The sequence below is a fragment of the Desulfuromonas versatilis genome (assembly GCF_019704135.1).
In the GTDB taxonomy this organism is placed as follows: domain Bacteria; phylum Desulfobacterota; class Desulfuromonadia; order Desulfuromonadales; family NIT-T3; genus Desulfuromonas_A; species Desulfuromonas_A versatilis.
Genome location: NZ_AP024355.1, coordinates 2,334,184 through 2,446,977 on the forward strand (window position 1 = coordinate 2,334,184; position 112,794 = coordinate 2,446,977).

Annotated in this window: 109 protein-coding genes, 2 tRNA genes and 1 pseudogene (2 of these 112 cut by a window edge); 37 read left to right on the top strand and 75 right to left on the bottom strand. The window is 59.6% G+C overall.

The window, feature by feature from the left end:
- Together DESUT3_RS10465 and DESUT3_RS10470 are read left to right on the top strand one after the other, a co-directional pair.
- On the top strand, positions 1-272 hold the 3' portion of the coding sequence (locus tag DESUT3_RS10465) for a class II aldolase/adducin family protein (RefSeq protein WP_221248425.1). Its footprint begins 376 nt before the window's first position; only the last 272 of its 648 coding nucleotides appear in the window; the start codon falls outside the window, past its left edge; it ends in the stop codon at positions 270-272.
- A 536-nt stretch (positions 273-808) separates the two neighbouring features.
- Complete coding sequence (locus DESUT3_RS10470; protein WP_221248426.1) at positions 809-1,048, top strand: thioredoxin family protein; 240 nt, start codon at positions 809-811, stop codon at positions 1,046-1,048.
- A 5-nt stretch (positions 1,049-1,053) separates the two neighbouring features.
- Here the strand turns inward: DESUT3_RS10470 and DESUT3_RS10475 are convergent, their stop codons facing one another.
- Positions 1,054-1,275, bottom strand: coding sequence for a hypothetical protein (locus DESUT3_RS10475; protein ID WP_221248427.1), 222 nt, complete (start codon positions 1,273-1,275; stop codon positions 1,054-1,056).
- Positions 1,276-1,548: 273 nt separating this feature from the next.
- On the opposite strand from DESUT3_RS10475, the gene lepA reads away from it, so the two are divergent.
- From lepA to DESUT3_RS10555, 16 genes are all read left to right on the top strand, one after another.
- On the top strand, positions 1,549-3,354 hold the full coding sequence (lepA, locus tag DESUT3_RS10480) for a translation elongation factor 4 (RefSeq protein WP_221248428.1): 1,806 nt from the start codon (positions 1,549-1,551) through the stop codon (positions 3,352-3,354).
- The gene (lepB, locus tag DESUT3_RS10485; protein WP_221248429.1) at positions 3,354-4,031 is read left to right on the top strand and encodes a signal peptidase I; all 678 of its coding nucleotides are present in this window, start codon (positions 3,354-3,356) and stop codon (positions 4,029-4,031) included. Before lepA ends, lepB begins: the two co-directional genes overlap by 1 nt.
- Positions 4,032-4,266: 235 nt before the next feature.
- Complete coding sequence (gene pyrR / locus DESUT3_RS10490) at positions 4,267-4,803, top strand: bifunctional pyr operon transcriptional regulator/uracil phosphoribosyltransferase PyrR (RefSeq protein WP_221248430.1); 537 nt, start codon at positions 4,267-4,269, stop codon at positions 4,801-4,803.
- Between the two features lie 76 nt (positions 4,804-4,879).
- Positions 4,880-5,812: an aspartate carbamoyltransferase catalytic subunit gene (locus DESUT3_RS10495; protein ID WP_221248431.1), complete on the top strand. Its 933-nt coding sequence runs from the start codon at positions 4,880-4,882 to the stop codon at positions 5,810-5,812.
- Between the two features lie 36 nt (positions 5,813-5,848).
- Positions 5,849-7,126: a dihydroorotase gene (locus DESUT3_RS10500; protein WP_221248432.1), complete on the top strand. Its 1,278-nt coding sequence runs from the start codon at positions 5,849-5,851 to the stop codon at positions 7,124-7,126.
- 133 nt (positions 7,127-7,259) lie between these two features.
- Positions 7,260-8,390, top strand: a complete 1,131-nt coding sequence (gene carA, locus DESUT3_RS10505; protein ID WP_221248433.1) for a glutamine-hydrolyzing carbamoyl-phosphate synthase small subunit — start codon at positions 7,260-7,262, stop codon at positions 8,388-8,390.
- 83 nt (positions 8,391-8,473) lie between these two features.
- Positions 8,474-11,722 (top strand): carbamoyl-phosphate synthase large subunit, encoded by a 3,249-nt coding sequence (gene carB, locus DESUT3_RS10510; protein ID WP_221248434.1) that lies wholly within the window; start codon positions 8,474-8,476, stop codon positions 11,720-11,722.
- Between the two features lie 111 nt (positions 11,723-11,833).
- Positions 11,834-12,313: a transcription elongation factor GreA gene (gene greA / locus DESUT3_RS10515; protein WP_221248435.1), complete on the top strand. Its 480-nt coding sequence runs from the start codon at positions 11,834-11,836 to the stop codon at positions 12,311-12,313.
- Positions 12,314-12,327: 14 nt separating this feature from the next.
- Positions 12,328-12,528, top strand: coding sequence for a DUF1858 domain-containing protein (locus DESUT3_RS10520; RefSeq protein ID WP_221248436.1), 201 nt, complete (start codon positions 12,328-12,330; stop codon positions 12,526-12,528).
- A gap of 75 nt (positions 12,529-12,603) precedes the next feature.
- A complete protein-coding gene (recG, locus tag DESUT3_RS10525; RefSeq protein ID WP_221248437.1) occupies positions 12,604-14,757 on the top strand; it encodes an ATP-dependent DNA helicase RecG in 2,154 nt (717 codons plus the stop codon).
- Between the two features lie 490 nt (positions 14,758-15,247).
- Positions 15,248-16,564: a DEAD/DEAH box helicase gene (locus tag DESUT3_RS10530; protein WP_221248438.1), complete on the top strand. Its 1,317-nt coding sequence runs from the start codon at positions 15,248-15,250 to the stop codon at positions 16,562-16,564.
- Between the two features lie 372 nt (positions 16,565-16,936).
- Positions 16,937-17,776 carry a paraquat-inducible protein A gene (locus tag DESUT3_RS10535; RefSeq protein WP_221248439.1) on the top strand — a complete coding sequence of 280 codons (840 nt, stop codon included), beginning with the start codon at positions 16,937-16,939 and terminating at the stop codon, positions 17,774-17,776.
- A complete protein-coding gene (locus tag DESUT3_RS10540) occupies positions 17,773-18,411 on the top strand; it encodes a paraquat-inducible protein A (RefSeq protein ID WP_221248440.1) in 639 nt (212 codons plus the stop codon). The genes DESUT3_RS10535 and DESUT3_RS10540 overlap by 4 nt, the downstream gene beginning before the upstream one ends.
- Entirely contained in the window at positions 18,395-19,999 is a 1,605-nt protein-coding gene (locus DESUT3_RS10545; protein ID WP_221248441.1) for a PqiB family protein, read from the top strand. The genes DESUT3_RS10540 and DESUT3_RS10545 overlap by 17 nt, the downstream gene beginning before the upstream one ends.
- A gap of 2 nt (positions 20,000-20,001) precedes the next feature.
- On the top strand, positions 20,002-20,613 hold the full coding sequence (locus tag DESUT3_RS10550; protein ID WP_221248442.1) for a PqiC family protein: 612 nt from the start codon (positions 20,002-20,004) through the stop codon (positions 20,611-20,613).
- 58 nt (positions 20,614-20,671) lie between these two features.
- Entirely contained in the window at positions 20,672-21,262 is a 591-nt protein-coding gene (locus DESUT3_RS10555; RefSeq protein ID WP_221248443.1) for a class I SAM-dependent methyltransferase, read from the top strand.
- A gap of 241 nt (positions 21,263-21,503) precedes the next feature.
- Here DESUT3_RS10555 and DESUT3_RS10560 read toward each other — a convergent pair whose 3' ends face one another.
- The 18 genes from DESUT3_RS10560 to DESUT3_RS10645 form a co-directional block, all read right to left on the bottom strand.
- On the bottom strand, positions 21,504-23,099 hold the full coding sequence (locus DESUT3_RS10560) for a hypothetical protein (protein ID WP_221248444.1): 1,596 nt from the start codon (positions 23,097-23,099) through the stop codon (positions 21,504-21,506).
- A 76-nt stretch (positions 23,100-23,175) separates the two neighbouring features.
- Positions 23,176-23,252 (bottom strand) — tRNA-Pro (locus DESUT3_RS10565).
- Positions 23,253-23,382: 130 nt separating this feature from the next.
- Positions 23,383-24,654 carry a phenylacetate--CoA ligase family protein gene (locus DESUT3_RS10570; protein WP_221252523.1) on the bottom strand — a complete coding sequence of 424 codons (1,272 nt, stop codon included), beginning with the start codon at positions 24,652-24,654 and terminating at the stop codon, positions 23,383-23,385.
- A gap of 145 nt (positions 24,655-24,799) precedes the next feature.
- Complete coding sequence (locus tag DESUT3_RS10575; RefSeq protein WP_221248445.1) at positions 24,800-25,231, bottom strand: ACT domain-containing protein; 432 nt, start codon at positions 25,229-25,231, stop codon at positions 24,800-24,802.
- A 30-nt stretch (positions 25,232-25,261) separates the two neighbouring features.
- Positions 25,262-26,566: a phenylacetate--CoA ligase family protein gene (locus DESUT3_RS10580; protein WP_221248446.1), complete on the bottom strand. Its 1,305-nt coding sequence runs from the start codon at positions 26,564-26,566 to the stop codon at positions 25,262-25,264.
- 84 nt (positions 26,567-26,650) lie between these two features.
- Positions 26,651-27,229 (bottom strand): indolepyruvate oxidoreductase subunit beta, encoded by a 579-nt coding sequence (locus tag DESUT3_RS10585; protein WP_221248447.1) that lies wholly within the window; start codon positions 27,227-27,229, stop codon positions 26,651-26,653.
- On the bottom strand, positions 27,219-28,985 hold the full coding sequence (gene iorA / locus DESUT3_RS10590) for an indolepyruvate ferredoxin oxidoreductase subunit alpha (protein ID WP_221248448.1): 1,767 nt from the start codon (positions 28,983-28,985) through the stop codon (positions 27,219-27,221). The genes DESUT3_RS10585 and iorA overlap by 11 nt, the downstream gene beginning before the upstream one ends.
- A gap of 120 nt (positions 28,986-29,105) precedes the next feature.
- Positions 29,106-30,017 carry a Ppx/GppA phosphatase family protein gene (locus DESUT3_RS10595; protein ID WP_221248449.1) on the bottom strand — a complete coding sequence of 304 codons (912 nt, stop codon included), beginning with the start codon at positions 30,015-30,017 and terminating at the stop codon, positions 29,106-29,108.
- On the bottom strand, positions 30,018-31,709 hold the full coding sequence (locus DESUT3_RS10600; RefSeq protein ID WP_221248450.1) for a Na/Pi cotransporter family protein: 1,692 nt from the start codon (positions 31,707-31,709) through the stop codon (positions 30,018-30,020).
- An 89-nt stretch (positions 31,710-31,798) separates the two neighbouring features.
- On the bottom strand, positions 31,799-32,446 hold the full coding sequence (locus DESUT3_RS10605) for a hypothetical protein (protein WP_221248451.1): 648 nt from the start codon (positions 32,444-32,446) through the stop codon (positions 31,799-31,801).
- A 24-nt stretch (positions 32,447-32,470) separates the two neighbouring features.
- Positions 32,471-32,947 (bottom strand): Crp/Fnr family transcriptional regulator, encoded by a 477-nt coding sequence (locus DESUT3_RS10610; RefSeq protein ID WP_221248452.1) that lies wholly within the window; start codon positions 32,945-32,947, stop codon positions 32,471-32,473.
- The gene (locus DESUT3_RS10615; protein WP_221248453.1) at positions 32,944-33,438 is read right to left on the bottom strand and encodes an OmpA family protein; all 495 of its coding nucleotides are present in this window, start codon (positions 33,436-33,438) and stop codon (positions 32,944-32,946) included. The genes DESUT3_RS10610 and DESUT3_RS10615 overlap by 4 nt, the downstream gene beginning before the upstream one ends.
- A complete protein-coding gene (locus DESUT3_RS10620; RefSeq protein ID WP_221248454.1) occupies positions 33,438-34,934 on the bottom strand; it encodes an OmpA family protein in 1,497 nt (498 codons plus the stop codon). Before DESUT3_RS10620 ends, DESUT3_RS10615 begins: the two co-directional genes overlap by 1 nt.
- Positions 34,935-35,009: 75 nt before the next feature.
- The gene (locus DESUT3_RS10625) at positions 35,010-35,543 is read right to left on the bottom strand and encodes a gamma carbonic anhydrase family protein (protein WP_221248455.1); all 534 of its coding nucleotides are present in this window, start codon (positions 35,541-35,543) and stop codon (positions 35,010-35,012) included.
- A gap of 388 nt (positions 35,544-35,931) precedes the next feature.
- On the bottom strand, positions 35,932-36,207 hold the full coding sequence (locus DESUT3_RS10630) for an HU family DNA-binding protein (RefSeq protein ID WP_221248456.1): 276 nt from the start codon (positions 36,205-36,207) through the stop codon (positions 35,932-35,934).
- Positions 36,208-36,372: 165 nt separating this feature from the next.
- Entirely contained in the window at positions 36,373-37,647 is a 1,275-nt protein-coding gene (locus DESUT3_RS10635) for a tetratricopeptide repeat protein (protein WP_221248457.1), read from the bottom strand.
- A 195-nt stretch (positions 37,648-37,842) separates the two neighbouring features.
- Complete coding sequence (locus tag DESUT3_RS10640; protein ID WP_221248458.1) at positions 37,843-38,409, bottom strand: helix-turn-helix domain-containing protein; 567 nt, start codon at positions 38,407-38,409, stop codon at positions 37,843-37,845.
- Positions 38,410-38,474: 65 nt separating this feature from the next.
- Positions 38,475-39,041, bottom strand: coding sequence for a helix-turn-helix domain-containing protein (locus tag DESUT3_RS10645; protein WP_221248459.1), 567 nt, complete (start codon positions 39,039-39,041; stop codon positions 38,475-38,477).
- Between the two features lie 211 nt (positions 39,042-39,252).
- Here DESUT3_RS10645 and bioB point away from each other — a divergent pair, with 211 nt between their 5' ends.
- Genes bioB through bioA form a run of 3 tightly spaced genes read left to right on the top strand, consistent with a single transcriptional unit; the run spans position 39,253 to position 42,351 of the window.
- Positions 39,253-40,239 carry a biotin synthase BioB gene (gene bioB, locus DESUT3_RS10650; RefSeq protein WP_221248460.1) on the top strand — a complete coding sequence of 329 codons (987 nt, stop codon included), beginning with the start codon at positions 39,253-39,255 and terminating at the stop codon, positions 40,237-40,239.
- A complete protein-coding gene (gene bioD, locus DESUT3_RS10655; RefSeq protein ID WP_221248461.1) occupies positions 40,226-40,978 on the top strand; it encodes a dethiobiotin synthase in 753 nt (250 codons plus the stop codon). The genes bioB and bioD overlap by 14 nt, the downstream gene beginning before the upstream one ends.
- A gap of 17 nt (positions 40,979-40,995) precedes the next feature.
- Entirely contained in the window at positions 40,996-42,351 is a 1,356-nt protein-coding gene (bioA, locus tag DESUT3_RS10660; protein ID WP_221248462.1) for an adenosylmethionine--8-amino-7-oxononanoate transaminase, read from the top strand.
- A gap of 65 nt (positions 42,352-42,416) precedes the next feature.
- On the opposite strand, the gene DESUT3_RS10665 is transcribed toward bioA, so the two are convergent.
- Both DESUT3_RS10665 and DESUT3_RS10670 read right to left on the bottom strand, forming a co-directional pair.
- Positions 42,417-43,319 carry a hypothetical protein gene (locus DESUT3_RS10665; protein WP_221248463.1) on the bottom strand — a complete coding sequence of 301 codons (903 nt, stop codon included), beginning with the start codon at positions 43,317-43,319 and terminating at the stop codon, positions 42,417-42,419.
- Between the two features lie 70 nt (positions 43,320-43,389).
- Positions 43,390-44,535, bottom strand: coding sequence for a hypothetical protein (locus DESUT3_RS10670; protein ID WP_221248464.1), 1,146 nt, complete (start codon positions 44,533-44,535; stop codon positions 43,390-43,392).
- A gap of 134 nt (positions 44,536-44,669) precedes the next feature.
- Here DESUT3_RS10670 and DESUT3_RS10675 point away from each other — a divergent pair, with 134 nt between their 5' ends.
- A complete protein-coding gene (locus DESUT3_RS10675; RefSeq protein ID WP_221248465.1) occupies positions 44,670-45,113 on the top strand; it encodes an FKBP-type peptidyl-prolyl cis-trans isomerase in 444 nt (147 codons plus the stop codon).
- An 81-nt stretch (positions 45,114-45,194) separates the two neighbouring features.
- Entirely contained in the window at positions 45,195-45,410 is a 216-nt protein-coding gene (locus DESUT3_RS10680) for a hypothetical protein (protein ID WP_221248466.1), read from the top strand.
- A gap of 46 nt (positions 45,411-45,456) precedes the next feature.
- Here the strand turns inward: DESUT3_RS10680 and msrA are convergent, their stop codons facing one another.
- The 7 genes from msrA to DESUT3_RS10715 form a co-directional block, all read right to left on the bottom strand.
- Positions 45,457-45,936, bottom strand: coding sequence for a peptide-methionine (S)-S-oxide reductase MsrA (gene msrA, locus DESUT3_RS10685; RefSeq protein ID WP_221248467.1), 480 nt, complete (start codon positions 45,934-45,936; stop codon positions 45,457-45,459).
- 119 nt (positions 45,937-46,055) lie between these two features.
- A complete protein-coding gene (locus tag DESUT3_RS10690; RefSeq protein WP_221248468.1) occupies positions 46,056-46,361 on the bottom strand; it encodes a lipid-A-disaccharide synthase N-terminal domain-containing protein in 306 nt (101 codons plus the stop codon).
- The gene (locus tag DESUT3_RS10695; protein WP_221248469.1) at positions 46,354-47,067 is read right to left on the bottom strand and encodes a glycosyltransferase family 2 protein; all 714 of its coding nucleotides are present in this window, start codon (positions 47,065-47,067) and stop codon (positions 46,354-46,356) included. The genes DESUT3_RS10690 and DESUT3_RS10695 overlap by 8 nt, the downstream gene beginning before the upstream one ends.
- Positions 47,068-47,071: 4 nt before the next feature.
- A complete protein-coding gene (locus DESUT3_RS10700) occupies positions 47,072-48,502 on the bottom strand; it encodes an ArnT family glycosyltransferase (protein WP_221248470.1) in 1,431 nt (476 codons plus the stop codon).
- Between the two features lie 226 nt (positions 48,503-48,728).
- Complete coding sequence (locus DESUT3_RS10705; protein ID WP_221248471.1) at positions 48,729-49,325, bottom strand: NUDIX hydrolase; 597 nt, start codon at positions 49,323-49,325, stop codon at positions 48,729-48,731.
- An 81-nt stretch (positions 49,326-49,406) separates the two neighbouring features.
- The gene (locus tag DESUT3_RS10710; protein WP_221248472.1) at positions 49,407-49,655 is read right to left on the bottom strand and encodes a GlsB/YeaQ/YmgE family stress response membrane protein; all 249 of its coding nucleotides are present in this window, start codon (positions 49,653-49,655) and stop codon (positions 49,407-49,409) included.
- Positions 49,656-49,844: 189 nt separating this feature from the next.
- Entirely contained in the window at positions 49,845-50,900 is a 1,056-nt protein-coding gene (locus DESUT3_RS10715) for a dihydroorotate dehydrogenase-like protein (RefSeq protein WP_221248473.1), read from the bottom strand.
- A gap of 294 nt (positions 50,901-51,194) precedes the next feature.
- Between DESUT3_RS10715 and DESUT3_RS10720 the strand changes: the two genes are divergently transcribed.
- On the top strand, positions 51,195-52,052 hold the full coding sequence (locus DESUT3_RS10720; RefSeq protein WP_221248474.1) for a hypothetical protein: 858 nt from the start codon (positions 51,195-51,197) through the stop codon (positions 52,050-52,052).
- A gap of 92 nt (positions 52,053-52,144) precedes the next feature.
- Here the strand turns inward: DESUT3_RS10720 and DESUT3_RS10725 are convergent, their stop codons facing one another.
- The 6 genes from DESUT3_RS10725 to DESUT3_RS10750 form a co-directional block, all read right to left on the bottom strand.
- Positions 52,145-54,100 carry a carboxypeptidase-like regulatory domain-containing protein gene (locus tag DESUT3_RS10725; RefSeq protein ID WP_221248475.1) on the bottom strand — a complete coding sequence of 652 codons (1,956 nt, stop codon included), beginning with the start codon at positions 54,098-54,100 and terminating at the stop codon, positions 52,145-52,147.
- A 189-nt stretch (positions 54,101-54,289) separates the two neighbouring features.
- The gene (locus tag DESUT3_RS10730) at positions 54,290-54,730 is read right to left on the bottom strand and encodes a VOC family protein (protein WP_221248476.1); all 441 of its coding nucleotides are present in this window, start codon (positions 54,728-54,730) and stop codon (positions 54,290-54,292) included.
- Positions 54,731-54,797: 67 nt separating this feature from the next.
- Entirely contained in the window at positions 54,798-56,222 is a 1,425-nt protein-coding gene (locus tag DESUT3_RS10735; protein ID WP_221248477.1) for a YdgA family protein, read from the bottom strand.
- 145 nt (positions 56,223-56,367) lie between these two features.
- On the bottom strand, positions 56,368-56,580 hold the full coding sequence (locus DESUT3_RS10740; RefSeq protein ID WP_221248478.1) for a hypothetical protein: 213 nt from the start codon (positions 56,578-56,580) through the stop codon (positions 56,368-56,370).
- Between the two features lie 127 nt (positions 56,581-56,707).
- Positions 56,708-57,292 (bottom strand): DUF2238 domain-containing protein, encoded by a 585-nt coding sequence (locus DESUT3_RS10745; protein WP_221248479.1) that lies wholly within the window; start codon positions 57,290-57,292, stop codon positions 56,708-56,710.
- 39 nt (positions 57,293-57,331) lie between these two features.
- Positions 57,332-57,799, bottom strand: a complete 468-nt coding sequence (locus DESUT3_RS10750; protein WP_221248480.1) for a hypothetical protein — start codon at positions 57,797-57,799, stop codon at positions 57,332-57,334.
- A 317-nt stretch (positions 57,800-58,116) separates the two neighbouring features.
- Between DESUT3_RS10750 and DESUT3_RS10755 the strand changes: the two genes are divergently transcribed.
- Positions 58,117-58,692 (top strand): OsmC family protein, encoded by a 576-nt coding sequence (locus tag DESUT3_RS10755; protein WP_221248481.1) that lies wholly within the window; start codon positions 58,117-58,119, stop codon positions 58,690-58,692.
- A 254-nt stretch (positions 58,693-58,946) separates the two neighbouring features.
- On the opposite strand, the gene DESUT3_RS10760 is transcribed toward DESUT3_RS10755, so the two are convergent.
- The 9 genes from DESUT3_RS10760 to DESUT3_RS10800 all read right to left on the bottom strand — a co-directional run bounded on the left by DESUT3_RS10760 (position 58,947) and on the right by DESUT3_RS10800 (position 67,951).
- A complete protein-coding gene (locus DESUT3_RS10760) occupies positions 58,947-59,348 on the bottom strand; it encodes a bacteriohemerythrin (RefSeq protein WP_221248482.1) in 402 nt (133 codons plus the stop codon).
- Positions 59,349-59,600: 252 nt separating this feature from the next.
- Positions 59,601-60,326 carry an NAD(P)-dependent oxidoreductase gene (locus tag DESUT3_RS10765; RefSeq protein ID WP_221248483.1) on the bottom strand — a complete coding sequence of 242 codons (726 nt, stop codon included), beginning with the start codon at positions 60,324-60,326 and terminating at the stop codon, positions 59,601-59,603.
- A gap of 281 nt (positions 60,327-60,607) precedes the next feature.
- Positions 60,608-60,895, bottom strand: a complete 288-nt coding sequence (locus DESUT3_RS10770; RefSeq protein WP_221248484.1) for a DUF1871 family protein — start codon at positions 60,893-60,895, stop codon at positions 60,608-60,610.
- A gap of 447 nt (positions 60,896-61,342) precedes the next feature.
- A protein-coding gene (locus tag DESUT3_RS10775) for an IS3 family transposase (protein WP_221248485.1) occupies positions 61,343-62,499 on the bottom strand; the annotation gives its coding sequence in 2 pieces (ribosomal slippage) (positions 61,343-62,250 and positions 62,250-62,499; 1,158 coding nt in all).
- A 201-nt stretch (positions 62,500-62,700) separates the two neighbouring features.
- Entirely contained in the window at positions 62,701-63,471 is a 771-nt protein-coding gene (locus DESUT3_RS10780) for a transposase (RefSeq protein WP_221248486.1), read from the bottom strand.
- Positions 63,472-64,005: 534 nt separating this feature from the next.
- On the bottom strand, positions 64,006-65,496 hold the full coding sequence (ltrA, locus tag DESUT3_RS10785; protein ID WP_221248487.1) for a group II intron reverse transcriptase/maturase: 1,491 nt from the start codon (positions 65,494-65,496) through the stop codon (positions 64,006-64,008).
- A gap of 412 nt (positions 65,497-65,908) precedes the next feature.
- The gene (locus DESUT3_RS10790) at positions 65,909-66,241 is read right to left on the bottom strand and encodes a hypothetical protein (protein ID WP_221248488.1); all 333 of its coding nucleotides are present in this window, start codon (positions 66,239-66,241) and stop codon (positions 65,909-65,911) included.
- Positions 66,242-66,412: 171 nt separating this feature from the next.
- Entirely contained in the window at positions 66,413-67,150 is a 738-nt protein-coding gene (locus tag DESUT3_RS10795; protein WP_221248489.1) for a hypothetical protein, read from the bottom strand.
- 165 nt (positions 67,151-67,315) lie between these two features.
- A complete protein-coding gene (locus DESUT3_RS10800) occupies positions 67,316-67,951 on the bottom strand; it encodes a transposase (protein WP_221252524.1) in 636 nt (211 codons plus the stop codon).
- 73 nt (positions 67,952-68,024) lie between these two features.
- Here DESUT3_RS10800 and DESUT3_RS10805 point away from each other — a divergent pair, with 73 nt between their 5' ends.
- Entirely contained in the window at positions 68,025-68,528 is a 504-nt protein-coding gene (locus DESUT3_RS10805) for a helix-turn-helix domain-containing protein (RefSeq protein WP_221248490.1), read from the top strand.
- Here the strand turns inward: DESUT3_RS10805 and DESUT3_RS10810 are convergent.
- The 3 genes and pseudogenes from DESUT3_RS10810 to DESUT3_RS10815 form a co-directional block, all read right to left on the bottom strand.
- On the bottom strand, positions 68,474-69,244 hold the full coding sequence (locus DESUT3_RS10810; RefSeq protein WP_225911482.1) for a transposase: 771 nt from the start codon (positions 69,242-69,244) through the stop codon (positions 68,474-68,476). The genes DESUT3_RS10805 and DESUT3_RS10810 overlap by 55 nt on opposite strands.
- 665 nt (positions 69,245-69,909) lie before the next feature.
- Positions 69,910-70,008: pseudogene (locus DESUT3_RS21320) on the bottom strand (transposase); the annotation flags it as partial.
- 549 nt (positions 70,009-70,557) lie between these two features.
- Positions 70,558-70,902: a helix-turn-helix domain-containing protein gene (locus DESUT3_RS10815; protein WP_221248492.1), complete on the bottom strand. Its 345-nt coding sequence runs from the start codon at positions 70,900-70,902 to the stop codon at positions 70,558-70,560.
- An 82-nt stretch (positions 70,903-70,984) separates the two neighbouring features.
- Here DESUT3_RS10815 and DESUT3_RS10820 point away from each other — a divergent pair, with 82 nt between their 5' ends.
- The gene (locus tag DESUT3_RS10820; RefSeq protein ID WP_221248493.1) at positions 70,985-71,131 is read left to right on the top strand and encodes a hypothetical protein; all 147 of its coding nucleotides are present in this window, start codon (positions 70,985-70,987) and stop codon (positions 71,129-71,131) included.
- Between the two features lie 21 nt (positions 71,132-71,152).
- Entirely contained in the window at positions 71,153-71,287 is a 135-nt protein-coding gene (locus DESUT3_RS21145) for a hypothetical protein (protein WP_264082170.1), read from the top strand.
- A 50-nt stretch (positions 71,288-71,337) separates the two neighbouring features.
- On the opposite strand, the gene DESUT3_RS10825 is transcribed toward DESUT3_RS21145, so the two are convergent.
- The 6 genes from DESUT3_RS10825 to DESUT3_RS10850 all read right to left on the bottom strand — a co-directional run bounded on the left by DESUT3_RS10825 (position 71,338) and on the right by DESUT3_RS10850 (position 80,776).
- Positions 71,338-71,787 (bottom strand): hypothetical protein, encoded by a 450-nt coding sequence (locus DESUT3_RS10825; RefSeq protein WP_221248494.1) that lies wholly within the window; start codon positions 71,785-71,787, stop codon positions 71,338-71,340.
- Between the two features lie 469 nt (positions 71,788-72,256).
- Positions 72,257-73,591 carry a hypothetical protein gene (locus tag DESUT3_RS10830; RefSeq protein WP_221248495.1) on the bottom strand — a complete coding sequence of 445 codons (1,335 nt, stop codon included), beginning with the start codon at positions 73,589-73,591 and terminating at the stop codon, positions 72,257-72,259.
- 57 nt (positions 73,592-73,648) lie between these two features.
- The gene (locus DESUT3_RS10835; protein ID WP_221248496.1) at positions 73,649-73,873 is read right to left on the bottom strand and encodes a hypothetical protein; all 225 of its coding nucleotides are present in this window, start codon (positions 73,871-73,873) and stop codon (positions 73,649-73,651) included.
- A gap of 473 nt (positions 73,874-74,346) precedes the next feature.
- The gene (locus tag DESUT3_RS10840; protein ID WP_221248497.1) at positions 74,347-77,721 is read right to left on the bottom strand and encodes a UvrD-helicase domain-containing protein; all 3,375 of its coding nucleotides are present in this window, start codon (positions 77,719-77,721) and stop codon (positions 74,347-74,349) included.
- Positions 77,718-80,381, bottom strand: a complete 2,664-nt coding sequence (locus DESUT3_RS10845; protein WP_221248498.1) for a PD-(D/E)XK nuclease family protein — start codon at positions 80,379-80,381, stop codon at positions 77,718-77,720. Before DESUT3_RS10845 ends, DESUT3_RS10840 begins: the two co-directional genes overlap by 4 nt.
- Positions 80,378-80,776 carry a VanZ family protein gene (locus tag DESUT3_RS10850; RefSeq protein WP_221248499.1) on the bottom strand — a complete coding sequence of 133 codons (399 nt, stop codon included), beginning with the start codon at positions 80,774-80,776 and terminating at the stop codon, positions 80,378-80,380. The genes DESUT3_RS10845 and DESUT3_RS10850 overlap by 4 nt, the downstream gene beginning before the upstream one ends.
- Positions 80,777-81,004: 228 nt before the next feature.
- On the opposite strand from DESUT3_RS10850, the gene DESUT3_RS10855 reads away from it, so the two are divergent.
- Entirely contained in the window at positions 81,005-81,637 is a 633-nt protein-coding gene (locus DESUT3_RS10855; protein WP_221248500.1) for a lysophospholipid acyltransferase family protein, read from the top strand.
- Between the two features lie 66 nt (positions 81,638-81,703).
- Here DESUT3_RS10855 and DESUT3_RS10860 read toward each other — a convergent pair whose 3' ends face one another.
- From DESUT3_RS10860 to DESUT3_RS10920, 13 genes are all read right to left on the bottom strand, one after another.
- Positions 81,704-82,129 (bottom strand): alpha/beta hydrolase, encoded by a 426-nt coding sequence (locus tag DESUT3_RS10860; protein ID WP_221248501.1) that lies wholly within the window; start codon positions 82,127-82,129, stop codon positions 81,704-81,706.
- Between the two features lie 81 nt (positions 82,130-82,210).
- Positions 82,211-82,804, bottom strand: a complete 594-nt coding sequence (locus DESUT3_RS10865; RefSeq protein WP_221248502.1) for an acetate uptake transporter — start codon at positions 82,802-82,804, stop codon at positions 82,211-82,213.
- 464 nt (positions 82,805-83,268) lie between these two features.
- Positions 83,269-84,288, bottom strand: coding sequence for a transporter family protein (locus tag DESUT3_RS10870; RefSeq protein ID WP_221248503.1), 1,020 nt, complete (start codon positions 84,286-84,288; stop codon positions 83,269-83,271).
- Between the two features lie 250 nt (positions 84,289-84,538).
- Entirely contained in the window at positions 84,539-85,081 is a 543-nt protein-coding gene (locus DESUT3_RS10875) for a hypothetical protein (RefSeq protein ID WP_221248504.1), read from the bottom strand.
- 40 nt (positions 85,082-85,121) lie between these two features.
- A complete protein-coding gene (locus DESUT3_RS10880) occupies positions 85,122-85,769 on the bottom strand; it encodes a C39 family peptidase (protein ID WP_221248505.1) in 648 nt (215 codons plus the stop codon).
- 137 nt (positions 85,770-85,906) lie between these two features.
- Complete coding sequence (locus tag DESUT3_RS10885; RefSeq protein ID WP_221248506.1) at positions 85,907-86,905, bottom strand: hypothetical protein; 999 nt, start codon at positions 86,903-86,905, stop codon at positions 85,907-85,909.
- Between the two features lie 112 nt (positions 86,906-87,017).
- Positions 87,018-87,407, bottom strand: a complete 390-nt coding sequence (locus DESUT3_RS10890) for a hypothetical protein (protein ID WP_221248507.1) — start codon at positions 87,405-87,407, stop codon at positions 87,018-87,020.
- 224 nt (positions 87,408-87,631) lie between these two features.
- Positions 87,632-89,104, bottom strand: coding sequence for a sigma-54 interaction domain-containing protein (locus DESUT3_RS10895; RefSeq protein WP_221248508.1), 1,473 nt, complete (start codon positions 89,102-89,104; stop codon positions 87,632-87,634).
- 304 nt (positions 89,105-89,408) lie between these two features.
- On the bottom strand, positions 89,409-89,924 hold the full coding sequence (locus DESUT3_RS10900) for a hypothetical protein (protein WP_221248509.1): 516 nt from the start codon (positions 89,922-89,924) through the stop codon (positions 89,409-89,411).
- A 99-nt stretch (positions 89,925-90,023) separates the two neighbouring features.
- Positions 90,024-90,527, bottom strand: coding sequence for a hypothetical protein (locus DESUT3_RS10905; protein WP_221248510.1), 504 nt, complete (start codon positions 90,525-90,527; stop codon positions 90,024-90,026).
- A 116-nt stretch (positions 90,528-90,643) separates the two neighbouring features.
- On the bottom strand, positions 90,644-93,871 hold the full coding sequence (locus tag DESUT3_RS10910) for an efflux RND transporter permease subunit (protein WP_221248511.1): 3,228 nt from the start codon (positions 93,869-93,871) through the stop codon (positions 90,644-90,646).
- A gap of 184 nt (positions 93,872-94,055) precedes the next feature.
- Positions 94,056-95,570, bottom strand: a complete 1,515-nt coding sequence (locus DESUT3_RS10915) for an efflux RND transporter periplasmic adaptor subunit (RefSeq protein ID WP_225911483.1) — start codon at positions 95,568-95,570, stop codon at positions 94,056-94,058.
- The gene (locus DESUT3_RS10920; protein ID WP_221248512.1) at positions 95,567-96,868 is read right to left on the bottom strand and encodes a TolC family protein; all 1,302 of its coding nucleotides are present in this window, start codon (positions 96,866-96,868) and stop codon (positions 95,567-95,569) included. The genes DESUT3_RS10915 and DESUT3_RS10920 overlap by 4 nt, the downstream gene beginning before the upstream one ends.
- A 425-nt stretch (positions 96,869-97,293) precedes the next feature.
- Here DESUT3_RS10920 and DESUT3_RS10925 point away from each other — a divergent pair, with 425 nt between their 5' ends.
- The 6 genes from DESUT3_RS10925 to DESUT3_RS10950 all read left to right on the top strand — a co-directional run bounded on the left by DESUT3_RS10925 (position 97,294) and on the right by DESUT3_RS10950 (position 104,017).
- The gene (locus tag DESUT3_RS10925; RefSeq protein WP_221248513.1) at positions 97,294-98,943 is read left to right on the top strand and encodes a c-type cytochrome; all 1,650 of its coding nucleotides are present in this window, start codon (positions 97,294-97,296) and stop codon (positions 98,941-98,943) included.
- On the top strand, positions 98,940-99,407 hold the full coding sequence (locus DESUT3_RS10930) for a QcrA and Rieske domain-containing protein (RefSeq protein WP_221248514.1): 468 nt from the start codon (positions 98,940-98,942) through the stop codon (positions 99,405-99,407). Before DESUT3_RS10925 ends, DESUT3_RS10930 begins: the two co-directional genes overlap by 4 nt.
- A 4-nt stretch (positions 99,408-99,411) precedes the next feature.
- The gene (locus DESUT3_RS10935) at positions 99,412-100,461 is read left to right on the top strand and encodes a cytochrome b N-terminal domain-containing protein (protein ID WP_221248515.1); all 1,050 of its coding nucleotides are present in this window, start codon (positions 99,412-99,414) and stop codon (positions 100,459-100,461) included.
- Between the two features lie 23 nt (positions 100,462-100,484).
- Positions 100,485-100,991 carry a PCYCGC domain-containing protein gene (locus DESUT3_RS10940; RefSeq protein WP_221248516.1) on the top strand — a complete coding sequence of 169 codons (507 nt, stop codon included), beginning with the start codon at positions 100,485-100,487 and terminating at the stop codon, positions 100,989-100,991.
- A gap of 84 nt (positions 100,992-101,075) precedes the next feature.
- Positions 101,076-103,163, top strand: coding sequence for a M1 family metallopeptidase (locus tag DESUT3_RS10945; protein WP_221248517.1), 2,088 nt, complete (start codon positions 101,076-101,078; stop codon positions 103,161-103,163).
- On the top strand, positions 103,160-104,017 hold the full coding sequence (locus DESUT3_RS10950; RefSeq protein WP_221248518.1) for a ChaN family lipoprotein: 858 nt from the start codon (positions 103,160-103,162) through the stop codon (positions 104,015-104,017). Before DESUT3_RS10945 ends, DESUT3_RS10950 begins: the two co-directional genes overlap by 4 nt.
- Positions 104,018-104,052: 35 nt before the next feature.
- Here DESUT3_RS10950 and DESUT3_RS10955 read toward each other — a convergent pair whose 3' ends face one another.
- Positions 104,053-105,024, bottom strand: a complete 972-nt coding sequence (locus tag DESUT3_RS10955; RefSeq protein ID WP_221248519.1) for a hypothetical protein — start codon at positions 105,022-105,024, stop codon at positions 104,053-104,055.
- 58 nt (positions 105,025-105,082) lie between these two features.
- Positions 105,083-105,934, bottom strand: coding sequence for an ExeA family protein (locus DESUT3_RS10960; RefSeq protein ID WP_221248520.1), 852 nt, complete (start codon positions 105,932-105,934; stop codon positions 105,083-105,085).
- Positions 105,935-106,159: 225 nt separating this feature from the next.
- On the opposite strand from DESUT3_RS10960, the gene glgP reads away from it, so the two are divergent.
- Entirely contained in the window at positions 106,160-107,872 is a 1,713-nt protein-coding gene (gene glgP / locus DESUT3_RS10965; protein ID WP_221248521.1) for an alpha-glucan family phosphorylase, read from the top strand.
- A gap of 97 nt (positions 107,873-107,969) precedes the next feature.
- Here glgP and DESUT3_RS10970 read toward each other — a convergent pair whose 3' ends face one another.
- Positions 107,970-108,164, bottom strand: a complete 195-nt coding sequence (locus tag DESUT3_RS10970; protein WP_221248522.1) for a GSU3473 family protein — start codon at positions 108,162-108,164, stop codon at positions 107,970-107,972.
- A 151-nt stretch (positions 108,165-108,315) separates the two neighbouring features.
- On the opposite strand from DESUT3_RS10970, the gene DESUT3_RS10975 reads away from it, so the two are divergent.
- Positions 108,316-108,507: a GSU3473 family protein gene (locus DESUT3_RS10975; RefSeq protein WP_221248523.1), complete on the top strand. Its 192-nt coding sequence runs from the start codon at positions 108,316-108,318 to the stop codon at positions 108,505-108,507.
- 71 nt (positions 108,508-108,578) lie between these two features.
- Here the strand turns inward: DESUT3_RS10975 and DESUT3_RS10980 are convergent.
- From DESUT3_RS10980 to surE, 7 genes are all read right to left on the bottom strand, one after another.
- Positions 108,579-108,655: transfer RNA gene (locus tag DESUT3_RS10980), tRNA-Arg, on the bottom strand.
- Positions 108,656-108,722: 67 nt separating this feature from the next.
- Positions 108,723-109,238, bottom strand: coding sequence for an adenine phosphoribosyltransferase (locus DESUT3_RS10985; RefSeq protein ID WP_221248524.1), 516 nt, complete (start codon positions 109,236-109,238; stop codon positions 108,723-108,725).
- Positions 109,239-109,298: 60 nt separating this feature from the next.
- A complete protein-coding gene (locus DESUT3_RS10990; protein WP_221248525.1) occupies positions 109,299-110,297 on the bottom strand; it encodes a sigma-70 family RNA polymerase sigma factor in 999 nt (332 codons plus the stop codon).
- A 65-nt stretch (positions 110,298-110,362) separates the two neighbouring features.
- Positions 110,363-110,668, bottom strand: a complete 306-nt coding sequence (locus DESUT3_RS20925; protein WP_225911698.1) for a murein hydrolase activator EnvC family protein — start codon at positions 110,666-110,668, stop codon at positions 110,363-110,365.
- 595 nt (positions 110,669-111,263) lie between these two features.
- Positions 111,264-111,857, bottom strand: coding sequence for a YqaA family protein (locus tag DESUT3_RS11000; protein WP_221248527.1), 594 nt, complete (start codon positions 111,855-111,857; stop codon positions 111,264-111,266).
- 8 nt (positions 111,858-111,865) lie between these two features.
- Positions 111,866-112,516 carry a protein-L-isoaspartate(D-aspartate) O-methyltransferase gene (locus tag DESUT3_RS11005; protein WP_221252526.1) on the bottom strand — a complete coding sequence of 217 codons (651 nt, stop codon included), beginning with the start codon at positions 112,514-112,516 and terminating at the stop codon, positions 111,866-111,868.
- A 1-nt stretch (position 112,517) separates the two neighbouring features.
- Positions 112,518-112,794, bottom strand: partial view of a 5'/3'-nucleotidase SurE gene (gene surE / locus DESUT3_RS11010; protein WP_221248528.1) — the 3' end only. The gene runs 503 nt beyond the window's last position; 277 of the gene's 780 nt are visible here — the last part of the coding sequence; its start codon lies beyond the right edge, outside the window; it ends in the stop codon at positions 112,518-112,520.

Below are 112,794 nucleotides of genomic sequence, written 5' to 3' on the forward strand. Positions count from 1 at the left end.
CAATAAGATTCGTGATCCATGTCCACTCGCCGGAAATCTGGCGCAACGCCGGGCAACTGCAGATCCCGGTTTCGGCGCCGGAGGTAGCCTACGGCACCCCGGAAATGGCGGAGGAGATTCTGCGGATCCTCGGGGACCCGATACCGCGGAGTAAAGGCATCCTGGCCATGGGGGGCCATGAGGACGGAGTGGTTACCTTCGGCCGAACAGCCGCAGAGGCCGGCACCTGCCTGATCAGATACCTGGCTCTGGCGTATCAGGCCACGGCCTGAGTTGGTGCCGCAGGACGGAGCCCCGGGTCAGATATGGCCCCGAGCCTGCTGGCAGCCCCTGCCCCAATGGGACTGCGCACAAGCGGCATTCAGGTCGCTTACCAGGTAGCATGGACCTGTGCAGGGAGAAGGGCAGGGGCCATAGGTTCTGCGAATGCGCGCGCATGCCAGATTGTACTCCGGGTTGAACCCGCAGGCTGCATAGTGGCATTTTCGAAAATTTGCATGGGCCATCTTCCCGCTCCTTTCCTGAAATTCAGCTGCTTTTTCTGGTATCGAACCCTGAACCGCCCGATACGATTGGGTTTGTGAATTTTCTAAGGAACAAGATTCATGCCATATATACAACCTGCTGGAATCAAAGGGTTTGGTTGCCCATTTGTGAAGCAGGGTGTAAGATTTTCTTAAAAAAGTGTAAACGGTTGTTCGACAATTTTACGGGAAAACCTGGCAGGCTAAAGGTTGCAGACGCATGTTGAACCGCATCTGAACCCAACAAGGCCGGATCCGTGCCAGGTCAGAGAGTGAGGCCAACTATGAGAATCGAAATACTGGGAGACGGGTGCGCCAAATGTCGAGCCCTGGAGGAGAATGTTCGCCAGGCCGTGGCCGGACGGGAAGGGGAATTCGAGGTGATGGCGGTCAACGACCCTGCCCGGATTGCCCATTACGGTTTGCTGACCCTGCCGGGGTTGGCGATTGACGGCGAACTCAAACTGCGGGGTAAGGCACCGTCCGTCGAGGAGATCGCCCGGTTGCTGGCCGGCCAGGGGTGATTGCATCAGGGCAGGGCGGCGAATCCCCTGGAAACAAGTTTGCCGGTGGGCATGATATTTTCGCTGGGTTGCTGCCCGCTCTCGAAATGGAACCTGCGCCGCTCGCAGAGAAAAGGCAAACCACCAAGGCAGTAGATTCGAAAAATCCCCTGCCAGGCGATGCTCTGGCGGTTTTTGAATTTATTGAAAAAACAGCAGTGGTCGATCAGTTCACAATCCTTGGCCATACGTCGAATCCGCGACTCCGATAAATGGGATACCCCTCCTGGGCGAGAAATTAAGAAGATGAGTATATCATTTTGATTATTTTTATCAAGCCATTCTCATGCTTGGCCAGGTTCTGCTTTCCGGGACGCTTGACCCTGAACCCGGGACGAAGCGCTATCCCGGCAATCGGGGAGTAGCGGACTGCGGGATTCTTCCTTTACAAACCACCCTTTATTCATTATCTTATCAGTTTGCATTCCAGACCTCACATTGGTAAGGCAACACGGGAATTTATGAACAAGGACCTGATTCGAAATTTTTCCATCATCGCTCACATCGATCACGGCAAATCCACCCTGGCCGACCGCCTGCTGGAGGAGACCGGCACCCTGTCGGCGCGGGAAAAAACCGACCAGTTTCTCGACAAGATGGAACTGGAGCGCGAAAGGGGCATCACCATCAAGGCCCAGGCCGTGCGTTTGAAATATAAGGCCGACGATGGCAGGGAATACGTTCTCAATCTCATCGACACCCCCGGTCATGTCGACTTCACCTATGAGGTCAGTCGGTCTCTTTCGGCCTGCGAGGGGGCCCTGCTGGTGGTCGATGCTTCCCAGGGGGTCGAGGCCCAGACCCTGGCCAACGTTTACCTGGCCATCGACCAGAACCTCGAGGTCTTTCCCGTTTTGAACAAGATCGACCTGCCCAGCGCCGAACCCGAGCGGGTCAAATCCGAAATCGAGGAGATTATCGGCCTCGACACCTCGGACGCCGTGGTGGCCAGCGCCAAGGCCGGTATCGGCATCCACGAGATCCTCGAGTCCATCGTGCGCAAGGTCCCGCCCCCGACCGGCGATGCCTCAGCTGCCCTCAAAGCCCTGATCTTCGATTCCTGGTATGACTCCTACCAGGGGGTCATCATCCTGGTGCGCATCATCGACGGCGCTGTCAAAAAGGGTGAAAAGATCCAGTTGATGGCCAACCGCAAGACCTACGAGGTGCTCAAGGTCGGGGTTTTCGCCCCCCATCCCGTGGAGGTCGGCGAACTGGCCGCCGGGGAAGTCGGTTTCATCATCGCCGGCATCAAGGTCGTGGCCGATGCCAAGGTAGGCGACACCATCACCCACCTGCACCGCCCCACGGAAAAGCCCCTGTCCGGCTTCAAGGAAGTCAAGCCCATGGTGTTTTCGGGGCTGTACCCCATCGACACCGCGGAATACGACTCGCTGCGCGACGCCCTTGAGAAATTGCGCCTGAACGATTCGTCGTTTTCCTTCGAGCCCGAGAATTCGCTGGCGCTCGGCTTCGGCTTTCGCTGCGGCTTTCTCGGCCTGCTGCACATGGAGATCATCCAGGAGCGCCTGGAGCGGGAGTTCGGTGTCGATCTCATCACCACGGCGCCGACGGTTGTCTACAAAGTCACCACGGTCAAGGGCGAGCAGATCACCGTCGAGAGCGCCAACAAACTACCCGACGTGCAGTATATCGAGCGCATTGAGGAGCCGTTCATCCTCGCCTCGATCCATGTCCCCAACGAGTTCGTCGGTACCGTGCTCGCCCTGTGCGAAGAAAAGCGCGGAGTCCAGCGCGAGATAAAATACCTGACCGCCACCCGCGTCATGGTGGTTTACGAGCTGCCGCTCAACGAGATCGTCCTCGATTTCTACGACCGGCTCAAATCGATCACCCGCGGCTACGCCTCCCTGGATTATGAGCATCTCGACTACCGCGACAGCAGGCTGGTGCGCCTTAATGTTCTGATCAACGGAGAGGCGGTGGATGCCCTCTCGCTGATCGTGCACAACGACAAGGCCCAGTACCGCGGCCGCGACCTGGTGTCGAAGATGAAGGAATTCATCCCCCGCCAGCAGTACGAGGTCGCCATTCAGGCGGCGATCGGCAACAAGGTGATCGCCCGTGAAACGGTCAAGGCGCTGCGCAAGGACGTCACCGCCAAATGTTACGGCGGCGACATCACCCGTAAGCGCAAATTGCTCGAAAAACAGAAGGAAGGCAAAAAGCGGATGAAACAGGTTGGCAGCGTCGAACTGCCCCAGGAGGCGTTTTTGGCCATCCTCAAGGTGAAAGAACAAAAATAATGTCCAAAACCGGCGAAAAAATCGAAGACGGCAGCAAGACCGAGGTTGTCGTGGAAAAGAAATCCCGCATTCGGGAATGGTCCGAGGCGCTTATCGTCGCCGCGATCCTGGCGCTGATCATCCGTACCTTCATCGTTCAGGCTTTCAAGATCCCCTCGGGTTCGATGGAGGACACGCTGCTGATCGGCGATCACCTGCTGGTGAACAAGTTCATCTACGGCCTGAATGTACCCTTTACCGACAGCCGGGTCCTTTCGATCCGCCATCCCGAGCGCGGCGACGTCATCGTTTTCGAGTTTCCGGAGGATCGGGACAAGTCCTATTTCCAGCGCCGCGATTTCATCAAGCGGGTCGTCGGTACCCCGGGAGACGTGGTCGAGGTGCGCAACAAGCAGGTTTTCGTCAACGGCGAACCCTATGTCATCCCCCAGGAGGTTCACAAAGAGCCGGATCTGCTCCCCCCGGGCCTTGGCCCCAGGGACTTCATGGAACCGGTCAGGGTCCCCGAGGGGAAATACTTCGTCATGGGCGATAACCGAGACCGCTCCTACGACAGCCGGTTCTGGAAATTCGTCGATGAATCGGAGATCAAGGGGCTGGCCTTCATCAAGTACTGGTCCTGGGACAGTGAGCGCAACTGGCCCCGCTTCGGCCGCATCGGCAGGCCGATCCGCTGAGCCCATCGAGAGCCCGTCGATTTATGGTTGACTGGGCAGATCGGCGCTGATATAGTCCGATAGATTTCGCTTGATAGTACCTTTTAAGTTAATCCAGAGAGGTTAGCAAAGGTGTCACGGATGTGCCTGCACAAGTGCGCATATATATGTCCACGCATACCTTTTCGCCCCTGGCGGAGAGGTATTTTTTTTATCCCGGCGAAAGTAGCCTCGCAACGAGGGAGGGTTGGAGCCAATGGCGAAAGCTGAGACCATCATCCTGGACCGGACCGGAATCAACCGCGCCCTGACCCGCATCGCCCACGAAATCCTGGAGCGCAACAAAGGCGTCGAGGAACTCGTCCTGGTGGGGATCCGCACCGGCGGCGACCATCTCGCGGCGCAACTGGCCCAGCGGATCGCCGAGATCGAGGGCGTGCAGATCCCCCTGGGGGCGGTGGACGTCACCATGTACCGCGACGATCTCGGTTCGCGGGGTAGCCTGCCGATGGGCAAGACGGATATTCCCTTTCCGCTCGACGGTCGCCAGGTGGTGCTGGTGGACGACGTGCTCTACACCGGGCGCACCATCCGCGCCGCCATGGACGCGCTCATCGATATCGGCCGGCCGCGCACCATTCAGCTTGCCGTGCTGATCGACCGCGGGCACCGCGAACTGCCGATCCGCCCCGATTACATCGGCCGCAACGTGCCGACCTCCCGCGAGGAGAAGATCCAGGTCGATTTCGACGAGCAGCAGGCCCCGGTGGAAGTCAGCCTGGTCAAGCCCTGATGGGTTGGGCGGGGAAGGGGAGCCGTCCTCACCTTTTCCGGCCCTGATGCATTTTTCGAACGAACGGAGGTTTGTCATGTCATTCCGGCACAAGCACATCCTCGGCACCGAGCAGCTTTCCCGGGAGGATATCGAGCTGATACTCGATACCGCCGACAGCTTCAAGGAGATCAACAGCCGGGAGATCAAGAAGGTTCCCACCCTGCGCGGCAAGACCATCATCAACCTGTTCTACGAGGCGAGCACCCGCACCCGGACCTCCTTCGAAATCGCCGGCAAGCGCCTTTCGGCCGACACCATCAACATCAGCGCTTCGGCCTCTTCGGTGGTCAAGGGTGAGACTCTCGAAGATACCGCTAAAAACCTCCAGGCCATGGCCCCGGATATCATCGTCATGCGCCACTCGGCCTCGGGGGCTCCCCACTACCTGGCCAAGCGCCTCGACTGCTCGGTGATCAACGCCGGCGACGGCGCCCACGAGCACCCCAGCCAGGCGCTGCTCGACATGCTGACCATGCGCCAGGTTAAGGGGCGCATCGAGGGGCTCAAGGTTGCCATCATCGGCGATATCGCCCACAGCCGCGTCGCCCGCTCCAACCTCTATGCGCTGACCCGCATGGGCGCTACCGTGCGCCTGGCCGGGCCCGGCACCATGATCCCGCCGGGGATTGAACGACTCGGCGCCGAGGTCCATACCGACATCAACGAGGCGATCCGCGACGCCGACGTGATCATAATGCTGCGCATCCAGCTCGAGCGCCAGGGCAAAACCCTGCTGCCGACTTTGCGCGAATACGCCCGCTTCTACGGGCTCAACCCGCAAAACCTCAAGCTCGCCAAGGACGACGCCATCGTCATGCACCCGGGGCCGATGAACCGCGGGGTGGAGATCTCCTCCTTCGTCGCCGACGGGCCGCAGAACGTCATCCTCGACCAGGTGGAAAACGGCGTGGCGGTGCGCATGGCGCTGCTCTACCTGGTGGCCGGCGGCGAGCAGGCTGAAAAATAACCGGAACACTTTTCGTTACCTGAATATGGGGGCGCTATGAAAATACTGATCAAAGGTGGCCGGGTAATCGATCCGGCCAACGGCATCGACGCTACCCTCGACATCCTGGTCGAGGAGGGCAAGATCAGCAAGATCGACAAGGCGATCCAGGCGGCAGGAGCCGAGGTGATCGACGCGGCGGGCAAGCTGGTGACTCCGGGGCTGGTGGACATCCACGTGCACCTGCGTGACCCCGGCTACGAATACAAGGAAGATGTCGTCAGCGGCACCCGGGCAGCGGTGGCCGGCGGCTTCACCGCCGTGGCCTGCATGCCCAACACCAGCCCGGTCAACGACAACAAGGCCGTCACCCTCTATATCCGCCACAAGGCCCAGGAGCAGGGCGCCTGCCGCGTCTATCCGGTGGGTAGCATCACCAAGGGGCTCAAGGGCGAAAGCCTCAGCGAAATGGGGGATCTCAAGGAAGCCGGCTGCGTGGCCTTCTCCGACGACGGGCGCCCGGTCTGCAGCGGCGAGATGATGCGCCGGGCCCTCGAATACGCCCGTCCCTTCGGCATGCCGCTGATCTCCCACGCCGAAGATCTCTCCCTGGTCGGCGAAGGGGTGATGAACGACGGCTTCGTCGCCACCGAACTGGGGCTCAAGGGGATCCCTTGGGTGGCCGAAGACGCCTCCACCGCCCGCGACGTGATGCTGGCCGAATTCACCGGCAGCCGGCTGCACGTGGCCCACGTCTCCACCAAGGGTTCGGTAGAAATCATCCGCGCGGCGAAAAAGCGCGGCGTCAAAGTCACCTGCGAGGCGACCCCGCACCATTTCACCCTGACCGACGAGGCGGTGCGCGGCTACGATACCAACGCCAAGATGAACCCGCCCCTGCGCGGCGCAGAGGACGTGGCGGCGGTCCGTGCAGGGCTTGCCGACGGCACCATCGACGCCATCGCCACCGACCATGCGCCCCACCACTACGATGAGAAGAACGTCGAGTTCAACATCGCCCTCAACGGCATCGTCGGCCTGGAAACCGCTCTGCCGCTGACCCTGCGCCTGGTGGATGAGGGCGTGCTGCCCCTCTCCGCGGCCGTCGACCGGCTGACCTGCGGACCCGCCCGCGCCCTGGGGCTGCCCGGCGGCACCCTGGAGACCGGCGCCGCCGCCGACATCACAGTGATCGATCCCGAACTGAAGTGGACCGTGGAAGCAGCCAAGCTCAACTCCAAGAGCAAAAACACCCCCTTCGACGGCTGGAAGATGAAGGGCGCCGCGATCCACACCATGGTCGGCGGAAAAGTGGTGTACAAGAGGGAAGGATAAAAGGCTTTTTTCACCACGAAGAACACGAAGGGCACGAAGGGGAAGATGTTCATATTTTCAGGTTTTTCTTCGTGTTCTTCGTGACCTTCGTGGTTAATTCTCTAAGAAATTTTCAGCAAGGAGTTCGGGCAACATGAAAGCAATTCTGGCTCTGGCCGACGGCCGGGTCTTTTACGGAAAAGCGCTGGGCACCCCCGGCGAGGTCACCGGCGAGGTCGTCTTCAATACCAGCATGACCGGTTACCAGGAGATCCTCACCGATCCCTCCTACGCCGGGGAAATCGTCACCATGACCTACCCGCTGATCGGCAACTACGGGATCAACCTGGAGGACGTCGAGTCCGTCCGTCCCCACCTGCGCGGTTTCGTGGTCAAAGAGGCGAGCGACTTTCCGAGCAACTGGCGCTCGAAGATGAGCCTCGACGCCTACCTCAAGGAGAACGGCATCGTCGGCATCCAGGGGATCGACACCCGCGCCCTGGTGCGCCACATCCGCGACAAGGGGGCCCAGACCGGCATCATCTCTTCGGTGGATCTTGACCCGCAGAGCCTGGTGGAGAAGGCCCGCCAGGCCCCGTCCATCGTCGGCCGCGACCTGGTGCGCGAAGTAACCTGCAGCCAGCCTTACGACTGGCAAGAAGGGGCCTGGGATATCGAATCCGGCTACCGGGGCGCCGTGGGGCCTGCCAAGTACAAGGTCGTCGCCTACGACTTCGGCATCAAGCGCAACATCCTGCGCAACCTGGTCGCTTCGGGCTGCGAAGTCAAGGTGGTGCCCGCCGACACGCCCGCCGAAGAAGTGCTGGCCATGAACCCCGACGGGGTGTTCCTGAGCAACGGCCCCGGCGACCCCGAGCCGATCACCTACGCCCAGGAAAACATCCGCAAGATCCTCGGCAAGAAGCCGATCTTCGGCATCTGTCTCGGTCACCAGCTGCTCTCCATCGCCCTGGGCGGCAAGACCTACAAGCTCAAGTTCGGCCACCGCGGCGGCAACCAGCCGGTGCGCCGCGGCGACGGCCACGACGTCGAGATCACCTCGCAGAACCACGGCTTCGCCGTGGACGCCGACTCGATCAAGGACATTGGCGTGGTCAGCCACATCAACCTCAACGACAACACCGTCGAGGGGTTGGAGCACAAGACCCTGCCGGCCTTCTCGGTGCAGTACCATCCCGAAGCGTCCCCCGGGCCCCACGACGCCCGCTACCTGTTCGAGCGCTTCACGGCGATGATGGACAAGGAAAAGGCCCGTAAGGCGTAAGGCGTGATACGTAACCAGTAGAAACCGAAATCAATCATTTTCACCAGTCACGCGTCACGGATTACGCGTCACGAGGTTTTGAGATGCCAAAACGCACAGACATTAAAAAGATCCTGATCATCGGCGCCGGCCCCATCGTCATCGGCCAGGCCTGCGAATTCGACTACTCCGGCACCCAGGCCTGCAAGGCGCTGAAGGAGGAGGGGTACGAGGTCGTCCTGCTCAACTCCAATCCGGCCACCATCATGACCGACCCGGATTTCGCCGACCGCACCTACGTCGAGCCGGTCACCCCGGACGTGTTGGCGCGGATCATCGAAAAGGAGCGCCCCGACGCGCTGCTGCCGACCCTGGGCGGGCAGACCGCCCTCAACACCGCGGTGGCCGTGGCCAAGAACGGCACCCTGGAGAAGTTCGGGGTCGAGCTGATCGGCGCCAAACTGCCCGCCATCGAGAAGGCCGAGGACCGCACCCTTTTCAAGCGGGCCATGGAGAAGATCGGTGTCCCGGTCCCCCGCTCGGGGCTGGCCCACTCCTTCCAGGAGGCGATGGAAATCATCGACCACGTCGGCTACCCGGCCATCATCCGCCCCTCCTTCACTCTGGGCGGCACCGGCGGTGGCATCGCCTACAACCGCGAGGAATACGAGCAACTCGCCGCTTCCGGCATCGACGCCTCTCCGACCAATGAGATCCTGGTCGAGGAGTCGGTAATCGGCTGGAAGGAGTATGAGCTCGAGGTCATGCGTGACCTCGCCGACAACGTGGTAATCATCTGCTCCATCGAAAACTTCGATGCCATGGGTGTGCACACCGGCGACTCCATCACCGTGGCGCCGGCCCAGACCCTGACCGACAAGGAGTACCAGATCCTGCGCGACGCCTCGCTGAAGATCATCCGCGAGATCGGCGTCGAAACCGGCGGGTCCAATATCCAGTTCGGCGTCAACCCCCGCGACGGGCGCCTGGTGGTCATCGAGATGAACCCGAGAGTTTCGCGCTCTTCGGCGCTTGCCTCCAAGGCCACCGGCTTCCCCATCGCCAAGATCGCCGCCAAGCTCTCGGTCGGTTACACCCTGGACGAAATCCCCAACGACATCACCCGGGAAACCTTCGCCTCCTTCGAGCCGACCATCGACTACGTGGTGACCAAGTTCCCCCGCTTCACCTTTGAGAAGTTCCCCCAGGCCGACGCCACCCTGACCACGCAGATGAAGTCGGTCGGCGAGGCTATGGCCATCGGCCGGACCTTCAAGGAGAGCCTGCAGAAGGCGCTGCGTTCCCTGGAGATCGGCTCGCACGGTTTCGAGAGCCGCATGTTCGCCTCCCCCGAGGAATATCGCAGGGCGCTCAGCCAGGCCGAGCTCGACAAGCTGCGGGCCAAACTGCGGATCCCCAACTGGGAGCGGATGTGGTACCTGGCCGACGCCATGCGCGCCGGCTTCAGCAACGACGAGATCTACGAGCTGACCTGGATCGATCCCTGGTTCCTGCACAATATCCGCCAGATCATCGACATGGAGGCCCGCCTGATCAAGGCCCCCGAATTGCAGGACAAGTCGGGCTCCGAGTTCCGCGAACTGTTGCTCGAGGCTAAACAGTACGGCTTTGCCGACAAACGCCTGGCGGTGCTCTGGGGCGTCACCGAAACCGACGTGCGCCAGTTCCGTCATGAGCGCAAGGTTCGCCCGGTCTACAAGCGGGTCGACACCTGCGGGGCGGAGTTCGAGGCGCACACCCCGTACCTGTACTCCACCTACGAAACCGAATGCGAGGCCGAGCCGACCGACCGGAAGAAGATCATGATCCTCGGCGGCGGCCCCAACCGCATCGGCCAGGGGATCGAGTTCGACTACTGCTGCGTGCACGGGGTTTTCGCCCTGGCCGAGGACGGCTTCGAGACCATCATGGTCAACTGCAACCCGGAGACCGTCTCCACAGACTACGACACCTCGGACCGGCTCTACTTCGAGCCGCTGACCTTCGAGGATGTGCTGGAGATCGTCGCCGTCGAAAAACCGGTCGGGGTCATCGTGCAGTTCGGCGGCCAGACCCCGCTTAAGCTGGCCGTGGCCCTGGAGAAGGCCGGCGTGCCGATCATCGGCACCTCGCCCGACGCCATCGACCGTGCCGAGGACCGCGAACGCTTCCAGGCCCTGTTGCACAAACTCGGCCTGAAGCAGCCCGACAACGGCCTGGCCCGCTCCTTCGAGGAGGCGGAAAAGGTCGCCGGCCGCATCGGCTACCCGGTGGTGGTGCGCCCCTCCTACGTGCTTGGCGGACGAGCCATGGAGATCGTCTATGGGGTCGACCAGCTGCGCAACTACATGCAGTTCGCCGTGGAGGCATCTCCCGAACACCCGATTCTGGTCGACAAGTTTCTCGAAGAAGCGATCGAAGTCGACGTGGACGCCCTGTCCGACGGCACCGACGTGGTGATCGGCGGCATCATGCAGCACATCGAGGAGGCCGGCATCCACTCGGGCGACTCGGCCTGCGCCTTGCCGCCGTTCTCTCTCGACCCGGCCATCATCGATGACATCCGCCGGCAGACCGTCGCCCTGGCCCTGGAGCTCAAGGTCATCGGCCTGATGAACATCCAGTACGCGGTGAAAGGCAGCACCGTCTACCTGCTGGAGGTCAACCCCCGCGCCAGCCGCACGGTCCCCTTCGTATCCAAAGCCACCGGCCGCCCCCTGGCCAAGATCGCCGCCCGGGTCATGGCCGGCAAGACCCTGGCCGAACTCGGCGTATCCGGAGAGATCATTCCCAAGCACATCTCGGTCAAGGAATCGGTCTTCCCCTTCGTCAAATTCCCCGGGGTCGACACCCTGCTCGGTCCCGAGATGAAATCGACCGGCGAGGTCATGGGCATCGACATGGAATTCGGCAAGGCCTTCGCCAAGGCCCAGCTCGGCGCCAACGTCAAGCTGCCCAAGGGGGGCCGGGTTTTCGTCAGCGTCAAGGATTCGGACAAGAAGTATATCCTCGAGCCCTGCCGGAAACTCATCGATTCGGGTTTCGAAATCGTCGCCACCCGCGGCACCGCTGCCTACCTGGAGGAGAAGGGGCTGCCCGCCACCCCCATCAACAAGGTCAAGGAAGGGCGGCCCCATTGCGTCGACGCCATCAAGAGCCATGAAATCACCATGGTATTCAATACCACCTTCGGGGCCCAATCGGTGGCGGACTCCTACTCGATCCGGCGTACCGCCCTGGTCTACAACGTGGCCTACTTCACCACCGTGGCCGGCATGAAGGCCGCCGCCGACGGAATTGTGGCCATGAATCGAGAAAGTCTTGACGTGAAGCCACTGCAAGAGTACTATTAGAGCCCTTAACAGGAACCAACCTGGCGAATGCCAGGGCCAATCCGGTAGCGACACATCAGGGCGGGGCAACCCGCCCGATGATTTTTTTTGGAGAAGAGGTAAGAGAGTTATATGTCCCAGCAGTCGATTCCCATGACTCGCGAAGGCTACCAGCGCCTTCAGGAAGAACTGAAAAAGCTTATCCGCGTCGACCGTCCCAAGGTCGTGCAGGATATCGCCGAGGCCCGCGGTCATGGCGACCTCTCGGAAAACGCCGAATACGATGCGGCCAAGGAACGTCAGGCCTTCATCGAGGGACGCATCAAGGAACTCAATGACAAAATCGCCCGGGCGCAGGTCATCAATCCCGCCGAACTCAACACCGACAAGGTGGTCTTCGGCGCCAAGGTGACCGTGTTCGATACCGATTCGGGCAACGAGTCGACCTACCAGATCGTCGGCGAGGACGAGGCCGACCTCAAGGAAGGGAAAATTTCCGTGACCTCGCCGGTGGGCAAGGCGCTCATCGGCCACCGGCTCGACGACGAGGTCCGCATCCAGGTCCCCTCGGGGCTGCGTATCTACGAAATCATCGACATCAAATACGAGTAAGCGGGAGTCAAACCATGAGCCAGAAAGTCAACAAGGACATGACCTTCCACCAGGTTCTGCAGATGAGCCCCGAGGTGGCGAAGGTTCTCGGCAAGTTCAACCTCGGCTGCATCGGCTGCATGGGGGCCATGAACGAGACCCTCGAGCAGGGCGCCCAGGCCCACGGCCTGGATGTCAACGACATCCTCCGGGAACTCAACGCCATTTTTGAATAACAACCCGTGAGGGGTGAGGTGTGAAGTGTGAGGCGGAAAAACCTTACCCCTCACTCCTTACTCCTCACGGTAGCTATGCCCCTTTCACCTTCCTACCAGCGCAGCCGCCAGTTGCTGGCCACCCCTCTGTCCCAGGTCCGGGGCGTCGGCCCGCGCGTCCTCGAAAAACTCGCCAAGATCGGCCTCGCCACCGTCGAGGATGCTCTTTACACCCTGCCGTTCCGTTACGAAGATCGCCGCGAAATCCGCAAAATCGCCCAGTTGCGCCCGGGGGAGCAGGAGGTGTTTTTTGGCGAAATCATCGCCTCGGGAGAATCGCAGACCGCCCGCTCGCGCAAAAGGCTCTACGAGGCGGTGGTCAGCGACGGTACCGGTTCGATCGCCCTCAAATGGTTTCACTACCGCAAGGACTGGATGAAAAAACGCTTCGCCGTCGGGGCCAGGGCCTTCTTCGTCGGCGAAGTCAAGCGCTTCGGCGCCATCCGCGAAGTTCACCACCCTGAAGCCGAATTCGTCGAGGGCGAGGCGTCCATGGATCAACTGGTCGCGGCCGACCCGCTGAGCTTCGGCCGGATTCTGCCCGTCTATCCGCTCACCGAAGGGTTGCACCAGAAAGCCGCCCGCAAGATTTTCAAGGATGTGGTCGAGCGTTTCGCACCGACCGCGATCAGCCCCATCCCCGCAGCGATCCTGCAACGGCGGTGCCTGATGCCCCTGGCCCAGGCCTTTCAGCAGGCCCACTGGCCCGATAACCAGGCGCACCTCCAGGACCTGGCGGCGGGTCGCGATCCCGCCCGCCGGGCCCTGGTCTTCGATGAGTTTTTCTTTCTGGAGCTCGGCCTGGCCCTCAAGCGCCGCGGCGTGGTTCTCGAGGAGGGGATCCCCTTCGAGGTTGCGCACCGCTACACCAAGCCCCTGGCCAAACTGCTCCCCTACACCCTGACCGACGCCCAACGTCGGGTGCTCGGCGAAATCAAGCGCGACCTGATGGCCCCTCATCCCATGCACCGCCTGGTGCAGGGAGACGTGGGGAGCGGCAAAACCATCGTCGCGCTGATGGCGGCCCTGGTGGCTATCGAAAACCATACTCAGGTGGCCGTCGTCGCCCCCACCGAAATCCTCGCCGAGCAGCATTACCTGCAGTTTCATCACTGGCTCGGGCAGCTGGGGCTCAAGGCCGCCCTGCTCTCCGGTGGCACGGGCGCAAAGGAGAAGCGAGCCATTCTCGAGGAGATCCGCGAGGGGAGGGTGGACCTGGTGGTCGGCACCCATGCTGTGCTCCAGGAAGGGGTGGAGTTCAAGCGGCTTGGGCTGGGCATCATCGACGAGCAGCACCGCTTCGGCGTGCGGCAGCGGGGCGTGCTGCGCAAAAAGGGGAGCAACCCCCATATCCTGGTCATGACCGCCACGCCGATCCCCCGCACCCTGTCCCTGACCCTTTATGGGGACCTCGCGCTGTCCATCATCGACGAACTGCCCCCCGGCCGTTCACCCATAAAAACCCGTGCCTTCCCTGATCCGAACCGCAGCCGGGCCTATGAGGTCATCCGCCACGAACTCGAGGCGGGCAGACAGGCCTACATCGTCTACCCGCTGGTGGAAGAGTCGGAAAAGACCGACCTGCTGGCCGCCTCCGAGGGGGCTGAATATCTTCAGCAGAAGGTTTTCCCCGGACATCGGGTCGGCCTGCTCCACGGGCGCATGAAGCCTAACGAGAAAGAGGCGATCATGGCCGACTTCAAGGCCCGGGGCATAGATATCCTGGTATCCACCACGGTGATCGAGGTCGGCATCGACGTGCCCAACGCCACCGTCATGATGGTGGAGCACGCCGAGCGTTTCGGCCTGGCCCAGCTGCACCAGCTGCGGGGCAGGGTGGGGCGGGGCAGCCACCAGGGGTACTGCCTGCTGATCCGTTCCCAGCGCTGCAGCGAGGAGGGGATGCGGCGGATCCAGGTCATGTGCGAGACCACCGACGGTTTCAAGATTGCCGAGGCCGATCTGGAAATCCGCGGTCCCGGCGAGTTCCTCGGTACCCGCCAGGCCGGCGTTCCCGATTTTCGCGTCGCCGACCTGCTGCGGGACGGGCGGGTCCTCGAAGAAGCGCGGGAGGAGGCTTTTCTGCTCGCGGAGGACCCGGATTTTCTTTCCGGCGAGCAGTATGCCGAGCTGCGCAGCGCCCTGATGGAGCGCTGGGGAAGCCGCCTTGAGCTGGCCAGCATCGGATAACACTTAAAGTAGTTTCTCGGCAACACGACGCAACTGACCGCTTTCACTGGGAGTTCACCTGCCTTTCGTCAGCCCTGGCCGCGTCGGATCCGACGGATCAGTCCGATTATTTGCGGCCACAACGCCCCCCTCAAAAAGTAGTTGTTTTTTCCCAAGAAACCTGTATGATGCGCAACGACTGTATTTCGCGGCAGCGACTCACCCTCCGGGCCGGACATGGCCCGCCACTGCCGCCTCATCGCTCACTGACCCTCCCTGCATCAGATTCCTTCTCGAATCCCTGGCAGCACAATTGGTTGGCGACGATGCATTCGACCTGAATCCGTGAGCCCCGGCCGGGCAATCCCCGCGCCCAATCCACGCATTCAGGTTTAAGCCAGTCTACCCTGTGCCGCAGCCGATCCCGAAACCCGGTGCATACGTTTGCCCGGCGGCCCGCACGCCTATTTCGCGCCTTTCGCCAGCGATGCGAAAGGCAGAAGGAACCTTCATGTCTTTTGCAGAACTGCAACTTGCGCCCTCGATCCTGAAGGCAGTCGCCGAGTGCGGCTACACCGAACCGACCCCGATCCAGGCCAAAGCTATTCCCGAGGCACTCCTCGGCCGCGATCTGCTGGCTTCCGCCCAGACCGGCACCGGCAAGACCGCGGCCTTCATGCTGCCGGTCCTGCAACGGCTCTCCGAGCTCAAGAAGGGACCCAAGGGTGCCCCCCGGGTCCTGGTGCTCACCCCGACCCGCGAACTGGCCGCCCAAGTTACCGACGCCACCCGCAATTACGGAAAACACCTGCGCCTGCGCAGCACCGTCATCCTCGGTGGCACCCCTTACGGCCCCCAGTTCCGCGATCTGGGGCGCCCCATCGACCTGGTGGTCGGCACCCCGGGACGCCTTGTTGATCACCTCAATCGGGGCAGCCTCGATCTTTCCCGGCTCGAGGTATTGATCCTCGACGAGGCCGACCGCATGCTCGATATGGGTTTTGCCGAGGACATGGAAAAGGTCACCTCTGCCGCTCCCGCCATGCGCCAGACCATGCTGTTCACTGCCACGCTGGATAAGACCGTGGCGGAACTGGCCGGGCGCCTGCTCAACGAACCGGTGCGCATCGACATCGCCGGCAAGCAGGTCACCCATGAGAACATCGCCCAGCGCCTTCACGTGACCGACGGACTCGAGCACAAAAAACAGCTTCTGCAGCACCTGGCCTCCGATAGTTCCCTGACCCGGGCCATCATCTTCTCGGCCACCAAGCGCGACGCCGACACCCTGGCCCGCGACCTCTCCGCCCAGGGGCACCGGGCTGCCGCCCTGCATGGCGATATGAACCAGGGGGCCCGCAACCGCACCCTCCGCGACCTGCGCCAAGGCAGGGTGCGCCTGCTGGTAGCCACCGACGTGGCCGCCCGCGGCCTCGATGTCAGCGGCATCAGCCACGTCATCAACTTCGACCTGCCGATGGCCGCAGAGGATTACGTCCACCGGATCGGCCGCACCGGCCGCGCCGGGGCCACCGGAACGGCCATCTCCTTCGCCAGCGGCGATGACGTGGTGCGCCTCGAACGGATCGAGAAGTATATTGGCCAGCGCCTGCCCCAGGAGGTCATCCCCGGTCTAGAACCGACCCGCCCACTGTACAAGCCCCGCCAGGGTCGCCCCGGCAAGGGCCGCAACTTCGGTGACAGGAAGCGCGAAGGCGGCTACAAAAAAGGGTTCAAGGGCAAGGGCCCCGAAAAAAGGGAGCGCAAGGGGCCGGTGGTCGAGTATCGCAGCCGCAAGCCCGGGCGCAGCGCAGCTGCCGCCAGGTAGCCCGCGGTTCTTAAAAAAAAAACGGCCGAAACGCCCTCTGCGCGTTTCGGCCGTTTTTTTTTGCAGGCAGCAAGGGCCGGGTCAAAGGGGTTCGTAGAATGAGGGTTGCAGAAACTGTAAAGACGGCACAAACCGTTCGTATTCCCGCTCTTCCGCAGGGGAAAGGCCGCCGTTTTCCGGGGGCCTCTGGCTCATGCAAAAGGCCACGACCCGCTCGCCCAGCCTGGAAATAGCCGTTGAAAACCGACCTGTATTCAAGGCCTCGGATTTTCCCGTCTGGCCAGTGTCCCGATTGTGTTTTGCGGTTGGTGGGCTATCTTTTTAATGGCGCCGGGAATATAAAACAGCGGCGGTTCGAAAGATCCTTTCCCGGTGCCCTCCTGCCAAACCCAGGATGAGAAGAACAGGCCGGAATCATCGGGGCCGCGCTTGCTGCCGGGGAAGGGAAAGAGGAAGCTTAAAATTCCTTATGGCATTGTTATTATTATTGCTTTTCCCAGTCAGGATGTTCGATATAATAAGCCGTATCCTACGGCTGCCAAGCTGGTTGGAGGCGGGAAAACCTCAAGAATTACTGCCAGCCCTTTGGGCGGGACGAATGAATCAAACATGCCCGAACTGATTGCCTGCCAGGATTGCGACCTTCTGCAGCGTGTGCCGGCCATTCCCCAAGGTACCCGTGCCAAATGTTCCCGCTGCGGGTCGGTGCTCTTTCGCCATAAGCGCAACAGCATCGAACGTACCCTGGCCTGGTCCCTGGCCGGGCTGGTGCTTTATGTCATGGCCAACTCGTTTCCATTTCTGGCCATGAAAAGGGGAGGGCTGATCCGCGAAACCACCCTGACCACCGGGGTCCTCGAATTTTACGCTCAGGGCAACTGGCTTCTGGCCACTGTTGTTACGCTGACCTGCCTGGTTTTTCCGCTGATACAGATTCTCGGACTGCTGTATGTTCTGGGCCCCCTGTTCATTAACTATCGTGTCAAATACCCGGCCCAAGTATTCCGCCTGGTACACCATATAGAAGAATGGGGGATGCTTGAGGTATTTATGCTCGGCATTCTGGTTTCGGTGGTAAAACTGGCCAAAATGGCCAGCATCATTCCCGGCCTATCTTTATATTCCTTCGGCATCCTGGTTTTCGTGTTGGCCGCGGCCGGCAATTGCCTGGACTCCCATGTTGTCTGGAAAAAACTGGAGCAAACCCCATGACCCTCAACAGGGTTAGCGCAAAAACAGCAGGCTTGGTCAGCTGTCACAGCTGTTGCCTGGTCAGTGTGTCCAAACCAGCAGGGGTAGGGGTCTGTCCCCGCTGCGGCAGCGGTCTCCACCGTCGAAAGCCCAACAGCCTGGCCCGGACCTGGGCCCTGGTGCTGGCCGCCTTGGTTTTTTATCTGCCGGCCAACCTGCTGCCCATGACATATACCACGTCCCTCGGTCGAACCCAGGCAGACACCATCATGAGCGGGGTGATTTACTTCGTTCAAACGGGCAGTTGGCCCATTGCTCTGGTTATTTTCGTAGCCAGCGTGTTCGTGCCGCTCATCAAGCTGCTCATTCTCACCCTGCTGCTTATTTCGGTCCACCTGAAATCCCGCTGGAGACCCCGCGACCGGACCCGCCTCTATCGATTCACGCAAATGGTCGGCCGGTGGTCCATGGTCGATATATACGTGGTCACCATCCTTGTCGCCCTGGTCAAGCTTGGCGCTTTGGCCAACATCGACGCCGGACCGGCCGCCGTTTATTTTGCCGCGGTGGTGATCATCACTATTTTCGCCGCTGAAAGTTTTGATCCCAGGTTGATCTGGGATGCTATGGAGGGACAGCATGCCAGAAAACCATGACCTTACGCCCGTAGAAGAGCGGCTCCCCGAAGCCGAGGTCGAACGCAGAAAAGGGATCTCTCTAATCTGGATCGTGCCTCTGGTCGCTTTGGCTATCGGCGGATGGCTGGCCTACAAAGCCCTCAGCGAAAAGGGCCCTACGATATTTATCACCTTCAACTCGGCCGAAGGGCTTGAGGCGGGTAAGACCAAGATCCGTTATAAGGATGTCGAAGTCGGCCAGGTTGAGGAGATACGCCTGAGCCAAGATTTGACCCATGTGGTGGTAACCGCCAGCATGGTCAAGGAGGCTGAAGATTACCTGACCGAAAATGCGCACTTCTGGGTGGTCCGCGCCAGGGTGGCAGCTGGTGAGGTTTCCGGCCTGGGGACGCTTTTCTCCGGAGCTTATATTGGAATCGACCCTGGAAAAAAGGGGAAGCCTACCAGGGATTTTACCGGCCTGGAGGTACCTCCCGTGGTCACTACCGAGGTTCCCGGCAAGCATTTCAACCTTATCGGGCAAAGCCTCGGCTCCCTGGATGTCGGCTCTCCGGTATATTTCCGCCAGATCAAGGTGGGGCAAATAGTCCGTTATCAGCTGCGCGATGACAACAGGCTCGACCTGCAGATCTTCATCCAGTCCCCGCATGCGGATCGCGTCAGGAAGAATTCGGTTTTTTGGAACTCCAGCGGTATAGATATCTCCCTCGATCCCAGTGGCCTGGAGATCAATACCGAATCGATGGTCTCCATCCTCCTGGGTGGAATCGCCTTTGACCTGCCGCCCGGAGCGCCACCCGGGCCCCCCGCTGCGGAAAATGTCACTTTTGACCTGTATCCCAGCCGCCAGAAAACCACGGAAAAGACCTTTACAAAGAAAAATTATTACCTGCTCCTTTTCGAGAATAGCGTCAGGGGATTGGTGCCTGGAGCTCCGGTGGAATTCCGCGGTATCAAAGTCGGCGAGGTGGTCGATATAAATATTGAATTTGACCCTGAAAAAATGAAATTCAGGATTCCCGTGCTGATTTATTTCGAACCGGAGCGAATTAAAATCAAGGGTGGCGCCTTTCCCGCAGGGTGGGGGGCGGAAGAATTGCTGGAGAAGGGTTTCCGCGCGCGACTCCAAAGCGGCAGCCTGATCACAGGACGGCTTTTTGTCGATCTCGATATCGACCCCATGGCAAAACCGGCCAAGCTGGCTGAGGTAGATGGATACCCAGTTTTGCCGACGGTATCGGGCACCATCGAGGAATTTACCGAAACCATGAAACGAATATCGGAAAAAATCGAGAAATTCCCTCTGGAAAAAATCGGCAGCAACCTCCAGGAGACATTGAAAACCCTCGACCAAACCCTGCAGGAGATGCAGGGCCTCGGGCGCAACCTCAATACCGAGGTTACCCCCCAGATCAACAACACCCTGGTCAACCTGCAAAAAACCCTGGACGATCTGCAAAACAGCCTGGGTACGGATTCGGCGCTGAACTACAATGCCAACAAAGCCATGGACGAGTTCACCACGACCATGCGCTCGCTGCGCACGCTTACCGAGTCCCTGGAGCGCAATCCCCAATCCATCATCTTCGGCAAGGAAAACGAGTAACCATGCGAAATAAAGGGTATACATTCGCCATCTGCCGATCCCTGGCAGTGCTGACGCTCTGTTTTACCGGTTGTGCCTCCAAGTCTCCCGGCCTGCATTATTACAGCCTGGCACCCCTGATTGAGGTGGCAGCGGAGTCGAAGGGGGATGGGCTCAGCGTCGAAGTCGGACCGATCAAACTGCCCCAGGCGCTTAACCGCGAGCAGATTGTCACCCGGTCCAACGCCAACCTGGTCATTGTCAACACCTCGCACCGCTGGGCCGCTCCGTTGGAGAAGGACCTGGCAGCGGTCATGATCCAGAACCTGGCTGGCGCCCTGGGCACGGCCCGGGTAGCCGGGTTCGGTCAGACCCCGCTGGGTTCGGCTGATTACCGGGTGTTGCTCGATTTTCAGCAGTTCGGCGGTATCCTCGGCGATTCGGCAATTCTCAGGAGCACCTGGACCATTATCGCCCCCGGGAAAAAGCAGGTCCTGGCGGTTCGCCAAAGCAATCTAACCGAATCGTTGACAGGAGACGAGGTTGAAGCGCTGGTGGCTGGGTTGAGCCGGTTGTTGGAAAACCTCAGCAGAGAAATAGCCCTGGAAATTTCGCGATTGGCCGGGGAAAGCTGATCGGGCTCAAGCCATTCCCTGAAATACCGGGGGTCTTGCCGCAACCAGGATAAAAGGAATGAACCCCAAGCTGCTTGGCAGAAAATACGATAGAATTGCGCGTTGGTGGCATGAGAACCACGACAATTCGTCTTATGGTTTGGCGCAGGTCGAAAGGGCACTGAATTTTTCCGTCAAGCGGGAAACAGCGCTTGATGTCGGCTGCGGCGCCGGTGGCAGGGTGGTGCGAATGTTGCAAAATCACGGGTTTAATATCACCGGCATCGATGTCTCGCAGGAGATGATCCGCCTCGCCCGGGAGCAACACCCAAGCATGACCTTTCTGCATCAGGACATCTGCACCTGGGAGACCGACCGGCATTTCGATCTCATCGTCGCCTGGGACAGCATCTTTCACTTGCCGCTTGAAATGCAACACCCCGTGGTGGCGAAACTCTGCAGATTACTGAGCGAAGGCGGGGTCCTCATTTACAGCTTCGGCGACGCGGAGGGCGAGCATGAGGATTGCTGGCAGGGCGACCGGTTCCATTACAGTTCCATCGGCATCAACGGCAACCTGCGTGTGTTGATGGAAAACGGAATAACCTGCAGACATTTGGAACTCGACCAATGGCCGCAGAAACATGCCTTTCTGATCGGTGTCAAATGACCCGCGTCAGCACATAATTTTTTAGTTTACATAATATATCTTATCCGACGTTACTGGTAAATAATGCCGCCGGGAAGATGTCAGGACAATTGGGGCCCGAGCCACCCGCCCCCCTCCGTGGACCGGCCGCCGATCTCCCGCCCGCGGAAAAAGGTCCATACCGTGAACTGGACCGTGGCCAAAAAAGCGATTACAGGGCAAATTTGAAAGCCGCTTTTTTGGGCACAGTCCTCCAGGTTGTTCAGCGGGCCAGAACCGGGGTGGCAAACCGGTAGAGCAAACCGACATCGAGAATGGTGGCGTCGAGGTCTCCGGACAGGGCCATGACCCGGCCGACCTGGGCGACCAGCCCCAAATTATCACCCAGGTCCCGGCTGAGACCGAGCATCGGTTGAACAATGGCCCCATCGCCGACATCGATCCCCCCGCCACCGGCCGCCCCGGCGAGAATCTCTCCGTGGAGGCGCAACCCCAATATCGAAGATGGCTCGCTCTGCAGGCCCAGGCCGACCAGCCCGACGGCATATCCGCCGGCATCGCCGTCATAGCCACCGGCCGCCTGGCCGCTCAGATACAGGTACCGGGCAAGCATGAGATCGGCCTTGACGCCGACCAGGTGAACATCGTCGGAATCATCCACCCCCGATTTGCGCTGCGGGGACAGGTAGCTCTGATGCGAGGCTCGCACCTGCCAGCCGACAAGTTCGAGGGAATCGGTCTCCTCGCCGCGCCGCACCCCTCCGCCGGGAACCGCCGAATCAAGGTTGTAGGAAACCTTGAGCGCCACCGTGGCCGCGTCGAAGTCGCCATCCAGGGCCGAAAAATAGCCCCCCTCCAAACCGGCGGCGAACGAGGGGGTGAAACGCCAGCCCAGGCTCAGGCCGGCACGGCCGACAGCGCCACCACCGGTATCGACAGCGCCACCGCCGGCGCCGCCCACAGCCAGGCTCAGGGCAGCTTCGGGCCCCCTCTCCTCTTCTAATGAGAACCTGTGCCCGGCGCCGAACAGCACCTCCGCGTAACCGTCCGCGGAGCCTCCCAGGGCACCGCCAAACTCGGCCAGCAGGTATCCGTGGCGCGAAATGTATCGGCGATACTCGAACCCGACCAGATCGATGCGATCGTCCAGCTTGCGCCCTGAGGTCGTACGCGAGCTTCCGGAGGGGAAATAGCTCCGGCCGGTAAGCACCAGGCTCTCTTCGGCGAAGCCAAACGGCTTGGCGGATCCGCCAAGCCCCAAATCCCCGGCGGAGACAACCCGGCCGCGTTGGCGGGTCGCCCCGTGCAGGGTCGCAAAAGGAAAATCGAGGGAGACCGCCACCTGGTCGCTGTCGATCTCGCCGTTGGGGAACTTGACCCTGCTGTAATCGAGGCCGAGGCGAAGCTTTTCCAGGTCCAGTCCCAGCCCGACGTGGGGGCGCAGCATCAGCCCTCCCCCTTGGGGAGCCGCTCCCCCTCCCCCGCCGCCGACGAACAGGCCAACATCCGCCTGCAGCGGCCCGATCAGGTCTAACCGATACCCGCCCTCGAGGCCGCCGGTAAAGAAACCGCCGCGTTCGCCATCCACGGCGCCGTACCCGCCGATGCCTCCGTACAGACCATGGTAAATGTCGAAAAGATAGGCGAAGCCGAGCAGTCCCATGTTTTCCCCGGCCTTGGGCATGTCCAGTTGTTCGTAGCTGAAATGGATGCGACCGGTGCGCGCAACCAGTGCTGCGGACTCTCTCTGCGCAGACGATTGGGGTGCGTCGGGGAGAGTCCCTGGATTATCGGCCAGGCAGGGTGGGGAACTGAACAGCAGGATCAGGAAAAACAGCAGGCGGGAGATCTTCTTCATACCGTCGGGCCTCCTCGGCTTGAGGTACGTTAAACAAAAAAAAAGGGAGTGAATTTAATCACTCCCTTTCTCTCGTTGGTCGGGGCGAGAGGATTTGAACCTCCGACCCCCTGCACCCCATGCAGGTGCGCTACCAGGCTGCGCTACGCCCCGTCAACAACGAGTCGGGATTATGGTTTATCTGCCCTTAAAAGTCAAGGGAAAATATCCGAAAAAAATTCCCCGTCAAACCGCTAAAACCCTTGTAACTACAGGTGCTTATTTTTTTATATTATTCAGACCGTTAGATCTTCCTGCGATCGGTCACCCGGTTGGCCTTCCCTTCGTGGCGGGGGATGGAGGACGGCTCGACCAGCTTGACCTTGGCGCTGACCCCCAGGGCCGAAGCGAGTTTCTTTTCCACGGTATCGACGAAGGCCCGCTGCATTTTCATCTCGTCGAAAAAGATCTTTTCGTTGACTTCTACCTGGACCTCGAGAGTATCCATGCTGCCGACCCTATCGACGATCAACTGGTAATGAGGCTCGCACCCCTCAACCTGGAACAGCACCTCTTCGATCTGGGTCGGGAAGACGTTGACCCCCTTGATGATCAACATATCGTCGGAGCGACCCATGGTCTTTTCCATGCGCACGTGGGTGCGCCCGCAACGGCAGGGCTGGTAATGCAGGCGGGTGATGTCCCTGGTCCGGTAGCGGATCATGGGGAAGGCCTGCTTGCTGATGGTGGTCAGCACCAACTCCCCCACGGCCCCCTCGGGCAACACCTCGCCGGTATCCGGGTCGATGATCTCGGGGATGAAATGGTCTTCGAAGATGTGCATGCCGCAGCGGTAGCTGCATTCGCCCGCCACCCCCGGCCCCATGACCTCGGAAAGGCCGTAGTTGTCCGTGGCCACCACGCCCAGTCGGGTTTCGATCTCGCGGCGCATCTCCTCGCTCCAGGGTTCGGCGCCGAACAGGCCGAATCTCAGGGCAAGGGATTTGGGATCGATCCCTTTCTTCTCCATGAAGTCGACCAGGGTCAGAGCGTAGGACGGGGTGCAGACCAGGGCGGTGGACTTGTAGTCCTGCATGATCATGATCTGCTTCTGGGTGTTCCCCCCGGAAATGGGGATGACCGAAGCGCCGATCCGCTCGGCCCCGTAGTGCAGACCGAAGGCGCCGGTGAACAGCCCGTAGCCGAAGGCGATATGCACGATGTCGTCGGCGGTGACCCCGGCCGCCGTCATGAACCGCGCGACCAGTTCGGTCCAGGTCTGCAGATCCTGCCGCGAATACCCGACCACGGTGGGCTTGCCGGTGGTTCCCGAGGAGGAATGGATGCGCACGACCTCGCGCATCGGCACGGCGAACATCCCGTAGGGGTAGTTCAGCCTGAGATCCTCCTTGGTAGTGAAGGGCAGACGGCGCAGATCGCTCAAAGTACGGACATCCTCGGGAGCCACGCACGCCAGCTTGAACTTCCCCTGGTAGCAGGGCACCCGGTGATAGACCTGCTCGAGGGTGGTTTTCAACCTCTCGAGCTGCAGGCGCTCCAGGTCCTCACGGGCCATGCATTCGTTTTTCGGATCCCAGATGAGCTGTTTCAACGCCGAAATTCCTTCAAGTCAATTCTAGAAAAACCCAATAACATATGAATAAAAAACCGTATTTCCAAAAAAACAATCCCAAGAAAGCAAAAGCCCTGCCCGAGGCGAGCTACATGCTGTAGACCTGGTCGCCCTTGAGTACCTTGATGCCGTTTTCGGTCAGCACCCGGATGGCGTTTTCGGTGTTGTCGAAGCGGAAGATGATCACCGCGTTCTCTCCACAGCGCTCGACGAAGGCATACATGTACTCGACGTTGACCTGTGAGCGGTCGAGTACCTGCAGGATGCCGGCGAGGCCGAGGGGCCGGTCGGGAACCTCGACGGCGATGACTTCGGTCTTGTTGACGGTGAAACCGCGCTCTTTGAGTGTCGACTTGGCGAGGTCGGTCTTGTCCACGATCAGCCGCAGAATGCCGAAATCGGAGGTGTCGGCCAGGGACAGAGCCCGGATGTTGACCCCGGCTTCGCCAAGAACCTGGGTGACCTCGGCGAGGCGACCGGATTTATTTTCGATGAAAATGGAAATCTGCTCGACTTTCATGATTCCCCCTTTGGGCTGTTTTTTCCGGACTTACTTGTCCTTGCGGTGGTCGATGACCCGTTTGGCCTTGCCTTCGCTGCGGGTGATGGTCTTGGGCTCGACAAGCCGGACCTTGCAGGTGATGCCGAGCAGGTCCTTGATTTCACGGGCGATGCGCCGCGAAAGATCCTGCAGGACCTTGATCTCGTCCGAGAAAGTCTGCTCGTTGACCTCGACCTGCACCTCCAGGGTGTCGAGATTCTCCTCACGGTCGACCACCAACTGGTAATGGGGCTCGACGCCCTCGATATTGATCAGGACGCTCTCGATCTGCGAAGGGAAGACGTTGACCCCGCGGATGATCAGCATATCGTCGGTGCGCCCGCTCATGCGCTGCAGGCGCCGGTGGGTACGGCCGCAGACACAGGGCTCGGCCATGATCCGGGTGATGTCCCTGGTCCGGTAACGGATCATGGGAATCCCCTCCTTGGTGATAGTGGTGATCACCAGCTCGCCCAATTCACCGTCGGGCAGCACCTGGCCGGTCTCCGGGTTGATGATTTCGGGGATGAAGTGGTCCTCCCAGATGTGCAGCCCCTTCTGGGCCTCCCAGCATTCGATGGCCACGCCGGGGCCGAGAATCTCGGAAAGCCCGTAAATATCGATGGCCTTGATGTTGAGCTTTTCCTCGATCTCGCCGCGGATCTCTTCGGTCCAGGGCTCGGCGCCGAAAATGCCGATGCGCAGCTTCAGGTCGCGGATGTTCACCCCCTCCTCCGCGGCGGCCTCCGCCAGGTAGAGGCTGTAGGAGGGGGTACAGGTCAGCACCGTGGAGCCGAAGTCCTGCATGATCATGATCTGCTTTTTGGTGTTGCCGCCGGACATGGGGATGACCGAGGCGCCGAGTTTCTCCGCCCCGTAGTGGGCCCCGAGGCCCCCGGTAAACAGCCCGTAACCGTAGGCGTTATGAATGACGTCGCCCCGCCAAGCCCCGGCTGCGGCAAAGGAGCGGGCCATCAGCTCGGACCACATGTCGATGTCCCGCCGGGTGTAGCCGACCACCGTCGGCTTGCCGGTGGTGCCGCTGGAGGCGTGGATGCGCACGATCTGTTCCAAAGGGACGGCGAACAGGCCGTAGGGGTAGTTGTCCCGCATGTCCTGCTTGAGAGCGAAAGGGAAGCGGCGCAGGTCATCGAGAGACTTGACCATTTCGGGCGTAACCCCGGCCTTGCGGAAGCTCTCCCGGTAAAAAGGCACGGTGGCGTAGACCTTCTCCAGGGTCTGCTTGAGCCGTTTGAGCTGCAGGGCCTCGATAGCTTCGCGGGGAAGCGTTTCGAATTCGTCATTCCAGATCATGTTGAAATCCTGTTCGAGGTGCGGGGTTCGACGTTCGATGTCGGGGGCAACTCAAAACCTCGAACATCGTACGTCGAACGTTGTTTAAGCGTTGCGTCCAAGCTCGAAGGCCTTCAGGTTTTCATCGAGGAAGCGCTCGGGCACCATGTTGCGGATGGCCTGGAGCCAGACCCCTTCCTCGATATCCATCAACCTGGAGAGCGCGCCGATCAGCACCGTGTTGACGGTGCGCGGGTTGCCGGCCTCCAGGGCCAGGTCCATGCCGTGCACGACCTTGGTTTCGGGAAACCGCCCGGCGATCTTCGCCGGAATGTCCTGGGGATAGGGCTCCTTGCCCAGGGCGACCGACGGGGGGAGGATTTTCAGGTCATTGACCAGCACCCGCCCGCCGGGGCGAAGCATCGGCAGATAGCGGAAGGTCTCGAGCTGCTCGAAACCGAACAGGATGTCGGCCTTGCCCTCGGGAATGATCGGCGAATAGACCCTGGCGCCGTAGCGCACATGGGAGGTCACACTGCCGCCGCGCTGGGCCATGCCGTGAATCTCGCTCTTTTTCACGTCGTGGCCGGCAAGCATCAGCACTTCAGAAAGGATTTCACTGGCGAGCAGGATCCCCTGCCCCCCGACACCGGCGAGGAGAATATTTTTGATGCTATTCGACATGGCAGACTCCAAACGCTCCGAATTTACATACCTGCTCGCAGACTCCGCAGCCGACGCAGAGGTGCTTGTTCACATGGCACTTGCCCTTGGCGCCTTCCCGGTCCTGCCATTCGATGGCCGGACAGCCCAGCTTGAGGCAGGCCTTGCAGGCGGTGCATTTGTCCTCGTCCACGTAAAGCGGCGGCTTGATCTCCACGACATCCCGCTTGATCAACATGCAGGGGCGCCGGGTGATGATGACCGAAACCTCCGGCCGTGCCATTTCGCTGCGGATCAGTTCGCGGGTCTTGTCGATTTCGTAGGGGTCGATCACCTGCACGTGCTTGACCCCGACCGCGCGGCAGATCTGCTCCAGGTCGACTTCGTATGCCTCGCTGCCGGCCAGGGTGAAGCCGGAGGTTGGGTTCTCCTGGCGACCGGTCATGGCGGTGATGCGGTTGTCGAGGATGATGACCGTTGCCGCGGACTTGTTGTAGACCATGTCCATCAGCCCGGTGATCCCCGAGTGCAGGAAGGTGGAGTCGCCGATGACGGCTACCACCTTGCTGCGCTCCTCGGGCGGCAACACCCTGCTGATCCCCGTGGCGTTGCCGATGCTGGCGCCCATGCAGACGCAGGTATCCATGGCCGAGAGCGGCGGCAGGAAGCCGAGGGTGTAACAGCCGATGTCTCCGGTGACATAGGCCTTGAGCCGGTTGAGCCCGAGAAACACGCCGCGATGGGGACAACCGGGACACATGTTGGGCGGACGGTTGGGAATGACTTCGCCCGAATGCAGCGGCAGTTCCGCCTTGGCCCCCAGCAGCGACGCCTCGATCCGCCCCGGCGTCAACTCGCCGCAGATGGGCAGCTTGTCCTTGCCGAGCACCTCGATGCCCATGGCGCGGATCTGCTCCTCGAGAAACGGGTCGAGTTCTTCGATGACATAGACGGTTTTGAAGCGCGCCGCGAAATCCCGGATCAGCCCCTTGGGCAGGGGGTGCACCAGGCCCAGTTTGAGCACCGACGCCTCGGGAAAGACCTCCCTGGCATACTGATAGGCGACCCCTGCGGTGATGATACCGATCTCCCCGCTGCCTTCCTCGACGCGGTTGAACCCCTGGGTCGCTGACCATTCGGCCATATCCCGCAGTCGCTGCTCGACCATCGGGTGCCTTTTGCGGGCATTGGCGGGGAGCATGACCAGCTTGCCAGGGTCGCGCTCCAGGCGAGGCTCGGGCAGGCCCTGCACCGGTTCGCCGAGTTCCACGATCGACTTGGAGTGGGAGATGCGGGTAGTGGAGCGGATGAACACCGGGGTGTCGAACTTTTCGCTGGCTTCGAAGGCCAGCCGGGTGAAGTCGAGGGCCTCCTGGCTGTCGGCCGGCTCGAACATCGGCACTTTGGCGAACTTGGCGTAATTGCGGCTGTCCTGCTCGTTCTGCGAAGAATGCATTTCCGGATCGTCGGCGACGACGATGACCAGTCCGCCCCGCACCCCGGTATAGGAGAGGGTGAACAGCGGGTCGGCCATCACGTTGACCCCGACGTGCTTGGTGGTCACCAGGGCCCTGGCGCCGCCGAAAGACGCGCCGATGGCCACCTCCAGGGAAACTTTTTCGTTGGTCGCCCAGGAGGCATCGATCTCGGGGTATTTGATGACGTTTTCCAGAATCTCGGTGCTCGGCGTCCCGGGGTAAGCCGAAGCCAGCCGGACGCCTGCCTCGTGGGCGCCGCGGGCGAAAGCTTCATTGCCTGACAGAATGGCTTTTTTCATAGCGCTCCTTGAATGCTGAAACACCGCCAGCCCCCTGAAACGGATTGGCTGCGGTGGCGTGAGGGGCAAACGGGGTTTCTGAATATAGTCAAAAGGGGCTGGAATGTCAATTTTTACAGGCTATTGACCTTCCCCGCCGAGGGATAGCAACACCCCTTCGAGCAGGCCGAAATCGCTCACGATCGACTCCTGCCGGGCAAAGCGCTCGAGGAGGGCCTGAACGATCGCCAACCCGGGCATGATCAGGTCCCCCCTTCCCTCTTCCATGCCTGGCAGGCGCTCCCTTTCGGCGGGCTGCAGCGGATCCAGAAGTTGTTGCAGCTGCTGGAGCCGGGCGCGGCCGATGCGGTGATTGTTGACCCGGCGCCAGTCGTACTCTGCCATCTCCAGATCCAGGGCGGCGAGGGTGGTCACCGTTCCGGCGGTCCCGACCAGGGCCCAGTCGCGGGGAAAAACCATTCCGGCTGCGGCAAGAGAGGATTGGAGGTCGCCGATTACCGTGTGAATCAGGCTCCGCTGTTCCTCGGCGTCGGGCAACCGTTCGCATAACCGGACCACCCCCAGGGAGAAGCTCTGCCGGAAACGCACCCGCCCCGCCTCGACCAGGACGAACTCGGTGCTACCTCCGCCGATGTCGAAGACCAGGCTCGCGGCGGGTCGCGGCTCCAGGGCTGCGAACACCCCGGCGGCGCTGAGCAGGGCCTCCTCGGCCCCGCCAATGACCTCAATGCGCAGCCCGGTGCTCTGCTGGACCTGCCGGAGGAACGCGCCGGCGTTGACGGCGCGGCGCAGCGCCTCGGTTCCAACGGCCCTGATGCGGGTGACGCCGGATTCGCCCGCCAGCGCGGCAAACCTGCGCAAAGCAGAAAGGGTCCGCTCCATGGCAGCTGGAGCCAGACCCTCTTCCTCTGTAAAGCCGCCTGCAAGGCGGGTTATCTGCCGGTGGTAGGCGATGGGGACGGGGAGGCCCTGACGGACCTCCCCGAGCAGCAACCGCAGTGTGTTGGACCCTACGTCGATGGCGGCCAGCACCTATTTTTCCCCGACCACCGCCTGCGCCACGTTGAAGGTGTGGTCGCCGATCTTTTCGAAGTTGTGCAGCATGTCGATGAATATCAGCCCCGGCAGCACCGCGCACTCGCCGGTGTTCAGGCGGGCGATGTGGTTGTTGCGCGAGGATTCCTCGAGCAGATCGACGGTGTCCTCCAGGTGCCGCGCCTTTTCGAGGATGGTCCTGTCGACCCGTTCCATGGCGCTGACCACGAAAGCCAGGAATTCCCTGATCTTTTCGCCGATCTCCTCGATCTCGGACATGCCGATGTTGGAGTAGCTGATCTTCTGGCTTTTCTTGCGCTGGCCCAGTCGCCAGAGGTTTTCACAGTGATCGCCGACCCGCTCCAGGTCGTTGACCATGTGCATCATGGAGGCGATGTTCCTGGAGGTTTCCTGAGCGATGGACTTCTGCGAGAGCGCCACCAGAAAGTCGGTGATCTCTTTCTGAAGAAGGTCGACCAGTTCCTCCTTTTTTTCCAGGGGGGCGATGCGCTTTTCGTCCTCGTCCTTCAGGTAGAGCAGCGTTTCGTCCACCATTTCCATGGCAACTTGCGCCATCCGCTTGGTTTCGGCCCGGGCCTGACCGAGGGCGATGGGCGGGGTATTCAAGACCCGGTTGTCGATGAACTTGAGGTGAAATTCCATCTCCTCCTCCCGCCCGCGGATGATAATCGTCGCGAGCTTGGCCAAAACCCCAACCATGGGCAGGAAGATCAGCACATTGAGAATGTTGAACAGTGTGTGGGTGTTGGCGATATGCCTGGCAATGAAGGGTTTGTCCCCCATGGCAGCGCCGTAGGCCTGCATCTGCTGCGCGGTCTGGATCACCATGTCCGGGTTGCCCGGGGTGATGGAATCGATGAATTGCTTGAAGAAGGGAAACAGCACCAGCATGTAGGCGACGCCGAGGAAGTTGAACAGGAAGTGGGCGAAGGCGGTGCGCCGCGCGGCGAGGTTGGTGCCGATGGCGGCGAGGTTGGCGGTAATGGTGGTGCCGATGTTCTCGCCGAGAATCAGGGCGATACTGGCATCGAAGGTCACCAGGCCGCTGGTGGCCAGAGCCAGGGTAATGCCGATGGTAGCGCTGGAACTCTGGACGATGATGGTAAGAATCGCGCCGATGGCGACGCCGAGCAGGTGATGGTCGCCGACCAGCAGAAACAGGTCCTTGAAGGCCTGGCTCCCCTTGACGGGATCAAAGGCGTCTTTCATGATGGCGAGACCGAAGAACAGCATGCCGAAGCCGAGCATGATCTCGCCGACGTAGACCCACTTCTGCTTGCGCCCGAAGAGCTTGAAGGCGGCACCCAGACCGATGGCCGGCAGTGCGTACTTGGTGATCTTGAAGGCGATGAGCTGGGCGGTCACCGTGGTGCCGATGTTGGCGCCGAGGATGATGCCGATGGACTGCACCAGGGACATCAGGCCGGCGTTGACGAACCCGACCACCATGACCGTGGTGGCGCTGGAAGACTGGATGATGGCGGTAACGGCAATCCCGACCAGGGTACCGACGATCCGGTTGCTGGTCAGCGCCGCCAGGATTTTCCGCATCCTGTCGCCTGCGATCTTCTGCAGACCCTCCGACATGATCTTCATGCCGAAAAGGAAAAGGCCCAATCCGCCGACCAGGCCAAAGATCAATTTCTGGTTGAACAGAATGTCCAGCATTGTATTACCCCCGCTGCAGGAGTCCTGACGAACCCCTTGATTTATTGAGAATTCGGGTTGGAAAAAGCGGGGGCACTATACCTGATAGGTCATTTTTTTTCAATCGAAAAGGGCAATCTGAAATCCGCCGGACCAGCCAGGTCGGCACCGGGGAGATAGACCCTCATTTCGAAGGACTTCAGCGAGCCGAGTTCGGCCAGGAAATACACCGCCCCCGACACCTTGGCCCCGGGAATGATCGACTGCTGAGGCAGACCCTCGGTGCGGATGTCCTGGGGGTAGTTTTCGGCAAAATACGGCAGGGCGCTGTCAAAGGTATTGAAAAAGGTCCCCTTTTCCCTGTCTTCAAGATAGTAGTAACCGACATAGGGATAAGGGATCAGGTAGGCCGAATCCTTCTTGGCGATTTCGATCACCCGTTCGGGCGGCACCGCCCGGTATTGGGTGCCGTCCTGATCGATAAGCAAAAAGGAATCCAGGGGGATGCTGAGCGGTCCCTGGGTGAGATTTTCCACGGTCACCAGGAATGAGGTGAGGTTCTCCAGCGTATGGTAGGGGACGATTTCGAGATCCTGTACCCGCGCGGTGACCCGTACCCCTTTGTTGGTTTCTGAAATGGAGCCCGCCACCGGGTCCACCGTGGCTGTGGCCGTGGCTTTCGGCACGACCGCGAACCCGCACCCACTGAGCAGCATGCCCAGGGCCATCGCAGTGAAAAACAAACGCATGATCGGCATACTCCCCTCCTGATCCGGGAATGCCTAGCCCTTTTTTCCCAGGGACCAGAGCAGCATTTCCCGGTAGTCCTCGTTATTTTCCCGGATTCGTTGGCTGAAGACCCTGATGATGTTGCGCATCAGCTTCAGGCCGAGCTTAGGATTAGAATCACAAAGTTTTTCGAAATCGTCCTTTTTGATGCTGAGAAGCTGAGCGGTCTCGGCAACCCGCGCGGTTGCCGAGCGAGGGGCCCCGTCGAGAATGGCCATCTCCCCAAAGACGTCCTCAGGGCCAAGAATCACCAGGGTCTTCTCCTCACCTTCGGCGAGCATTTTGGAAATCTTGATGGCGCCTCGCTGCACCAGGTAGAGGGATTCGCCGGGCATGTTCTCGATGAAGACGGTCATCCCCTCGTCCATGCGTTTTTCGGAAAAAATCCCGGCAAGGGTGGAAATTTCGTCCTCGGCCATGTCCTTGAAGAGAAAACTCCCCTTCAGGTCGTCAAGCTTCACTTTTTTCATCGCTGCTGCCACTCGAGAATGGTCTGTCCAACCGGAATCGGCTGTACTTGCCAAATGTTATCATACAGGGCAATTTCCGCACGACGGCGCAGGGCAAGGTCGCGACCCTCAGCGCCGACACGGTCCACCGAGCCGCTCAGGTAGATCTCTACGGGAATTTGATGTCTGCCCCGCAAATAATCCTCCACCGCCCGGGCCCTCATTACCGCGATGGAAATATTCGAATTGGCTTCCCCTTCAGGGCTGGAAAAGCCTTCTATCCGCACCAGGGCCTTGTCCTTTGCCAGGGTCGAAAGCTCCTTGGCCGCCCGGTCGATGGCTGCACGCGCGGTGTCATCGAGACTGGCCGAGCCCATGGAAAAGGTCACCGTGGCCAGCACCTTGCGAGTCGCCAGCAACTGTTCGACCTCACCCGGCAGGCTCTGGTCTGCCGCCGCGGAGACAGCCATAAGGATCAACAGCGCACCGCAGACGGCCAGCAGATGCCTCATCAGTGACCTCCTTCCCTGGGCACGAGCACCAGGATTTCCAGTCGCCGGTTCTCGGCGCGCCCCTCCTCGGTGGCGTTGTCGGCGATCGGGGTACTTTCACCGAAGCCGCGAACGAAAATGCGGTTGGCGTCGAATCCATCCCTGGCCACCAGGTGGGTAGCGGCAGAGATGGCACGCTTGAGCGACAACCGATCATTGTACAGGTCTGAACCGACATTGTCGGTATGGCCATCGATCCTGAGGATCAGCCATTTGCCTTCCTGGCGTAGGTGATTCGCGATCAGCGAGAGGGTCTTCTTCCCTTCATCGGACAGCGACCACTGGTCGAAGCTGAAGGTCAGCTCAGGCAGGCGGAATTTGCGGTAAACCACGGTGCGGATCGGCTCTTCGGGAGCTTTAGTCGCCCCAACTTCCTGCGTGGCGGCAACGGGTGCTGCCGCACGAGATGCCGGCGCCGGTGAAACCTCCGGCGGGGCAATCGGGGCAACAGCCAGGGCCCCGCCCGCAGCCGCTTCGGGGATCACCAGTTTTTCCACCGGCATCACCACGACTTCCTCGGTGTTCGGTTCTATCGGGACCTCGAGTTTGGCCACCGGGGAGGTCTTGACCGCAGCGGTCGGGATCAGCGGCGTAAGGGTCCGGATTTTTACGATTTTAATGGGTTCGGATACGGCTTCCGGCTCTTCCGGGGCGGGTTCGATGATTTTGGGGATCGACCTGCGGTAAGTGCCGACACCCTGGCTGCCCGACAAACCAACCAGCACTCGCCAGTCGGGGCTCACATCGGAAAGCCCCATCCCCAACCCGAGGTTGACGGTCAGGTGGGGCGAGATGAAGTACTGGAAGCCCGCGGTGGCTTCGGTGGGCTTGCCTCCCCCGTCGACCCGCTCGGTAAGAGTCTCCAGTTCGGCAATCAGCCGCAGCCGCATGCTGGGGAAGAATTCCACGCCGCCGGCGAAAATGTACTGGTCCTCGAAATCGATATTGTCGGGATCTTCCGCTTTCACGTAGCCGGCATTGACATGAATTCCGAAACGTTCGAGGGGTTTATAGCTGCCGATCACTCTGCCCACCAGGTCGGTCAGGCCGTCGAAATCGGGCGAGTCCGAAAGGGTTCTGCGCACCTGGGCGTCCAGCGCCATTTTAAACAGCGATGAGCGTTTCCCCCAGACCCGAAACTTGGCGCCGATGTTGGCGTAGCCCCGGCCACTGTCCAGGTCGTCGTCATTGAAAAGCAGGTTAGGATAGGAACCGTAGACCTCCATGAAAGACCCGAGTCCCATGGTAAGGCTTACCGGGACGATGTTGGATTTGCCTTTTTCGGAAAAATTGCCCCACAGGCCAAGACCGATGTTCCCCGCGTTGAGCGTGTCCGCGGTGGGCTGGGAAAGCAGTCCGATATTGCCGAACTGAGTCGGGGTCAGGGCGTAGCTCGGTGTCGCACGGCCCAGGGACAGGGCCGCCAGCATCGCCAGAACCAGAATGCTTCGTCGCATGAAGGACCTTCCTGCCAGCTTGGTTGCTGGAATTGTATTCCATCGCACTGGAGCCGAAAACTGCATTTTCTCGCACTACTCCTGTTCCTGGGCCCGGTCGTTTCCGGGAAGATAGTCCTGCATGTAGCCCACATAGTTGGCAGCGGATCGTTTAAGATGACGGATTTCAGAATCGGTGAGAGGTCTTTTTACGGCGGCGGGAGCCCCCATGATCAGCGAACCCGGCGGAAAGCTCCTGCCGGGGGGAACCAGCGCCCCGGCGGCGACCATCGAATCTTCGCCGATTACCGCACCGTCGAGGACGCAGGCGGCCATGCCGATGAGGCAACGATCATTGACCGTACAGCCATGCAGGGTGACGTTATGGCCGATAGTGACCTCATCGCCGATCACTGTAGGATGGGTGTCTCTGGTGACATGGACCACGCTGCCGTCCTGGATGTTGGTTCGGGAGCCTATGCGAATTGAATTGACATCCCCGCGGATCACTACGTTGAACCAGATGCTCGAGTCGGCGCCTATAACGACGTCGCCGATTACCATGGCACTCTGCTCGACAAACGAGGATTCTGCGACCTCCGGGAAACGGCCGCGATGGGATCGCAACATTAAATCCACCCCCTGTATTCGCCATTTTGCCCGGGAACCGAAACCCTCCGGCCCCCGGACACTGGAATTACATAAACAATTTTTATGCCAAATAATGGCAGATCCGTTGTGGGGGTGTCAATGATTGAGAAAGTCCTGGGTGAGAGCGGTATCACAGCAGGCGCCGGCAGCCAGGGGGCCCCGTAAATACTGTCATGGCAAGGGAAAAACTCCGGGCGGTCACGAAACCGGGCACCTGTCAGAATTCCCCCTCCATCGCCAGGCCCGCCTCGCAGCATCCCTCCGGCAGGTGTTTGGACCGGCCTATTCGGGCATTTGCCAAAAACAAACCCGTTAAAACTGGCGTTTTAACGGGTTTGTCAAAAAAGCCCCGGCAGTTCTCTTTGGATCAGGAATCTACCCGCTCGCGAAGTTCTTTGCCGACCTTGAAAAAGGGGAGCTTTTTGGGCTTGACCCGGATAACTTCCCCGGTTTTGGGGTTGCGTCCCATGTAGGCCTTGTAGTGCTTGACGACAAAACTTCCGAAACCACGGATCTCTATGCGTCCGCCGCCTGCGAGCGTATCGGCCATCGAGTCGAAGATGATGTTGACGATCTCCTCCGATTTTTTGTAGGTCAGATCCTTACGGCTGGCAAGTGCTTCGATCAGTTCGGATTTGTTCATGTCGCCTCCCGGCATTTCCCTGAAGAAAGCTACCCTCGAGCATGCACCCCTCCGGCGCGATCGGAAAGCGTCGACGCCCGGATCCGTCAATCTTTAAATTAACTATACTGAGGGAAATCCAGCTGTCAACATATGAGGCGAGAATATTCAGCTACTTACCAGCCATCAGCCCTGTTGCTCGAGAAGGGTCTGTGCCTCGGTGCGAAGCACACCTGGAAGATCTGGGCTCGTCAGGGCTTTTTTCACCAAGGGCAGTCCTTCCTTTTTCCAGCCACGCGCCGTATAGGCCTGCCCGACCCGCAACAGCCAGCGGGGATTCTGTGGGTCCTCCCGCAGAGCCCGCTTGAAAGCCTCAAGAGCCTTATCCAGATTCTGCCCACGGCGCAGCCAGAACTCGGCGAGGTAAACGTTGCCGGCGCCTGCGCCGCAGCCTTTTCCGGAAATGCGCGACAGCAAGGCTTCCGCTTCGCTCAGCCGGTTCGACTTCTCCAGCAGCGAGGCGGCCAGCAGCAGGGTGTTGGGGTCGTTCCATCCGGCCCCAATGGCCTGAAGGGCATGCTCGAGACAGGCTTCCTGATTGCCGCGCCGGGCCGAAAGGTCAGCCAACGCCGCCTGGCAGAACCCTCCGGACTGCCCTTGGTCGAGCAGCTGCCGCAGGCGCGCCTCTGCCGACGCATCCCGTCCCGCCGTCAGTTCCAGGGTAATCAGGGTTTCCAGGACCAGCGGATGCCCGGGGTTGAGCTGCGCGGCGCGCTCCAGGTCACTGCAGGCCTGGTCCACCTGCCCCAGCCTGCCGAGCAGGGAACCTCGTTCGAAATAGAAAAGATCGTCCCGGTTGCCCATCGCAACCTGTTCAAAACGCTCCATGGCTTCGGGCTCGCGCCCCTCGTGCGCCAGTAGAAAGGCCTCAAGAAAAGTCCCGCTGAGTTCGTGGCAGCGTTCAGCCAACTCCTGGGGATAGGAGGCGAGAATCAGTTCGAGCCTGGTCTCGGTGTCGAGGTCATCCTGATCTTCCAGCTGCTCCTGGGTTGCGGAAGCCGGCCTGCAATCAGCACAGCTGCCATGGGCTGCAGGGCTGGCCGGAGGAGTCCTGACGGCAGCCGCGGCCGTTGTCGAGCCAAGTCGCTCCCGGGCCGCTGTCACCGCTGATTTCAGGGACTGACTGCGGGCCTGCTGCAGGGCCAGATCGAAATGCTCGGCCGCTCGGACCTGATCTCCGCCACGCAGGCAGGCCTCCCCTTCGCCAAGGTTGAGCTCAGCCAAACCGTCTCCGGCCTGTTCCAGCAAGCCTGCAAGCTCCTTGTTGCGCTCCTCGTCAAGCGCGGCGAGGTTCACCCCCTCCCCGATGGCCAGGGCATCCGCCCAGCGTTTCTGGTCCAGGGCGCGCCGCACCTGGGCGACTGGGTCGCCGCCGCCGAAAAGTCTTTTTAGAAAGCTCATGGGTTATCCAGGGGAAAAAGGCCAAATAAACGATCGCCGCGAGGAATCCGCGGCGCTTGCCAGTAAATCCTAGAATACAGAAGCCAGAAGTCAGAATCCAGAATAAAGGTCGAACCCTGGTCGCAGACCAGGGCGTTTATTCCAGATTCCGGCTTCTGGCTTGGGAAATTGCGGGTGCTGGTGTCGGGCTTGTAATCAGATCGTGGTGAAAGGCGAGAGCGTCCAGATGACCTTGGCGTCGCCCTCGCCAATGTTGTCCCAGCGATGCGGCAGATGCGATTTGAAGGAGAGGCTGTCCCCGGGATTGAGGATGTGCTCTTCCCCGGCAATCGCCACCCGCAGGCGCCCTTCGAGAAGATAGATCAACTCGTCGCCGGGGTGGTACATGTTTTTGTCCCCGCTGGTGCCACCGGGGGGGACGGTGCAGTAAAAAGACATGAATTGCGGATCGCGCAGCCCCGAAGTGAAGGACTCGGTGTGCATGTTGCTCTCATCGTCATAGACGGTCTGATCACGGTTCCCGGGGGTGGAATAAACCACCTCGTGGGTGGTGCTGACCTCCTCGACGAAGTAGTTGATGCTCTTGTTGAAGACCGCGGCCAGTTTCATGAGGATCTGCACCGAGGGGATGGTCAGGCCTCGTTCGATCCGGGATATCATGTTCGACGAAACCTTGGACTTATCTGCAAGTTCCTGGATCGTCATATCGTTTTTCAAGCGGATGGCCTTGAGTTTCTTCCCGACAATCTTTTTGACTTTCATGGTTGTTCTCCTGGGCGCTGCGCGCTCCTGGCACTGTCATGATTACATTATAATAAGGGATCGGCCTACTGGGCGATGTAAGGTGCCGGCGAAACCACCCACAACACCAGGGTCTGGCCGTCGTGCAGATTTTTCCAGCGGTGCGGCAGGGATGCTTTGAAGGTCAGCGAATCGCCCTCGGCCAGCACGAAACGGTCGCCCTCGATGACGAATTCCATCTCGCCTTTCAGCACCAGGGCAAACTCTTCGCCGGTGTGAACCATCCCCCCCTCTCCGCTGCAGCAGCCTTCCTCGAGGGTATCGTAGAAAACCGTGAACCCCGGGTCGCGCAGCCCCTGGGTCAGGCTGGTGATCTGGTGCTTGTCCTCGAAGAAGAAGATCGGTTCTCCCTGCCCCTTGCGGGTATGCACGACGGTGGTCCCCTTCTCGGCCTCCTCGACGAAAAAGTTGATGCTCATGCCGAAAGCCCCGGCCAGTTTCATCAGAATCTCCACCGAGGGAACCGTCAGGCCTCGTTCGATGCGGGAGATCATGTTGGACGAAACCCGGGAACGCTCGGCGAGTTCCTGGATGGTCATGTCGTTTTTCAAACGCGTGGACTTCAGTTTTTTCCCGATCAACTGTTTAACCATGGAATCCCTGCCTTAGTATGAAATAGAATGTCGTTTTACCATCTTGAGTCGCCCCTGTCAATACGATATGAGATAAGGTCTCAACAAATGGTAGAGTCGCTAATCGACCCCATTGTCAACCACCCAGGGCGACAGGGTTGACAATTCCCTCGACATCCTTATAATCCGACATTCAGCGAGCAGCGCCGATTCCAAAGGAGACCGAAACCCGATGATGTCAAAAGCGAACCGACTGGCGGCCGCCGTTCTGGCCGGAGAGACTCCCAGCCTCGACGATGCCCTTTACATACTTGGAGCCCGTGGCGCCGAGTTGAGCTACCTGCTGGCCGGGGCCCACCTGATCCGCCAGCAAAGCTTCGGCGACCGGGTCGAGCTCTGTTCGATCATCAACGCCAAATCGGGGCGCTGCCCGGAAAATTGCACCTTCTGCGCCCAGTCGGCCCATCACAAGACCAGCGCCCCGGTTTATCCGCTGAAGAGTAAGGCGGAGATTCTCGAGGGGGCGCGCCGGGCCGAGGCCGAGGGGTCCCATTGCTACGGCATCGTCACCAGCGGCACCCGCCTGCGCCCTGGCGAGGAGTTGAACCAGGTCCTCGAGGCGATCCGGGAAATCCGCGCCAACACCGCCATCGAGCCTTCGGCTTCGCTGGGGATCCTCGATCCCGAGATCGCCGGGGCGCTGGCCGAGGCCGGTTGTGTCACCTACCACCACAACCTGGAGACCGCCCGCTCCTTTTTCCCCAGCATCTGCACCACCCACGACTACGAGCAGGACGTGGAAACGGTGCGCATCGCCAAGCAGGCCGGGATGAAAGTCTGCTGCGGCGGCATTTTCGGCCTCGGCGAATCGCTGGAACAGCGCGCCGAACTGGCCTTCACCATCCGCGAGCTGCAGGTCGATTCGGTGCCGCTGAATTTTCTCAACCCGGTTGCCGGCACCCCCCTGGAAGGCAAGCGCGACCTGGCCCCTCTTGACTGCCTGCGGATCATCGCCCTGTTCCGCTACCTGCTGCCCAGCACCCGCATCAGCGTCTGCGGCGGGCGCGAACCGAACCTGCGGGACTTCCAGTCCTGGATGTTCATGGCCGGGGCCAGCGGGACCATGGTCGGCAACTACCTGACCACCAGCGGCCGCGACCGTGACGCCGATCTGCAGATGTTCCGCGATGCCGAGGTGGAAATCGATGGCTGCTGCTGATCCGGTGGGCAAGGGGATTTTCGTCACCGGCACCGACACCGGGGTCGGCAAAACCCTGGTGACCGCGGCGCTGGCCCTGTTTTTGCGCCGGCGCGGGGTCGACGTCGGGGTGATGAAACCGGTGGAGAGCGGCGTCGATGAGCCCGCCGGACTGGGCCCCGACGCCCGCCTGCTGCAGTGGGCCGCGGCCAGCGAGGATGAGCCCGAACTGGTTTCGCCGGTGCGCCTCAAGGCCCCCCTGGCCCCCTCCACCGCCGCCAAGCTGGAGGGGGTGACCATCGAAATGGACAAGCTGGTGGCCGCCGCCCGCGAACTCGGCCGGCGCCACGAGTTCCTGCTCATCGAGGGGGCCGGCGGCCTGATGGTTCCCCTGGCCGGGGGACTGCTGATGGCGGACCTGGTCAGCGAGCTCGCCCTGCCCCTGCTGGTGGTGGCCCGGCCCAACCTCGGGACCATCAACCACACCCTGCTCACCACCTTCGCCGCCCAGGCCATGGGGATCTCCCTGGCCGGGTTCATGATCAACAACATGCCCGCCGACCCCGATGCGGCCTGCAAATCGGCCCCCGAGTCCCTGGTGACCCTGGCCTCGGCCGATCTGCTCGGGGTGCTCGACCAAGAACCAGGGGACGACCAAGAGAAGGTCACCGCCCTGGCCGACCAGATCGCCCTGCTCCATTCGCTCCCCTGGCTGCTCATGAAGTTCGAATTGCGCCGGCTGATCCAGCGCCCGGCCTGACCCGACGGATCGCCCTTATGGACAAAGCCGAGATTCTGCGCCTCGACCGCCGCCACGTCTGGCACCCCTGCACCCAGGAAAAAGACCACGAAGCCGCGCCCCCGATCCCCATCGCCCGCGGCGAAGGGGTGTTTCTGTTCGACGTGGACGGCAACCGCTACATCGACGGGGTCTCCTCCTGGTGGGTCAACATCTTCGGCCACAACCACCCGCGACTCAACGCCGCCCTGAGCCAGCAGGCCTCGCGGGTCGCCCACCATATTTTCGCCGGGTTCACCCACGAACCGGCGGTCGAGCTGGCCAGCCGGCTGGCGGCCCTGGCGCCCGGGGATTTGTCCAAGGTGTTTTTCACCGACAACGGTTCGGCGGCCGTGGAAGCGGCGCTGAAGATGAGCTTCCAGTACTGGCAGCAGGTCGGCCGCCCGAACAAGACCCGCTTCGTCTCCATCAGCGAGGCCTATCACGGCGAGACCGTCGGCGCCCTCAGCGTGGGAGGGTGCGACCTGTACCGCGACATTTACCGGCCGATCCTGCTCGAGGGATACCAGGTGGCCGGCCCCGACTGCTTCCGCTGCCCCTACGGGCTGCACCGCGACAGCTGCCAGGCCGAATGCTTCGCCGCCATGGAGCAGCTGGTGGAGCGGGAGCGGGAGCGGATCGCCGGGGTCATCATCGAGCCGCTCATTCAGGGCGCGGCGGGGATGCGCATCTACCCCCCGGTCTACCTGCGCAAGCTTCGCCAGCTCTGCGACCGATGCCAAGTGCACTACATCGCCGACGAGATCGCCGTCGCCTTCGGCCGCACCGGGCGCATGTTCGCCAACGAGCATGCCGGCGTCGCCCCCGACATGATGTGCCTGTCCAAGGGGATCACCGGCGGCTACATGCCTCTGGCGGTGGTATTGACCACAGAGGAGATCTACCAGGCGTTCTACGACGACTACGAGACGATGAAGACCTTCTTCCACTCCCATTCCTATTCGGGCAACCCCCTGGGCTGCGCCCTGGCGGTGGAGGTGCTGCGGATTTTCGAGCAGGAGCGGATTCTCGAGGGGCTGGCCCCGCGCATGGCGCTGCTGGACGAGTACGCCCCGCGCTTCGAGGCCCTGGAGCATGTGGGGGAATTTCGCCGCTGCGGCATGGTCGCCGCGGTGGAAATGGTGGAAAACAAGGCAGGAAAAATCGCCTACCCCTGGCAGCAGCGGCGCGGTTACCGCGTCTACCAGAGGGCTCTGAAAAAAGGGGCCCTGCTGCGGCCCCTGGGCAACGTCATCTACTTCATGCCGCCGCTGACCATCCCGGTGGCGACCCTGAGGGAACTGCTCGAGATCGCCTTGCAGACTATCGCGGAGGAAACGCAGAAGTTGGCTTAACCATTCCCCTCATCCGAATCTGCTCCCCTGGCAGGGGGACGTCGTACGAGGGGGATGGCGATCTCTCACAAGCCCACCGCCAGCAGAACCCCCAGAACCACCCCCGCGACCCCGAGACAAATCCAGTCCGAGCGCACCAGCCGCCTTACCCCCGGGTCCCTGGCCAGGGCCACCCCGAGAAAGGCCAGGGTGATCACCGGCAAGGCCGGGAGGAACACCCCCAACCCCTGGGCCAGCAAGACAGCCAGCAGCAGCCCCCCGGCGCCGGCCAGCAGGCCTGGCCGCCACGGGCCGGCTTCCACCTGGTCCAGGTCGAACCTGGCCGCCGCACAGGCCAGAAAGGCCACGGCGATCCAGTCCGCCACGCCGAAGACCGGAAGAGGAGCGGCAAGCCCGGGGACCGCAACCTTGACCAGCAGGTAATCCACCAGCGGCGCAGGCCCCCTGCGTCCTGCCCGGTAGTACTCGGCGATCCCCTCGGCAAAATAACGGGTCGGTCCGCGCAGCACGCTGTAGATATCCGCCAGGGCCATGACCACGCACACCGGCACGATCTCCGCGGCTCGCCTCAGCGTCCCCGCCAGCCAGGTCCCCAACACCAAGGCGAAGGCGAGCAGGTTGGCCGATCCCAGGGCGCTACGCCAGGGTTCGGCCCCTTCGGGCAGCAGAGCCAAAGCAACCCCCACCCCGAGCATCGCCAGCAGTGTCCCGGTTGGCAGGCGTCCCTGCTGCTCCCCTTCCATCCTATGCCCAGCGACATACCCCCCCGTAAGCCAACCGGCTAGCAGAACATGCGCCAGGCTGGCGAGGGTCCCGCCCAACCCCGTGGGAGCCTGGGCCGTCCCGTGAAATTGCGCCAGCCAGGTCAGGCCGCTCCAGCCGAGATAAACCCCGCCCAGCCAGAAAAATGGCGGAGGGCGACGTCCATCGCGGCGGGGGGATATAAAGAAAGGGAGTTTCACGGGCATCGGCTATCCGTTCGAGAGTTATGGAGACTTCACGAACGGAAGAAATGCAAAATCCAGACCCAGCCGATGATCAGCGCAGCGCCTCGGGAAAGAGGCAGGTCCTGCCCAGCAGGCATTTCATGTAGCCGAGCACCAGGTCGGCCTCCAGGCTCTCCCGGGGCAGTTGCAGGACCCAGTTCGGATCGTGCAGCAAATCGGCAAACTTGTCGCGGGTCAGGGCCGAATCGCTGCCATGCCGCCGGGCCAGGTCGTCGAGATGGCGCCGATAGCGCTCGCGAAGCTGGTCCGGGGCCAGCTTGCTGATCTCGCCCAGGACCCGGGAGACCTCGGCCGGCAAAGGGAGCTTGGAGCTTTCCAGCACCTCCCGCAGGTCGCGGGCGTAGCGCACCAGGCCCTCGTGGATGTGGTGCTCGTTGACCAGGTTGAGCTTCAGGGACCCGGCGGACAGCCACTTGAACCCGGCCACCCGCACCGAGTCGCCGAGTTGCTGAAAGACCAGGATCGAAAAGGAGTCGTACATGTAGGAGCGCACCCAACCGAGCCCCATGCGGGTGACGCCGTCGATGCCGGAATAGAAGTAGTCCCAGTCGTTGTCCCGCCCCAGCACCAGGCCCTGCTTGCCGACGCTGGACCGGTCGGCCTGCCGGGAAATGGAGATCAGCACCGGCCGCCCCTGGTAGCGCCACAGCACCATGGCCCGTTTCAGATCGTAGCTGAAGTAGGTTCCCGTGGAGAGGTTGGGGGTGATCTCCTCGTGCTCGACCCCGCGCACCACAAGAGGAGCTCCGGCGGAGTTTTTCAGGGCATCGGCCAACCCCGCCAGGCGGGACTCGCCCCCCTCGATTTCCACCCAGCGGGTCATCCGTACCGAGGAGGGCATCAGCGCATGGGCGGGAATCTCGGGGTTGAAGGCCAGGCGCAACACCTGCTCCAGGTCGGTGTGCAGATCGAATTGGTAAAAGGCCGAGGTCGTCCCCTTGCGCTTATCGGCCCGTAGGAGCCGCTTCGGATCCTGCGGTGCAGCGGCGAAGTCCAGAACCCCGGCGATTTTTTCCGGCACGAATTCGGCACCCCGGGCGGTAAGCCCGAGCAGGTGGTCGAATCCGGGGTGCAGGGCAGCCGGAATCTCTGCGATGGGCAGGTTCTGGGCGCCGGCCGTGCCGGCGGCGACCGCGAAAAAGGCGGCCAGGGCCAGGGTAAATACCGTTTTCAACATGGACTCCTCAGCATTATCCCCCCTGCCCGACCCGGCAAAAAGGCGGCTGCGCCAGCCGGCGCCGGCTTGACAGATCGGGCGGTTCGCGGTATCAAGGAAGACCCGTAAACGCCATCCCGAAAGGAATTTTACCCATGTTCCAGGCTTCCGAAAAGGACACCGTCAAGGTCCATTACACCGGCAGACTCGCCGACGGCACCGTCTTCGATACCTCCAGAGACAAAAAGCCCCTGCTTTTCATCCTGGGCAAGAAGGAAGTCATCCCGGGTTTCGAAGAAGCCGTGCTCGGCATGGTCAAGGGCGAAAACAAGACGGTTCGCATCCCCGCAGAGAATGCCTATGGTTCGCACCAGGCCGAATTGGTGGAAACCCTCGACCGCAGCCTGCTGCCGGAGAGCCTCGAGGTGCAGGTGGGCAGGCAGTTGGAAATCACCATGCAGGACGGCAACCTGCTGCGGGTGATGGTGACCGATCTGGACGAGAACACCATCACCCTCGACGGCAATCATCCCCTGGCCGGCAAAGAACTGACCTTCGACATCGAACTGCTGGAAGTCACCAGGGCCGCCCCCCGCTAGTGCCCCCTGCCTGGCGCAAGGGCCTCCCAGGGTGTTATGCTAAAATATGCCTTAAAAGCCCTGGGGAAAGGAGGCGAACCCATGCGGAACCAGGAATTCGAAAAACTCTGTTGCCAACTCAACGAGGGGGGAACCCTCTTCGTCGAGAACCTCGACTCGCGCTACACGGGCCGGGTGCTGGCCTGTTTCGAGAACGCCCTGGAGGTTGAAGCCTTCGGACACCGCTTCAACTGGCCCCCGGAGCGCTGTCGCCCGGCGAGCGGGGCCTCGCCCCTCGGCCCGCCTTCGAGCCACTGACCCGGGAACCTGGTGCCTGACTCAGCCGCGGGAGGGGGTCACTGACCTACCGGCAACCGCCCCCTCCCCTTTTTGCGTAATATTGCTGGTGGTACTCCTCGGCAGGCCAGAACTCCGCTGCCGGCACAACCTGGGTAACCACCGGCCGTCCGCCCGGATTTTTCCCCTCCAGCTGCCCCTTCGAGACCAGCGCCTGCTCCTGCTGCTCGGCATCATGAAAGAAGATGGCCGAGCGGTATTGACTGCCGATGTCGGGCCCCTGCCGGTTGAGTGTGGTCGGGTCGTGAATGTCCCAGAAAAACTGCAGCAACCGCTCGAAGCTGACCACTTCGGGGTCAAAGGTGACTTCCACCGCCTCGGCATGTCCCGTCCGCCCCGAACAGACGTCCTGGTAACTCGGCCGGGCAAGGCTTCCGCCGGTATAACCGACCCGGGTTCCCAACACCCCCTGCACCCTGCGAAACGCCTCCTCAACCCCCCAGAAACACCCTGCGGCGAAGGTGGCCTTCTGCGTCCTTTGGCTCATTGTCGACTCCCCTGTGCGTCCGATCCAGAGCGTTGCCGGAACCGGCTACGGTCCTATTATAGCCTACAAACTGCCTGAGGGTTGTGGGGTCGGGAAACGATGGGGTGGAACCGGCGGGATCACTCTTGGGCGCCCTGGCCGGGCTGCGGAGAATCCTGTGCGCTTTTTTCCCGGTGGATGAGATAGAGATTGCGGGTATAGATGAAAAACCCGGTGGATTGGCCGACGATGAAAACGAGATCCCGGCGGATAATGGCATAAATCAGAAGCAGGGAACTGCCGCCGAGGCTGAAGTACCAGAAGGCGACGGGGATGATGCTGCGGCGGTGCCTTTCCGAATGGATCCACTGGATGAAAAAGCGCATGAAAAAAAGAGCCTGCCCGCTGAATCCCAGGGTCAGGATGCCGATCTCCGCCTTAGACATGGCTTTGCCTTATTTTGAATTTTAGATGTTTGCGGATCATCCAGCGCACCGCCAGCACATCGAAGAAGCCCTCTATGCCCCGCTGCAGGTTGTTGTACTTGGAGACCCCGTGCATCCGGGCCCGGTGGTTGACCTTGACCTCCAGCACCCTCGCCCCCTCGAGCCGCATCAGGGTAGGCAGAAAGCGGTGCAGACCCCGAAACATCTTGATCCTGCGCACCATGTCGCCGTTCATGACCTTGAGCGAGCAGCCCGTATCGTGGATGGTTTCGCTGGTCATCAGGTTGCGAAAGCTGTTGCCGACCCGGCTCGCGAGTTTCTTGGAAAGCGTGTCCTGACGGGAATGCCGCCAGCCGGTAACCATTTCATAGTCCCCGTAATGATTCAGCATGGCCGGGATGTCCGCCGGGTCGTTCTGCAGATCGGCGTCCATAGTGATGACCACGTCCCCCGTGGTGTGCTGAAAACCCGCGTAGAGAGCCGCCGATTGGCCGCAGTTCGACTCGAAACCGAGAAAACGCACCCGCTGGTCCGCTTCGGCCAGCCGTCGCAGAACGGCCAGGCTGCCGTCGGAGCTGCAGTCGTCGACGAAACAGAACTCGTATGGCCAACCCAGTTTCCGGGCTATGTCGCTGACCTCCCGGTAGAGCGATTCGAGGTTGTCCTCTTCATTGTAGACGGGGATGACGAATGAAATTTTCTGCATGGTCCTACCTTTTGCTTGCTTCGAACGTACCGCCCTGCCCAAGCAGATAATACCCCAGGCGCATGCTGCGGAACTGGCCGAATTTAAGCAGCGCTTCGACGTAATCCGGCCGGGCGTTTCCCGGAAAATCGGGAAAGTGCGGCTGAACAAGGCGGATCAGATCGGCGGGAGGTTCAGGATGCCGGGTGGCGTCCCACACCACCAGCACCGGCTCAGGCAGGGCGAAGGGCGCCAGTTCGGGCACCGTCACCCTGCTGCCGGGAAACTGCAGGGCCAGGTTGCCGCCGGTCAAACGGTCGCCACCGGCGATCCCCCCGACGAAAACCCCGGCCGTCTTCAGCTCGCCGGCCAATTCGGCAAAGGGGTAGTTGAGCCGGTTGAATTTGCCGAGCTGCTGGGCGAAATAGGTCCTCCCTGGCAGCAGCACCAGGATCAAAACGGCCACGAGCATAGCGAAACCCGCCAGGTTGCGCAAAGCCCTGCGGCTGACCTCTCTGCCCCAGATCACCACCAGCAGAAGCGGGGCGAAGCTCAGCATGGGGAGCATCCAGCGGGGTTTGAATCCACTGACCTTAAAGCCTAGCGCCAGCACCAGGCAAATGGCAACCACATAAACGATGGTGCGGAGAAAAACTTTTCTCCAGGCAGCGCACCAGGCATCCGTACTGCCCGGATTCGAGCCCTGACGCCGAGCGATGAGAAACAGCGGCAACAGTGGTCCAAGAAACAGCAGCACCGCCGACGCCACCCTGCCAACCCCCTTGAAGCGGGGAGCCCAGAACCCTTCAATCCAGTTCATCCCCAGGCTGTCGACCTGGCTGCCCAATGCCGCGCCATGGGTCGCCATCCACAGCAGGTGCCCGCCGCTCACCAGCAGAAAGCCGCCTGCAGCCCAGCCCATCCGCCGGTGCAGCAGCCGGGTGCGGAAATCGTCCACCGCCAGGCAGGCGCCGAGAAACGCCCCGAGAAACAGCAGGTAATTGTACTTGCTCAGCATCCCCAGGCCCGCCACCAGGCCGAAGACCAGGTACTCCCGGGACGCGGCACGCCGCATCAGCCGGGCGGCCTGCCAGGTGGTCGCAATGGACAGGGCGGTCACCAGCACCGAATGGGTCAGGTCCCGCTGTGCTTCCCAGACCAGTTCCGGCAGCAGCACCAGCGCCAAGGTGGCAAAGGCGGCGCTGCGGCCGCTTCCCGTGATCTCCTTTGCAGCCAGCCAGGTCAGGGCGAAAATGCTGAAAAGCAGCAGGTTCTTCACCAGGGACAGCCCCAGGACCCCCTTGCCGGTCAGGGTGAAAACCCCGGCCTGCAGCCAGGTATAGAGGGGCGGCTGAGAGCCGTACCCCCAGCGAAGCTCCTGGCTGAGAATGATCTGTTCCGCTTCGTCCAGTTGCAGACTGTCCGAGACCAGAAGCCGCAGGGTCAATTGCAGCACAAAATAGGTCCCCAGGCAGAAGAACAGCCTCTTCGTCAGGTTTGAGCTATCCGAATTCGCTCTCAAAGCGCTGCCATCCCCCCATTGGGAAAAATTTGAATCTGCATCGAATTCCCCTGTAAATCAAGGGACAACTTTGCCGCCGGTATGTTAGCGAATGATTTGGGCGGGGATTTTTTACGCCGGGAGCAGCGGGAAAAACCTCGGGTAAGGCGAAGCATGGCCATTACCGGCAGGGTGAGCGGGGGAAATCCAGCCCGAGGGTCTGAACGAACTGCTGCACCAGGCGGTAGGTGATGCCCCAGAGGACCGGCCTTCCCGGTCCGAGCAGATCGATAGCCAGCACCTTGCGGCTCTGCCCGCCCCAGGGGATGTCCGCCAGGGCGTGCCTGGCCGGGTCGAGCAGTTTATCCAGGGGGAACCAGAAGGCCTGGTTGACCTCGTGATTGCAGCGCAGGGGGGCCGGCCGTGCCAGGTGATAGACGAAGCAGGATACCAGCACCGGCAGATAGGCCCCGGTAATGTCGTCGAGGCGACCGAGAAATTCGGCACCAGCCAACTCCAGGCCGACCTCTTCGCGGGCTTCCCTTTCGGCGGCCAGCCGCGGCGCATGGTCCTGGGGGTCGATCTTGCCCCCGGGAAAGGCCAGGTTGCCCGACCAGGGATCACGGGGATGGCTGGAGCGTTGAATGAACAGCAGCTGCAGCGCGTCGGCCGGGCCGCGCAGGACCAGGGCTACCGCGGCGTGCCTGCGGTCGAGTTCCGACTGCAGACGGGGCTGGCGCTCGGCAAGGGTGTCGCGAATGTCGGCAAGCTGAAACATCGGAACCTTCCTCGGTTGAAGGAGCTGGCACAGTCTGCCCCATCCGTTGCGTGAAGGCAAGAGAGGCTTCGGGGGAGCTTCTCAGCGGCGGAACCTGCGGTAAACGAACAGCAGCAGCAAGGCTCCCCCGGTGGCGATCCCGATGCTCCCCAAGTTGAACCCGGTGACACTGCCCAGCCCCAGTCGGGTGGCAAGGAAACCGCCGACGAAGGCCCCGGCGATGCCCAGGAGTATGGTCACCACCAGGCCGCCCGGGTCGTTTCCGGGCATGATGAACTTAGCCAGGGCGCCCACCAGCAGCCCCATGATGATCCAGGACAGGATACCCATTTTACCTCTCCGCGCAGATTGGTTGCCGGTTGTTGTCTTCCTGCCATTTTACCGCAACCGGCCCCGATTGTATTACCCGCCTTGCGCTGGCCGCACCACCGGCAAAGTTTCCTCGGCCCCAAAACGAGACACCCCGCCCGGCAGCAGGCCCGGGCGGGGTGTCTCGTTGTTTCGGCTGGGACACCGGGTTCAGTCGATACCGACGAAAACCTTGATGTACTGCAGCCGCTCGTAGCTTTCGGGTTTGTCGCTGTGGGCCTGGCTCAACCGGCCGCGGAAGGCTCCGAGGGTGGCGAATTTGTGGGCGTCCATCCAGGCGCCGATCTCCTCGAGCATCTTGCCGATCTGCCCAAAGCCGTTTTTATAGAGGGTCGAACAGACCTGTACTACCGTGGCCCCGGCCAGTATCTGCTTGATCGCTCCCCTGCCGTCGTGGATCCCGGTGGTGGCGGCCAGGTCGCAATCCACCTTTCCGGACAACAGCAGCATCCAGCGCAGCGCGGTGTGGATTTCGGCCGGGGTGCTGTGGGGGTTGCCGGGCACCAGCTTCATCTTGTCGATATCGATATCAAGCTGGTAGAAGCGGTTGAACAGCACCAGGGCATCGGCCCCCTGCCAGATGACCTCCTTTTTGATCTCCCCCGGCCCGCACCAGCCGACGGTGAAATCGGGCCCCTTGATGCGGTCGGCGCTGAGCTTCTGGGCCAAATTGGCAAAGGATGAGAAGTACGGCCCCAGTTTGACGGCCACCGGGATTTTTACCCGGGATTTCACCTCGTGGAATATCCGCAGGTGCAGCTCTTCGACGGCCGCCCCGGTCTGTTTTTCCTGGTTGGGCAGCACCCCGATGTTCAACTCGATGGCGTCGGCGCCGGCGCTCTCCAACTGGTGGGCGTAATCGGACCAGCGTTCGTTGGAGAAGCAGTTGAGGCTGGGAATGATCGGCACGTCGACCGCCTTTTTGGCATCCCTGACCAGCTGCAGGTAATCGCGGGGACCCAGTTCCATCCCGTAGCCCTGCAGGTATTCGGAGGCTTCGCCGTGCCCGGCATACTCGGCGTACTCACTCAGCGCGCCGATCTCGGCGGCGATCTGCTCCTCGAAGAGCGATTTCAGCACGATGGCCCCGGCACCGGCCGCGGCGCATTTCTTTACACCCTCCAGCGATCCGGTCAGGCTGCTGCTGGCGGCGATGATGGGGTTGCGCAACGCGAGCCCCATATAGTTTGTAGAAAGATCTGCCATTCGCTTCCCCCTTTTGAATTTGACCTACAAATGCCTTAAACCGCTCCTCTTGTCAACCCGGGAATGCTCCCGTCTCAGCCCGGCGGACCATCGCGAAAGTCGGCAATCCCGCTGTTGAAAATCCAGGGACTGCCGGATAGGGCTACTGGGCCGAATCGGCTTTTTTTTCAATCCAGCGCCTTGAGGCTTTCGGTTTTCCAGTAAAATTAGTATATTCCTCTGACCCGCCCGATAGGTATCCTGGCGGTCAGGGACGCCCCGCTGCCCCAAATACTACCTCAAGGAGGAAACCCCATGGAGTTTGACGTATATTGCCCCCCCCCAACCTCGAAGGAGATCGACACTCAGCGCACCCGTTACAAAGCGCAGCGTAAAAATGCGCGGTTCTTTTCCGTGCTGCTGGTCGCTGCCTGGGGGGTCGGGATGGGTTTTCTCTGGAAGCTGAACTTCGCTCCGCAGAACATTATCTTCGGCATTGCCGGCGGGATGGTGGCCTTGACGGCCATCTCCCTGGTCCTGGGCGGGTTCCGCGCCGCGGTTGCGGCGGCCGCCTCCATGGTGGCGGCGCTGGCCTCGACCGCGGCGGTGGTGGCGGTCATCACCTACCGCAACGATCTTCCCATCGCGGTGTATGCCGGGCTCGGCGGAGGCTTTCTGCTGGGCAGTCTGTGCATGCTGGTCGGCAGCCGGCTGCACGCCGCCCAGAGAGAGCTGCGCCTGCTCAAGCCGGTTCCGGTCAAGAAGAAGGTTTACGGCGAGGTTGTCGAGCTGAGCAAGAAGCACCCGGTCATCGAGGCGTACCTGTCCAAGGTGACCATGGTCGACCGGCCCCTGATCAAAGGGGAGGTCGCGGCGATGAAAGCCTGGGCCGCCAGGGCGTCGAGGATGTCCGCCGCCGCTGCCGTCCCCGCGGAACCGGAAAAACCCGCTGCCCCGGAAGAGACGACGCCGGCGGGGAGTACGCCGGAGCCCGAAGCGGCTCAAACCACACCCTCGGTCATCGAGTTGCCCGGCCCCGAGCCTGAGCCGCACGAAGCCGGGCCTGACGATTCGGCCAAGCCTGAAGCCGGCGAGGTTGTCGAGGGAGAAATTCTCCCCGAGGAGAAAAAGGCGACTCCCGCCGAACCCTCCGAGCAGCAAAAGGTGCAGTGATCCAGTAAAACGAAGGGCAGGCCTGATCGGCCTGCCCTTCGTTTTTTTGCAGTACCTCACCTGCCCGTTCGGGTCAGGCAAGCGTCTTTTCCTCAATCCCTATCTCGGTACCAGCTGCGATAACGATCCCCGGAATACCGGTAAGAGGATGAGCGCTCCTCGTCCTCCGAATCGTCATCCTCAGAGTCGTCATCCCTGGAGATATCATAGGAGGTGCTGTAGGCCGTGTTGCTTTTTCTGATCCGCTTCCAATCGTAGTCGAGCCTGCGGCATTCGGGAGCCCGCCGGCAATCCCGATCGCGGCAGTCCTCACGCCCGTCACCGTCATCATCGATCCCGTTGTTGCAGATCTCCGCGGCCTGGTTGCCGGCACAGAGGTTGAAGGTTCCGCACTCGGGGTCCTGGCAGTCGACCTTCCCGTCCCCGTCGTCATCTTGGCCATTGTCACAGATCTCGATGCTGCAGGCCGGGGTCCCCTGGCAGTCGCTGTCGGCGCAGTCTTTCAGCCCGTCGCGGTCGTCATCAATGCCGTTGGTGCAGTTTTCGGCTTTGCCGCAGCCGGGCTGGAAAAAGCAGTCGGAATCGGCGCAGTCGATCCGGCCGTCGCGGTCGTCATCGATGCCGTTGTAGCAGATTTCCGGATCGATCACCGTGGCGCAGACCGGGTCGGCATTGCACTCGCTGTCCGCGCAGTCCACCAGCCCGTCGCCATCATCATCCACCCCGTTGTTGCAGACCTCGGGAACGCTGATCACGCAGGCCGGGTTCCCCAGGCAGTCCGAATCGGCGCAGTCGGTGAGCAGGTCGCCGTCATCGTCCAGGCCGTTGTTGCAGATCTCCGGCAAGGGCACGACGATGCAGGCCGGATCGGCCGTGCAGTCGCTGTCGTCGCAGTCGGCCAGCCCGTCACCGTCATCGTCCAAACCGTTGCTGCACATTTCGGGCTGGGGTTCGGGGATGCAGGCCGGGTCTCCGTTGCAGTCGCTGTCCAGGCAATCGGTCAAGCCGTCGTTGTCGTCGTCAATGCCGTTGAAGCAGATTTCCGGTTCGCTGGTCGCGCAGGCCGCGCTGCCGGCACAATCGCTGTCGGCGCAGTCGATTTGCCCGTCACCGTCGTTGTCAGCCTGGTCGGTGCAGATTTCCGGGCCCAGGGCCGTAAGCACCAAGTCGAGAATCGTCGCCTGTCCGCCGCTCAGGGAAACCGGCAGGGCACTGCTGCTGAAGCCGCTCTTTGCCGCGGTAACCACATAGGGGCCCGCGGGAATCGCCGAGAGCAGGTAGGTGCCATCGGCTGCGCTCAATGTACTGTGGCCGCCGGCGTCGGTGGAAACGCTCGCTCCGGAAATGGGGTTGCCGCCCTGGTCAAGGACGCTCCCCGAAATCGTGCCGGTGGTAGGCAGTGCGGTGAGAACAAAGCCGATGCTGGAAACCTGCCCGGCAACCACGTTCAGGGATCGGGATACGGTGCTGAAGCCCGTCTTGCTGGCGACCAGTTCGAGGGCCCCCGCGGGGACGCCGTCGATCTGAAAGGCTCCCTGGCTGGTGGTCGTGGTGGAAAAACTGCCGTCCGCGGCAGCGACCCGCGCGCCTCCAAGCCCGGAGCCGTCGCTTGCGGACACGGAACCGGTGATGCTCCCCGTGGTCACCGGGGGGGTCTCGACGCAAGGCCGGTCCAGAGTGGGGACGAAGGTGTTGGTGACCGGATCGACCTCGACCGAGTGGCAGCTGAAACAGTCGAAGGTGCCGGTGTTCACCAGCAGGTGGTGACGGTCGGCCAGAGAGCCGGTGTGGCAGACTTTGCAGTCGCGCACGACCCGGGGTTCGAACAGCGAGGTGGCGCTGTTAAGAACCATTTCGTGGCAATCGAGACATTCGAGATTGCTGGTGGGCACCAGCAGGTGATGGCGGTCGGCCAGGGTGTCGCCGTGGCAGCAGCGACAATCGGCCTCGGTGAGCGGGTCCAGTGCCAGGGCGTCATTGAAACCGCCCATGACCCCCAGAAAGACCGCAAAAAAGACAAAAAACTTCCCCCAACTCCCCAAATTCATTTCCCCCTCCAACGCTTTTATTCATTTTCCCGAGCAAAGAAAATTCTGCCCGGGCCGGTCCCCTACCCTAATAATTTCAGGCCTTGCCTGTCAACCATTAATTAGACCCAACATCGACCCGCAGCCTGCCCCGGCACCCACCTCCGTCCGCAAGGATGCCGGTTTTTCCCCCTTTTCCCGCGGGAATTGCTACGATCCGAGCCGGCAGCTGCGGTGGTCGTCCGCCACGGCGTAGTAACGCGCCTCGATCAGGTTGTTCTCCGGGTCGCGGAAGTAGAGAGAAATCCCTGTTCCATGGGCCCCCCAGCGTTTTACCGGGCCGGCTTCGATGGGCGTTGCGGCTTTTTCCAGCCTTTCTCTGAGTCCTTCCCAGGCCTCCCGGCTCATCCCCAGGCAGAAATGGTTCAGGTGGGCTCCACAAGGACCGGGCACGGCAGTATTCTTCCAGAGGGCCTCGGGGAAAAGATCGATGATGGTATCCGCGTTCAGCCGCACCGAGGGGAACGGGACCTCGCCGGCCCGGAAGGCGCTCAGCCGTTCGGCCGGCATCTCGAGGATTCCGGTGTAGAACTCGAGCATGGCATCCATGTCGGTCACGTTGAGCACGATATGATCCATCAGGCATTCCATCCAGACCTCCCTTCGTTGAAAATGTCTCAGTCCCGGCCGCGGCCCCGTCCGCTGTCCCGGGCCTTGCCTACTGCCCGCCGAAAAGCGGCAGCGGCTGGCCGTTCACCGCCAGTTCGCCACGGTTGAAGGTGGCGCTGGTCTTGATCTGCCCGCCCTCGCGCAGGATGAAGTTCTGCGCCACCAGCGCTTCCAGCTGTCCGTTCAGCTGCTGCTCGGCCAGCGCGGCAATCTCTTCGTCACTGTAGGGGGGAACCTGCCCCTGCTCGATGGCCGCGCGCAGGTTGTCCTTTACCGCCGCGGCCATCACGGCACCGATCAGCCCTTCCGCCACCGAGACCCTGGCAGCGGCCTCGAGGTGCTCCAGCAGGGCGGCCGGGTTATCCAGGGTCAGCCCCTGCCCACCGGCCAATTTTACCTGAACATTCCCGTCAAAGTCGCCCATGGGGGTAGAAAAGTGAAGTTTGCGGATGTTCAGTTCGGGATTGCCCGTCACCAGCTTTTCCACCAACCGGCCGTACAGGGGGATAACCTGGGCCGCCAATTCGTCGGGATTGAAGTTATCCGCGTTGCGGTAAACCTCCCGGGCGTCCCCCTGAAATCCGGCAAGCGCATCGCAGTCGAGGTTGCTTACTTCCACCTCGCAGACCCCGGGACCGTAGGTTTTCCCTTCCACGGTCAACCCGGCAAACTGCATGCTCTGGACATAACGGATCAGCTTGCCGTCGCTGCTGCTTTCGGTAACGACCTCGAAACCCTCCATCCGCACCGTTTTCCGCGGGCCGCCCTCGTGCTCGGGAAGGCTCATCTCCATGCTGCCGAAGGTGGCCTTGTTGGTGCCGACATAAAGCAGCGGCCGCGTCTCGGTCAGGTCAAATTGGCCGCGGAAGCCATCCCAGGTGAAGTCCACGTCGGCCTCCTGCAGTTCCACCTTGGGCAGGTCGAAGCTGCCGACCAGGGTTTTCATCCCCGGGGCGGAATCCATTTCGAACCGGAACCCTCCCCAGGTGAAATGGCCCTCTTCGGTCATCTCCTGGAAGGCGGGGAGCTCGATCCGGCTGTTCATCGAGCCGTCGAGGTTGACCCGGACAAAGGCGAAGGGCTCGGCCAGTTCCGGGACTTTGGCAAGCACCCGGGCAAATTCCCCGGAATCGGGCACGACACTGACCAGGCGGGTCTCCACCTGGGCCAGGGCCGGGGAGAGGGTCAGGGGGCCATGACGCAGGGTATGCCTGAAGACCAGGGTCACCGGCTCGGTCGGCTCCTGCTGGTCCTCCACCGACGGCAGGGTGAATTCGACGAGGGTTTCCGCCTCGGAGCTCAGCAGCCCCCGCTGGTAGTCTTTTCCGCTCAGGGTGACCGGTCCCAGCTGCGCGTACTGCTGCAGCAGGTTCTCGTAGCGCTCCTGTGCCTGGCCGCCGATGTAGTAGGTGGCCCCGGCCCAACCTGCACAGAGCACCGCCAGGATCAGGATCACAATTGTCAGTTTTTTCATGCCGCCTCCTTGGTCATTGAAGAGAATGGTTGCAGATCATAGGGCTCAGTAAAACCGAGGGGATCGCCGAAATTCTATAAAGGCCGGGATTCCATGGCCGACCCCCACGGCATCCCGGAGCGAGGATATTCCTCGTGGTCAGCGCCTACCAGATATAGCGGGCAGGCTCATCGGGATAGGTTTTCAGGTGCATGCAGGTCCTGTAGTAGGACTCCTCGTCGGGTGTTGCGTTAAAAGTGGCCACGCGCGCCTCGTTGCGGCAGAAGGCATGGTACTCATGGTATTTCTCGGGAGGCAGACTGGTTGCGCAGGCGGCCACGACCAGCAGCATGCCGACGATTATCGCCACTCGTCTCATTAGCTCACCCCCTCTCCGGAACTGAATCCTTGCCTGCTTATATTTTACCGCTCATTGGCATTCCCTGAGGATGTTTGTGGCGGAGGAGGAGCACCTCCCCATAGGCTTTCCTGTCCGGGCTACCTCCTCATGCGACCGCTTTTAACTGCCTGTCGTGAATTTTTGAGAGAACCACCAGGGACAGGATGGCCCCGAAAAACGCCAGCGCCATGTCCGATTGGGTGTCCCACACATACCCCTGGGTCCCAAGGAAGGCCTCTGCCGAGTCGCCGGTCAGCTCCGCAACCCACCATTCGATCAGTTCATAGAAAGCACTGATCGCCAGGCAGGTGGCGACAATGAAAAAGTTGAGCCATTTTCGGGAATTGACCACGTTTTTGCGGATCAGTATCTCGCGGGCGATCAACGCCGGGATAAATCCCTGGGCCAGATGGCCGATTTTGTCGTAGTTGTTTCGGCCGGTGCCGAGCAGATCGCCAAGGGGGACTTCGGCGTAGGTGTAGTGACCGCCCACCATCAGGATGATGCAATGCACCAGGATCATGAGGTAGGCAAGGGGCGTCAGGGGAAATGACTTTTTCGTAAATCCCAGAATCAGAATGGCAATGACTGCGGGCAGAACTTCCAGAAACCAGGTGAAGTAACTCTTCGGGGCGATGGCCGACCAGATGAACACGGCGGCGAAAACGCTAACCCACAGGGCTTTTTTCATATCAGCGCCGCATTCTTCAAAGCCGGGACATGAAAATAATCAGTACGCCGGAAGGGTAATGATAACGGCCCTGGTCCCAGGCAGGCGGCGGGTAAGCATGTATCTTCCCTGGATGTCAATGTATCTCCCCCGAGGATGGAAACGACCCGCTTGCTCCTGGGCCTTGGCGAATTGTATCTCTTCGTATGTCTGCCTTTCGATGCTCCCCCAATTTTCGCACCAATAAACCGTATTGCTGTAACTGCTTTCATAGCCAGCCTGGTCGAAGGCCGTCACATTCCAGGTATGGCACCCGGAAACAGATGGGAGAAACAGGGTTGTGGCGGGGGCAGCAACCGTGCCGACGACCCCCTGACCCTGCGTATTCAGGTCTTGGTATAGCCTGTAACCCGCAACCGTTTCAGCAGGATTGTTGGGGTCCCAGGCAAGGGTGACCTCTTCCGCAGCGGCCAGGCAAGACATCGAAATACCCAGGAAAAATAATAGATATAATCTGGCTTTGAGCACTTCGAAATCCCCTCTGATGAAGGTATTTCAAATTCTTCTTGAGATAATCCGCTGACCACCTTACATCAAAACTCCTTAATACAGCAATCCTAAATAGTTCATTTTTTCCCCTCTTCGGGGCGTTTATATCGCCCTGCCTTCCAGCGGGGCTTTTGCCTTTGAATATCCACACAAACGAAAAGAGCCCGATCCCCATCCTACCGAAAGGCCGTCCCTCCACCAAGAAGCCCACTTTCAGCCCCGAACTAACCCTCAGCAGCCTGCCCGCCTTATAATTGGGGTGTACCACCCAAAGAACTTCAGAAAGGAGATTCACCATGATGGCAACAGGAAAAATCAACGGCGTTGACGTCGATAGGCTAGCCAGCACCATCGACGCCATCAAAGGCGACCCCGGCATAGCCTCTTTCCGCTTCAGGGCCACCAACCGCTGGGACGAAGGCGGCCACACCGAAACGACCATTCACGACTTCTACGGGGCCAGGCAGGACCTGACCCATCAACGCGATTTCCACATCCATGCCGATGAACCCGACCTGCTCCTGGGCAAAGACATGGGCGCCAACCCGGTCGAACTTGCCTTGTCCGCCCTGGCAAGTTGCCTGACGACCAGCCTGGTCTACCACGCAGCAGCGCGAGGGATCACTGTGCGTGCGGTCGAATCGGACCTCGACGGGGAACTCGACCTGAGGGGATTCCTGGGCCTGTCCGACAAGGTCCGCAACGGCTACAAAAACATCAATGTCAACTTCAGAGTCGATGCCGATGCTGACCAGTCCACGATCGACGAGCTGATTCAGCTTGCCCAGAAACGCTCGCCGGTCTTCGACATCATCAGCAACCCCGTCTCCATCAAGGTAAATGGAGGACCGATGCGGTCAGCCAAGCATTAACGGGGAAGCAAAAAACCCCGCCCGGCAGGCGGGGTTTTTTCTTTTCCTTTCGGACTTCGATGTCAGATGACAGATAAGCTGCCGGACTCCCCTGCCCCGTCATCCGCCGATTTCTCGATCGGGGTCGGACCACGCCAACAGCTTGGAATGAAGCGTTAAACATCCCAAAGATAGCTATCCTATGTGCGTAAAAGGCCCAGTTCAGTGCCAAATTCAGCTCCGTAAGAAGAGGCCTCCCCACTCTGGACCAACTGTTACTGATTTTTGAAATAGTCCCCGTACTGCTTATCTACTTCAAGGATGTGATTTAAAAACCAGTCCCGCATGAAATTCAGGACGCTTTGGGGCACTGCTGCATTTCCTTTGAAATGCTGATCGCGAAGTTGGACTAATTGCTCTTTAAAATACTTGTGCTGCTTTTTTTGCAAGGCTAACCCCTCATAACCGGTCTGCTCCAATAACTTTTCCTCGTCATCGAAATGAGTCACCACGTAGGCAAACAATTCCCTGAAATGTCCTTCAAGAAATTCTGAATTGTTTCGTTTTTCCTCGTTAAACTGGTGAATCTGGTTCAAAAGAAAGAAAAACTTTTGATGTTGAATGTCCATTTCGGGAATTTGAACGCTGAACTGGTCTTTCCACTTGAAAAACTCCATGACATTCATCTCCTTTCTGTTCCGAAAAAATGGTCCATGTCCCTCAAAAAAAGGATCATGAGGTCAGACTGAAGTGGTCAACTATCATAAAATGCCGGTTGGCTCTTGCTTATTTGAAGTGCCCTTTTTGCCCCCGAAAAGGGGCATTTAGGGGTGAATAAATGGTGTGATTTATCAATTTTTCATTTGATAACTATAAGTTACCGCGGTCCGACCCCAAACCACACTAACTTGGTCAGGCCCCCATCCATACTAATGCCCCTTGTTGTAGATCACGGGCATCTGCCCCTTCCACTTGCTCCATATTTCATCATCGGTGATGAGATCAGCCATAAAGTGGGCAACGTTGATCCGACTGGTTGAACCCGCATTGAATATCGTACTTCTGGTCGGCGAGGGATGCACCTCGTAGGGACTGACCTCGGTCTCATTGATCAAACTGTCGGGGCGAACCGCAGCCCACTCGATCGCCTCGTTACTCGGGCCGATATTGATCCGCAGGTAGTCCGCAGCCTTCTCGTTGTCCAGATGCGGAGGCAGCAGCAGCCGAAGAAGCCCGATGACGCATCGCTGGGCGAAGGAAATCGGCTCGTCAAGATCGCGGTTGCTGTTGCCGGCTGTGTTCATCAACACAAACCTGGTTGGCACTTCTGCCTTGTTAGCTCTGATGGCATTGCACAAACGGCGAGTTGCATCGGTCACAAGCCTGCGAGGGGGACCGAATATGCCATGAAAAGTCAGGTTGTGCCCAAGACACGACGCTACCGCAGCACACCCTTTGACATGCAGGGTCAGATCAGCGTCGCTAAGACTCAATACGCTTGCCTGGATTATGGACAAGCGCTTGTGATTCTTAACGTTCTCAGGCAACTTATCTGCCGATCGTAGAATCACCTTGACGTTCTGCCCCCGTTCGAGAAGTTCCGAAACAAGCAACCGTCCGGTCGCCCCGGTTCCTCCGACAACAAGGATTGTCATTGATTTAACTCTTTCTCCAGTGCCCCTTGTGGTTAGCTCGGGGGTTATTGGGTGGGCTTTCGGGCCTATCGGGACCACGCTAACACATTCGGGGCGCTTGCAAGAAATCGTCATGTTTGGCTATTGATCCGATTTTGGCCCTATAAATCGCGCTATAGCCACGTTTTACGGAAAAAATTCTGAAATTTTTCGTGTTATTTCGGCCAGTTAACTTGGTCCGGCCCGGCCACCTATGGCCAGCTGGTGTGGGGGCTAGGGGAGAAAAACCCCCGGCTACTAGATTAGATGCATTTTATTTTACTTAATGATTTTTCGATTTTATTTGCAACGTCCCCACATTCAATGGGAGTGAAGTGCTCAGATTCGAAGGTTTTGCTAAAGATGCCTGCGATGATAGTTTTTAAGTCATTTTCTAGTGTGATATTTTCTAATTTTGCAACTATTTGCGCTATTTCTTGGTCAAATTCATCATCTGGTGCTCCACCTTGAATTAATTCGTAGGGGTCCCATTTGATAATTTCACTTCGTACAATTTCAAAAATTATTTCGTATTGTGCTTTATTTTTCATTTCTGCATCAAACAATTTAAGGTGACTAACGTATCTAACGGTATCTAACGGGGTCGGACCAGGTCAAAGTGTTGATATTCCATATGATTCCAGAGAAGATCACCCCTCTTCAGGACCCATAGCCCGATTTTTGAGGCCAAAATCGGGTCCATAGTTTGCCTCTGCCTCGCGGAGCACAAATGCTTCCCCACATTTAAAAATATCGCGGGGTTTTCCTCGAGCACCAAGTGCCGCTTGGGTCTGTCGAATAAAATCAGAGCTTCCAACAGCAATGCTCCGAGTCCAGTGCTCTTCCCGCAGTCCATCCTCAGTGAGCAGGGCTTCGTCGATCCAGTCTCCGTAAACCTCTCTCAACTGACTTACGGAGGAGAATTCCAGAGCTCCCAGGAGTGCGTCAAGGTTAAGGACTAACGGGGTCGGACCAAGTTAACATGTTGATTGAAGTGGTCAACTATTTCCGGACAGTAAAATAGGATTTTTTTCCGCGACAGCAGGAGCACGCCCGCCATTTCTCTGATGGGGGCGGTACCAGTTGTAATAATCCATAAGATATCGGCCAATATCCTTTTGGGCCTCATCGAAAGATGTGTAACCGGCTGAAGGCATCCATTCACTTTTATAGCTGCGAAACACACGCTCCATCGGTGCGTTGTCCCAGCAGTTGCCCCGCCGGCTCATGCTCTGTTTTATCCGATAACGCCATAAGCGTTGGCGAAATGATTTGCTGGCATATTGACAGCCTTGATCTGAGTGAAACGTCACAGCCGTAGGCTGCCCGCGCAACTGGTAAGCATGGTCAAGTGCCGCAATAGTTAAATCGGCATCGACTTTTTCAGACAGACTCCAACCAACGACTCGGCGGCTGTACAGATCCAGGATCACGGCGAGATATATCCATCGCCCTTGTGCCCAGACATAAGTGATATCGCCACACCAGACCTGGTTTGGCTGCTGAACATCGAACTGTCGATCTAAGTGATTCGGTATGTCCGGCCTCTCAACTTTTGCCACTTTGTAGGCGGGTGGCCTGGGTTGTTTACTGACGAGATTAGCTTCTTTCATCAGCCGCCGAACTTTAAAGCGCCCGACAATTTCACCGTCTTGGCGTAGCTTGCTCATAATGCTTCGGCTGCCTGCGGACTGGCGACTTTTGTTGAATATTTCAGTAGCTTTAGCGCGCAACCGCAAACGCTCGACATCAATTTTTTTGCGGCGATCCCGATAGTCGTAATAGCTCGAACGGGGAATTTCCAATAATGAACACAGCTGCTGGACGTTTCCATGCTCCCTTAAGTGGTCGATCAGCGCGAAGATTTTAGATCGTCCGACATTAAGAGAGCGGTAGCCTTTTTTAGGATCGATTTCTCTCTTTCCAGTTTTCTGACTTGTTCCTCTAGCTCTTGGATTCGTTGTTGCTCGGGTGTCAACGCCTGTGCTTTCGGTGTCACTCCGCCATATTCGCCCTGAAGCTGTTTAACCCAGCGGCTCATGGCCGTTGACCCGACACCTGTCGCACGACAGGCTTCGGCTATTGAATAGCCCTGATCCACAACAAGTCCGGCGGCTTCGCGTTTGAACTCTTTGGTAAAGGTCCGTCTTCCCATAACTCTGAACACTCCTTGAAGGTGGCTCAATATACCACCTTAGTTGGTGTCCGGGGTTAGTAGACCACTTCAGATATTCCATATACTTCCAGAGAAAATCACCCCTTTTCAGGAGCTATAGGCCGATTTTTGGGGCCAAAATCATTCTAACGGGGTCGGACCAGGTCAAAGTGTTGATATTCCATATGATTCCAGAGAAAATCACCCCTCTTCAGGACCCATAGCCCGATTTTTGAGGCCAAAATCGGGTCCATAGTTTGCCTCTGCCTCGCGGAGCACAAATGCTTCCCCACATTTAAAAATATCGCGGGGTTTTCCTCGAGCACCAAGTGCCGCTTGGGTCTGTCGAATAAAATCAGAGCTTCCAACAGCAATGCTCCGAGTCCAGTGCTCTTCCCGCAGTCCATCCTCAGTGAGCAGGGCTTCGTCGATCCAGTCTCCGTAAACCTCTCTCAACTGACTTACGGAGGAGAATTCCAGAGCTCCCAGGAGTGCGTCAAGGTTAAGGATAGTGTTGCGCCGCCGGGTCCCGTAAACTTCTTGATACCCTCCATGGGGCCACTCGGCGGGGTGTTTGACTACTCCGGCACGTACCATGTTCAAATCGATATAGGTGAGGCACCTTGTCAGGTGCGGCCCCGATTCAATCGCCGTGGCATGATAACGGTCTTCCCAAAACGCTCCCTTGCGGCCTTTGCGCTGGTTGTATTCTTGCCCTACCCGTCCGGATACAAGCTGCATCAGCGCAGGGATATTGTTTTCGCTGCAATCATTTTTGACCAATAAATGCACATGATTGCAGGTTACCGTGTAGTTCAGGACGCTAACACCGAACCGTTTTCGTCCCTGGTATAGCCACTGAATGTAGCGTTGCCGATCCTGAGAAAACTTCAGCAAAAATTCTTTCTTATGGCATCGGTGCGTAATGTGCCAGATGTGGCCAGGGAGGAAATGCCGATTCGCTCTGGGCACAGGGATGTCCTTTCGGGGTGCGCTATCGGGGTCGGACCAAGTCAAAGCCTTAATATTCCATACAATTCCAGAGAAAACCACCCCTCTTCAGGACCCATAGCCCGATTTTTGAGGCCAAAATCGGGTCCATAGTTTTCCTCTGCCTCGCGTAGCACGAATGACTCCACGCATTGAAAAATATCGCGGAGCTATCCTCGGGAACCAAATGCCGTTTGGGTCTGCGGAAAAAATTCAACCAAAATTCCTTCTTGTGGCATCGGTGCGTGATGTGCCTAATGCGGCCAGGAAGGAAATGCCGATTCGCTCTGTGCACAGGGATGTCCCTCCGGGGTGCTTGCAAAAAATCGTAATGATTTGCTATGGGCCCAATTTTGCCGCTAAAAATCGAGCCATAGCCCTTTTTTTAGGTGAAAATTCGGGTTATTTTCGTTTTATTTCAGGCAGTTAACTTGTCGCGGCAGGAATGCCGGTTACCCGGCACCCCCCGCACAGATCCCAGCGTGCAGAACTACCACACTGGGCTCCTGCCCTAGGTCAGACGCAGAAGCGTTGATCCGGGTAAGGGTGCAGCACCCGCGCTGTGGGGATCCATCTTCTCATCATCTTTCTTTGCATACGTTCCCAGGTTAGGCTTTTGCCTTTCTGGCTTCGGCTACGGAGTGCTCGCAACCATGCAAAACCGATTTGCGTTCGGAAGGCATCACAGGCTTCTCGATTTCCAGGGACGGCGTAGTAATTGAAGTGTCCCTGCACCACCGATCGTAGCCATCTCCCTAATTCTGGAATCGGCTTATGCCGATGCCGTTGCAGGGTCTGACGGACCTTCTTTATCTTTTCGCGAAGGCGTTTCCCGATCGTTTTTCGTAGAAGCTGGAATTTTCCGTCCTTTCGGCGTTCAGAGCAGATGTGAGTGAATCCAAGGAAGTCGAACGTTTCTGGCTTCCCTTCCCCACGGTTTTTGCGGTTTTGGACGGCAAAACGGCCAAATTCGATTAACCGGGTTTTGTCGTCGTGGAGTTCCAATCCGAATTTGCCCAGTCGCTTCCGAAGTTCATCATGGAAACGTTTAGCATCCGACGGGTATTGGACTCCCATGACGAAGTCATCGCAATAGCGCACGATGTAGACTTCGCCGCGTGCATGGTGGTTTCTCCACCAGTTCACCCAGAGGTCCAAGACGTAGTGCAAGTAGATATTCGCTAGTAGAGGCGATATCACGGCCCCTTGTGGTGTCCCCACCACTGTCTTGGACCACTTACCGTCTTCGGAGACTCCGGCTCGTAGGAACTTGTGAATCAGCCGGAGAACTCGTCTGTCGGCGACACGGTGTTCCACGAACTTCATCAACCACCCATGATCGAGGTTATCGAAGAATCCGCGGATATCCGCATCCAGAACCCAGTTCACCTTCCGCTGCTTGATCGCGACGTAGATCGCATCCAGTGCGTTGTGCTGGTTTCGTCCCGGTCTGGCGCCGTAGCTGAAACCGAGAAAGTCCTCCTCGTAGATCAGTTGAAGGATTCCCACCAATGCCTGTTGTACAATCTTGTCCTCCAAGGCGGCAATGCCGATGGGCCGTTGTCGCCCGTCGGATTTGGGTATCCAGGTCCTTTTGCTCGGCTTGGCCCGATACCGTCCACCATGAAGTTGATCATGGAGTTTCGCGAGGCGCTCTTCCAAACCCTCGCCATACTCCCCCCACGTCATGTCGTCGACTCCGGTGGCCGCTCCCCGGTTGAGAGTGAGGTAGGCCGCGTGGAGTTGTTCGACACTGATGTGATGCAGTAAATTGGTAAAGCGAAGTTCCTTGTCCCGCTTCGCTGCTTCTCGTACCCTAGCCAAGCCGCTCGACGTTGCTTCCGACCTCTGTGTGCCGGTCACGGTCGCCTGGATAGGGTTCCCTTTGGCCGAAGGCCTTTTCTCCACGGACTCCGCCGGTGATTGGCCAAGCGTTTCTGGTTGAACACCTTTGTTCGTCCGCTTCAACGATACTACGCCTTCGTCCGACTTCCCAGAGACGTGCATGTCGGGTGCTCGGCCTCTTGGCCTTCCCCGACCGGACCGACCGCCGGATTACGATCGGCCGCCTCTAGGATCTCCCGGTTTCCGTGCAAAGAGCTTGCGTACATGCGCTGGTTCTCAGACTCCGCGGGTCCGATGTGCCACTTGCGTTTGCGCAGCGCACCGTACTGCCTTCCCCCTCGGACCACAAGGTCGGCAACCCGGAACAGGTGATTTCGGAGCTCAATAGCCGGGCCTGCACGCCCTCTGTCAACGCTTCGCCGCCCACCTCGCGGAGAGCCGACGCATGACTCGAGGCCATAGCTAGTCGCTAGCCTTTACTATGCGGGGACTTGCACCCCTTACTCTTTACCGGCTTTTACCGGCGCTTTCGGTCCGACCCGGACACACATGCTTGTGTTAGCTTTTTTATACATCAGCCTTCTTCGTCAGGTTCAAGTCCAACCTCAACCCTGTCAAACCACATGAACTGACTGATTGTATTTCTTGCAATATCTAGAAGCTGTGAAGAAATTTGACCACCATTTATTACTGTTGATTCGAGTTCAAAATTGCAGATACAGCCTTTAGAATCATAAAAAATACTTTTCACATAATGGGCCATATTTTTTCTTGATATTTGTTGTGAAAAATTTAGCATTTCAATTATTTCATATGCTTTTCCATAACGACTAGAAATCGCAATATCAAAGGCTGTAAAAGACTCAGGTTTCACTTGGCCTGTTTTTTCATCGAACCAATTTTTCATGATTTACCTCCACTATGGTCTGTAATAAAAAATCAAAATAAGTTTAATTCAAAAGCTAACGGTTTGGGTTTGTGGCAGCAATATTTGGCTGCAAACTGCACGGATTTCACCGAGAAGCAGGGCTGAGTCATCTGTCCACTAACCCGATTGTTAGCCGAATTTATTTTATTATTAATTTTCAACACCAAAAAGGGTAATGGCCCATTTGTTTTCTGTATTAGAATTTGGCAAATGAACCATTATGCTTCCAATGCAATTGTTTTTTTCACAGTATTTAATAATGCCATTACCAAGGTTATCGTCGTATTTCAATGTGGCATCATTTACACCAAATGGTTTTTTCAAACGCTCAACATTTATGGCCTTTAAAACATCAACATAGCTTGTAAAGTTTGAATTAAATTCAACTTTTATTTCATAGCATATTTTATTATAAAAATTTGCCGTTATGAAGCCATAGTCAGTTTTGTACTTAAATGTATTATCATCTTTAAAAACCGGTTTCCCTAAAAATTTTTCTATATTGTTTTTGCTTTTGAAAATTAAGGTTTTTGGATCAAAAAGTACTTTTTGTGAACTTTGAAAGCCATATTTATTATGAATTTTCTTGCCTATATCCCACCCCTGAAATGTAGAAATTCGTTCATCATTGATATTGTCAGCAAGTAGATCTTTGTATGGGATTCGAGCGCCACTTGTCGTGCTTGTTGTAAGTTTTTGTGCAGAAGTATCTGTGACTTTAAGTTGTTCGAGCATTACGGCCGAGACAAATAAAACCGCGGCCATAACAATCAGCCTTTTTTTTGATTTTTTTTGTTTTTTTATGGCCAGGGAAGTTCCACAGTTTTTGCAAAAGTTCCCTTCACCCACTACTGCTTTATTGCATTTTTTACAGGTTACTTTACTCACTTGTCACCTCTTTGGTAATTGATAAAAATTTGTTTCTAAAAGTTTTTTGAGGCCCTCTGATAGATTTTTATATTTTTTTTATGCATAGGCTAACGAATCTGCATCACTATCTAACGGGGTCGGACCAGGTCAAAGTGTTGATATTCCATATAATTCCAGAGAAAATTACCCCTTTTCAAGGGCTATAGCCCGATTATTGAAGCCAAAATCGGGTCCATAGTTTTCCTCTGCCTCGCCTAGCACAAATGCCTCCCCACATTGAAAAATATCGCGGGGTTTTCCTCGAGCACCAAGTGCCGCTTGGGTCTGTCGAATAAAATCAGGGCTTCCAACAGCAATGCTCCGAGTCCAGTGCTCTTCCCGCAGCCCATCCTCAGTGAGCAGGGCTTCGTCGATCCAGTCTCCGTAAACCTCTCTTAACTGACTTACGGAGGAGAATTCCAGAACCCCCAGGAGTCCGTCAAGGTCAAGGACGGTGTTGCGCCGCCGGGTCCCGTAAACTTCTTGATACCCTCCATGGGGCCACTCGGAGGGGTGTTTGACTACTCCGGCACGTACCATATTCAAATCGATATAGGTGAGGCACCTTGCCAGGAGGGGCCCCGATTCAATCGCCGCGGCATGGTAACGGTCTTCCCAAAATGCTCCCTTGCGGCCTTTGCGCTGGTTGTATTCCTGCCCTACCCGTCCGGAAACAAGCTGCATCAGCGCTGGGATATTGTTTTCGCTGCAATCATTTTTGACCAATAAATGCACATGATTGCAGGTTACCGTGTAGTTCAGGACGCTAACACCTGTCAGGCGACACGGTAAATTGACCCCCTAACGACATCAGGATTTGACCCCCTCCCGACGTGGAGGAAGCATGCAAAACATGAGATACATGGTCCCCGTTTTTGATTCTGGACAGACGAGGGACCTCATGCAGACACCTGATGACGTGGCCGTGATGTTGCGGCTGCATGAACTTGGCTGGGGGGCCAAGAGAATCGCCCGGGAACTGGGCGTCAGCAAGAACACCGTCAAGAATTACCTGCGACAGGGCGACTGGAACGCCTATCGCACACCCGTCAGGAGCAAAACCCTCGATGGTCTGGAGGACTGGCTGGAGAAGAGCTTTGTCCAGCACGGGGGCAATGCCGACGTGGTCCGTCAGGACCTTGCCCGTCTCCATGGCATTGAGGTCTCCCTGCGCACCGTAGAGCGCGCCGTTCAGCCCTTTCGCCAGCAGCTCGCCGCAGCGGCCAAGGCCACGGTGCGCTTCGGGGCTATCGGGGTCGGACCAACTCAAAGTGTTGATATTCCATATATTTCCAGAGAAAATCACCCCTTTTCAGGAGCTATAGGCCGATTTTTGGGGACAAAATCGGGCCCATAGTTTTCCTCTGCCTCGCGGAGCACAAATGCCTCCCCACATTGAAAAATATCGCGGGGTTTTCCTCGAGCACCAAGTGCCGCTTGGGTCTGTCGAATAAAATCAGAGCTTCCAACAGCAATGCTCCGAGTCCAGTGTTCTTCCCGCAGTCCATCCTCAGTGAGCAGGGCTTCGTCGATCCAGTCTCGGTAAACCTCTCTTAATTGACTTACGGAGGAGAGTTCAAGCGCATCCAAGAGTGCGTCAAGGTCAAGGACGGTGTTGCGCCGCCGAGTCCCGTAAACTTCTTGATACCCTCCATGGGGCCACTCGGCGGGGTGCTTAACAACTCCGGCACGTACCATGTTCAAATCGATATAGGTGAGGCACCTTGTCAGGTGCGGCCCCGATTCAATCGCCGTGGCATGGTAACGGTCTTCCCAAAATGCTCCCTTGCGGCCTTTGCGCTGGTTGTATTCTTGCCCTACCCGTCCTGAAACTAGCTGCATCAGCGCTGGGATATTGTTTTCGCTGCAATCATTTTTGACCAATAAATGCACATGATTGCAGGTTACCGTGTAGTTCAGGACGCTAACACCGAACCGTTTTCGTCCCTGGTATAGCCACTGAATGTAGCGTTGCCGATCCTGAGAAAACTTCAGCAAAAATTCCTTCTGGTGGCATCGGTGCGTGATGTGCCAAATGTGGCCAGGGAGGAAATGCCGATTCGCTCTGGGCACAGGGATGTCCTTTCGGGGTGCTTGCAAAAAATCGTCATGATTTGCTATGGGCCCGATTTTGCCGCTAAAAATCGAGCCATAGCCCTTTTTTTAGGTGAAAATTCGGGTTATTTTCGTTTTATTTCAGGTAGTTAACTTGGTCCGACCCGGACTCAAACTGTGCACAGGGATGTCCTTCCGGGGTGCTTGCAAAAAATCGTAATGATTTGCTATGGGCCCAATTTTGCCGCTAAAAATCGAGCCATAGCCCATTTTTCAGGTGAAAATTCGGGTAATTTTCGTTTTATTTCGGGTAGTTAATTTGGTCCGACCCGGGCTTACATAACGAGGCTGTAGAAAAACCCCTCGAGGCCTCTGGGGTTGGACAAAGCTGAGCTGTTGATTCTGAATGACTAACATTACGCTATCGGGATGGGACCAAGTCAAAGCCTTGATATTCCATACAATTCCAGAGAAAATCACCCCTTTTCAAGAGCTATAGCCCGATTTTTGAGGCCAAAATCGGGCCCATAGCCTCGATTTCAAGTAAAAATACGGATTCTTTGCGTTTCATTTCAAGTAGTTAACTTGGTCCGACCCGGAGTTAATAGCCCTTTTTTTAGGTGAAAATTCGGGTTATTTTCGTTTTATTTCGGGCAGTTAACTTGGTCCGACCCGGACTCACCCCGATCCTGAGAAAACTTCAGCAAAAATTCCTTCTTGTGGCATCGGTGCGTGATGTGCCAGATGTGGCCAGGGAGGAAATGCCGATTCGCTCTGGGCACAGGGATGTCCTTCCGGGGTGCTTCCAAAAAATCGTCATGATTTGCTATGGGCCCAATTTTGCCACAAAAAATCGAGCCATAGCCCTTTTTTCAGGTGAAAATTCAAGTTATTTTCGTGTTATTTCGGGTAGTTAACTTGGTCCGACCCGGGCTTATTCCCGGGCGTCACAAATTCCGAGTTGCCCACTGCGACGCTCTCTGTCCAGCAGCCCTCCCTGTAGCAACCCCCGGCCCCTTGCAAGGCATCTACCCACCGCCGATAGCTCTCCCTAAACTGTCCGGGGCTCGAAAACCCGCACAATTGCATCAGGCCTTGGTGATCGATAATCCCATATCGGTCTCGAGGGTTTTGGATTTCCTGGTAGCCGCCATGTTCCCAATGCCCTGGGTGCTGCACCACCCCAGCCCTTACCATATTCAAGTCGATATACGCCAGACAGCAATTTTCGATTGTCATTTCGACCACCCCGCCCACCAACGACACCGCCAGTTAGGTCGAGATGCCTACCTTACCGGGAGAGGCCCCTTGTTTCTATGTGTCTAATTGTTTTATGAAATTTTTTCGGTCAATTCTTTTGATACTTTTTTCATCAACTTCATGATTTCTTGATTAAGGATATCGTCAGAGGTACTTTGTGGTTTAAAAAACCCACCTTCTCGGAATTTTTCGGTGGTAAATAGAAAGTTTAAATAACTTTCAAGCAATTCAATTTTTGTGGAAGGCCTATTTAAATGTTTTTTAAATTTTTCCTTATACGTGTCAACCTCTTCCTTGAGTGAGGTAGCATGGTGCTCATCATAAAATAACTCAGCAAATTGACTTTGGCTTAGGCCTATTTTTTTAAGCCATCTTTTTATTTCGGCCTGCTTTTCAAAAACTTCATTTTTGCTCATGCTTGTCCCCGTTTGTCCCTAGTGCCTTTTGTAGACTCTCCTCAAGCTGGGAGGCGAAAACACCCAAGAAAGGAGAGGCATTATGGTAAAGCGATCGAAAACACCGATGACCCCGGAAGCCGCCGCAAGGATTCAAAGTACGCAGGCAAAAAAAGGTGGAGGAAAAGTTTTAAAGGGGTCTTTCACAGCACGAGTACAAAAGGCCGCAACAAAAAACACCAAAAAATAATTCAAAGACTGGGAGGTCAAAATGCCGAACACCGATGGTATGAGTCAAGCTGAACTCGATCTTTGGTCGGATATTAACAACCCCAACAACGATGCGGATATGGATGACTGGGCTGACGCCCACAATCCAAACAACGAAGATTATTTAGGAGATTAACAAGGGGCCTCCCAGCCCTGAGGGAGTAGGCCAAAGGCCTGCTCCCTTTTTTATTCAAGCAAACCAGCCAATGCATTCTGACGAAAATTAATCATAAAACCTTTTTGATCCTTTTTGAATTCAGAATATGAGAAATCGGCCTGCGTTTTCTCGAGGGCATTAATGCATAGATCTCTTTTGGTAATCAGAGTACTAATTCCAATAGGTCTATTGTAGGAAGATACACATTGATCAATAAGAGCATATTCGATTTTTGTAGGGTACCTGTTGTCTTCGGTATAATGTTCGTAAGTTCGAGCCCCTGTTAAGGTTAAAGCGAAAAGCAAAAAAGCAGGAATTAAAGGCTTGATAAATTTGTAGCCATCAAGAGGTTTCTCGCAGTGTTGACAATTCGTGCCACCAGTAACCACGATATTGTTTTCTTTTTGGCAGTCTGGACAAATTATTTTCATGCTTATTTCATAGTGTTGCAGAGCTGCAGTCGGAGGAAGGCAGCTCATGAACACCCCTCCCGAAAATAGTCAATAACCATGCAACCGCCCGGCTATAACAGGCGGCTATCTGGGTCGGACCACGCTAATTATTCCCAATGCCCGGACTAACGGGGTCGGACCAAGTTAACATGTTGATACTCCATATACTTCCAGAGAAAATCACCCCTTTTCAGGAGCTATAGACCGATTTTTGGGGCCAAAATCGGGCCCATAGTTTTCCTCTGCCTCGCGGAGCACAAATGCTTCCCCACATTGAAAAATATCGCGGGGTTTTCCTCGAACCCCTGGGGTCTAGCGGGGTCGGACCAAGTTAAAAAGTTGATATTCCATATAATTCCAAAGCAAATAACCCCTTTTCAAGAGCTATAGCCCGATTTTTGGGGCCAAAATCAGGCCCACAGCCTCGATTTCCGAAAAAAACAAGGGTTTTTTCTTGTCATTTCAATAGTTAACTTGGCCAGCCCCGTATACAAATCTAGTTGTCAGTTATGTCTGACCATCTAAGAAAAAACAGGAAGTAAGGGTCTCGTATATCGAACACATCATTCTCACCGTCCCACTCCACAATTCGGTCTAAGGCAGCATCATTTACAATTCTTGCTGAATGCTCACAAGCACCGATAATGCTTGACCCGCTAGGCCCTGCCGTTTTACACATGCCGACAATTCGTTCATTGAGTGGTGTGTATCGAAAAGTTAGAGTGGGTGGGTCAAGAGATAATGCTTTGACGAGAAGCCGATAAACGTCCCCATCCCACCCATATTTTGTTTGGTGAATAAGCCTGTCAGAACCTCTTGTTTTTGGACCTTCTTTCATTTTTTCAACTATAGATCCATAGTCCGTAGACAGGACGGTCCTACGACACACCTTCCGTAACATTTCTTTGTCATTTATTAGCTCAATAAGACCGTCAGAATAAGCACGGACCCCAAGTTCATAACATGCATTCAAGCAGAGATACTGCATCAATTGAGGCGACCCCGCAGCCTCGCTTGAGAGAACGTCTATGGCGGTATTTCTGTATGAAATATTTAGCCTTGGAAACCCTTTGTATGCAATTTTTTTGAGAATTTCATTTCCCCAATACTCAAAATCGATTGAAAAAACCCTCCCCCGGAGATCTGGGTTACCTCTAATAACATCATCTGAATGATAAGGTACTGATGCACATATAAATCTTACGCCTTGTCGAATAGCTTCTTTAATCTGTTTCGCAATTTCACTTTGCGTGCTTTTGGGTATGTAGTGAAAATCATCAATAAATACGATAAAGTCAGTTCCTGCCAACTCTCTGATCAAAAGCTGCAAACAATCGACTGAAAAACTAGAAGATGTGGTCTCACTATCGGAACGTGAAGACTCAACAGTCACCCCAGCTTTTCCTTTAGCGAATATTGCGTTGCCCTCTAGTTGACCAGAACCAGCAACTTTTCCACCGCTACTGGAAGTTGTCGAGTTTGACTCTAAAATAGGAGTTCCCAAAATATCGAAAACCTTTAACCACAGATCCTCTGGTTTGGCAACCCCAGCTCCAGTAACCTGAACTAGGCTTTCTCGCCCTAAGCATTGTTCGACAAAAACCGTTTTTCCTGATTTTGATGGCCCAGAAATAGAGATCAACATTGATCCCATATCGAGTGTATCAAGAAGCTGTTCTTTTTTTTCGATTAAATGATCATCTACGAAAGTATGGACTGGAAAAGCACCTGGTGTAAAAACTTGAGAAGACTTCAACATATTCATATCCATTGAAATAGTCAATGTGATTACTGAAGGATAAGGACCATTCCACCACATTAATAATGCCATAATGAAGCGATCGTGTGCGGATTTCCCTATTTTATATGACAATTTATATTACTTTTTTCAATCTTCAAGCCAAGGCAACTCCTCGTTTGAAGGGCCATAAATGTAGTCATTGTGAATGTAAAATTTTCCACTTTTTAGTGGGCCATATATGTAACCATCTTGAATGTAATATTTTCCGCCATTTTTTGGGCCATAAATATAATCACCCTGAATATAGAATTTGCCGGATTCCTTTGGACCATAGATATAGTTGTCTTGAATGTAATATTTTCCAGAGCTCATATTTAAATTCCTCCAATTGAGCTATAACAGCTGGGACAGGCGGGGTCGACCCACGATATATGCCTGAAATAAATAGTTTAATACCCCAAAAGTAGCGGTTTACAGGGCTTAAAGGCCTCATTTGGGTGGTAAAATCAGTACCGCAAGAAGAAGCCTCCGCCCTCAACACCTCCGCCTCTGCACATCCGCTCTAGGGGCAAGCCTTTTCCATGGCAATCTGACCAATCCTGTCTTGTTGCGTGACTCTGAACATGCAGCGAGCCCTCACGCCCCCCCCTCACACTCCCCCATTCCCCAAAAACAAAAAACCGCCCAGAAGCATCCAACTTCTCCGGGCGGTCTTATTCATTCAAAGTCTGCGGGCGAACATCTCGCGGCTCCCTTGAGGTGTTTACAAGATCTTAATTTAATAATCCTTTCAGACTACAATGTCAAAGATAAAAACCACTTCACCCACCTCTCCCCCTGCCCTGTCACCCACCGACTTCAGCAAAAACGTCAACCAGCGGAAAATACAAGGCTGCCTTCAACTGCCGTGTGGGCTCGAGGGCCCGGAACAGCCCCTGGTAGGCGGCGAGCTGCCCGCGGTACTTTTCCACCTCCTCATCGACGAAGGACCTCTCCTTCCCCTTGGGCGGGGCGCTGGTCTTGTAGTCGATGATCCAGCGCACCCCGGCGTCGTCGACGAAGGTGCGGTCGATGATGGCGTGGACCCGTTTGCCGTCGATCACCCCGGAGAGTGGGTATTCGCACACCGCGCTTTCGCGCGCCGCGAGCAGCCAGCGGCCCCGCTCGCTGGCCAGGGTGTTGGCCAGGGCCCGCAAAGCTTTTTCCTGGGCGCCGTCGAGCTCGGCGGCGGGCACGCCCAGCGAGCCCAGCTTACGGCGGACCGGGACCTCGATCTCCTTCAGCCTTTCCGCGGGCCAGCTCTGCAGCCCCTCGCGGGCGATGCGCTCGAGCCAGCCGTGGACCACGGTGCCGATGTGGCGGCCGGTCTCGGCCTCCCAGCCGGAGAAGAGCGCCGCCTCGGCGTCGAAATCCCTGGCCGCCGAAGGTTTGGCCGCTTCGGCGGCCAGGCTGACGGGAGCGGCTACCAGTTCGGGCAGCTGCCAACTGGAGGGCAGGCGGCGGATCGGCAGGAGGGGTTTCTGCTCCGGCTCGGGCTCCGGCGCTTCCGCCGGCCCCGCGAAAACAAACGCCCCCTGCACGGCGGGCCAGAGCTTGGCCAGCAGCGAGCCGGCGTCGGCGCGGAAATCGCCGTTGGCATTGGCCCCGGCGTGGCCGAGCAGGTGCAGGCGGCTCTTGGCGCGGGTGGCGGCGACGTAGAGCAGGCGCGAGACCTCGAGGTCCTCCTTGTCGCGCTCGAGGCGGCCGATGGTTTCGTAGATGGGGTCTTTGCCGTTGCCGCCCCGGGCCTCGATGGGGGCGAGCAGCAGGCCGCACTCGGGGTGCTCGAGCCAGCGCAGCAACGGCTTGTCGCCCTGGCGGGGGCGGCGGCCGAGGCCGGGCAGAATGACGGTGTCGAACTCCAGGCCCTTGGACTTGTGGATGGTCATGACCTGCAGGGCGTCGCCGGCGCGGGCGTCGGGGGCGGCGAAGAGCCGCTGCAGGCCCCGGTCGAGCTCGTCGAAGGAGGCGAGATCGCCACCGTGGTCGAGATCGTCGAGCAGGTCGAGGACCATTTCGGCGTCTTCGAGCCCGGCGGCATCGACGCAGGCCGGGCCGCCGAGGGCCAGCCAGCACCCCTCGACCAGCCGGCGCAGGCCGATGCGGCCGCGTTGGGCGACGCCGCTGGCGAGAATGGCGCTGAGACGCCCGGCGCGCTCCCGGCCGTCGGCGGAGAGGCAGCCGAGGACCTCGGGGTCCTCGAGCAACTGGGGGATGGCGCGCTTGGGCTGCTCACCGCAGAGGGCGTGCAGGTCGGCCAGGGCCAGCCCGCACCAGGGGGCGCGCAGCACCGAGAGCCAGGCCAGGCGGTCGCCGGGGTGCAGCAGGGCGCGGGTGAGCGAGACCAGGTCGCGGGCCACGGGGCGGTCCTGCAGCAGGTCGATGTCCTGGGCCTTGTAGGCGAGCCCGGCGGCGCGCAGGGCGCGCAGGATCTCGAGCAGGTGGGTGCGTGAGCGCACCAGCACCGCGACGTTCTGCCCCGGGTGCTCGGCCTGGCAGCGGCGGATGATCTCGATCACCCTGCCCGCCTCGGCCAGCTCGTCGCGGCCGTCGAAGGGGTGCACCGCCACGGCCGGGGCGGCGAGCGGCGAGTGGATGGCGTGGGCTGGCGAATAGGGGACGGCGCCGCGGGCCTCGTCTTCGGCGGCGGGGAAGATGCCGGCGAAGGTGGCGTTGACCCAGTCGACGATCCCCTGTCGGGAGCGGAAGTTGGCCTGGAGGCGCAGCGGCTGCAGGGCCACCTGGCCGATGCCGTGGGCGCGGGCGCGCAGGAACAGGCCGACCTCGGCCTCGCGGAAGCGGTAGATCGACTGCATGGGGTCGCCGACCAGGAACAGGGTGCGCCCGTCGCCGGGGGTCCACCCCTCGGTGAGCCGCTGCAGCAGCTCGTACTGCAGCCAGGAGGTGTCCTGGAACTCGTCGACCAGGATGTGGCTGAGCCGGGTGTCGAGCTTGAGCAGCAACTCGCTGGGCTGCTCGTTCTCCTGGAGCGCGGCCAGGGCCTTGAGGGCGATTTCGGCGAAATCGACCTCGCCCTGCTCGCCGAACACCAGCCAGAGCTCGGCCACCGCCAAAGGCAGCAGTTCGACCAGTGCCTCGAGGATCGCCCACTGCTCCTCGGGGTACTCGGCCCGCGGCAGGTCGCGGATCTCGGCGAGCAGCGCGGCAAGCTCGCTCTGCCCTTCTAGGCTATCGAGCAGCTGCTGCATGGCCGCCTTCATTTGCGGGTCGCCCCCGTCTTTTTCAGTGGGAAAGCCGGCGGACTTGTTCAGCCCTTTGGGCTTGCGCCACTCGCCCTTGCCGGTGAGCAGCAGGTCGGCGAGCCCCTGCCAGGCCGGCAGATCGGCGCTGTCGGACCCGGGAAAGGCCGGCAGATCCGCCAGGGCGCGCAGGGGCCGGGGATCGTCCGGGTCGAACTGGCCGGCGGCGTAGCGCCCCAGGGTCACCAGCTCCCGCTGCAGCCCCGGGGGGAAGGCGGCCAGGGCCTGGCGCAGGCGCCCCTCGACCAGCTCGCCCAGGGCCTCTTCGAGCACCTGGCGGGGAGCCGCGCCGCGCACCCGGTAGAGGTGGCGCAGCCACTGGTCGCGGCGCTGCAGCAGGGCGACCAGCAGGTCGCGCAGCAAATCCAGGCGGTTGTCGATGTGGGCCAGCAGGCGCCCAACCTCGGCGGCGCCGGAGCGGCTCGAGCCGAGCCGCTCGAGGGTCTGTTCGGCGGCGGCGCGATAGAGCCCTTCGGGGGCCTCGGCGATCTGCGGCACGCCGCCGAAGCGGGTCACCCAGGGCATGCGCCGCACCAGCGAGGCGTTGAAGCTGTCGATGGTCTGGATGGAGAGCAGCGCCGGGTTCTCGAGCAAACGCCAGCCGCAGCGGGCATCCTGGTCGAGGGCGGCGCGGGCCAGCTTCCAGGTGAGGCGCTCGTGGGCCTTTTCCGGCATTTCGCCCAGGGCCCGCTCCAGGGCTTCGAGCAGGCGCTTGCGCATCTCGCCGGCGGCCTTGCGGGTGAAGGTGATGGCGAGGATCTCGTCGGGGCGGCGCACGCTGCCGAGCAGGGCGAGAAAGCGCTGGATCAGCAGCTCGGTCTTGCCCGAGCCGGCCGGGGCCTGGACGATGAAGGAGCCGGCCGGGTCGATGGCGGCCCGGCGTTCGGCGGCATCGGGGATGACGGGGGCGGCGCCGGTCATGCGTCCTCCTCGGGGAGCGGCTGGGCTTCGGTGATGCGGCACAGCGGTGCCAGGTCGCAGTAGCGGCAGGCCTTGACCAGGTCGACAGGGTCGACGGCCGCGGCCCCGGCCAGAAACTCGGCGCCGAGCTTATCGAGCTGACTGCGCCAATGGGCGAGCAGCGAATCCCAGTCGGCGATGGCGTTTTTCTCGGCGGCTTTCGAGCCGGCGAAGGCGTCGACCTTGGGAAGCAGCCCGGCGTCGCGGGCCACCCCCTTGAAGCCGCACTCGCCGGCCCGCAGCACGCCGAAGGCCACCGCGCCGAGCCGCTCGCCCCCCTCGCCGATGCCGTAGACCGGCAGCTGGGGCTCGAGCAGGCGCTCGGCGAGCAGGTCGGCGAGATCGGGGCGGCCGGTCTTGTAGTCGATGATCAACCGGCTACCGTCCTCGGCGGCGTCGATGCGGTCGACCTTGGTGCGGATGGTCAGCCCGCCGAAGTTCTCGAAATGCTCCTTTTCCGATTCCTCGACCACAAAGGGCGCACGATCCAGTTCCACCCCGCCCAGCCACTCCAGGGCCAGGGCCGCCAGGCGCCGCCCCTCGATCTGCCGCAAGGCCAGGGCGCCCTCCCCTTTCCGCTCGCCGAGCTGCTCGTCGAGCACGCTCTCGACGCAGGTCTCGACGCGCTGACGAAGCTCGGTTTCGGGCAGGGCGCAGAGGGCGGCGTGGCTGCGGGTCTGCTTCCAGAAGCATTCGAGGACGGCGTGGGCGAGGTTGCCGCGGGTGCCGGGGTCGAGGCCGACCTCGGGTGATTCGAGAGCGGCCGCCCAGAGGCGGTGGTGGGCGAAGGCGCGAAACGGGCAGAGGGCCTGGTCCTTGAGCAGGCCGGTGCCGCCCTGCACCGGGCCTTCCACGGCCACCGGCGGCCCCTGGGTGTCGAGCAGCCGCTCCAGCGCGGCCGGCTCCGCCTGCAGCCGCGCGGCGGGGGCATGGCTCGGGGCCATTTGAACATCGATCGTCGGCAGGGCGCTGACGAAGGGGCTGGGGCGCAGCTCGCAGTCCCCCTCCCACTCGGGGTGGCTGAGGATCACCTCGGGAGCGGCGGCGAACAGCCGGGCGACGAGCTTTTCGGCGAAGGAGCGTTCGCGTTCGGCCCCGGCGTGGGGCATCCCCTGGGCGACCTGCAGGGGGACGGGCAGAAACGGGTTGGGGCGGGGCGGCGCCGGCAGGGCGTCCTCGGCGAGCCCCATGACCCAGAGATGGTCGAAGCTCAGGCCGGCGGCCTCGAGCACGCCGAGCACCTGCACCGGCCCGGCGGGGGCCTCGGGCTGGAAGACCGTCTCGGCGGCCAGCCGCCGCAGCAACCCGAGGGCGGCGCTGCGCTCGAGCGGGGGGCAGACTGCGTCGAGGGCGGCCATCCCCGAGAGGGCCTTGTCCTGCCAGGCCTGGAACAGCTGGTAGTCGAGGCTGTTCAAGGGCCGCTCACCGGGCCAGCCCGCCGCCTTGAGGGTGGCGGCGAAGTGCCCGGCCCAGGCTCCGGGCTGCCGCTTGCGGGTTTCGCCGAGGTTTTTGCCCAGGCCGAGGAAAATGCCGGCCATGACCGGGGCTTCGGCCTTGGCCAGCTCCACCAGGGCGTTGAGGTGAAATTCGCCGAGGCCCTTTTTGCGCAGCCTGACCTCCACGCCGGCGCGTGCGGCGGCCTCGCTCTGCGCGCCCTTCAGGTAGGGGGAGCGCAGCAGCAGGCTGGCCTGGTCGAGGGGGAGCAGCACCCCGACGCCGAGCAGTTTGAAGGCGGCGCTCACCATCCCCTGCTCGGCCAGCGGCGCGCCGAGGGAGAGGCTGAATTTATCCTCGCCGGCGTCGCTGCGCAGTTGGGCATCGGGGTCGATCTCCTCGCGGAAGATGCGCTCGATGAGCGGCCGGTAGCGGTCGAGGTTGGGGACGACGATGCCGATGCTCCCGGCACCGGTCTCCAGCAGGCGCCGCGCCCAGCGCGCGGCGCCGCGCACCTCGCTGCGCGCATCGGCGCAGGGCAGCCGGCCGAGCCGCCCTGCGGGCTCCCGGTCGGGGGGGATCTCGCTGAGCTGGCAGCCGGCCCCGGCAAGGGCGCTGCAGAGCTCGGCCAGGGCCGGCGAGAGTTCATCGAAGCCGGTCAGCGCGAGCTTATCCGGAACCGTCAGGGCCCCATCCGCAACGGCGCGGGTCACGCAACCGAGCAGGGCCGGCGGGTCGAGCCAGCCGCCGCTCTGCAGCAGGCCGCGATAGGCCTCCTCCCAGCGCAAAAAGGCGGCGTGATCCTCGGTGGCCGGAAACTGCCGCGGGTCGCCGCCGTACTCGGCGAGCAGCCGGCGCGCCTCCATGGCCTGACGAGCCGAGGCGCCGATCTGCAGCAGGGCGCTGCCTGCGGCGTCCTGCTCGATGGCCTGCTCCCAGAGCCGCTGGGCGGCGAAGCTGCCGAGCAGCCGCCACTCTTCCCCAAGCTCGGCAAGGGCTTCGTGCAGCCAAGCGTCAAGGCTGGCGATGCGCGGGGTCTCCCAGGCGCCGCGCCCGGCGGCGGCCATCCGCTCGTCGAACTGGGTGCGCAAGTGGCGGGCCAGGCGCTTGTTCACCGTCAGGATGGTCGCCCCGGCAAAGGCTAGTTCGAGGGCCCTGTCTGCCAGGCCGCCTCCCCCGCCGCTCACCAAGCCCTCCCCTGCAGCCGCGCCCAAATCCAGGCCCCGGCGAAAACGGCCAGCGCCCCCAGGGCATTGGCGGCCATGTCGCCCACTTCGAGCACCCGGCCGATATTCATTTGCGCCTGGGCGACCTCGAAAGAGACGCCAATCAGGGCGCAGAACGCAGCGGCCAACAACCAGCCGACCAGCCGCCGCCGAGCCAGCAGCGCTGCCAGGCGCCCCCCGAGAAAAGCCAGCAGGGCGTAGGCCGAGGCGTGCTGCAGCTTGTCCCAGCTCAGCAGGGGGTAGTCGATCTGCGGCGGTTGCGGGGTGAGCGAAAGCCAGGCGATGGCGGCCAGCCACAACCCGAAGGCGGCTGCCCGGGCCAGAACACATTTGATGCAAAAAGGCTGGGGTTCCATAATCCTCCTCGAAAGACGGTTCAAAATATCTCATTTCGAGGGGGAAGTCTATTGGGAGTCCGTGGTCCGTGGTCCGTGGTCCGTGGTCTGTGGTCCGTGGTCCGTGGTCTGTGGTCCGTGGTCTGTGAAGTGTAATTCTGTCCACTGTCCACTGATCAATGGCCACTTGTCCCAATCTCCAGCGGATGCTATATTCCCTGCCACTTAATGCCAACAGGGAGATCCCGCGTGAACACATCCATCCTGCGTCGCCTCTGGGTGACCATCTCCACCTATGTGGTGGGTTTTTATGCTTCGGTTCTGAACCGCTTCGAAATCGTCGGGGCCGAAAACATTCCCCGCGAGGGCGGGGTGCTGCTGGCCTCGAACCATATCTCGGGCTACGAGACGGTCTTTCTGCCCTGGGCGGTGACCCGCTCTCAGCCCCTGGAGATGATCTGGGCTCCCGCCAAGGAAGAGCTGTTCAAAAACCCTTTCCTCGGCTTTTTCTTTCGTTCGTGGGGGGCGTTTCCGGTGAGGCGCGGCCGCGATGTGCGCGCCGGCAAGGTAATCAACGACCTGCTGAAGACCGACAAGGTGATGCTGTTCCCCGAGGGGACGCGCAACAAGGACGGCCAACTCGGCAAGGGGAACCGCGGGGTGGGCAAACTGATCTACGATACCCGCCCGGTGGTGATCCCGGTAGCCCTCAGCGGCCTCAACCGCTGGAAGTTTCCCGGCTTCGGCCAACCGGCCCGGGTCGTGTTCGGGCCGGCGCTGGATTTCAGCGACCTCTACCGGCAGGAAGACGACAAGCAGACCCACCTGCAGATCGTCGAGCGGGTGATGACGGCCATTGCTGGCCAGCTCGAGGATAACTGAGAAGCAAAAACAGCGAAAGCCCGCCACCCCGGCGGGCTTTCGCTGTTCCAACCAAACCCATTCAACCTAAACGGCCGCCCGCTGCATCTCGGCGGGAAGAAACACGCCCCCCACCCTGGCGCTGAACTCCTCCACCAGGACCGCCACGCCGGCGGGAACCATGCTGGCCACCCGCCCGGGGTACCTGCTGATCAGGGCCTTGACCACCGCCTCACCCCGGCCGGTCCAGACCAGGGCCGCCCGGCCGATCCCCAGGTAATCCATGAGCCGCACCAACCGCTCGGCCCCTGAGCCTCCTCCAAGGGCTTTGCTCCCCGCTTCTTCGAAAGCCTCAGGGTCCAGGGTCACCACACGAAACCCACGGCTGGCCAGGGTTTCGACATGGGCGAGCCAATTGCTTCGGTCCGCCTGCTCGCCTCTCACGAAAACCACCGCCGGCCCCCGGCCGATATCCTTGTATCCCACGCTACTTTCACTATTCGACGCACCCATGGCTTGTCTCCTGAATATATTTGTTAATCTCCATTGTCATAACGGTTCGACCCGGGGCCGCTGTGACGTACCAGATCTTCTCTAAGGCTCCTGCAATGGCGGCTTGGCGGCCGGGGAAACCTGACGGTCCAGGGCGGTGAAGCTGGCCAGGACGCCGCCTGCAAGACCGATAAGCCCTGCCAGTTTTTCCAGGATCGGGTTGCCGGTGGCCTTGCCGATGGCGACCAGTACGATCATGACGGCCAGAATCCCGAAAAGCGCGGCGAGGTTTCTATGGTTGCGCAGCGAACCGAGAAACATGAACATGCTGAACATGGCCCAGATCGCCAGGTAGGCCGCCAGGGACGAAGCCTGGGGAGGCCTGCCCAGGCCGCTGGCCGGCAACAGGACCATCGCCTCCTGGGACAGCCAAAACATTCCGTAGGAGGTAAAGGCACAAGCACCCAACAGGCTGCAGCGACGCCATTCCAACAAGCCGACCAGGATCAGCCAGAGCGCCCCGCAACCCAGGCCGAGTTGCAGGAGCCTGGAATCCGCCGGAAAGAATCCGGCGCTGAATAGTCCGACCAGGCCCGTAGTCAGCCCAAGGGCATGTATGCCCGCGGTTGACGGAGCGGGTTCGATGCGGATGCGGGGCAATGTGGAAGCGGAGCCCAGTGATTGCTCGAGTGCCATGATTTACCTCCCGTCCTGGCTTAACCGGCCTTCTCCCATAAGCTGTCTGCCATCCTTATATCAGCAACATTTATACCAATGTTTTATTTGCAATAGGTTTTTAAATTTTGGTGTTTGTTTTCGGTGGGTTGGCGTTTTCGGATATCCCAATACGCGCTTTTCAGAGAGCCACTCACCTGGCAATGAAAAACTCAGTATTTCGAATATTTTTCGAATAAAACCAAAGACTTGAAATAGATTTTCGATTTACCAGGAGAGGTTTTCGCTTTCGCACAAATGCAAAGCTTCGCACCTAGAGTTTCGCAAACATGCAAAACATTGTTTGCTGTCCCTCGATATCGGCAACGGCCGGAGGATCCGGGCCGTTCCGGGTTTTGAAGAAAAAGCAGGGGAAAGGTGCCTGAACGGTCTGCGGGGAGATAATCGCCGCCGGCGGGGATACCCCAACCGGCGGCGAACTTGCCTTAGAAGGCCAGGCGGATTGGCAGTTTCAGGCTAACCTGAGTGTCGGGGGAGTCGGGAGTCAAACCGAAACTGACCGAGACGTTCAGAGAAACCTTGTTGGTCATCAGGTAGGTGCCGCCGAAAACGAGACTCGCGGTGGTGATGTCGGTCTCGGCAATCTTTTTCCCGTCCACTTCGGTGCGGTCGTAGAATTTCTGTTCGTAGGCGGTACTCAGCGCAAAGCGGTCATTCAACGCGTAGGCCAGACCGAAGCCGATGTTGATGCTGTCGCTCGGATCAACGGTTCCGATCCCGTCCCCGGGATCCGTTTCGATGTGGTCGAAATAGCTCAGGTTGAGGAAGAACACCGCCGGGTCCACCGTCTTTACGATGGTGACGTTGGGCTCCAGGGCCCAGTGGCCGCTGCCCAGGGGCAGTTCGGTGTTGATGGTCCGCCCGGCCCCTTGAACCTGGCCGACTTCCTTGGTCCTGAGACCGTAGGGGTCCTTCCCGGTGCGGGACTTCACCCGCAGACCGGCCAGGATCCCGGGCATTCCATCCCGCTCCTTGAGCAGATGCACCAGCAGCCCCCCTTCGATATCCCCCAGGCCGGTCTCGTCGACGCGCTCGGTGATCCGATCCAACTGGTTTTCGGTGTTCAGGCTGTCCGCCCCGAAGGTGTAGCGGTCATAGCGGGCGACATAGGGGATTTTGAGATTGAATTCGAAGGCGTCGGTCAGCCCCAAGCGGAAAGTCAGAGACGGGATGAGAATGTCCCGGCGGATTTTCTCGACCTCGATGATGCCCACCACCAATGCCGGCAGGACACTGACCCCGGTGACGTCGAGACGGTTGGAGCTGATGTGGGTGTACTGGAACCCGGGCTCTATGACGAAATTGCGCCGACCGACCATGGTGGCGCCTTTTTCCGTCAGCAGGCCCGGCTGCACCTTTTCGGAAACGGTCTCGTCCTGGGCAAAGCTGTCGATATGGAAACCGAACAATGCCACCAGGACAAGCACGAATACCGATTTTCTCATGGGGAGTCCCTCCTTTCCTGCACCGCAACCGGATTTTCCATCCCATTGAATGGAAAACGTCGAAGTAATCCAAGGTTAAAACCTTCATATGTGAGTGAAATTTTCCCCCCCAACCCATCGGTTGTCAACCCTGTGGTTGATATTTTTTCATAAGGCCATATGAATCTTCTCGAAAAACAGCGAAGCCGCCGGTTTATGCCCGGCGGCTTCGCTGCCCTCCTCTATCTGGTTCCCCATTTAGCTTCCCAATTTACCGCATCATGAATTCCATCGGATTGAACCCTCCTATGTCTTTGGCATTGAAAAATCCGAGGCGGATATTGAAGATGTTTACAATAGAGGCGGTGTTGTAATTGCCCGCGATCAGGTTGGTATTGGCCAGGCCGAAGAAATCGGTAAACGAATTTCCGACCATGATGTTGTTGATCTGGTCCGGATTGGCCAGGGCGGCTCCCTGGTCCCCACCGTTGAAGGCCTGAAGGATGTTCATGTCGAACTTGATACCATCCTGGTCGATTTTCACTGACTGTCGAATGCCGTTGACGAAACCGGCGGTGCTGCCAAAACCGGGGTCGTTGTTGATGACGGTATTCAATTTAAGGTATTCCATGTCGAAATACAGCACCCGACCATCGGGCAGAGAAAACCCCCCTCGAGCCTCGCTCATCTGTTCATCGGAAAGGGTGTCCCCGGTCAACGCCAGGGTGTCTTCGCCGTGCGCCAGTGAGGAGGCAAAGAGAATCAGCAGGGCAAACATGCCCGTCAGAATGTTCCTGCCCCATCCAGGTTTCATTTCCAACCCCCTTTTCCTTGTTAGGCTGTGAGGCAAATCTTTAAAACTCCGAGGGGTCCTTCACAAGATCCATGTTGAACAAATCGGGTACCAGTAATTTGCGGTCGAGCCGCAGCCCCTGCTTGACGGCCAGGGCATGTTCTTCGACCTTCTCGCCGGTCGAATTGGTAAAAGCCAACAGGATGCCGTTCCACATTTCCTGGAACTCCTTGAGACTCTTGACCATGTTCCCCTTGGCCGGATCGGCGATGTGGACCTTGTCTCCCGAGATCCCCTTGACCACCACGAAGTGATTGTAGTTCTGGTGGTTGATCAGGACGATGGCAGGCCGGTCCAGCTCTCTGAGCTGAGTTACCTCGAGCTGGTAGCCTTTGCCGCCAAAGCCGAGGGACTCGGCGTAGTTTTTCAGGTCGAGCAGGGAGAGCCCGCTTTTCTTGACCCGTTCAACGACCTGGGGGTCCTGATGGGTCAGGACCGCCTGCAGAATATCCTCTTCGGAGGTCTCCCTGTCGAAGTAGAAGGTGAGAATGGTGGCCAGGGAGGCAGCCCCGCAGCTAAAATCCGTGGTCTGCCGTACCAGGTTTTCGAAGCGAAGGTCCTTCATCGATTTGACCTTCTTCGAAACAACCATGTTGCCGATCCTGATGTCCACCGCCGCGGCATGAACCTCCACACTCTGCACCAGCATCGCCAGTAAACAGGTGAATCCCAGAAAAAAAGCTGTTTTCCCATGGGATCGACTCACCACCATTGATACACTCCGAGAAGGATTACCCCGGCGGGATCCTGTGCCCCGCCGGGGTTTGCTGCAAGTGCCCTGGTACCTTAGAACCCGCCGACTGCGATGGCGTTGAGGTTACCGGCATTGTTGAACCCGCCAGCGGTGCTGGAGTTGTTGATGATGCCGGCGTTGCCGTTGAAGGAATCCTGGAAGCTGACAGTGTTGGTCACGGCGGTGCCGCCCGCGCAGTCATCGCCCGCGCCGTTGGCGCCGATGGCATTGATGGCGCCGATCTGGGCCGATACCTGCAGCAGGTTGGCCTCGAGCTTCACGGACTGGTCGCGGTTGTCGTTGGTGGAGTTGTCGCTGTTGTCGTTGTAGGAGTCCTCGACGTCGTTGATGGCGCTGCCGTCCTGGGCGACGTTGGAATCATCGTTGTCGTCGGCGACGTTGTCGTTGTCGTTGCTGTTGTCGGTGTTGTAGGAGTCGTCGGCGATCGTGCTCTGATCCTGGGCCACGTTGGAGTCGTCATTTTCATTGGCGACGTTGTCGTTGTCGTAGTCGGTATCGGTGTTGTAGGACTCACGTACCGAGTTGTCCGTATTGAAGGAGTCGTCGTTGTCGTTGTCCTCGTTGTTCCAGTTGGCGGTGCTGTTCTGCTGGGCAACGGCCGAGCCGTCGTTGTCGATGGCTACCGGTACGTCCTCAATGCCGACTTCGACGTTGGTGTTGGTGGAGTTGTCGCTGTTGTCGCTGTTGTCATTGAGGGAGTCGTTGGTAGCGGTGGAGTTCTGCTGAGCAACAGCGCTGTCATCGACATCGGCCGCGATGGGCACATCGGCATTGAGGTCGAGATCGGTCGAATTGTCGCTGTTGTCGTTGAAGGAATCGGTCGCGGCAGCTTTGAATGAATCATTGACATCGACGGAGTTGTCGGTGTTGGTCGATGCGTCCAGGGTATTGTCATTCAGCGAGTTGTCCAAGGCCGTGCTGTCGTTCTGAGCTACGGCGGAATCGGACGGGGTGCAGGATGACGGATCCTGGGCAAATGCTACCGTGGCCAGTCCCAGCATGGCGATAATGCATAGCAGTCTTTTCAACATGGTTCTCCTCCTTTAGAGTGTGGTACGACGTTAACTGCTGAACAACGGCATTTCCCCTTTCCCTCCCTTGAACTTCATTGCAATCAAGTAGGTCTTCTCTTGCTTCGCTGCATCACCTCCCTTGTATTGAGATAGAGCTAATGCTGGCACCATTGGCCCGCTGGAATTTTTCGCTGCCGCGAACCCCGGGTTCGTCCCAGAGGATAATCGCCGAGGCCGAGAATCCGGGAAGCTCCGGCGTACTGATGCCGATGGCCTTGCCGCGGATGCTGCCGAGTTGCACGTCATTCAGTTCGTTTCCTGGCAACTCCAGATTTTTCAGGGGGGCGGGTTCGGCACGAACCCGGTCCTGGCAGCCATCCTCTTCGGGCGGGACTGTGCTCAGCCCATATAAGTCGCCCAACTGGGCCTTGGCGACCAGGATCGCTTCAAAGCCGTAAACATTCCCCGTAAGTCCCAGGAAGAGGAGGAGGATCGCGATACACTGTCCGTTCATTTTCATCGTCACCCTCGCAGCCGTTCGCGGTTTTTTAATTGCTGTCTTTTAATTTAGCAACACCCATGCCAAGGGCTTTTTTCATGTATTTTCAGCAACTTTCATGTTTTGGCCAGGCTAATTCCGTAAAGCATCCGGACAGGTCATTTTTACATTTACGTTTTACACATAAAAAAATCCCCCGACATCTGCTGTCGGGGGATCCGCAATGCGGGGACATTCGGGAACCGTCATTGCCTGGCGGTCTCGTTTTCGATCTGATGTTTCTTCATCAGCGAGTAGAGGCTTGGGCGGCTGATGCCGAGCTGCCTGGCTGCCCTGGCGATAACGAAGTTGTTTTCCCGAAGGGTGCGCAGGACCACTTCCCGCTGGGTCTTGAACACCTGCTTTTTCAGGCCGCTTGGCTCCGCGGCTACCTCGGCGGGTTCCAACTCCATATCCTGTGGCGAGATCAACTCCTGGGACGCCATCACTATGCCGCGGCGGATTTTGTTGATCATTTCCCGCACGTTGCCATGCCAGGGATGGGCCATGATGGCGGTCTTGGCCTCGGGGGAAAACCCCTTGACCGGACTGCCCTCGTCCAGGGCGATCTTCTTGAGGAAATAGTTGGCCAGGACCAGTTTGTCGTCTCCACGCTCCCTCAAGGGGGGCAAGGTGATGGTGAATGCGTTTAGGCGGAAAAAGAGGTCATTGCGAAAGCCACCGTTGCCGGCCATGCTCTTCAGGTCGCAGTTGGTTGCTGCCAGGATGCGGACATCGACCTTTTTCCCCCCCTTGGCACCGATCCGCTCCACGATATGGTCTTCGAGGAAACGCAGCAATTTGACCTGCAGCCCCGGGGGCAGCTCGCCGATTTCGTCGAGGAATATGGTCCCACCGTCGGCCAGTTCGAACTTTCCCTTGCGGGTCGCATAAGCGCCTGTGAACGAGCCTTTTTCATATCCGAACAGCTCGGCTTCGATCAGCCCTTCGGGGATGGCGGCACAATTGAGCGCTACAAAGGGCTTGTCGCGGCGGTCGCTGCGTTCGTGAATGGCCCGCGCCGTCAATTCCTTGCCGGTACCGCTTTCGCCGAGGATCAGAACGTTCATGTCGGTCACCGCGACCTTGCGGATCATGGTGAATACTTCGAGCATTACCGCCGTGGTGCCGACAAACTCTTCCTCCCGGGGTTCCCCATGGTACTTGAGCAGCTCCCGGTCCACGAGATTAAGCAGTTTTTCAATATTTATCGGATCGAGGTGGTCAAGGCGGCTCTGCAGGCGCTGGATAAAGGTGTTTTTCAGGTGGCGATCGAGGTAGTCGCTTTTTTCCAGATCCAGGGCTATACCGCACGCCTGGCAACGGGTGCGGACGCCCCCCTTCTCCTTGCCGCAATAGGGGCACTCGGTTCCGGTATTCAGGCGGTTGCGGATATGTTCCCAGAGATTGCCCAGAGTAGAGCGATCAGGGTGATAGAATTTGACCGCCACGGCCCCGTTGATCTGGCGAATGACCTGCGCACAGAACTGCACCTCGCCCTGCTCGGGCAACCGCGAGGAGAACCGCAGGACCCGGGCAGCCTCCCCCAACCCCTGGACCAGGGCCCCGCTGAGACTCAATTCTTTGATGACCATTGATTTGTTTTGACTGGAAGTTCGTTGGGGGGTGGTCAATTTGACCGGCAATTCGGTTTTCACCCTGGCATCGATTCTTGCCATGGAATACCCTCCACCTTCAAAGCTACAGCTGTGCCCGCCGCGAAATCCGGGAGCACCAAAATGAGGCCGACCTAACCTTTGCCTCCACTCTAGCACCATTCCCCGACCTGTCAATTGTCCATGTAAGGCATTTCTAATTTACTGGAAAGAAAAAAGAGCGACGAATAAACGTCGCTCTTTCGGGTGCTTGGGAATTTTCTTAACGAAAAAAGGGGGGAAAATCAATCCAAAGGGGCAGGCGTTTTACACCCAAGGGTTGGGTATCTCTTTCTGCCTGTACCCCCCTCCAGCCGGACGAAAAAAATTAATTCCCGGAATATTCAAACTGGAAGTTCCGCTTCTTGCCGTCCGCCAGTTTGGTCCCGATTTCAAACTCATAGCGCCCCGGGGCGGCGAGGGTCACGTCCGCACCGAAATGCCCCTCCATCCCCATCAGCTTTATGGGCTCGCTCTTCATCCCGTCAGGCCCCTTGATCTTGATGGCGGCCATCCCCGATTCAACGGGTTTGCCCGTCGCGGTATCCATGAACATCACCATGAAATGGTGGGTTTCCGTCATGCCCATTTTGCTCATGGCGGCCTTGACATCCTTGAGGTGGGCCATGGCCTTGATGCCGTTCTCGGTGGATTCGCCAAGCATGACCATGTCACCTTCCATCATCATGCCGCCATGCTCCATGGCGCCATGGCCCTGGTGCTCCATCTTTTCATGCCCCTGGCCATGCTCCAACTCCCCTTTTTCGTGGCTCATCGCGGCTGCGGAGAGAGGAAGAGACAATCCGAACAGCACCGCTGCAGCAATCACTGTTATGGCTTTCATCGAACGGTTCTCCTTGGAAGGGATCTATTGCGGTTTGTTGCCCGCGATTATTTTACCACGACGTCGCAACTTCGCACGTTTTCCGGGGCCCGCGGCTGCCTATTTGACGTCGTAGTGCAGGTGATACTGGCGCTTTTTGCCGTCCTCGAGCTTGGTGCCGACTTTGAAGTGGTACTCCCCGGGTTGGGCCATGACGACGTCCGCACCGAAATGCCCCTGCATCCCCATCAGCGAAACGGGCGCGCCTTCCTTGCCCTCGGGAGTTTTGATCTTGACCGCCACGGTCCCTTCCTCGATGGGTTTGCCGGTGGCCTCGTCGGTGAACATGACCATGAAATGATGGGTTTCCTTCATGCCCATTTTCCCCATGGCCTCCTTGACGTCCTTGAGGTGGACTATGGCCTTGACGCCGTCCTTGGTCTGCTCGCCGAGCATGATGGTGCCGTCTTCCATGGCCATGCCGCCATGCTCGCCGTGGCCGCCGTGACCTTTGTCCTCACCAGCCATGTGCTCCCCGCCGTGACCATGGTCCATGGCGAAAGCGGCGAAGGGAGCCGAAGCGAGCAGAAGGGTTGCAAAAATGGCGATCAGTCTGTTTTTCATGTGTTCCTCCTATGTTGTTGTATAGCGGAAGCTCCGCGTTTCGTCCTGCAGCAGGACGCATTTATTTTCCAACCTGTCAACTAACCGGTGCCCATTCCTTTGCCGATGGTCACCAGTCAGTGTTCCTCGATATCTCCTTCCGCGGTGGGCACCAGAGATTTGTCGAGCTTATGCCCGCGCCAGAGGAAGAAGATGACCGGGTAGACCATCAGCTCCATGATCCCCGAGGTCACCACCCCGCCGACCATCGGCGCGGCGATGCGCTTCATGACGTCGGCCCCGGCGCCGTGGCTCCACATGATCGGCAGCAGGCCGGCGATGATCACGGCGATGGTCATGATCTTGGGCCGGATGCGCTTGACCGCCCCGTGGTGGATCGCCTGCTTGAGGTCGCCGCGGGTCAGCATGCGCCCCTGGTCGCCCCAGAGTTTGTGGGCAAGATCCAGGTAGAGCAGCATCACCACCCCGGTTTCGGCGTCGAGCCCGGCCAGGGCGATGACCCCGACCCAGACCGCCACCGAGGTGTTGTAGTCGAGCAGGTAGAGGAACCAGAAGGCCCCCACCAAGGAGAAGGGTACGGCCAGGAACACGATGCCGGTCTTGATCACCGATTTGGTGCTCATGTAGATGATGACGAAGATGATCAGCACGGTGAGCGGAATGATGACCATGAAGCGCTTCTTGGCCGACTCCATGTACTCGAACTGGCCGCTCCAGACGATGCTGTAGCCCGGCGGCAGCTGGATCTGCTCGCCGACGGCCTGCTGGGCGTTTTTCACGTAGGTGCCGACGTCGATGCCGCGCAGGTCGACGTAAACCCAGGCGGTGCGCCGGGCGTTTTCGCTCTTGATGCCCGGCGGGCCTTTCTTGATCTCGATGGTCGCCAGCTGCGAGATCGGCACGTGCTTGCCGTCCTTGAGCGGCACCAGCACCCGGTTGAGGGCCGGCAGGTCGTTGCGGTAGTCGCGCAGGTAGCGGATGTTGACCGGGTAGCGCTCGAGGCCCTCGACGGTCTGGGTGACGTTCATGCCGCCGATGGCCGCCTGGATGATGTCCTGCACCTCGCCGACGGTCAGCCCGTAGCGGGCAGCTTCTCCCCGGTCGATGGTGAAGTCGAGGTAGTTGCCGCCGACCACCCGCTCGGAGAAGGCGCTCAGCGTCCCCGGCAGGGTGCGCACCAGGGCCTCGACCTGCTCGCCGAGATCCGAGAGGGTCTGCAGATCGGGCCCCATGATCTTGATGCCGACGGGGGTCTTGATGCCGGTGGAGAGCATGTCGATGCGGGTTTTGATCGGCATGGTCCAGGCGTTGGTCAGCCCCGGGAAGGCGATGGCGTTGTTCAGCTCCTCGGTGAGCTTCTCCACCGAGATCGGCTTCTCTTCCGGCCAGACCCAGCGCAGCGGCTTCTTGACGAGCTCCAGGGCTTCGGGCCAGTTCGAGTAGAAGCGCGGCGCCGGCACCTTGCGCCACTCATCCTCGGGCTTGAGCATGATGGTGGTCTCGATCATCGAGAGGGGCGCGGGGTCGGTGGCGGTTTCGGCACGGCCGATCTTGCCGAAGGTGTGGTGCACCTCGGGGAAACTGGCGATGATCCGGTCGGTCTGCTGCAGCAGTTCGCGGGCCTTGGTCACCGAGATGCCCGGCATGGTGGTCGGCATGTAGAGCAGGTCGCCCTCGTAGAGCGGCGGCATGAACTCGCTGCCCATCTTGCTGAGGGGATACCAGATCGAGAGAATCAGCAGCAGCGCCACCAGCAGGGTCATCTTGCGCCACTTGAGCACGAAATCGACCACCGGATGGTAGACCCAGATCAGGAAGCGGTTGACCGGGTTGGCGTGCTCGGGCTTGATCTTGCCGCGGATGAACCAGCCCATGAGAATCGGCACGATGGTCACCGCCAGCAGCGCCGAGGCGCCCATGGCGTAGGTCTTGGTGAAGGCCAGCGGCTTGAACATCCGACCCGACTGCTCCTGCAGGGTGAAGACCGGCACGAAGGAGACGGTGATCACCAGCAGCGAGTAGAACAGGGTCGGGCCGACCTCCTTGGCCGAGGCGAGGATGATCTCCCAGTGCGGCTTTTTGCCCTGGTCGCGCTCCAGGTGCTTGTGGGCGTTCTCGATCATGATGATCGCCGCGTCGATCATGGCGCCGATGGCGATGGCGATGCCGCCGAGGCTCATGATGTTGGCGTTGATCCCCTGGGCGTGCATGATGACGAAGGCGATCAGGATCGCCACCGGCAGGGTGAAGATCGCCACGAAGGCGCTGGGCAGGTGGAACAGGAACAGCGCGGTGACCAGGGCGACGACGATGCTCTCCTCGAGCAGTTTCTCCTTGAGGGTGTCCACCGCCCGTTCGATGAGCCCGGAGCGGTCGTAGACGGTGCGGATGGTCACCCCCTCGGGCAGCCCGGCCTTGAGGCTTTCGAGCTTGGCCTTGACGTTCTCGATGGTCTGCAGGGCGTTCTCGCCGAAGCGCATGACGATAATGCCGCCCACTGCTTCGCCCTTGCCGTCCAGCTCGGCGAGGCCCCGGCGCAGCTCGGGGCCGATCTTGACCTCGGCCAGGTCGCGCAGCAGGATCGGCGTGCCGCGGCTGTCGGTGCCGACCACGACCTTTTCCAAGTCGTCCACCGAGCGGATATACCCTAGCCCCCTCACCATGAATTCGGTCTCGGCCATCTCCACCAGGCGCCCGCCGACGTCGTTGTTGCTGGCCTGGATGGCGCGGCGGATCTGCGGGATGGTGATGTGGTAGGCGAGCAGCCGGGCCGGGTCGACGGCCACCTGGTACTGTTTGACGTAGCCGCCGATGGAGGCGACCTCGGCGACCCCGTCCACCGCGGTCAGCTCGTAGCGCAGGAACCAGTCCTGGATCGAGCGCAGCTGCTGCAGGTCGTGCTTGTCGCTTTCGAGCACGTACTCGTAAATCCAGCCGACCCCGGTAGCGTCGGGCCCGAGGCTCGGGGTGACCCCCTTGGGCAGCTTGCCCGCGGCGTAGTTCAGGTACTCGAGCACCCGCGAGCGGGCCCAGTAGAGGTCAGTGCCGTCCTCGAAGATGATGTAGACGAAAGAGAAGCCGAAAAAGGAGTAGCCGCGCACCACCTTGGCGTAGGGGACAGCCAGCATCTGCGTGGTCAGCGGATAGGTGACCTGGTCCTCCACCACCTGCGGGGCCTGCCCGGGGTATTCGGTGAAGATGATCACCTGCACGTCCGAGAGATCGGGGATGGCGTCCACCGGTGTCTTGCTCAGGGAGTAAATGCCCGCCACGATGACGAAGACCGTGAGCAGGGTCACCATGAACTTGTTGCGGATGGACCATTCGATGATTTTTTCAAGCATATTTAAAACCAGTGATTAGTGATGGGTGACTGGTGATTGGTAAAACCCGTCTGCCGGGGACGACCCTTGGGATCGGCCTGGGTGGGTGAACCGTCTCGAACCCCGGGGCGGGTGATCCTTGTCGAGCCCTTGGGCGGGTAACCCGTCTCGAACCCGGGGCGAATGATTATTCGCCCCTACGGGATTACTTGAACAAATCTTCTAGATCTTCCTGTTTTTCCTCTGGTTCTTCGCCGAAGAGGTCGTCGAGGTCCTCGGCGGGGGCGGCCATGTCGTGGCCGGCGTGTTCGTCCTTTTTCGGCTCGAGCATTTTCTGGATCGCTTCGCGCAGTTTGCTCTCCGAGTCGAGCATGAACTGGGCGGAGGTCACCACCTTTTCGCCGGCGAGCAGGCCCTGGCGGATCTCGATGCGCCCGTCCTGGTTCTGCAGGCCGGTCTTGACCTGGCGCGGTTCGAATTTGCCGTCGCCCAGGGCGACGAAAACGGTCTGTTTGCTCCCCGAGTTGAGAACGGCCTCGACAGGAATGGTCAGCACGTCGCGCACGGTTTCTGCCTGAATTTTCACGTTGACGTACATGTCGGGGCGAAGCTCGAAGTCGGGGTTGTCGAGGTCGATGCGAGCCTTGACGGTGCGGGTCTTCGCTTCGACGTAGGGATAGATGGTGGAGATGCGCCCCTCGATGGTGCGACGGGGGCCGAAGGGGAGTTCGATCTCGGCGCCCTGCCCTTGTTTGATCCAGGGGAGCTCGTATTCGTAGATGTCGGCATAGACCCATACCTGGGAGATGTCCGAGATCTGCATCAGGTCCACCCCAGGCTTGGCGTACATCCCCTCGGTAACCATTTTCATGGTGACGATCCCCTTGTAGGGGGCGTAGAGGGTCAGGGTTTTCTGTGCCTTATGGGTCCTCTCCAACTCGCGGATCTGCCGCTCCGAGATATCCCAGAGCTTGAGGCGCTGGCGCGATGCTTCGAGCAGGCGCGTGGCCCCTCCGGCGATTTCGGGAAACGGGCTGTCCTGGAGCGAAGCGCTGTTGCTCAGGGCCAACAGGTATTCCTCCTGGGCCGAGACCAGCTCGGGGCTGTAGATCTCGAGCAGCGGCTGGCCTTTCTTGACATGCTGGCCGGTCTGGGCAACGTAGAGCTTCTCGATCCAGCCGGCGATCTTGCTGTTGACCGAATACTGCTTCGGCTCCTCGTAACCGACCAGGCCCACGGTGCGGATCACCCGGCTCAGGTCGCCGCGCTCAACCAGGGCAGTGCGCACCCCCATGTTCTGCGAGGTGACCGGGTCGATGCTGATCACCGCGCCGCCGGGAGCCTCGTCCTCGTAAACCGGTACCAGGTCCATCCCCATGGGGGATTTGCCCGGCTCGTCGCGGATATAGGTCGGGTCCATGGGGGCGACCCAGTACTTGATCTTGCGCTCGCCGGTCGGCTTGGCCCCGGCCCCGGCGGTGCCGGTTTTCAAGGGGGTGAGGTCCATGTTGCAGATGGGACACAGACCCGGCTCGTCGACGATGATCATCGGGTGCATGCCGCAGGTGTACTTGACCTTTTCGGCCCCCGCCTCGGCCGGACCGTGAAAGTGGCCCAGGTCGCCGCGAATCAGGCTCTGCCATCCGTAATAGAGGCCGCCGCTGAAAACCAATCCCAGCGTCATCAGGGAAGTAGTGAGGATTTTTGCTCGTCTGGTCATGGGGAGGTTTCCTTGGCTTGTGAATCGGTGAGACTCCTGCCGGCCTCGGCCTCCAGCCGGGCCAGGCTGCGCTGGTAATCGGTCAGCGCCCGGTAATAATCCATCTCGTAGCGCTGCAGGGTCAGCTGGGCATCGAGTAGGGAGAGAAACTCGACCTTGCCGACCTGGTAGGCACTCAGCGCCGCCTGCAGGGCCTGGGTCGCCTGGGGGATGATCCCGGTTTTGAACAGCAGCACCTGCTGGCGGTTTTTCTCGAGTTGGGCATGGGCGTCGCTGATGTTGAAGCCCACCTTGTTGCGCAAATCATTGTACTGCTGGTAGGCCATGCGGATCCCGGAGTCGGCCTCCGCCACGACTTCGCCGCGACGTTCCTGCCAGACCGGGAGGTTGAAGGTGACCCCGGCGCTGACGAAATCCACACCGTCGTCACCACGGTTCTCCTCGCGAAACTTGTAGGCGGCAAACACGTTGAAGTCGGGGCGGTAATCGAGCTCGGCAAACTTCTTCTGCGACCGGAACCGGTCGATCAGCGACTGATAGGCGGCGAACAGGGGCCTTGCTTCTTCGGCCTGTTCGATAAGTTCGGGAACCGAAACTTTTGCTTCGACCAATTCGAATTCGGGCAGCTTTTCCACCGGACTGGCGGCCGGCCGGGCCAGCAGGGTGTTGAGATTGGCCTGTGCGGTCAGCCGTTGCTGGCGCAGGGCGAACAGCCGGTCCATCAGCTTGGATCGCTCGACCTGGGCCTTGAGCACATCCTGCTGCAGTCCCTGGCCGACCTGGTAGCGGATTTCGGTCAGGCGGATGAAATCGTCAAGGAGCTTCAGGTTCTTTTCCGTGATCTCGATCGCCTTATCCAGGTAATACAGGCTGTAGTAGGCATCCTTGACCTGCCGGACGAGTTGCAGGCGGCTGTCCTCGTAAACCCCCTTGTACCAGAGCGCCTGCTGCTCGGCCTGTTCGGCCTTCGAACCCAGCTTGCCGGGAAAAGGGAATTTCTGGGCCAGGACGATGTCCCGACTGGTCATGGGGGCTTCATTGCCGGCCAGAGTATCAACGGGAAAATTGTTCATGCTCAGAGTCAGCATCGGGTCGTCGAGGGTGCCCGCCGGAATGACCTTGCGCTCGAACATCCGCCAGCGCTGCTCGGCGGCACGCAAGTCGGGGTTTTCGACCAGGGCTTGGGCGACCAACCGTTCGAGAATCGGCCGTTTATCTTGAGCCTCGCCCTCATTCGCCGCGCAGGGGACGGCCGCAATCAGAACCAGAAGCAGAAACAGGGTAGAAAATCGCATCATCGGAAAACTCCTGCGGGGGAAGTGCAAATATGCTGAAAGTATAGATTTTCCCCGCAATCAATCAAGAAAACATTCTCTGTTGCATACCCATTTTCACAGACCGTGCCCAATTTGATTCCGACTTTTAATTAGGCATTTAGCCCCGTAAGGCTCAACCCCTGCCGGAAGGTTTGTCGGATATTCTACATGGAATCGTGGATTATTCTGCATTTCTTCAAGACTCGAGCCATCGGCTAGATGCAGCAAGCCCCCCCCTGTAAGCCCTGTTTGACGCCAGCAATGGTGGACCTCCCGCCGAAAAGCCGGTGTGGCATGTTTTGTGGAAACAGGCTTAGGTCTATAAACATCCGACTGATCGGTCAGATCTGTCCAATCCGTCGGATAAATTTTTTTAAATCCTTTGCCTGATATTCATCGAGTTGCCCTTGAAAACTCCCCCCGACATCCCCCGGTGGATCAACCCCCTGCTGGTGCTGGCCGCCCTGGCTTTGTTGACGGTGGTGGTCGCCGCCCTTGCCCTGGAAAGGCGCGGCGGCCACCACCCTGACAGGCAAATAGCCGACATAACTGTCAATTTGGCAGGGAGTACGGTCAGGGAGCACTGCACCACCTGCCACCCCGGAGGGGCGCTCCATCCTGCTCACGATCAGGCCGGCAATGATTCTGCGAGGAAGCACCCGGATATCGCCCCCCATTCCATCGACACCCTGGGCTGCACCGGCTGCCACCTGGGTGAGGGGATGGCCATGGACCAGGTGCTCTCCCATGGTCTGCCGGGAGGGCTCGGCGCCCGCCAGGTGCTCAAGGGCAAGCAGCTGCAGGCCAGCTGCTTCACCTGCCACCCCGTCGCGCCTCTTGCCGGCGCCGAAAAGGCCTGGCAGGGCTACCAGCTGTTTCTTTCCCGGGCCTGCGACAGCTGTCATCACATCGCCGGGCTTCAACAGGGGGGACGGTTCGGTCCCGACCTGAGCACCATCGGCAGCCACCTGAGCCTGGAGCGCATCATCGAGGCGATCCGCGAACCAGATGCCGATCCGGTCAACACCATCATGCCGCGCTACCCCCTTTCCAGGGGGCAGACCGAAAAAATCGCCTACTTTCTGAAAAGCCGGGTTGCCGAACCCAAATTCGCCACACCCATGCAGATTCAGGCCGGGCTGGTCTCGCTGCCGCCATGGCAGCAGGTGCTGGCCGAGGAGATCCCCGCCGAGGCCACCCCCCTGGCCCGCAACCGCTGCCTGGCCTGCCACCAGTTCGGTGAAACCGACGGCCGCATCGCGCCCGACCTGACTTCAATCGGCGCGCTGCGCTCCGCGGACTATCTGAAAACCTACCTGGCCGAGCCCAATCGCCTGGTGCCCGGCTCCACCATGCCCCGTGTCCAGTTCGAAGAAGCGCAGAGCAAAGAGCTGCTCGGCTTTCTCGCAGCCCAGAAAGGGGAACTGGCCCATCAACCCGATCCCAAACAGCTCTATATGCACCTCTGCCAGCGCTGCCATGCCGCCGCCGGCGACGGCCGCGGGCTGATCCAGCCGAACCTGGCCAATTTTCCACGGGCTTTCGCCGGCAATGCGGAGTTTTTCCGCAGCGTCCCCGACCCGCGGATTGTCGAATCGGTGCGCAAAGGGGTGGCCGGGACCTCCATGCCCCCCTATGAATACCTGCTAAAACCGCAGGCCATCGAAGCGGTGATCGACCTGATCTACAACGCCTTTGTCGGGGTGGCGCGGGACGACAAGTCGACCTTTGCGCCTCTGCCGGAAAAACCGGAGTCTCTGCTCAGCCAGGACGAAACCGATGAACTGTTTGACCGACGCTGTTCCGCATGCCACGGACGGGCCGGCACCGGCAGAGGCCCCAGGCACTTGGAATTTCTGCCGCGGCCACGCAATCTGACCAACACCCCTTACTTTGCCGCCCTGCCCAATGGCCGGATCGCCAGGGCCATCTACGATGGTGTTCCCGGAACGGGGATGGCATCTTTCCGCAACGAACTCGGTGCGCAGGAGTTGTGGTCTCTGGTGTACAGGGTGAGAGAGTTTTCGCAGACAAGCAACATGGATGGCAAAAGATGAAGCGGCGCGACTGGCTGGTACGTACCCTCTCGTGGGGATTCGGCGGCACGGCTTTGGGGATGCTGGGCTGGATGTTCGGCGATGTCTGGCTCGCCGCGGGGCGGTTTTCCACCGCTCACTGGACCCGCCTGACCGATGCGGACACCATCTCCGGAGAAGCGGTGGTCCCCTTCCCTGCCCAGCGGGTCGCCCTGGTCAGACGCGAGGCGTTGGTGGGCGCGGTCAGCCTGGAGTGCACGCACCTGGGCTGCCTGGTCAATGTCATGGATCAGGGTTTTTATTGCCCCTGCCACGGCAGCGAATTCGGCCCACTGGGGGAGGTCTGGTCGGGACCGGCGCCGACCCCGCTGCAATGGCACGAGGTGCGGGTCAGCCGTGGCCAGCTCTGGATCCACTCGGGACAGAAGCTGGACGCTCCCCACTGGGTCCAGCTGCCGCCATCCCAGCAGAATGCGGAGGTCTGAAGCGATGGCGCAAAGCAGAAGAAACTTCCTGCACCACCTGCATCCTGTGCGGATCAACCGCCGCACCCTGCATCCCGCAACCACCCTGGGGCTTGGGGTTGCCGGACTGACCTGCCTGGCGGTGTTATTGCTCAGCGGACTGACCCTGTTTCTCTATTACGTTCCCGAGCAGGCTGTGGCCTATGAACGGATCCTGCACATCACCACCACGCTACCTTACGGCAGGCTGCTGCGCAACCTCCACTACGTCGCCGCCAACGGCCTGCTGATTCTCGCCGCCCTGCACCTGACGAGGGTCTTTCTCACCGGCAGCTACAAAGAGCGCAGCCTCAACTGGATATACGGGTTGGTCCTGCTGATGCTGATTCTGGTGGCGAACTTTACCGGCTATCTGCTCCCCTGGGACCAGATCTCCTACTGGGCGATCAAGGTCGGCGCAAGCCTTGCCGCCTACTTCCCGCTGGTCGGGCCCGGGATAAGCCGCTTCTTCCTGGGCGGCGACCAGGTCGGCGAAGAGACCCTGCTGCGCTCGTTCGCCCTGCACGCCAGCGTGCTGCCCCTTCTGCTGCTGGTCTTTACCGCCCTGCATCTCTGGCGCATCCGCAAGGACGGGGGGCTGGCCGCCCCGCCCCAGGACGAGAGCCAGAAGCTGCCTGCTGGCCCCTGGCTTTACCGGGCGGAAACTGCCGTGGCCCTGCTGACCCTGGCGGCCTTGATTGCCCTGGCCCTGGTGCTTGACGCCCCGCTGCATGAGCGGGCCGATCCCCTGCACCCGCCCAACCCGGCCAAGGCGCCCTGGTACTTCGTCGGATTTCAGGAGATGGTCAGCTGGTCGGCCACCTTCGGCGGAGTCGTCGCACCGCTGGTCATCGGCCTGTTTCTGTTGTTTGCCCCCTGGTTCGACCACAGCCGCAGCCACCCGGGGCTCTGGTTTGCCAGGGATCGCTGGGGCCCTAACCTGGCATTTATCACCCTGGCATTGAGCCAGATCGCCTTTATCGCCGTCGGGCTGTGGCTGCGCGGCAAGAACTGGCAGCTGCAGCTCCCCTTCTAACCCCCCAACGGAGACGACATCCAATGAGAACATTTAACATTTTTTCTCTTCTGACGCTTCTGGTTCTGCTGACCGCCGCGCCGGCCCTGGCCCTTTCCGATTCCCAGCAGAAGGAGTTCGACCGGATCATGAACCTGTCCATGGCCGATCTCACCGGCGAAGCCTCCGAGCTTCTCGAGAAGAAGTATCCCGACGAGGACTGGGACCAGTGGAAGTTCCCCCAGTACGTGTTCACCAACGAATCGGTGGAAGTCGGCTACATGATCGCCGTCAAGCAGCCACGCCTCATTGAGAAGTTCAACTGCTACTGCTTCTGCGACGCCATGGGCCACAAGAGCCTGCTCGACTGCTTTGTCAAAAAGGGCTTTTTCGGGCAGAAGTACGATGACCACGCCGCCAACTGCAACATCTGCTACGGTCAGGCAATGATGGCCTTTCTCTGGGCGGAGCTCGGGGCGACGGACGACACCATCAAGGCGGGATTCGACAAAAAGTTCGCCCGCCTGCTCCAGCAGCAACAGCAGAAATAAGCCTTATCGCATATCAGCCGCCCTCCGCAGGGCAATAACCAGGCGGAGGCTGTAAGGTTCGGCCGATCGGGTATAATAAAGGGCATGAAAACTCCGATTGCCGCCCTTTTCGTCCTCGTGCTGCTGTGTCTTAGCCCCGCCTCCGCCACCTCCTCTTCCGGGCCGGAGGCGCTCCCGGCTTACGATCTGGACATCCGTCTAGAGCCTGGAAACGGCACCCTGCAGGGCATCGCGACCCTTCGCATCGCCTCAACCCAAACCACCACCCTGCAACTGACGTTGGCCGAAAGCTGCAGGGTCAGCGCTGTTGCGGTCAATGGCGGTGCCGTTCCGTTCAGCTTCAGCGGCGGACTGCTGAACATTGCCCTGCCCCCGGTGAATCCCGAAGGTCAGTTGCGAATCCGCATCGACTACCAGGGGCGGTTTCTCGATCATCCTCCCGAGGCCCCACTACACGCGGAAGACCCGACCTACGGGGTCGCCGCATCCATCGGCCCGGCCGGCACCTTTCTATCCGGCGGCGCCGCCTGGTACCCTGTGCTGCCAGGACAAACCGCCCTGTTCAAGGTCAGGGTCCGGGCCCCCGAGGGGTACCACGCTCTCACCTCGGGCCGCCGCGCCGAGCAGGTCGCTGGGGGCGAGAGTTATTCGGTGTGGGAGACGAACACTCCCCTGCCCTCTCTGAGCCTGGCCGCAGGCCCCTACCAGGTGTGGGAAGAGATGGTCGACCAGGTTCCCGTCTACGCCTATTTCTACCCCCGCAGCGGGGAGTTGGCGCAAACCTACCTGGAGGCGACCCGCCGCTACCTGTTCATGTATCAGAAGTTGTTCGGGCCCTACCCCTTCGAAAAATTCGCAGTGGTGGAAAACTTCTTTCCCACCGGCTACGGCTTTCCCTCCTGGACCCTGCTCGGCTCGAGCGTGGTGCGCCTGCCCTTTATCGTCGAAACCAGCCTGGGCCACGAGATCGCCCATTCCTGGTGGGGGACCGGGGTGCGTGCCGATTACCGCCAGGGCAACTGGGCCGAGGGCCTCACCACCTACCTGGCCGATCACTACTTCAAGGAACTCTCCTCGGCGGAAGAGGCCAGGGAATACCGCATCAATATCCTGCGTGACTACGCCTCCCTGGTACACCCCGGCAATGAGTTCCCCCTGAGCCGGTTCAGCAGCCGGGACAGCAAAGCGAGCCAGTCCATCGGTTACGGTAAGGCGGCCATGGTTTTTCACATGCTGCGAATGAAAATCGGCGAGGACGATTTTTGGTCGGGGTTGCGGCGGATGGCAGAAAAGTTCATGTTCCGTGAAGCCTCATGGAAGGATTTCGCCTCGGTTTTCGGCGAAGTCTCAGGCCGGGACCTGAAAGGCTTTTTCGAACAATGGGTCAGCCGGCGGGGGGCGCCCGTGCTGAAACTGGAAGGGGTCGCTGCAGCCCGCGCTGACCAGGGATGGCTGGTGACGGGGACGCTGGTGCAGCAAGGGGATGCCTACGACCTGGAGATCCGCCTGCGCCTGGAGACCCCGGGAGGGGCAATCGATCGGGTGATCACCGCCAATACGTCCCAATCGCCCTTTTCCATAACCAGCCCGGAGATGCCTGACCGGCTGATCGTCGACCCGCAGGCGGATCTGTTCCGGCGCCTCGACCCGGTGGAAATACCCCCGACGGTCAACGCCATCCGCGGCTCGACCAACCTGCTGGTGGTGGTCGCCGAGCACCTTTCGGAGCAGACCCGCCAGGCCGCCCTGGACCTGCTGGCGGCCATGCGCCAGGAAGCTGCGAAGACCGTTGCCGAAGGCGCGGTTGGTCCCGGCGACCTGGCAGGCCGGGACGTGCTTTTCATCGGCCCGCCGACAAACCCGCAGATCCGTCCTCCTACCCCCGAGGGCCTGGCCTATGGTCCGGGCTTTTTCAGCCTCGAGGGTGAGCGCTACCAAAGCGCTGGAGCGGCCCTGTTCGCCGCCCTGCCCCACCCTGCCGACAGCAGCCGGGTGACGGCCTTGTTTCTGCCGCTTTCCGCCGATGCCGCAGCCGCGGCGGTGCGCAAGATCCCCCATTACGGCAAGTACAGTTACCTGGCCTTCGACAACGGCAACAACCGTACCAAGGGGACCTGGCCGGTTGCCGCTGCGCCGACCACTCACCTGTTCAGCGAGGAGAACCGTCCATGAGGAGATCAACCCTGTTCCTCGGCCTGTGCCTGTTACTGACCTGGGCCGCGCCGGTTTTCGGGCATCCGCATATTCTGGATACCCAGAGCAGGCAGGAGGTCGAATTTTCCGAGCTCGTCGACGACCTGAGCAACACCAGGCTGGTTTTCATCGGCGAACTGCATGACCACGACGGCCACCACCAGGCGCAACTGGAAATTATCCGCACCCTGCATGAGGCTGGCGTAGCGCTGGCCATCGGCCTGGAGATGTTCCGCAGCGACAGCCAGGACCAGCTCGACCTCTGGGTGGCCAACCACCTGACCGAGCGCAAGTTCAAGGCGATCTACGAGCAGAACTGGAGCATGTGGGAAAGGTACCGGGACATTTTCGTCTATGCCCGGGATTTCGAGGTTCCGATGGTGGGGCTCAACATTTCGCGGGATATTACCAGGCAGGTCGCCGAGGAGGGCTTCGCTTCGTTGTCAGCGGATCAGAGCCAGGAGCTCAAGGGGATCGCCTGCAATGTCGACCCGGCTTACATGGACTACATCCGCCGCGCCATGGGCGGCCACGGCAACCACGGCAAATCGTTCGTCTATTTCTGCGAGGCGCAGCTGGTGTGGGACAGCATCATGGCGAAAAACCTGGCCGAGTACCTCGAACAGAACCCGGAGCGCACCATCGTAGTGCTGGCCGGCAGCGGACATAACTGGAAGTACGGCATCCCGAGTCAGCTCCAGGAATACCACCCCTATCCCTACAAGGTGATCCTGCCGGAGATCATCGGCCGGGTGGACCGGACCAACGCCACCGCCACCGACGCCGACTACCTGTGGCTGGACGTCGGGGAGGACGGCTGGTCCGCCCCCTGAATGCGGGCTGCCGGCCGGCTTTACTTGCCGGAGGGCTAAGGCAATTTGATTTCGTGGTATTTGCCGTTGATGACGAAGCGGACGCGATCCTTGAAGATCCGGTCCACCTTCGCCCCCTCGATCACCATCCCTTCCATGACCGGCAGGTCATTGACCACCGCCAGGCGGTCGCGCACATCCTCACGATAATGAACTTCGCTCACCTTGAGCTCCGGCACGGTGTCGCTGCCGACCCCGGCCAGTGCCCAGGGGGCGGTGCGGCTGTCACGGGCCGCAGAACTGGCCTGGGCGCGACTGATGGTAACCGTCCTGGCCGGCTGAGCGCTGGCCTGGGAGGGAGAGGGTTTGGTTTCCTGGATCACCACCGGCAGGCTGCTTTTGGGAATCACCACCTTCCCTTTGAGAGCGGCGGCGGTCTGCTGCAGCGATTCGGCGGTCTTTTTCAACGACTCGGCAGTCTGGCGGTTCTTTTCCACGGTCTCCTGGGCCTTCTTGCCCAAGGTTTCAAGAACGGCACCGCGGTTTTCGGCGGCAGCGGGTGCCGGCGAAGGGCTGGGGGCAGCCTCCTGGACCGGGGGCACGGGGGAAACGGCTGCGGGTGTGGATTCCGCGGGTGACTCGGGGGCCGCCATCGCCGCGGCAGGATCAGCCGCGGCAGGATCAGCCGCGGCAGGATCAGCCGCGGCAGGATCAGCCGCGGCAGGTTCGAGTGCAGGGGTTTCCGGCGTGGCCGCAGCGACGCTCTCCTGCGGCGCAGCCGCGGATTCGGCAGCCGGGGGGCTGGACAACGCGTTTTCCGGCTCGGACGGAGAGAGAGTTCCCCCGGCCAGGAAGAAAGTGCCGACCCCGATCAATACCAGCACCGCCACCAGGGGGAAGATGCTCCTCGAGCGCTTGCGGGACAGGGTGTTGCCCTGCAGGATATCCCGGGCGATATTCGATGGGCCGCCAATCTTGTCGGCTTTTTCATTTTCGAGTTTTTTCAGGGCTTTCAGGACGAAGCTCATTACCGCACTCCAGCAGGGACAAAGGGGCCCAGGTTCTCCAATTGGTAAGTCAGGGGGCTCAGCTCAGAAAACCGCCGAACAGCTTGCGCAGAAACGACCGGGGGCGGTTGTCGACTTCGGTGATGGCCGCATCGACCATCCTGCCGGTCACCTCGCGACATCCCTCGGCATATCCGACCAGCAGCGCCCGATCGCAGAGGATATTGATCAGCCGGGGCAGCCCACCCGAGAACCGGTAGATCTTCTTTAGCGCCGCACTGCCGAAAACCTGTTGATGGGAGCCGCCGGCCACTCGGATGCGATGGCTGATATAATCGCAGCTATCCTGGAAATCCATGGTGTTCAGATGATAACGGACGGTAATCCGCTGGTTGAGCTGGCGCAGTTCGTTGCGTGAGAGCAGCTCGCCGAGTTCGGGCTGGCCGACCAGCACGATCTGGATCAGCTTGTCGGTATCCGTTTCGAGGTTGGAGAGCAGGCGAATCTGCTCGAGCACCTGGGGTTCGAGGTTCTGGGCCTCATCGATCACCAGCACGACCGAGCGCCCTTCGGCGCGTCGGGTCAGCAGGAACTGGTTCAGGGCATGCAGCAGATCCGAATGGCTGGTGGAATCCGCCTGGATGCCGTACTCGCGATTGATGCTGCGCAGAAGATCCAGGGATGAAAGGCAGGGATTGAAGATAAATGCCACCTTGTAGGCATCCTCGTCCAGCTCCCCCAACAGGGTGCGCAGAACCGTGGTCTTGCCCGTACCGACCTCCCCGGTGACCGCGATGAACCCGCAATGATCCTGGATGCCGTAGAGCAGGTGGGCGAAGACTTCCTTGTGGTTTTTGCTCAGGAAAATAAAGCGGGGATTAGGCGTAATTGTGAAGGGTTTTTCCTTGAATCCAAAAAAATCAAGATACATGAACCCTGCTTCTCCTCGGCTCTTGAAGAGGGAAAAATCCGGCATTTTTCAAGCCCTTACTCTCCCACATATCCCCCTGATTTTCAAGAGCAAAGTATGCCCGACCGCAGATTGCCGGGTGCGGTACCGTTCGCAGGGTTACCTGCTATTCTTTAGAAACCGATCATAATTGAAATCGTCCAGAGGCCACGGGCCGATCCCCTGCCAAGGAGGGAGCACCGTCAGATGAGCGACTGGAAGAGCTTCACCCACGAACCGAAAATCGCCTATTTCTCCATGGAGATAGGTTTGTCTACCGACATCCCCACCTACAGCGGCGGACTCGGCATCCTCGCCGGAGATACCATCAAAAGCGCGGCGGATCTCAAACTGCCGATGGTGGCCGTCACCCTGGCCAGCCGCAAGGGCTATTTCCGCCAGAAACTCGCGACCGATGGCTGGCAACAGGAATTTTTCGTCGAATGGAAGCCCGAGTCGCGGATGGAGCTGCTGCCGGCCAAGACCCTGGTGTCCATTGAGAACCGGGACGTGAAAATCCAGGCCTGGCTGTACCGGGTGAAAAGCCCGACCGGCGGTGAAGTTCCGGTGCTGTTCCTGGACACCGATATCCCGGGGAACATGGAGGAGGACCGCCGGATAACCGATCAGCTCTACGGTGGCGACCTCGAATACCGGCTGAAACAGGAGATCGTCCTCGGCATCGGCGGCGCCAGGCTGCTCAGCGTACTCGGCTTCACCATCAAGAAATTCCACCTGAATGAGGGGCACGCGAGCCTGCTGACCCTTGAGTTGCTGGCCAAGGCCCGTTTACCGGTGGAGGACACCTGGGACGAACGGGCCTCCTGGGAGACCCGCCGGGTCATGGAGCAGTGCGTCTTCACCACCCACACGCCGGTGGAGGCGGGCCACGACCGCTTCCCCTACCCCCTGGTCAAGCGGGTCCTGGGCGAACCCGTCCCCTTCCCCCTGCTGCAGGAGCTGGCCGGGCAGAAAGAGCTGAACATGACCGTCCTGGCGATGAACCTGAGCCGCTTCGTCAACGGCGTCGCCAAGAAGCATGGGGAGATTTCCAAATCCCTTTTCCCGGGTTTCGAAATCCACGCCATCACCAACGGCATCCACCCATTCACCTGGGCCTCACCCTACTTCGTCGCCCTGTACGACCAATACCTGCCGAGTTGGGCCAACGAACCTGAACTGCTGGTGCGGGTGGACAATATTCCCGACGAGGAGATCTGGGAAGCCCACTCCGGGGCCAAGGCCTACCTGTTCCAGTACATCGAAGAAACCACCGGGGTAAAGCTCGACCCGGAAATCCTGACCATCGGCTTCGCCAGGCGCTCGGCCACCTACAAGCGGGGGGATCTGATCTTCAGCGACCCGGATCGTCTCGCCCGGATCGGCGAAGGGAAGTTGCAGCTGGTTTTCGGGGGCAAGGCCCACCCCTCCGACGTGCCCGGCAAGCAGGTCATCCAGCAGATATTCAAGCACATGGATCAATTGCGGGGAAAGGTCAAGGCCGTCTACCTGGAAAACTACAACATGGATGTCGCCTACCGCCTCATTCCCGGAGTGGACCTGTGGCTGAACAACCCCATCCGTCCCCTGGAGGCCTCAGGCACCAGCGGGATGAAGGCAGCCCTGAACGGCGTACCCAATTTCAGCATTCTCGACGGCTGGTGGATTGAGGGGCATATCGAAGGGGTCACCGGGTGGTCCATCGGCCCCCCTCCTACCGAGTCATCCTTGACGGCCAACGATTCGAAAGAGGACGTCAATGACCTCTATTCCAAGCTGGAACAGGTGATCCTCCCCTTGTATTACGACGACCGGCCCGGCTGGATACGAACCATGAAAAACGCTATCGGTAAAAATGCCTACTATTTCAACACCCACGCCATGCTCAGGCGCTATGTGACCGAAGCCTACATTCGCTGAACCGGTCCCCCACAACGGGCAAAGCCCGCATCGTTGCGGGATGCGGGCTTCACGCAGTTTTACCTACGCCATCTGATTGCCACTTCCACCGAGGAAACTACTGTTCCCGCGCCCGCCGCTCGTGACCGAGGTACAACCGTTTGCTTTGTCCACGGATGGGATCGCAACGAACGTCGACCCAACCACTCGAGCGTTTGAATTTGCGGATCAGGTTTTTGTCAATCAGCTGGCTCAGCAGGAAGGGCTTGACCATATCCTGGCCGCGATCGGGGTACATGATTCGGATAAGCATGGGCAGCTCCTTTAGCAGGAAAGGACCAGACCTCTACCCAGTAGTTAGGCACAATTTTCACGGAATGCAAGCAAGTTGCAAGTTGAAAATTCGGGATTTTATGGTTTGCTTTTCCTGGTTCGGGAACCCGCCAGATGGGAGATTTGCGGCCATGCTGATCAAGGTGCTTTTTAAGAACGGTAAGCAGGAGAGGGTTACGCCGAAATACCTGGACCACCTGATCAATCTGCAGCAGGTGGCAAGGTTCGAAAGGACCGAAGGGTGGATTACCCCCGGGCTTGACCCGACCCGGGCGATGAAAAGCAAACCTTACCGGGGACGGGAGCGGCGCACGACCTGGTAGGGCCGGCCAAAGGCAGAAGGTAAAAAACAAGGGCCCGCATCAATTCGATGCAGGCCCTCGAGTATTGCAAATGGCGGCCCCGGCGCGATTCGAACGCACGACCTACCGCTTAGGAGGCGGTTGCTCTATCCTGCTGAGCTACGAGGCCACAAGGGGTGTCTTTTATACCTGATCGGACCCGCGACTGGCAAGCCCTTTTTCCCCCACCTCGACAATCAGAACTGTAACAGGCTGTAGACCTTCCCCTCCGGAAGGCGCTTACGCCCTTCGAGAAACTCGAGTTCGGCCATGAAGGCGCATTCCACGACTTCGGCCCCGAGATCCTCCACCAGGTCGAGCACGGCGGCCATGGTCCCGCCGGTGGCCAGCAGGTCATCGGCGATGATCACCCGTGCTCCGGGCTTGAAGGCATCTTCGTGGATCTCCAGCGTGTCGGTGCCGTATTCCAACTCATAGGTTTTGCGGCGGGTCTTGTAGGGCAACTTCCCCGGCTTGCGCACCAGGGTCACCCCGGTACCGAGTTTGTAGGCCAGGGCCGAACCCAGGATGAAGCCGCGGGCCTCAACGCCGACAACCTGGTCGATTTTCTGCCCGAGGTAGCGATGGGCGATAAGATCGACCATGCGATGGAAACTCCGCCCATCGGCCAGCAGGGTGGTGATGTCCTTGAACACGATCCCCTTTTTGGGAAAGTCGGGGATGTCCCGGATGATATTTTTCAACTCTTCCACGAGCAACTCCTGAATAGGCTTGGGTGGCGTTACTTTAGGCTCTCAGGCGGCACGGCCTGATCAATCGTCTTCGCCCTGGGCCTCTGCGATTCCGACAGCGCTTTTTTCTTCCCGGATTTTTCTGAGCTTTTCGAGACTTTTCGCCTCGATCTGGCGGATGCGTTCGCGAGTCACCCCAAAGCGACGGCCGATGGTGTCGAGGGTTTGGGGCTCGCGATCATCCAGTCCAAAGCGCAGGGTAAGGATCTCTCTCTCGTTTTCGCTGAGCGTTCCCAGCCACTCGGCCACGTGCGCGTACTTGTTGAGATCCTCGATAAGCGTCGAGGGGTCCACGGCGGAGGGGTCCTCGATGGTATCCATGAGGCTGTAATCGTTGTTCTCCCCCATGGGGTGCTCGATGGAGTAGGTCTTCTTGACCAGCACCATGAGGCGTCTGACATAGCTCGGTTGAACTCCCATGGCTTCCGCCAGCTCGTTTACCTGGGGTTCGCGGTTGAATTTGTGCACCAGTTCGCGGCTGATCTTGATCAGCTTGTTGATGTCATCCGAGACATGCACCGGCAGGCGGATGGTGCGGCTCTGGTTGACCAGGGCCCGCTCGATGGACTGGCGGATCCACCAGGTTGCGTAGGTGGAAAAACGGCACTCCTTGCTCAACTTGAACCGTTCGACCGCCTTGATGAGCCCCATGTTCCCCTCCTCGATCAGATCGAGGAATGGCAGACCGCGATTCATGTAGCGCTTGGCGATTTTCACCACCAGCCGCAGGTTGGATTCGATCATCCGGTCGCGGGCGGACTTGTCCCCCTGGGAAATCCTCCGGGCAAGCTCCCGCTCCTCTTCGGCGGTCAACAGGTTGGTCTTCTGGATCTCCTTGAGATAGAGCTTGATGGCATCGTCCGAATGGTCGTCGTACTGGTGCTCCTGCTCCTCTTCTTCCTTTTCGTCGTCCTCGGCCTGGTCCTCCTCGGAGGGGGTGAAGTCCTCAGGGTTATCATCCTCTTCGGCGGCGTCGCGATCGAGGTCCATATCGTCGTAGTCGTAGATCGTTTCGTCCATTGCGAGTTGGTTCTCCAGCTGGGGAAAAGTGAAAAAGCCTTAAAAATTCTAAGAGATAGGGGAAATCAAGGCAAGTAAAAAATGGGGTCGACCGCCTGTTTGCCATGGCGGATTTCAAAATGAAGCCGAGGGTTCCCTCCGCTTGGTGGCCTTCCCGAAAGAGCGATTTTCTGCCCCTGGCCGACAAACGTCCCGGCCTTGACCAGATTCGACTGATTATACCCGTAAACCGTGTAGAAGGAATCGTCGTGCTTGAGAATGATCAGGTTGCCGAAACCCTTGACTCCGTTGCCGCTGTAGATGACCTGCCCGGCCGCCGATGACTGAACGGCCGACCCCGGCGCGGCGGCAATCTCGATCCCTTTGCTCACCTCGCCGTTTTTTTGCCCGAATCCCCGCAGGATTTTCCCTTTGAGGGGATAGATGAACTTGCCCTTGACAGCGGTTGGCGGTGGCGCAGCGGTGCGCTGCGGAGCCGGGGGCTGCGGTTTGGGCGCTGCTGCAGGGGCCGGGGATGGGCTCTTGACCCACCCTGCGGGTCCGGATGGCGCCGATGCCGACGGAGGCACGCCGGCTGGTGCCGCAGGGGTTCCCGTCGACGGGGGCACGGTGGCCGGGACCTGGAGGACACTGCTGGCACCGGGGATGAACAACCTGCTCCCGACACGCAAGCGGGACGGATCGTCGATGCCGTTGATGCGGGCGATGTACCTCTCGTCAACCCCATAGGCTCGGCTTATCCGATAAAGGGTCTGCCCCTGGTGAACCTCGTGAAAAACCCCTTCCGTCGTCGCGCATCCCCACAACAAGGGAAGCAACAGGAGGGTTTTATATGATCGAAGCACCATGTTCCCCCACTGGATTCGAATTCCCCCGGACCTCCGCCGACCACCCTAGCGAAAACCGCCCGGTTTCGTCAACCTCGACAAAAACCGGCGGCCGCAAACCGGCCCGGCCGTTGCGTAGTCAGAAGACGAATTTGAATACCAGAACCCCGCCGACCAGCAGAACCATGAAAACGATCGTCAGCAGGTTGAAATATTTTTCGATGAACTCGCGTATCGCAGGCCCATAGCGGTATATCAGCCAGCCCACCAGGTAAAACCTCAGGCTCCGACTGACCGCGGAGGCGAGGATAAATACGGGGAAGTTGATCTTGAAGGCCCCGGCGCCAATGGTGATCACCTTGTAGGGGATGGGGGTAAACCCGGCGGTGAAAACCGTCAGAAAATCATACGCCGAAAACAGCCCCTGCACCCTGGCGAAAACCTCCTCGGTGAAGCCCGGCACATAATTGAAGAAGTAGCTGTCGACCACGCCCCAAAGGCTGTAGCCGATCCCATACCCTGCAACCCCGCCGAGCACCGACCCGACCGAGGCGATAAGGGCAAAACGGAAGGCCCCGGCAGGCAGGGCGATGCACAGGGTGATCAGCAGGACATCGGGGGGGATGGGGAAGAAGGAAGATTCGGCAAACGCCAACAGGAAAAGGGCCGGGACCCCATAGGGGGTTTCGGCCCAATGCAGAACCCAGTCGTAGAGCCTCCGCACCAGTTGCATAGGTCGACCTATTCCTTCTCCCAGCCAAATTTGCCCACCAGGGGAACGAAGCGGCAATCGAGAAGATTCTCTTCGTGATACTCTTTGGCGGCGGTGCGGGTGACCCGCTTGAGGATCTGGCTGCCAAATTCCCCGACGGGAATGACCAGGCGCCCCCCGACCACGAGCTGATCGAGATACCTGGTCGGGATCGAGGGGGCTCCGGCGGTGACGATGATGGCGTCGAAGGGCGCCTCCTCCTCCCAACCGAAGGTTCCGTCCGTGACCTTGATGTTGATATTGTTCTGCCCGATGCCGTCGAGGATGCGGCGAGCCCGGCGGGCCAGGGAGGCAAACCGCTCAACCGAATAGACGCGGGAGGCGATCTGGTCGAGCACCGCGGCCTGGTAGCCGGATCCGGTGCCGATTTCGAGGACCCGCTCCCCCCCCTTCAAGGCCAACGCCTGGGTCATAAAGGCCACCATGAAGGGCTGGGAGATGGTCTGTTTCTCCCCGATGGGCAGCGGAAAATCGCTGTAGGCCTGACTCTGCAGCGCCTCCTCGACAAACAGGTGGCGGGGAATTCTCTGCATGGCCTTGATCACCAGAGGATCGCTCACTCCGCGACCTTTGATCTGGCGTTCGACCATCTGCCGACGCGCTATGGAAAAATCAAGCATGTTAGTCATCGCCGCCCGCGTCCGGCGCGGAAGCCCTCAGCTGGTCAAGTCCCCAACCTTCCAACTGGCTGAAGGAACGATAATTCGTCAAATCGAGATGCAGGGGGGTCACGGAGATGCAGCGGTCCTGGATGGCGCTGAAGTCGGTCCCCTCGATGTCTTTGAAGCCCAGGTCCCCCCCCCCGATCCAGTAATACTTGCGTCCTCTCGGGTCGATATTCTCCACCACGACGTCACCGTAGACTCGCTTTCCCTGGCGGGTCAAACGCACCCCTGCG

What these genes read in the sequence shown, in the direction of transcription:
- DESUT3_RS10720 (WP_221248474.1), top strand. Translation starts at nt 51,195, where the DNA reads ATGGAGTTTGACGTATATTGCCCCCCCCCAACCTCGAAGGAGATCGAC.
- DESUT3_RS10820 (WP_221248493.1), top strand. Translation starts at nt 70,985, where the DNA reads ATGGTAAAGCGATCGAAAACACCGATGACCCCGGAAGCCGCCGCAAGG.
- DESUT3_RS10910 (WP_221248511.1), bottom strand. Translation starts at nt 93,871, where the DNA reads ATGCTTGAAAAAATCATCGAATGGTCCATCCGCAACAAGTTCATGGTG.
- DESUT3_RS10670 (WP_221248464.1), bottom strand. Translation starts at nt 44,535, where the DNA reads ATGTTGAAAACGGTATTTACCCTGGCCCTGGCCGCCTTTTTCGCGGTC.
- DESUT3_RS10570 (WP_221252523.1), bottom strand. Translation starts at nt 24,654, where the DNA reads ATGGCCCGTGAGGACCTGGAGCGCCTGCAGCTCGAGAGGTTGAAAACC.
- DESUT3_RS10640 (WP_221248458.1), bottom strand. Translation starts at nt 38,409, where the DNA reads ATGAAAGTCAAAAAGATTGTCGGGAAGAAACTCAAGGCCATCCGCTTG.
- DESUT3_RS10880 (WP_221248505.1), bottom strand. Translation starts at nt 85,769, where the DNA reads ATGCTGGTGCAGAGTGTGGAGGTTCATGCCGCGGCGGTGGACATCAGG.
- DESUT3_RS10715 (WP_221248473.1), bottom strand. Translation starts at nt 50,900, where the DNA reads ATGGCAGATCTTTCTACAAACTATATGGGGCTCGCGTTGCGCAACCCC.
- DESUT3_RS10575 (WP_221248445.1), bottom strand. Translation starts at nt 25,231, where the DNA reads ATGAAAGTCGAGCAGATTTCCATTTTCATCGAAAATAAATCCGGTCGC.
- DESUT3_RS10555 (WP_221248443.1), top strand. Translation starts at nt 20,672, where the DNA reads ATGAACCCCAAGCTGCTTGGCAGAAAATACGATAGAATTGCGCGTTGG.
- DESUT3_RS10790 (WP_221248488.1), bottom strand. Translation starts at nt 66,241, where the DNA reads ATGAAAAATTGGTTCGATGAAAAAACAGGCCAAGTGAAACCTGAGTCT.
- DESUT3_RS10665 (WP_221248463.1), bottom strand. Translation starts at nt 43,319, where the DNA reads ATGCCCGTGAAACTCCCTTTCTTTATATCCCCCCGCCGCGATGGACGT.
- DESUT3_RS10580 (WP_221248446.1), bottom strand. Translation starts at nt 26,566, where the DNA reads ATGATCTGGAATGACGAATTCGAAACGCTTCCCCGCGAAGCTATCGAG.
- DESUT3_RS10850 (WP_221248499.1), bottom strand. Translation starts at nt 80,776, where the DNA reads ATGGAACCCCAGCCTTTTTGCATCAAATGTGTTCTGGCCCGGGCAGCC.
- DESUT3_RS10755 (WP_221248481.1), top strand. Translation starts at nt 58,117, where the DNA reads ATGATGGCAACAGGAAAAATCAACGGCGTTGACGTCGATAGGCTAGCC.
- DESUT3_RS10875 (WP_221248504.1), bottom strand. Translation starts at nt 85,081, where the DNA reads ATGAAACCTGGATGGGGCAGGAACATTCTGACGGGCATGTTTGCCCTG.
- bioB (WP_221248460.1), top strand. Translation starts at nt 39,253, where the DNA reads ATGATGTCAAAAGCGAACCGACTGGCGGCCGCCGTTCTGGCCGGAGAG.
- bioD (WP_221248461.1), top strand. Translation starts at nt 40,226, where the DNA reads ATGGCTGCTGCTGATCCGGTGGGCAAGGGGATTTTCGTCACCGGCACC.
- DESUT3_RS10470 (WP_221248426.1), top strand. Translation starts at nt 809, where the DNA reads ATGAGAATCGAAATACTGGGAGACGGGTGCGCCAAATGTCGAGCCCTG.
- DESUT3_RS10930 (WP_221248514.1), top strand. Translation starts at nt 98,940, where the DNA reads ATGAAGCGGCGCGACTGGCTGGTACGTACCCTCTCGTGGGGATTCGGC.
- DESUT3_RS10950 (WP_221248518.1), top strand. Translation starts at nt 103,160, where the DNA reads ATGAGGAGATCAACCCTGTTCCTCGGCCTGTGCCTGTTACTGACCTGG.
- carA (WP_221248433.1), top strand. Translation starts at nt 7,260, where the DNA reads ATGAAAGCAATTCTGGCTCTGGCCGACGGCCGGGTCTTTTACGGAAAA.
- DESUT3_RS10955 (WP_221248519.1), bottom strand. Translation starts at nt 105,024, where the DNA reads ATGAGCTTCGTCCTGAAAGCCCTGAAAAAACTCGAAAATGAAAAAGCC.
- DESUT3_RS10620 (WP_221248454.1), bottom strand. Translation starts at nt 34,934, where the DNA reads ATGCGACGAAGCATTCTGGTTCTGGCGATGCTGGCGGCCCTGTCCCTG.
- DESUT3_RS10840 (WP_221248497.1), bottom strand. Translation starts at nt 77,721, where the DNA reads ATGACCGGCGCCGCCCCCGTCATCCCCGATGCCGCCGAACGCCGGGCC.
- DESUT3_RS10610 (WP_221248452.1), bottom strand. Translation starts at nt 32,947, where the DNA reads ATGAAAAAAGTGAAGCTTGACGACCTGAAGGGGAGTTTTCTCTTCAAG.
- DESUT3_RS10740 (WP_221248478.1), bottom strand. Translation starts at nt 56,580, where the DNA reads ATGAGACGAGTGGCGATAATCGTCGGCATGCTGCTGGTCGTGGCCGCC.
- DESUT3_RS10690 (WP_221248468.1), bottom strand. Translation starts at nt 46,361, where the DNA reads ATGTCTAAGGCGGAGATCGGCATCCTGACCCTGGGATTCAGCGGGCAG.
- DESUT3_RS10830 (WP_221248495.1), bottom strand. Translation starts at nt 73,591, where the DNA reads ATGGCATTATTAATGTGGTGGAATGGTCCTTATCCTTCAGTAATCACA.
- greA (WP_221248435.1), top strand. Translation starts at nt 11,834, where the DNA reads ATGTCCCAGCAGTCGATTCCCATGACTCGCGAAGGCTACCAGCGCCTT.
- DESUT3_RS10495 (WP_221248431.1), top strand. Translation starts at nt 4,880, where the DNA reads ATGTCATTCCGGCACAAGCACATCCTCGGCACCGAGCAGCTTTCCCGG.
- DESUT3_RS10945 (WP_221248517.1), top strand. Translation starts at nt 101,076, where the DNA reads ATGAAAACTCCGATTGCCGCCCTTTTCGTCCTCGTGCTGCTGTGTCTT.
- pyrR (WP_221248430.1), top strand. Translation starts at nt 4,267, where the DNA reads ATGGCGAAAGCTGAGACCATCATCCTGGACCGGACCGGAATCAACCGC.
- DESUT3_RS10475 (WP_221248427.1), bottom strand. Translation starts at nt 1,275, where the DNA reads ATGGCCAAGGATTGTGAACTGATCGACCACTGCTGTTTTTTCAATAAA.
- DESUT3_RS11000 (WP_221248527.1), bottom strand. Translation starts at nt 111,857, where the DNA reads ATGCAACTGGTGCGGAGGCTCTACGACTGGGTTCTGCATTGGGCCGAA.
- DESUT3_RS10500 (WP_221248432.1), top strand. Translation starts at nt 5,849, where the DNA reads ATGAAAATACTGATCAAAGGTGGCCGGGTAATCGATCCGGCCAACGGC.
- DESUT3_RS10860 (WP_221248501.1), bottom strand. Translation starts at nt 82,129, where the DNA reads ATGGGTGCGTCGAATAGTGAAAGTAGCGTGGGATACAAGGATATCGGC.
- DESUT3_RS10905 (WP_221248510.1), bottom strand. Translation starts at nt 90,527, where the DNA reads ATGAAAAACAGACTGATCGCCATTTTTGCAACCCTTCTGCTCGCTTCG.
- DESUT3_RS10520 (WP_221248436.1), top strand. Translation starts at nt 12,328, where the DNA reads ATGAGCCAGAAAGTCAACAAGGACATGACCTTCCACCAGGTTCTGCAG.
- ltrA (WP_221248487.1), bottom strand. Translation starts at nt 65,496, where the DNA reads ATGCACGTCTCTGGGAAGTCGGACGAAGGCGTAGTATCGTTGAAGCGG.
- lepB (WP_221248429.1), top strand. Translation starts at nt 3,354, where the DNA reads ATGTCCAAAACCGGCGAAAAAATCGAAGACGGCAGCAAGACCGAGGTT.
- DESUT3_RS10635 (WP_221248457.1), bottom strand. Translation starts at nt 37,647, where the DNA reads ATGAGCTTTCTAAAAAGACTTTTCGGCGGCGGCGACCCAGTCGCCCAG.
- iorA (WP_221248448.1), bottom strand. Translation starts at nt 28,985, where the DNA reads ATGAAAAAAGCCATTCTGTCAGGCAATGAAGCTTTCGCCCGCGGCGCC.
- DESUT3_RS10835 (WP_221248496.1), bottom strand. Translation starts at nt 73,873, where the DNA reads ATGAGCTCTGGAAAATATTACATTCAAGACAACTATATCTATGGTCCA.
- DESUT3_RS10745 (WP_221248479.1), bottom strand. Translation starts at nt 57,292, where the DNA reads ATGAAAAAAGCCCTGTGGGTTAGCGTTTTCGCCGCCGTGTTCATCTGG.
- DESUT3_RS10960 (WP_221248520.1), bottom strand. Translation starts at nt 105,934, where the DNA reads ATGTATCTTGATTTTTTTGGATTCAAGGAAAAACCCTTCACAATTACG.
- recG (WP_221248437.1), top strand. Translation starts at nt 12,604, where the DNA reads ATGCCCCTTTCACCTTCCTACCAGCGCAGCCGCCAGTTGCTGGCCACC.
- DESUT3_RS10680 (WP_221248466.1), top strand. Translation starts at nt 45,195, where the DNA reads ATGCGGAACCAGGAATTCGAAAAACTCTGTTGCCAACTCAACGAGGGG.
- DESUT3_RS10545 (WP_221248441.1), top strand. Translation starts at nt 18,395, where the DNA reads ATGCCAGAAAACCATGACCTTACGCCCGTAGAAGAGCGGCTCCCCGAA.
- DESUT3_RS10885 (WP_221248506.1), bottom strand. Translation starts at nt 86,905, where the DNA reads ATGTTGAAAAGACTGCTATGCATTATCGCCATGCTGGGACTGGCCACG.
- DESUT3_RS10600 (WP_221248450.1), bottom strand. Translation starts at nt 31,709, where the DNA reads ATGCTGGACATTCTGTTCAACCAGAAATTGATCTTTGGCCTGGTCGGC.
- DESUT3_RS10605 (WP_221248451.1), bottom strand. Translation starts at nt 32,446, where the DNA reads ATGCCGATCATGCGTTTGTTTTTCACTGCGATGGCCCTGGGCATGCTG.
- carB (WP_221248434.1), top strand. Translation starts at nt 8,474, where the DNA reads ATGCCAAAACGCACAGACATTAAAAAGATCCTGATCATCGGCGCCGGC.
- DESUT3_RS10975 (WP_221248523.1), top strand. Translation starts at nt 108,316, where the DNA reads ATGCTGATCAAGGTGCTTTTTAAGAACGGTAAGCAGGAGAGGGTTACG.
- DESUT3_RS10705 (WP_221248471.1), bottom strand. Translation starts at nt 49,325, where the DNA reads ATGTTTCAGCTTGCCGACATTCGCGACACCCTTGCCGAGCGCCAGCCC.
- DESUT3_RS10550 (WP_221248442.1), top strand. Translation starts at nt 20,002, where the DNA reads ATGCGAAATAAAGGGTATACATTCGCCATCTGCCGATCCCTGGCAGTG.
- DESUT3_RS11005 (WP_221252526.1), bottom strand. Translation starts at nt 112,516, where the DNA reads ATGCTTGATTTTTCCATAGCGCGTCGGCAGATGGTCGAACGCCAGATC.
- DESUT3_RS10870 (WP_221248503.1), bottom strand. Translation starts at nt 84,288, where the DNA reads ATGAGAAAATCGGTATTCGTGCTTGTCCTGGTGGCATTGTTCGGTTTC.
- DESUT3_RS10625 (WP_221248455.1), bottom strand. Translation starts at nt 35,543, where the DNA reads ATGTTGCGATCCCATCGCGGCCGTTTCCCGGAGGTCGCAGAATCCTCG.
- DESUT3_RS10730 (WP_221248476.1), bottom strand. Translation starts at nt 54,730, where the DNA reads ATGGAATGCCTGATGGATCATATCGTGCTCAACGTGACCGACATGGAT.
- DESUT3_RS10560 (WP_221248444.1), bottom strand. Translation starts at nt 23,099, where the DNA reads ATGAAGAAGATCTCCCGCCTGCTGTTTTTCCTGATCCTGCTGTTCAGT.
- DESUT3_RS10765 (WP_221248483.1), bottom strand. Translation starts at nt 60,326, where the DNA reads ATGACAATCCTTGTTGTCGGAGGAACCGGGGCGACCGGACGGTTGCTT.
- DESUT3_RS10915 (WP_225911483.1), bottom strand. Translation starts at nt 95,570, where the DNA reads ATGACCAGACGAGCAAAAATCCTCACTACTTCCCTGATGACGCTGGGA.
- DESUT3_RS10825 (WP_221248494.1), bottom strand. Translation starts at nt 71,787, where the DNA reads ATGAGCTGCCTTCCTCCGACTGCAGCTCTGCAACACTATGAAATAAGC.
- DESUT3_RS10630 (WP_221248456.1), bottom strand. Translation starts at nt 36,207, where the DNA reads ATGAACAAATCCGAACTGATCGAAGCACTTGCCAGCCGTAAGGATCTG.
- DESUT3_RS10695 (WP_221248469.1), bottom strand. Translation starts at nt 47,067, where the DNA reads ATGCAGAAAATTTCATTCGTCATCCCCGTCTACAATGAAGAGGACAAC.
- glgP (WP_221248521.1), top strand. Translation starts at nt 106,160, where the DNA reads ATGAGCGACTGGAAGAGCTTCACCCACGAACCGAAAATCGCCTATTTC.
- DESUT3_RS10815 (WP_221248492.1), bottom strand. Translation starts at nt 70,902, where the DNA reads ATGAGCAAAAATGAAGTTTTTGAAAAGCAGGCCGAAATAAAAAGATGG.
- bioA (WP_221248462.1), top strand. Translation starts at nt 40,996, where the DNA reads ATGGACAAAGCCGAGATTCTGCGCCTCGACCGCCGCCACGTCTGGCAC.
- DESUT3_RS10805 (WP_221248490.1), top strand. Translation starts at nt 68,025, where the DNA reads ATGAGATACATGGTCCCCGTTTTTGATTCTGGACAGACGAGGGACCTC.
- lepA (WP_221248428.1), top strand. Translation starts at nt 1,549, where the DNA reads ATGAACAAGGACCTGATTCGAAATTTTTCCATCATCGCTCACATCGAT.
- msrA (WP_221248467.1), bottom strand. Translation starts at nt 45,936, where the DNA reads ATGAGCCAAAGGACGCAGAAGGCCACCTTCGCCGCAGGGTGTTTCTGG.
- DESUT3_RS10895 (WP_221248508.1), bottom strand. Translation starts at nt 89,104, where the DNA reads ATGGCAAGAATCGATGCCAGGGTGAAAACCGAATTGCCGGTCAAATTG.
- DESUT3_RS10760 (WP_221248482.1), bottom strand. Translation starts at nt 59,348, where the DNA reads ATGGAGTTTTTCAAGTGGAAAGACCAGTTCAGCGTTCAAATTCCCGAA.
- DESUT3_RS10940 (WP_221248516.1), top strand. Translation starts at nt 100,485, where the DNA reads ATGAGAACATTTAACATTTTTTCTCTTCTGACGCTTCTGGTTCTGCTG.
- DESUT3_RS10710 (WP_221248472.1), bottom strand. Translation starts at nt 49,655, where the DNA reads ATGGGTATCCTGTCCTGGATCATCATGGGGCTGCTGGTGGGCGCCCTG.
- DESUT3_RS10530 (WP_221248438.1), top strand. Translation starts at nt 15,248, where the DNA reads ATGTCTTTTGCAGAACTGCAACTTGCGCCCTCGATCCTGAAGGCAGTC.
- DESUT3_RS10990 (WP_221248525.1), bottom strand. Translation starts at nt 110,297, where the DNA reads ATGGACGAAACGATCTACGACTACGACGATATGGACCTCGATCGCGAC.
- DESUT3_RS10735 (WP_221248477.1), bottom strand. Translation starts at nt 56,222, where the DNA reads ATGAAAAAACTGACAATTGTGATCCTGATCCTGGCGGTGCTCTGTGCA.
- DESUT3_RS10900 (WP_221248509.1), bottom strand. Translation starts at nt 89,924, where the DNA reads ATGAAAGCCATAACAGTGATTGCTGCAGCGGTGCTGTTCGGATTGTCT.
- DESUT3_RS10890 (WP_221248507.1), bottom strand. Translation starts at nt 87,407, where the DNA reads ATGAAAATGAACGGACAGTGTATCGCGATCCTCCTCCTCTTCCTGGGA.
- DESUT3_RS10645 (WP_221248459.1), bottom strand. Translation starts at nt 39,041, where the DNA reads ATGGTTAAACAGTTGATCGGGAAAAAACTGAAGTCCACGCGTTTGAAA.
- DESUT3_RS10675 (WP_221248465.1), top strand. Translation starts at nt 44,670, where the DNA reads ATGTTCCAGGCTTCCGAAAAGGACACCGTCAAGGTCCATTACACCGGC.
- DESUT3_RS10865 (WP_221248502.1), bottom strand. Translation starts at nt 82,804, where the DNA reads ATGGCACTCGAGCAATCACTGGGCTCCGCTTCCACATTGCCCCGCATC.
- DESUT3_RS10920 (WP_221248512.1), bottom strand. Translation starts at nt 96,868, where the DNA reads ATGATGCGATTTTCTACCCTGTTTCTGCTTCTGGTTCTGATTGCGGCC.
- DESUT3_RS10770 (WP_221248484.1), bottom strand. Translation starts at nt 60,895, where the DNA reads ATGAAAAATAAAGCACAATACGAAATAATTTTTGAAATTGTACGAAGT.
- DESUT3_RS10970 (WP_221248522.1), bottom strand. Translation starts at nt 108,164, where the DNA reads ATGCTTATCCGAATCATGTACCCCGATCGCGGCCAGGATATGGTCAAG.
- DESUT3_RS10725 (WP_221248475.1), bottom strand. Translation starts at nt 54,100, where the DNA reads ATGAATTTGGGGAGTTGGGGGAAGTTTTTTGTCTTTTTTGCGGTCTTT.
- DESUT3_RS10585 (WP_221248447.1), bottom strand. Translation starts at nt 27,229, where the DNA reads ATGTCGAATAGCATCAAAAATATTCTCCTCGCCGGTGTCGGGGGGCAG.
- DESUT3_RS10615 (WP_221248453.1), bottom strand. Translation starts at nt 33,438, where the DNA reads ATGAGGCATCTGCTGGCCGTCTGCGGTGCGCTGTTGATCCTTATGGCT.
- DESUT3_RS21145 (WP_264082170.1), top strand. Translation starts at nt 71,153, where the DNA reads ATGCCGAACACCGATGGTATGAGTCAAGCTGAACTCGATCTTTGGTCG.
- DESUT3_RS10935 (WP_221248515.1), top strand. Translation starts at nt 99,412, where the DNA reads ATGGCGCAAAGCAGAAGAAACTTCCTGCACCACCTGCATCCTGTGCGG.
- DESUT3_RS10540 (WP_221248440.1), top strand. Translation starts at nt 17,773, where the DNA reads ATGACCCTCAACAGGGTTAGCGCAAAAACAGCAGGCTTGGTCAGCTGT.